This window comes from Mogibacterium neglectum (assembly GCF_030644205.1).
GTDB classification, from domain to species: domain Bacteria; phylum Bacillota; class Clostridia; order Peptostreptococcales; family Anaerovoracaceae; genus Mogibacterium; species Mogibacterium neglectum.
On record NZ_CP128647.1, the window covers coordinates 57,672 to 173,014 of the forward strand.

A 115,343-nucleotide genomic window follows, 5' to 3' on the forward strand; every position below is an offset into this window, starting at 1 on the left:
ATCAAACAGTATCTAAAAGCGGCGCTTTTCAATGCTCCGTCCACAATAGGAAACTATTACACTTCACTTGTAAATCACGATATGTACGGAAGAAACGACTTCTAAAGGAGAAATCACTATGAAACAAGGAACCCTTATCTTTGACGAATACCGCGACCTTTATGACATCCGTTTTGACTTAAAAGACTACTTAGGAGGTCTTTATCCCGGAGATCAGTTTGAAGTCTTTGCCTATGGAAAGTGGAAGCCCACCGAGATAGATATAGACAAAAACGATGAATGGTATCTGAAAGGAATACGGGGAAATATAAACGGGCTTCGGGTAAGAGTTAAGGAATAAAAAATTTTAGAGAACCGGAAAGGAGGATGACAGTTGCAGGATGAAATAAACGAAAAAGTAATTGCCCTATATATTAAGGGCGGAAAAATCACAGCGAGGCTGCTGCAAAAGGCAATAAAGATTTTTCTTGCCGAAATAAAAAAGCAATCTTCAAAACAGCAGCTTCCCCACGGAAAACAAAGTCTGAAACAGCTTATGAAGCAAAATATAGGCATTTCCAATATAGAAATCACGGATAAAAACATTAAAGCCTTTGAAGCGACGGCAAAGAAATACGGGATTGACTTTGCACTGAAAAAAGACATAAGCACTTCACCGCCCCGGCACCTTGTATTTTTTAAGGGTCGGGATGCGGATGTTCTAAAGGCGGCATTTACCGAGTTTTCACAAAAGAAACTGTCAAGGGAAAAACTGCCCTCTATAAGAAAAGTGCTTTCTGCCTTTAAGGCGCAGGCAAAGGCAATAAACAAAGGACGAGATACCGTAAAACATAAGGACAGGGGGATTGAGAGATGACGGAAGAAACAAAGAAACAAATTTTACTGCATCTGCCTTATCTGTTCTTTGTCTATCTCTTTGACAAGATAGCACAAGGCTTTCGTCTATCATACGGAATAGATATGGGAATAAAGCTTCTCCATTTTCCTGAAGGACTTACAGAAGCCTTTTCTTCTCCCCTTATCAGCTTTCACTTATCCGATCTTTTTATCGGAATTATAGCAGCGGCAATCGTTCGCCTTGCCGTTTATGTGAAAGGAAAAAATGCGAAAAAATATAGAAAAGGTACAGAGTACGGCTCCGCCCGTTTCGGAAATAAAAAGGACATAAAACCATATATGGATCCCGTCTTTAGAAATAACATTCCTCTCACAAAAACGGAGTGTATTACCATGAACAGCCGTCCGAAAAATCCGAAGTATGCAAGAAACAAAAACATTCTTGTGGTCGGAGGCTCAGGAAGCGGAAAGACGAGATTTTTCGTCAAGCCGTCACTTATGCAGATGCACAGCTCCTATGTTGTTACCGACCCGAAAGGCGAGCTGCTTCTTTCCTGCGGACAGCTTCTGCAGCGAGGCGGATATAAAATCAAGGTACTTAATACCATCAATTTCAAAAAATCCATGAGGTATAACCCTTTTGCATATATCCGAAGCGAAAAAGACATTTTGAAGCTGGTAAATACCATTATCATGAATACCAAAGGAGACGGTGAAAAATCCGGTGAGGATTTCTGGACGAAATCGGAACGACTTTTCTACTGCGCCCTGATCGGATATATCTTTTATGAAGCACCGGAGGAGGAAAAGAATTTCACCACGCTTCTTGAAATGATAAACGCATCGGAGGCAAGGGAGGACGATCCGGAATTTCAAAGTCCGGTGGATCTCATGTTTCAGAGATTAGAGGAAAAAGATCCGGAACATTTTGCGGTAAGGCAGTATAAAAAGTTTCTCCTTTCTGCCGGCAAAACAAGATCCTCAATCCTCATTTCCTGCGGTGCCCGCCTTGCTCCCTTTGATATAAGAGAGCTTCGGGAGCTACTGGAAAAGGACGAAATGGAGCTTGATGCCATAGGCGATCGCAAAACGGCACTGTTTGTTATCATTTCCGACACTGACGATACTTTCAACTTTGTTGTATCCATTCTCTACACCCAGCTATTTAATCTGCTATGTGATAAGGCAGATGATGTGTACGGCGGAAGGCTCCCCGTTCATGTGCGCTGCCTTTTGGACGAGTTTGCAAATATCGGGCAGATTCCAAAATTTGAAAAGCTCATTGCCACCATCCGAAGCCGTGAAATATCGGCTTCTATTATTTTACAGTCCCAGTCCCAGCTTAAAGCCATCTATAAGGACAATGCGGACACCATCACGGGAAATTGCGACAGTTTTCTATTTCTTGGAGGCAAGGAAAAAACAACGCTAAAGGAAGTATCGGAAATACTCGGTAAGGAAACCATCGACAGCTTTAACACCTCTGAAACAAGAGGACGAGAGCTTTCCCACGGACTGAATTATCAAAAACTCGGCAAGGAGCTTATGACGCAGGATGAAATCGCGGTGATGGACGGCGGTAAATGCATCCTGCAAATAAGAGGCGTAAGACCGTTCTTTTCGGATAAGTACGATATTACAAAGCATCCCAATTACAAATATCTTTCCGACTATGACAAGAAAAATACCTTTGATGCGGAAAGGTATATCAAACGCCGCCCCGCCGTCGTAAAGCAAAATGAAGTCTTTGACTACTATGAAATCGATGCAGAAGAACTGACGGAGGAATAAATGAAGGAGGAAACGCTTGATATATAAAACAGCAGTATATAGAGCAAGGGCACCTGATGCCTGAACGCTTATCCGCCTGTGCGGCGGTTTTTTAATGAGGAAATCAAACACACAAAATTATGTTTAGCCGAAGTATCGGCAGAAAGGATGAATCTATGGGATTTTTTAATTCAGCAGTCGGAGTATTACAGACACTTGTTATTGCACTTGGCGCAGGCCTTGGAATCTGGGGCATTGTAAACCTTTTGGAAGGATATGGGAACGACAATCCCGGCGCAAAGAGTCAGGGCATCAAGCAGCTTATGGCAGGCGGAGGTGTTGCCCTTATCGGTACAACCCTTGTTCCGCTTCTTCGCGGGCTTTTCGGATAAGGAGGTAACACGTGCAGAGCATACTTGATGCAATCAATGAATGGATCAAGGAGATTTTAATCGGATCCATTCAGGGAAATCTTGAAGCTCTGTTCGGAGATGTCAACGAAAAGGTAGGAACCATAGCGGCAGAGGTAGGCAAGACCCCGCAAGTCTGGAACGGCAGTGTATTTTCCATGATAAAAACCTTATCTGAAAATGTTATTGTTCCTATTGCAGGGCTTGTCATTACCTATGTGCTTTGTTACGAGCTTATCAGCATGATTATTGACAAAAATAATCTGCACGAGCTTGACACATTTATGTTTTTTAAGTGGTTTTTCAAGGCGTGGGTAGCGGTATTTATCGTTACCCATACCTTTGATATTACTATGGCGGTATTCGATCTTGCGCAGCATGTGGTATCGGGTGCAGCCGGAGTTATCAGTTCAGATACAAGCATTGATGTGGCATCCTCTCTTACCTCGCTTCAGGAAAAGCTTAAGGATATGGAAATACCGGAGCTTTTACAGCTTTCCATAGAAACCGGACTTGTCAGTCTTTCTATGAAGCTCATGTCCGTTTTTATTACCGTTGTCATCTACGGCAGAATGATAGAAATTTATTTGGTTTGCTCCGTCGCCCCGATTCCGTTTGCCACTATGACAAACAGAGAATGGGGACAGATTGGAAACAACTACCTGAAAAGTTTATTTGCACTTGGTTTTCAGGGTTTTCTTATCATGGTATGCGTCGGAATCTATGCCGTCTTGGTAAAGGCGATGACCGTATCAGATAACCTGCATACTGCGATATTTTCTCTTGCGGCATATACCGTGCTGCTTTGCTTTATGCTTCTAAAATCAAGTGCCATCTCAAAATCTATTTTTGGAGCACATTAGCTCTGTAACTTAAAAGGAGGTATCAAAACAATTAGTAAAAAATATAAGATTATCTATGCCGATCCGCCGTGGAAGTATGAAAGAAACAAGGTGCAGGGTGCGGCGGAACATCACTACTCCACGATGGGCATAGAGGAACTTTGTGCGCTTCCTGTTTCTGAAATTACAGAAAAGGACTGCGTACTTTTTTTGTGGGCTACTTTCCCGCAGCTTAAAGAAGCCCTGCAGCTTATTAGAGCGTGGGGCTTTACTTATAAAACGGTCGCTTTTGTATGGCTGAAAACAAATAAAAAAGCGAAAACATGGTTTTACGGACTTGGCTTTTGGACGAGAGGAAATGCGGAAATCTGCCTTCTTGCAACAAAAGGACATCCCAAAAGGCAGGCGAAAAATATTCACCAACTTATCATAAGCCCCATAGAAGAACACAGCAAAAAACCGGAGGAAGCAAGAAAAAAGATTGTCGCTCTTATGGGAGATATTCCGCGAATCGAGCTTTTTGCAAGAAAAGAAAGTCCCGGCTGGGATATATGGGGAAATGAAGTAAAAAGCAGTATTACGCTTTAGATTTATGTATGTTTTCAAAGTTCATAGAGGACATTTGCAAAAAAATGAAATGAGCTACCTAAGTACATGGTAGCTCAGCTGGTAAAACTTATTTAGTTTTTGTGGGGTCATTCATTACGTAACTTTGTCCTTTTTGGAGAGTAGGTGGAAAAGGTTCGCCTTTTACAACAGTTCTTTCAACACCTGTTTTACCTCCACGAGGACCAACAATTCCGTACTGACCTGATTTTGGAGCAGACTGTCCCGGTTTGAATTTATTATCCATAGTGTTCCTCCTTTCTTAATTATTAGCACACTTGTTAAGTGAGTGCTGGTAGCAGTATAGACCTATATATGCAAAAAGTCAATAGAAGGAACACTATATATAGTCATAAATACAAGAAAGGAGGTTTTTATGGCGTATGTACCCGTACCGAAGGATCTGACAAAGGTTAAAACGAAGGTTGCCTTTAACCTGACAAAAAGACAGATCCTTTGTTTTACGGCAGCTCTCATTTTAGGGCTGCCTGTTTTCTTTCTCTTAAAGGGAAGCGCAGGCACAAGCCTTGCGTCTTTTTTCATGATTTTAGTTATGCTTCCCTTTTTCCTCTTTGCCATGTACGAAAAACACGGACAGCCCCTTGAGGTCATTCTAAAACATATCGTGCAGACAAAGTTTATCAGAAAGAAGGAACGTCCCTACCGGACGAAAAATTATTATGCCCTGCTCATAAGGCAGAGAAAACTTGAAAAGGAGGTATTTCATATTGTTAAAGGACAAAACAAAGGAAAAAAACAGCATAAGAACTAAACGAAAGCTGACAAGAAGCGAGAAAAAGCAGATTGCGGAGCTGATTAGAAAAGCAAAGCCGGATAAAAAGGCTTCTTCCGCACAGGAGAGCATCCCCTACCTTTCCATGTATCCGGACGGAATCTGTAAAGTAACGGAAAACAGATACAGTAGGTGCATTGCCTTTTCCGACATCAACTATCAGCTTGCAGGAGCGGATGAGAAAACCGCAATCTTTGAAAACTGGTGCGACTTTCTCAATTACTTTGATTCCTCTGTGGATGTGCAGCTTTCCTTTATCAATCAGGGAAGCCGCGGAGAAGCAAAAGAAACGATTGAAATTCCAACGCAGGATGATGACTTTAATTCCATAAGATCGGAATATCAGAAAATGCTTTCAGAGCAGCTTTCCAAAGGAAACAACGGACTTGTGAAACTGAAATTCGTAACATTCAGCATAGAAGCGGACAGCTTAAGCGCTGCAAAGGCAAGACTGAATCGAATTGAAACGGATATGCTGAACAATTTCAAGGTGCTTGGTGTAAGTGCTCATTCCATGAACGGATATGAGAGATTAAAAACTTTACACGGTATTTTTCATCCGGAGGGAGAACCGTTTTTCTTTTCTTGGGACTATCTTGTTCCGTCAGGACTATCAACCAAAGATTTTATTGCACCGTCCTCTTTTCGTTTTGGGGAAGGAAGAACCTTTCGCATGGGCGCTAAACTTGGTGCGGTAAGCTTTCTTGAAATCTTGGCTCCGGAATTAAACGACCGCATATTATCCGATCTTTTAGATCTTGAAACAGGAATGATTGTAAACCTGCATATCAAAAGCATCGATCAGGCGGAGGCAATCAAAACAATCAAAAGAAAAATCACAGACCTTGACAAAATGAAGATTGACGAGCAGAAAAAAGCCGTCCGATCCGGCTATGACATGGACATTATCCCGTCCGATCTTGCCACCTATGGCGGCGAAGCAAAAAATCTTTTGCAGGATCTTCAAAGCAGAAACGAAAGAATGTTTCTTGTTACTTTTTTAGTCGTGAACATGGCAGGCAGCAAAAGAAAGCTGGATAATGACATCTTTGCCGCCGCGGGAATTGCACAGAAATATAACTGTGCTCTTACCCGCCTTGACTTTCAGCAGGAGGAAGGATTGATGTCAAGCATTCCTATTGGAAGAAATGAAATTGAAATTCAAAGAGGACTTACCACCTCAAGCACTGCCGTATTCATTCCCTTTATTACGCAGGAGCTTTTTCAGGGCGGCGAAGCTCTCTATTATGGGCTTAATGCTCTTTCAAACAACATGATTTTATGCGACAGAAAGCAGCTGAAAAATCCGAACGGCTTGATTCTCGGAACACCGGGTTCAGGTAAATCCTTTGCGGCAAAGCGTGAAATTACAAACGCCTTTTTAATTACGAATGATGACATTTATATATCAGATCCGGAATCGGAATATTCACCTTTGGTAAACAGCCTTTTGGGACAGGTCATCCGTATCTCTCCCACAAGCAAAGAGTATATCAATCCTATGGATATAAACCTTAATTACAGCGAGGATGATAATCCCCTTGCCTTAAAATCGGATTTTATCCTTTCTCTTTGCGAGCTTGTAGTAGGCGGAAAAGAAGGACTTGCCCCCGTGGAAAAAACGGTCATCGATCGCTCGGTAAGAAATATTTACAGAGAGTTTCTTGCAGATCCGGCAACGGAAAAGATGCCTGTTTTGGGAGACCTTTACGATGAGCTTTTAAGACAGCCTGAGCCGGAGGCTGCACGAGTTGCGGCAGCACTTGAACTTTATGTAACGGGCTCTCTCAATGTATTTAATCACAGAACCAATGTAGAGCTTACGAACCGCCTTGTATGCTTTGACATTAAAAGCCTCGGAAAGCAGCTTAAAAAGCTGGGAATGTTAATTGTTCAGGATCAGATCTGGAACCGTGTCACCATCAACAGAGCGCAAAGTAAAGCGACCCGCTACTACATGGATGAATTTCATTTGCTACTTCGTGAAGAGCAGACAGCCGCATATTCCGTTGAAATCTGGAAACGTTTCAGAAAATGGTCGGGCATCCCGACAGGAATCACTCAAAATGTAAAGGATCTTTTATCAAGCAGGGAGGTTGAAAACATTTTTGAAAACAGCGATTTTGTTCTGATGTTAAATCAGGCGGTAAGCGACAGAAATATCCTTGCAAAACAGCTTAATATTTCTCCGCAGCAGATGAAGTATGTAACGCATACGGAAGCCGGAGAAGGACTGCTTTTTTACGGAAATGTTATCCTGCCTTTTGTGGATCACTTCCCGAAAGATACAAAACTTTACAAGGTGATGACGACAAAGCCGGAGGAAGTGAGCGGCGAATGAAGAAACTAACGCATTTCAGCCTGTTTACCGGAATCGGAGGAATCGACCTTGCAGCGGAAGCCGCAGGCTTTTCTACTCTCTGTCAGTGTGAGTGGGCGGACTTTCCAAATGCCGTACTCAAAAAGCATTGGCCGGACGTTCCGCGTTTTCAGGATATTACTACCGTTACAAAGGAGGCATTTATTGAAAAAACAGGACAAGATACCGTTACCCTCATATCCGGAGGTTTCCCGTGCCAGCCCTTTTCCGCAATCGGAGCAAAAAAGGGATTTACAGACCCCCGCTATCTCTGGCCGCAGATGTGCAGAGTTATTAAAGAGCTCAAGCCCCGGTTCGTGCTTGGCGAAAATGTTGCTAACTTCGTCAATATGGGGCTCAACAAAACGATCATTGACTTGGAAAAAGCGGGATATGCCGTTTGGACATTTCTACTTCCTGCTTGCAGCGTCGGCGCATGGCATGAACGCAAGCGAACTTTTATCGTGGGGGCAGATGTTTCCTACGCCCCTTGCATCCGACACGGGAACAAGACCGGCGGTGCCGCAGGTAGTCCTATCTCCTGCGGGCTCTTTTCGCAGGAAGAAGAAAACGGGACACTGGTCGGCAAATCTGTCGGAGGCGATCTACTATCTGGAGAAAAACACAGATCCAAAACTTCGCTTCAATCCGGAGTGGGTGGAATGGCTGATGGGATTCCCGCGAGCGTGGACGGACGTTTCCTCTGGATAACGGAGCCTACGGATATTCCGAGGCTTACAGAGGATAAAAAAGACCGGGTAAAGCGATTAAAGGTACTGGGCAATGCCGTTGTTCCCGCGCAGGTTTACCCGATTCTGAAATACATTGCAGATATTGAACTTGGGCGCTGCAAAAACTCTTGCGTCTTTTCAGGAAAGGAAGGTGATGCACTTTGAAAGAACCTCTAAAGCCCCGTGATAAGTTCAGGCAAAAAATGAGCCGGGACGGACTTGTCAGAGAAAATATGACAACAGGAAAAACGGAAAATATATCGAGCAGAGTAAACGAAAATTCCATTCAGGATGTTCCCGAAAGCCTGATACAAGGTAAAGAAATCTCTAACAAAAAATCCTCAAGGCTTACCTTTACCGAAGAAGAAAGAAATATTCCGGAGCTTCAAAAGTATATTAAAAAGTCGGATCAGGCGGCAAACCGGCTTGATAAGGCAAGGGATAAAATCCCGAAGAAAAAAGTTCTTTCCTTTGACCGTGAGTTTGACGAAAAATCAGGAAAAGGAAAAACGAGACTTCACTTTGAAGAAAAGGAAAAGCCGATCGGAACGGGAAAAGGTATAGACCCTATTTCCCCCGCACTGAATGAAGCCGGCGTCTTTGTGCATAAGAAAATTCATGAGACGGAGCATGACAATGCAGGTGTTGAAGCGGCACACAAAACCGAAAAGGCTGCTGAAACACTTGGAAGATTCAGCGTAAGAAAAGCAAGAGAGAATTACAGAAATCAGAAGTTAAAGCCCTATCGCACCGCAAGAAAAGCGGAGAAAGCCGCTGAAAAAGCAAATGCAAAGTATTTTTACAAAAAGGCAATGTATGAAAATCCGAATCTGTCATCTGCAAATCCTTTTAGCCGTATGTGGCAGAAAAGACGCCTTAAAAGAAAGTATGCCGCAGAGCTTCGTAAGAAAGGACAAAAAGCGGCAAAGGCGGCAAAGAAGTCTGCGGAAAGAACAAAACAGGCAGGCTCCTTTATTCTACGGCACAGACGAGGAATTGCGATTCTGATTGCTCTCTCTTTAATATTCATTTTGATTTTTACCGGCTTATCTTCCTGCTCCTCTCTTTTATCCGGAGGCTTTAACGGCGTTTTAGGAACAAGCTACACATCAGAGGACATCGATCTTGTGGCGGTGGAAAATGCCTATGCAACTATGGAAAATGAGCTGCAGGGAAAAATAGACAATGTAAAAAAAGATTATCCCGGCTATGACGAGTACAAATATGAGCTTGACGGTATCGGGCACAATCCTCATGAACTTGCTTCCATTCTTACGGCAAAGCACCAAAGCTACACCCTTTCCAAAGTGCAAGCAGACCTACAGAAAATTTTTGAAAAGCAGTATTCTCTCACCTTAAAAGAAGAAGTTGAGGTGCGCTACAAAACGGAAACACATACCGATCCCGATACGGGAGAAACCACAGAGGAAGAAGTCCCATATAACTATTACATTCTTCATGTCAGGCTGAAAACGACACCACTTTCTGATATTGCAAGAGAAATCTTAAATGAAGATGAGCTGAAAATGTACCGTGTCTATCTTGAAACCAGTGGAAACAAGCCCCTTGTATTCGGCGGCGGTTCTCCTGATGGCAGCGCTTCGGAGGATTTAAGCGGTGTTCATTTTGTGAACGGCACCCGCCCCGGAAATCCGGAGCTTGTAAGCCTTGCAAAGAAACAGGTCGGAAATGTGGGCGGCTATCCTTACTGGAGCTGGTACGGCTTTAACGGACGCGTGGAATGGTGCGCCTGCTTTGTATCGTGGTGCTACCACAAAGCAGGAAAAAGCGAGCCGCGTTTTGCAGGCTGTCAGTCGCAGGGCGTGCCTTGGTTTACTTCCCGCGGGCAATGGGGAGCAAGAGGCTACAAAAATATCGCACCGGGAGATGCCATCTTCTTTGACTGGGACGGAGACGGCGGAGCCGATCACGTGGGAATCGTGATAGGAACAGACGGAAGCCGTGTCTATACCGTTGAAGGAAATTCCGGTGATGCCTGCAAGATTAAAAGCTATGACATAAATTCCGGCTATATCAAAGGCTACGGACTGATGAACTGGGATTAACAAAAAATGAAAGGAGAACACATTTATGGCAAACAAGAAAATCTTAAAAATCGAAAAGGAAATTCAAAGAACCCGTGAGAAAATCACGGAACAGCAAAACAAGCTAAAAGAACTTGAAGTGCAGAAAACGGAGGCGGAAAATCTTGAAATCGTGCAGATGGTAAGATCGCTTCACATGACCCCTGCCGAGCTTTCCGAGTTTTTAGCAAAGGGTGTGATTCCTGATAAGGAAGCTATTACAGAAAATGAGTATATGGAGGATATAGAAAATGAAGAATAAAATCATAATGAGAATAACGACTGCTCTCTTTGCCGCCCTGATCCTTATGGGCGGCTTTTCAATTCCCGCTTATGCCGGCGGAGGCGGCGATGCCACAAATGACAGTAATGTAAAAACGGAGGAAACGAAAGAAGAAAAAAAGTCCCTTACCCCGGACGGTAACATGACCCTTATAGATAATGTCAAGGGCGATGCCGCAAAGGACAAGGAATTTATCATTGTAAAAAGCAAGGGCGGAAATTACTTCTATATCGTGATCGACCATGCTGCGCAGGGAGAAAACACCGTTCATTTCTTAAATCAGGTGGACGAAAAGGATCTGCTTTCCATTATTGATGAAAAAGACAGCCTGACCGCAAAACCGGAGCTTCCGAAACAGGAACAGCCGAAACAGGAAACGGAAAAACCGAAGCCCGAAGAAAAACCGGAGAAAAATAATCCTGCAGGGATGATTGTGCTATCCCTTATTCTCATTCTCGGACTTGCCGGCGGAGCGTTTTATTATTTTAAGTTCCTAAAACCGAAGCAGAATGTGAAAGGAACAACTGACCTTGACGAGTTCGATTTTGAGGATTACGAGGATGATTTTACAGAAGAAAACGACGAGGACGGCGAAGAAATTTCAGAGGCAACAGAGCCGGATGAAACAGTATGACATGGTTTACAGACAGTATCTATGAGCGACTGATGACGGAAAAACCGAAATGCGGGCGGCCTGAAAAAGAGCCGCCTGCTTCTTTTTCCTCAAAATGTGAGAGTTGCCCTTACAGGGGAAAGACCCCCTGCATCGGGTACTGTATCAGGAAAATAAAAGAAAAAAGAGAACCGGAGCTTTAGAAAGGATCAGAAAATGAAACTTATTATATGTGAAAAACCGAGTGTCGGAATGACAATAGCGTCCGCACTTGGAATAGAAACGAAAAAGGACGGATATATGGAGGGAAAAGACTTTCTTGTATCTTGGTGCATCGGACATCTTGTAGAGCTTTCCGAGCCGTCCGCATATGGAAGCAAGTACGAAAAATGGAACCTTGAAGCCTTGCCTGTTTTTCCTGAAAGCTGGCAACTTACCGTATCAAAGGATAAGAAAAAGCAGTTTTTAGTATTAAAGGCACTTCTTTTCAGAAACGATGTTACAGAGGTGATAAACGGGTGCGACGCAGGACGCGAGGGAGAACTCATTTTCCGCTTTGTTATGGAAAAAGCAGGCTGCAAAAAGCCTGTAAAAAGACTTTGGATTTCTTCAATGGAAGAATCCGCAATAAAGAAAGGTTTTGACGATCTAAAGGATGGAAACGATTATGACAATCTCTATTTTTCCGCCCTATGCAGAGCAAAGGCGGACTGGCTTGTCGGAATCAATGCGACACGCCTGTTTTCCCTTTTATATAACCATACCTTAAATGTGGGACGGGTGCAGAGCCCGACCTTAAAAATGCTGGTAGATCGAAATGACGCGATTACCAATTTCAAGAAAGAAAAATATTACCATGTGTGCCTTACTTTAGGAGATGCGGAAGCTATCAGCGAAAAGGTTTCAAGCAGAGAAAAATCGGAAGAAATCGCCGAGGCCTGCAAAGGAAAAAGTGCAGTCTGCACTTCTGTTAGCCATGAAAAGAAGGAAGCGCTGCCGCCGAAGCTTTTTGACCTTACCGCACTTCAAAAGGAAGCAAACCGCATTTTCGGATATACCGCAAAGCAGACCCTTGACCTTGCGCAGAGCCTTTATGAAAAGAAGCTTCTGACCTATCCGAGAACGGACAGCAATTACCTGACGGACGATATGGAGGAAACGGCGGAAGCGGTTATTCAAATGCTTTTTTCAAAACTTTCCTTTATAAATGACGCTTCCTTTACACCGAAAGTAAAATCTATTCTTAATAGCAAAAAGGTATCGGATCACCATGCCGTTATTCCCACAACGGAGCTTGAAAAGACGGATCTTTTCATGCTTCCAGAAAGTGAACGAAACATCCTCTTTCTTGTAGGTACAAGGCTTCTCATAGCAACCGCTTCTTCTCATGTATATGAAACGGTTACTGCGATATTTAATTGCACAGAGCTTACTTTTACGGCAAAGGGAAAAACCGTGTTATCTTCCGGATGGAAAGAAACGGAACAGCTTTTTCTAATGAGCCTAAAGGAAAAACCGGACAGTAAAGTTCAGGAAGAAAAAGAACTCCCTGTGTTTAGGAAAGGACAGCATTTTGAAAACTTCCCTGTAAATGTTACAGAGCATGACACATTTCCCCCAAAGCCATATACGGAAAGTACACTGCTATCTTCAATGGAGCACGCAGGAAATAAGGAAACTACAAAGGACGCAGAGCGTAAAGGCTTAGGTACTCCGGCAACCCGTGCAGCCATTATTGAAAAAATCATCAAGGCAGGCTTTGTTACGAGAAAAGGAAAGCAACTCATCCCTACAAAAGACGGAATGAATCTGATTTCTGTACTTCCTGAAACGCTTACCTCTCCGTTTCTTACAGCCGAGTGGGAAAACGAGCTTTCAAGGATTGCAAAGGGAGAAGCGGTTGCAGACAGTTTTATGCAAAAAATCGAAACGCTGACAAAAGAGCTTATCGAAAATATAAATGCCGAAAAAGTGAAAACGGGCTTATTCAAGGAGGAAAAAACGATAATCGGCGTATGCCCGCGTTGTCAAAATCCCGTCTATGAGGGAAAGCAAAACTATTATTGCAGTAACAGGGATTGCCGCTTTGCCATGTGGAAGAATGACCGCTTCTTTACGGACAGGAAAATCACCTTTACGCCCAAACTTGCAAGGGAACTTCTGAAAGATAAGACAGCTAAAGTAAAGAATATCTACTCTCCCAAAACAGGCAAAACCTATGACGGCAATGTGGTTCTTTCCGATACCGGAGAAAAGTATGTAAACTATCGTATTGAGATAGATAGGAAGAAAAAAGAAGAATAGCAAGCATAGGAAAGGGGTACCCTTTCCGTAAAAAATCTCTGTTTTCTGCAGATGCGGCGGCGGAGGTTTATATTTTCCGGGATAGTCCCAGACCCTTAAAAAACGAAAGGAGAACAAACCATGCCATATATGGAAAAAACGGAAAAGTCAAAAGAGGTTCAGCCGATTACCCTTACCTCTGAAAACCAAAAGGACAGGCTGAAAGAAATCACGGATCGTTTGGAGCAAGGTATTTTAGAAGTCTTTGAAAGCGAAAGGTACAAGGAATATCTTCGCGTCATGTCAAAATTTCATCATTACAGCTTTAACAATACCCTCTTAATCGCTATGCAAAAACCTGACGCTTCTCTCATTGCAGGCTTTAATGCATGGAAAAACACCCACGGAAGAACTGTCAAAAAAGGAGAAAAAGGAATCCGCATTATTGCACCTGCTCCCTTTAAGGTAAAGCAGGAAATGGAAAGGCTTGATCCGAAAACCAATATGCCTGTCATCGGAGCGGACGGAAATGTACTGACCGAAGAAAAAGAAATCACGATTCCCGCCTACAAGGTGGTGTCCGTTTTTGATGTATCGCAGACGGAAGGTAGAGAGCTTCCCTCTATCGGAGTAAATGAGCTGACAGGCGATGTGTCGCAGTATGAAGACTTTTTTGCAGCGCTGAAAAAGGCTTCTCCCGTTCCGATTGCCCTTGAACAGATCGAGGGAAGTGCTCACGGCTACTATCACCTTGCAGAAAAAAGAATTGCCATTGACGATGATATGAGCGAGCTTCAAACACTAAAAACCGCAATTCACGAAATCGCCCATGCAAAGCTGCATGATATTGACCTAAATGCTCCAAAAGAGGAAAAGGAAAAAAGACCCGATCAACGTACCCGCGAGGTTGAAGCGGAAAGCGTCGCCTACAGCGTATGCCAGCATTACGGACTTGATACATCCGAGTATTCTTTCGGATATGTTGCCGGCTGGAGCAGCGGCAGGGAGCTTACCGAGCTTAAGGGCTCCCTTGAAACCGTCCGCCTTGCCGCATCTGAGCTGATTGACAGCATAGATGAGCATTTTAAGGCGCTTCAAAGAGAAAAAGAACATGAGCTTTCAGAAAAGGACGAGGAGCCTACCCCGCAGGAAGAAAAACAGGAAGCAGCTTACCGTCTTGAAAGCGGAAATTATCTCTATATCCAAGTTTCTGAAACAGGCTATGACTATACACTGTATCAGCCGGGTTTTACAGACCTTGACGGCGGACAGCTTGATAACCCGGAACTCTCCATTGAAAAAGCCTGTGATGAAATCCTAAAAATGCACGAGCTTTCCGAAAAGGGATTAGAAGAAATCTCTGTAAATGACTTTGAACAGATGCAGGAGGAAGCTTCACAGAAAAAGGATGTAGGCACAAAAGCAAGCTATTATCCCATCAATGAGGCTGCGGCAAAGAGGGCAAAGGAAATGAACAGCTTTTCCGACTACATGCCGGGAAGCGCAACCCTTGAATACAAAAGTCTTGTGGATCGGGCGGCGGAAATTGCAGAAAATCAGAAAAAGAGAGTTGATCCGTCCTTTCACGATAAAATCGATGCCCTGCTTGATACCTATGCGAAAAGACTTGCGGCAAATATGAATAACGGCTTTGCCATTGACGCACGCGTTCCCTCTGTACTGATTGCGGGAGGTTCCAATTTCCCTGTGCGAAAGAAAGAAAAACAAAACGCTGCCCGTGATAAAAACTATGGAGAATGGAAAGAGATTCAGGGGCTTCTTGAAAAAATCAGAAGCACCGGAATGGGCGGAATCAGTGCAGATGATCCGAATGCTGTAAAAAAATTAAATGCAAAGCTTGAAAAGCTGACAAAGGCGCAGGAAACCATGAAGGCGGTCAATGCCTATTACCGAAAAAATAAAACTCTTGATGGTTGCCCGGAGCTTGACGGTGAAGCAATCGAAAAGCTAAAGGCAAGGATGGAAATCAGAGACATTCAGGATAAGCCCTATCCGTCATGGGCTCTGTCTAATAACAGTGCGGAAATCAGGAGAATTAAAACACGTATTCAAAGTCTTTCCGTAAATAAAGAAACGCTATACACAGGCTGGGACTTTGCAGGAGGCAGAGCCGAAATCAACGTAAAGGATAACCGCCTGCAGCTTTTCTTTGATGAAAAACCGGACGGAAAAATCCGTGATGAATTAAAGGCAAACGGCTTTCGCTGGTCGCCGAAGGCTTCCGCGTGGCAAAGACAGCTAAACAGCAATGCGATGTATGCGGCGGATAGTATCAGCAGCATAAAGCCCCTTACGGGAAAACGCGTTACAGAGCTTCAACGAAAGTTCAGAAAGGAAGGCAAAAAAGAAGCTGCCCCGGAATATATCTATAAGGTGCTGGAAGATACTGCTGAAAAAGACAGCATGAAAAACTTTCGCCTTGAAGCCTATATCGTAAAGGAAAACGGCAAGACAAGCTGTGAAATCTTATATTCCGGCACAAAGGAACGCTGCACAGAGCTTTTGGATGAGGTGCATTCCGGGAAGCTGACAAGGGAGCAAGTCAAAGAGCTTTATGCAAAGACCGAAAATACCGAGCCTAAAAAAGATACTTTTAGAATTTATCAGCTGAAACGCGGCGAGCAAACAAGAGAGCTTCAATTTGAATCCTATGACCGCCTGAAAGAATCGGGACAGGTTTTGAATCCGGAGAACTATGTCAAGGTATATGAGGCGGAGCTTACGAAAGGACTTTCTCTTGAAGATATTTACACCCGCTTTAATGTGGATCATCCAAAGGATTTTTACGGGCACAGTCTTTCCGTTTCCGATGTGGTTGTACTTCATAGGGACGGCAAGGTCAGCGCCCACTATGTAGACCGCTTCGGTTACAGGGAAGCACCGGAATTTCTAAAACCGGAAAACTACCTGAAAGCTGCAGAGCAATCCACCGAGCAGAATTACAACATGATTGACGGAATTGTGAATAATACTCCGCCTACGCCAACCGTAGATGAGCTTGAGCAGAAAGTAAAGGCTGGAGAATCCATTTCCCTTACCGAGCTTGTAAAAGCGGTGAAAACGGAGAATCGTAGTTCTGATGAACCGGAGAAAAAACCGTCTATCAGAGCGCAGCTAAAGGAAGCACAGAAAAATCCTGCACAGAAAAAACATAACACGAAAACAAAAAATCAGGAATTGGAGGTATGAAAATGAATCCTTTTACAGTGGAAGAAATGAATTTACTTGCTATTTACAAGGGAGAATCCAAAGAGGAAGTAACGGAGAAAATCGCATTCGCACTTTCTTTTATGGACAGTGATATGCGGGAGCTTGCAAAGCGTACGGTCAAAAAGTTAAACAGCTTATCCGATAAGGAATTTGCCACGCTTTCCATTGAACCCGCTGATGAAATATGAGAAAAGCAAAATCGCTTTCCCCTAAACAGGTAAAGCGTGTCAATCGTCTTGTAAGAAAAGAATGCTGTAATTTTGATAGCGGAAACTGCATTTTGCTTGACGATGGAGATCCTTGCTCCTGCCCGCAGCTGATTTCCTGCTCGCTTCTTTGCAGGTGGTTTTCTGATGCGGTTCTTCCGCTTGACAGAGAGCTTTTTGCAGAACTTTATGCCCCGGAGGAAAAACGCCGCTGTACAGTATGCGGTGCCCCTTTTGCTTCAAAATCCAATCATGCGAAATATTGTCTTGATTGCAGAAAGAAAATCACAAGAAAGCAGGCGGCGGAGCGTATGAGGAAAAAGCGTAGCCTTGTTACGAAATAGAGGGTATAAATGCTTTGTAAAATCTTGTTTTTTAAGAGCTTTTAAGCTTAAGACAGGGATTGTGATACCTATACCCTTAAAAATGAGGTTTTACTGCGTAACATAAAAAAATTTATCCAAAGAAAAACGGACACGGCAGCCATGAATCTCCGGTTGCCGTGTCCGCTATTTTTTTAGAACCATAACGATTTTTCATCTCTGAATACGGGATTTTCACTATTTGCATAAGGATCATATCTTTCCGTATTGCAGCCATATTCCTGAAGCTTTACTATTTTTTCATTCATACTCCATGTTATAGCCGATATTCCGTCAAAACTCTGTCTTGTGCCGTCTTTCATTTCACATTCAAAAAACCAAAAGACAATCGTTTGATCCTCTTTATGAAAGAACTTTTTAATATCCCATTTAAGAACATCTCCGCGAGTATTCCATTCATAGAACCAATGCTTGATTTTTTCTGTTCCATGATATTCCGGACCCCAGCTTTCTATATACACGGCACTTTCATCAAATAAATCTTGAATATTCGTATCTTCTTTATGAAGCCACATATCAAACCAGCTTCGGATAATGCTTTCTCTTTTTTCCATGTAAACACTTCCTTCTACACTTTATTATTTTACAAGCCTGTATATCGTAAGGGGAATATACCATGCGGCAACAAGAAGCTGCCATACAATCACGATGCAGCCTATCAGACCGCCTACAATGATATTTACGGCAAATATTCCTACGGTTGCGGTAAAGTCATGATTTACAGGAATCAGCCATAAAAACATTCTTCTAATGCCAAATGGAACGCCGCAAAACAGCCATATATAGAAATAGTTTGTTTCTCCGTTTTGCGTAAATATGTTTTTTCCCCAATAAAAGAGAAATGCCGTCAGCAGAACAGGCACTATTACTTTCTTAAAAAAATCTTTCCATATTTCTTCGCGTGTCATAATATCAGCTCCTTTTTTTCTGGGAACTGCTTTCCGTCCTTAAATGTATTGTCTATCCCGTTTCTTTAGTTAGCCTTATCATACCATGAAATATATAGCCCATCCACAAAAAGAATCATTCAAGGGATTTTGTATGCTCCCTACCTGTATTTTCTTTTTGCAAAATCGCGTCTACATTCTGCTTGATCTGCTGATATTCCTTTATTTTCTTTTTCAGCTTTCCATATTCGGAATACAAGGTTTCCTTTTGCTTTTGCAGGGAAGTATATTCTTTCTGCGAAGTGGCAAGATCCGGAAGTTTTGTAATACCTGCGTTCTTTAGTGCCTTTTTTGATGCTTCATAAAGAATCAGGCTGCTTTCGTGCTTCTTCCTATATGCTTCCTTATCCTTTGCCTTGATATATCCTCTGTAAACAGCCTTTGTCTTTTGATAGGTAGATAGGTGTTTTATCATAACAGCCATATCGGAAAGTTTCTTTTCCGCATGCTTTAAGCTGTCTGCTGTCTGTTCACTGTCAAGAACCATTTCATCTATACGCGTTATTAAATCCTCATACTGCATAATGTTATTTTCTGTAAGGAAATTCATTGTCTTTGCTGCCTGTTTCAGATTGTGGATTTTCGCCCAATGCTCATAGCCTGCCGATTGCTGTGCCTTGATATTGTTTTCAATGTCAATCAACAGAGATATTCCGTTCTCCTGTGTCAGTTTCTTTCCGGTGTGGCTCTTGATTCCTGCAATGCGTTTTCTGATGGCTTCTTCCGTATAATCTGCTCCGAGCGTTTTCAGTCTTGTAAATCGTTCTTGTCCGGGTGCTCTGCAGGAAATATATTTTCCACGCTTGATTTCATAGCCGGAAGCCTGCAGCTTTTGTAACAGCTCTTCAAAATCCGATACTTGAGGAACAAGAAGATCAACTGATTTTTTCAGTTTTCCTTTCCAGCTTGTGCCTGTCTTTTCTGTCTGATATTCAATATAGCTTTTTCCTTTTCGTCCTTTTTCCGGAGTGATGACCGATAAGCCGTTTTCATAGCATAGACGGTCGCTGATATTTCTTATTCCGTAATAGCTTCTTTTATTGGAATTATATTTGTGATAGTCCACGAAATTGACGGCACAAAAAATGATGTGATTATGGACATGCCCTTTATCAATATGGGTGGTAAGAACGTACTCATACCGACCTTTCGTTACGGCGTCCGCAAGCTGCTTTCCAATCTCATGGGCTTTCTCAAAACTGACTTCTCCCGGTTCAAAGGACTGTATCAGGTGATGGGCTAAATTGTTTCCTTTATCAAGTGCCTGTGAAAGTGTAAAAGCAAATTCAATATCTGCGGTTTCATAGCTGCATCCGAAAGAGGATATGAGCATTTTATCATCGGTTTTATCGGGGTTTTGGATATATTCAAGGGCTTTTTTCAGTGTGCTTTTAATAGGCTTAATCTTTGTAACCGCCATATTTCTTTTAATGCTCCTTTGATTTCTTCAATATCTTCCTGATACACATTCCCCGTTACATTTGCTCTTTTTGCAATCTGATTGATGTTGACACCGATTTTTTGAAGCTCTGCCGTCATTTTCTTTATATCGCTGTGATCGATCTGAATGATATATCCGTCTATTGCCATTTTCCGAAGGTACGCTTCCATGTTGCTTGTAGGCACCATTTTCATTTTTTCTTCAATTAAAGTGCGTTCTTCTTCCGTAACACGAAATTTAATCTGTATAGTTCTTTTTCTGTTTTCCATAGGCAAAATTCCTTTCCGTTTTCATAGAGGGTTTGGGACACTTCCCAACAGGCAATTTTCAGACAAGCACGAATCGTGCAATGGGCTGAAAATACGGAAAGGGTACCCCTTTCCTATGCTTGCTATTCTTCTTATTCTTTAATCTCTACAACAACGGAAATTCACTTTTTGCCAAAGAATACATCTAATAAAAAATATATATGGAAAGAATTTTGTTCAGAAAATGGTCGTTAATATCTTAAATAAAAATAAACTAATTGGAGCTTTTTTTACCTATATAGAGTAGTTAGCCTTTTTAGAGCATGGTATAGTAAAATATATGTGTTAGATAACACTAACTGATACAGGAGGTAATATTATGAACAACAAATTACAGGCAAAAGATTTAATTAACATTGGTATCTTTACGACCATTTATTTTGTCATTTATTTTGCAACAATGATGCTGGGATATATTCCTATTCTTGATGTGTTGTTAGGACTGATATGCCCTATTACATGTGGAATCCCATTTATGCTTTATGTTACAAAAGTACGAAGTTTTGGCATGATTTCAATAACAGGAATAATTTTAGCAATACTCTTTACAGTTATGGGAAGTGGACTATTAGTAGCATCCTTTTGTATTGTCTGCGGTTTTTTAGCGGATATAATTATGAAAATGGGAAAATATCAGAGCATGAAGTATACAATAATCGGATATGCTGTTTTTTCTATTTTAACAATGGGCTTTTTCAGCAGGCTGTTTTTCATGAGAAATGAGTTCTTTATGACTATGGAAAAGGGTTATGGAAAAGAATACGCAGACGCACTTGCAGCACTTACGCCAAATTGGATGTACCCAGTTCTTGTTTTATCTTGTATTATTGGCGGAATTTTAGGTGCGATATTGGGAAAAACTGTTCTTAAAAAACATTTCAAAAAAGCAGGTATCGCTTAATGGAAAATCTTAAGCAATTACCATTTGAACAAAAATCCATTTTTCATATTGATCCTCGCACTAAAATTTTCTTAACTATTACAGTAACTACTATTATGTGTGCAGGAAAATTTGATGGGGCGATGATTTATATTCGCCCTATGGCTGCCATATTTCCCATTCTGATGTTGCTTTTTTCCATGCGATTAAAAGCTGCATTAAAGTTTTTTTTATTTTACACGATACTTTTTTGTTTAAGTATATTTCTGTTTCCAACATTAAAAGGTGCATTTAGCTTTATGTTAGGTGCAGTATTAGGAATATATACGCAAATATTACCGGGAATAGTGATGGGATATTATCTTATTGATACAACAACAGTTAGTGAATTTATTGCTTCAATGGAAAAGATGCATATCCCGGAAAAAATAATCATTCCGATGTCTGTGGTATTTCGATTTTTCCCAACAGTAAAGGAAGAATACAGAGCTATTCAGGATGCTATGAAAATGCGAGGTATTACAACTTTTAGAAGCCCTATCAAGATGTTGGAATATCGTATTGTTCCACTAATGATTTCTATAACAAAAATTGGTGAAGAACTATCGGCAGCCGCACTTACTCGCGGATTAGGTAGTCCAACAAAAAGAACAAATATTTGCAAGATAGGATTTAATATGATTGATGCTATTTTTATTATAGCAGCACTCATATGTTGGATCGGTTTTCTGGTTTGATGAAATAGGGTGAAAAAATGATAGAGCTAAAAAATGTCAACTTCCAATATAATACGGAAGAAGCGTCTGGAGGTTTGCATGAAATAAATCTTGTAATTCCGAACGGAGAAGTTGTCCTGTTATGTGGACAATCAGGATGTGGAAAAACTACATTAACACGTTTGATAAATGGACTTATTCCAAATTACTATAATGGATATTTATCAGGTGATGTGATCATTGATAGTCATAATCTCAGGAATCTTTCGCTTTATGAAATTTCAAAATTTGTTGGAAGTGTGTTCCAAAATCCAAGAACTCAATTTTTCAATGTGGATTCAACAAGCGAATTAGCTTTTGCATGTGAAAACCAAGGATTACCTGAAAATAAAATTATCAGCAGCGTATTTGAGACAGCTACTCTGTTTAATATAAATCATCTCCTCGGTAAAAATATTTTTAATTTGTCCGGAGGAGAAAAGCAGAAAATAGCATGTGCCTCAGTATCAGTCAGTTCTCCATCTATTATTGTATTAGATGAGCCTTCTTCCAATTTAGATACACATTCAACAGATGATCTTCGGAAAATGATTTCAATATGGAAAAGTCAAGGTAAAACCATTGTGATAGCTGAACATCGTCTTTATTATTTGAGCGGGCTCTTTGATCGTGTAATATATATGGAAAATGGACGAATACAAAAAGAATATACCAGTATGGATATTGAAAAATTATCTATGTCCGAGCAAATAGAGATGGGGCTTCGCCCTTTTGAATTAAAATTATTTCCATTGTCTGTAAAGAACATGAAGCGAGAGGATGAGATACTTTTTTCAAATTTTTTCTTTTCATACACTAATAGAGATAAAGCTTTACAAGTTCCCTCTCTCTCTTTGCCGGCATCAAATGTGATTGCAATTATAGGAAATAATGGTGCCGGAAAATCAACTTTTGCAAGATGTATTTGTGGACTTGAAAAAAGATGTAAGGGTATAATAACAATCAACAATAAAGCGTTAAATAGAAAACAGCGTCTTTCCTATTGCTATATGGTAATGCAGGATGTAAATCATCAACTTTTTGCCGAAAGCATATATGAAGAATTGATATTAAGTATGAAAAAACCTGATGAATTGGAGATTGACTTGATATTAAAAAAAATTGAATTACTTCAATTCAAGGAAAAGCATCCGGCTTCACTTTCAGGAGGACAAAAACAAAGAGTAGCAATAGCAAGTGCTTTGGCCTCTCAACGTGAAATTATGATTTTTGATGAACCTACAAGTGGATTGGATCTTCTTCATATGCGAGATGTTGCAAAAGAACTTACTGATTTATCACAGATAGGAAAAACTGTACTTGTTGTTACTCATGATTATGAGCTTATAGCAAGTTGCTGCACTTATATACTTCATTTAGAAAATGGAATGGTGAAGGAGCAATATCCTTTAGATTTAAGTGGAACTGAACGCTTAAAGAAATTTTTCCTACAGCGAGGTGATAGTAGTGTTTGATATTGATAAAATTTTCAAAGAGCAAAAATTTCAATTACTCTGTAAAGATGATTTATGTTCTGTATATCAGCTTAATGGTGGGAATGCGGATGGTACGGTTATATATTATCCTCTTTACCCGGGAATATCATTGATGTATAACAGTTTTCATTCTGAGGAAGGAACCGGAAGAAAAATAGAACCCGGTCATTATATTAGTATTCATCATTGCAGTGAAGGGAGAATGGAATCGGAAACTGCCTCAAATGAATATTTATATTTAGAACCGGGAGATATTTTGATTGAAAATTTGCATGTTGCAGAATATCGTTATTGCAGTTTTCCTTTGAGCCATTATCACGGTATTACAATCAATTTGTCTGTTACAGACATTATGGAAAGCAGTGTTAAGGAGCAGTTACAACTTTTTTCCATAGATTTATTTGATTTGGAGAAAAAATTTTCTTTGAATGAGAAGCCTTGTATTATACATGGGGATTCTTTAACCGATCATATTTTTTCCGAGATTTATAATGTGCCAGATTCAATTAAATCAGAATATCTTAAAATTAAAATTTTGGAGCTTCTTGTTTCATTAAAAATCGCGGATATATCCGCTGTTCGTAAAGAACGACCATACTTTTATAAAACCAAAGTTGAAAAAATAAAAGCTATAAAAAAATTTATAACGGCTGCACCAGAACATCATTACACGATTGAAGAACTTGCGAGACAATTTGATATTTCAGAATCATCATTAAAAGAATGTTTCAAAGGAATCTATGGATCAGCAATATACACATATATGAAAAAATACAGGATAAATATGGCTGCAACACTTCTTACAGAAACAGATAAAACCGTTTCAACTATTGCAGGAGAGGTGGGATATTCTAATAGCAGTAAATTTGCGGAAGCGTTCAAAAGTATAAAAGGTGTGGCTCCATTGGAATATCGAAAAATTAAAATCTAAATGGAGTTAAGCATACCTATGTAGAGTAGATGAAAAATATAACATTGATAGAATAGAGAGTGTCGAATAATACACGATACTCTCTATTTTTTATTAAAGGAGGAATAAATAATGAAAAAAAGGAGTTGGATTTCCATTGTCTTCTCCTTTGCATCACAATGTAAAGGCAAAATTATATTATCTGTTATATGTGCTTTGGTTAGTGTAGCATCAGGGCTTGTACCCTATTGGAGCGTTTATCATATTATTACTTCATTTATAGACGGTTCAGCTACAATTTCTAATGTTTGGGTATGGAGCTTGATAGCTATATGCGGATATGCTTTTAGGTATATTTTTCATGGTATTTCTACAAGTCTGTCCCATGCATCTGCGTACAGTATTTTGGAGAACATACGACTTGCTCTTGCCGAGCGGCTAATGAGGGCTCCTCTTGGAACAGTAGTTGAAGAATCTGTTGGAAAATTGAAAAGCGTGATTGTAGATAGAGTTGAAACAATCGAATTACCTTTAGCGCATATGATTCCTGAAGGAATTTCTAATTTATGCCTACCTATTGCTGTTTTTATATATTTAATAAGCATAGATTGGCGTATGGCTCTTGCAATGTTAGTAACTGTACCGATTGCTGCTCTTGCATATTTTAGTATGATGAAAAACTTTAATAAACAGTATGCAGATTATATGGAATCCAGCAATTATGTAAATGGTGTAATTGTTGAATATGTTGAAGGAATAGAAGTAATCAAAGCTTTCAACCAATCTTCAACATCCTATGAAAAATTTTCAAAAGCCGTAGAATCATTTAAGGATTACACTTTGAATTGGTATAAAAGTGTGTGGAAACTAATGAACTTTGGAAATTCGGTGCTTCCATCCACCTTTTTAGGAACTCTACCGGTAGGAATGATTTTATATGCCACCGGTACATTGTCCCCTGAAAACATGGTAATGTGTTTTATTCTTTCAATGGGCATCGTTGATCCTTTGATGAATTACACATTACATGTCAGTAATATTAAGGCTGTAGAATATGCGATTCACGATGTAGATAAGCTGCTACATGTAACAGAACTTCCTGATTCCAAAGAAGCAATTTCCATAGAGAACCATAATATAGAGCTTAAAAATGTTTCTTTCGCATATAGTAAAAATAAAGATAATAAAGTTCTTTCCAATATTACATTTTCCGTTCCTGAGGACTCTTTTACAGCTCTGGTAGGGCCTTCGGGAAGTGGTAAATCTACGATCGCACGACTTATAGCCCGGTTTTGGGATGTAGATGAAGGTTCTATAACTATTGGTGGTATAGATATACGTCAGATTCCTATATCTCAGTTATCTGACATAATAAGTTTTGTTACTCAAGATAATTTTCTCTTTCATTGCTCAATAAAAGAAAATATCCGAATGGGCAAACCATCCGCTACGGATGAAGAAGTTTATGCTGCTGCCAAGGCTGCTTGCTGTGATGATTTTATACAAAAGCTTGAACATGGATACGACACTCAAGCAGGCGATGCCGGAAATAGATTGTCTGGCGGAGAAAAACAAAGGATTTCTATTGCCAGAATGATACTAAAAAATGCTCCTATAGTTATTCTTGATGAAGCTACCGCTTTTGCAGATCAAGAAAATGAAGAAAAAATGCAACGATCAATATCTGCTCTAACCAAAGGGAAAATACTTTTTGTTATTGCACACAGATTATCTACTATAACAAACGCTAATCAAATTATTGTCTTAAAAAATGGAGAAATTCATTCGGTCGGTACACATAAATCGCTATTAGATTTCGATCCCCTCTATCGTAATATGTGGGAAGCTCATATAGGGGCAAGAAATTGGTCTGCAAATTCTAAACAGGAGGTGAAAAGCACATGTTCAGAACTGTAAAAAGGTTGATTGATTGGACTGGAAACTATAAAAAACGAGTATATATAGGATTTATCTTTGCTTTTTTGAATGGAATATTTACTGCTTTACCGATTATGCTGGCGTCTTATGGATTAAATGCCATTTTGAATGACTTTAGTGGAAAAGAGCCATTAGATCATACATTGATATGGAAACTCCTTTTTTCTGTTATTGTATGTGTATTATTACGATTTGTTTTTTCGTATCTGCGTGCAATTACTCAAGAAAGTGTAGGATATGAGGCAACGGCAGAGCAACGCATTAAGTTGGGAAATCTTTTCAAGAAAGTATCGCTTGGATTCTTCAATCACAATAATATAGGAGAATTATCTTCTGCTGCTACAACCGATCTTTCGTTTATAGAGATGTACTGCATGCATATGATAGATATTGTCGTTAATGGCCATATAACAGTTGTTGTGATGATAATATCTTTGACAATATTCTGTCCGGTAGCAGGAGTTATATCCTTAATAGGACTTCTTATTTCTACATGCATTATGTATGCACTTGAAAAAATATCGCACCGTAACGCAGTATTACATCAAAAAGCTCAAGATGAAATCGTAGAAAACACAATAGAATATTTGAGAGGAATGCAAGTCGTAAAAGCCTTCAAGCAGGAAGGCGCAGCCGTAGAAGGAATAAGGAACGCATTTCAAAATCATAAAAAAGTAAACATAAAATTAGAGTTAGAATATTGTCCGTATAATTGCTTACACCAGTTAATTCTTAAAACTACTTCCATTGGCGTAGTTATTGCATCAGCATATCTTACTTTGAATGGAAGTATGCCTATTTTTGTCATGCTTATGCTTGATATGTTTTCGTTTGTTTTATTCAATCACTTGGAAAAAGTGAATAGTGCTATCCATGTAATTGAGGTTATCAATGCGACATTGGACAAGCTTGATTCAATTCAGAAGGCAGAAGAAATTGACAAGAACGGAAAAGATATATCTTTAGATGCATATGATATAGAGTTTCAAAATGTTTCTTTTGCATATGATAAAAAAACAGTTTTATCAGATGTTAGCTTCACATTACCTCAAGGTGCTACAACCGCAATCGTAGGTCCATCCGGAAGCGGGAAGACGACTATATGTAATTTAATTGCGAGATTCTATGATGTGAACAAAGGAAGTATACGAATAGACGGACACAATATAAAGGAAATGACATGTGAAAGTATTCTCCGCAATATTTCTATGGTATTTCAAAAAGTTTATCTATTCAATGATACAATCGCAAACAATATAAAGTTTGGTAACCCTGAGGCGACCTATGAAGATATTATAGCTGCAGCGAAAAAAGCAAGGTGTCATGAATTTATTGAAGCATTTCCAAATGGATATGAAACTATTGTTGAAGAAAGCGGAGCAAATTTATCCGGAGGAGAAAAGCAGAGAATTTCTATTGCACGTGCTATTCTAAAAAATTCCCCTATTATAATTCTTGACGAAGCAACTGCGAGTATTGATCCGGAAAATGAACATATGATTCAACAAGCTATTACAGAATTAACTAAAGGAAAGACAGTAATTGTTATTGCACACAGGTTAGCAACCATAGAGAACGCAGATCAAATACTTGTAATTGATAAAGGGAAAGTTGTTCAAAAAGGAACTCATCAGGAACTAATAAAACAAGAGGGTCTATATCAGCGTTTCATAAGTATAAGGGAACAAGCAGAAGGCTGGTCTTTCGCTTAAAGCGTTCTCAAAAACGAAATCGAAAGGTCTGTGGTAAGGAGATAAATTTTTTATGCACATAATAACATTACATCCAAAATAAGGCCGCTGTAAATAACGGAGAAGATTGAATTTAATAATATCATACGAAAATGCGGCGGTATCAAAGGAGGTATCGTCGTGTTTATTTTCCACTATCTTAAATTCATATTGAAGGAGATATATTCTATCTCTGGGTTTCTATGCTTGTGTAGATAACCTGTCAAATCATATTCATACAGCTATCTTTTCATGTCCGCTCCCGGCTGCTCTGTGCAGTCGGGATTTTTTGTTGTCTTCAAAAACTTTTTTCAAAAATATTCGCTTTTCTTTGGCAGTTTTCATCTGCCCGTTGTTGAGGGTTTACGAAAGGGGAAATTCTGCCCGCTTTCGCGGCTGCGAAAGGAGGTGAATATCATGAATGAACCTGAAAGAACTGAATGGCAGATACGCTGCGCATTTAACGGTTTCTGTAAACGGGCACTAAAGAACGAAAGTATCAATGCCCATAAAGAAATCAGAAGAAAGCAGGCACACGAAATCAATTTTTCCGCCCTGACACCGAAAGAGGAAAATCAGCTTTATACCTGTGAAGATTTTTTCGCAGAAGATAAAGAAGAACAAACCTTTTTTGCAGGCGGAAAAGAATGGGACGCAAAGACGATTGCCGATGCGATCCACAGCTTGCCGGAGGAAAAACGCAGAGCCGTCCTGCTCTATTACTTCTTTGATATGAGTGATGCGGAAATTGCAGAGCTCTATCAAATTCCAAGAAGCACAGTGCAGTATCGGCGAACAAGCTCATTTGAGCTGTTAAAACGCTATTTGGAGGAACATGCTTATGACTACCCTGACTGGTAACACGGGAAACGATGAACGCGGCCTGTTGCCTTATCCGGTAATCATAGCCGCAACCAAAGGAGAGCCGCAGGCAATGAATATTGTCGTGCAGCACTATGCAAGCTATATCTCCCATCTCTCTATGAGAATGCTCCGTGATGAACGGGGAAATACCTATTACGGCATAGACGAGGATATACGGGATAGGCTTCGTTCAAAGCTTATGCAGGCTGTCCTGATTTTTAAGATTTAAGAATGTATTTGTCTGTGTCCCCCTTTCCACAGACAAGGCAGAAATCTGTCACCTGTTCTTTGACAAACATACCCGCAAGATAACGGCGGCGTATCATAGGGCAAACCGACACTTTCCTTTTGTGCTTGAGCCATGCGGAAAATGCGCCATGACGCTTTCATACCCGGAAGCCGAGCGAGAAACATTTTGACGTAAAGCAAGCGTAGCGACTTGCAGAGCCATGACGGCATAAAACATATAATGATACTCCCCTATAGCCACAGTCCGAGCGTTAGAAGCGTCGCAGGCAATGGGTAGGGCTGGATGAGATCCATGCAGGGGTGAAATTCCCGTGAGGCTAATGCTTTTAGCCGTCCGGTATTGCCTTTCTCAAAAATATAAATATCAGAACTTTTACTATGCCTATTTTGAGAAAGGGGGCGATGAGATGAATCAAATTGATGTGCCTATCTGGGAAAAATATACCCTTACCATAGAAGAAGCGGCGAAGTATTTTCGTATCGGAGAAAACAAGCTGCGAAAATTAGCAGAAGAAAATCCTACTGCAAATTGGATAATTCAAAATGGCAACCGTATTCAGATCAAGCGCAAGCAGTTTGAAAAAATGATTGATACGGTTGACACAATCTAATGGAGATCGAGCCTTGACGATGTTATAATAGAGGTAGCATACCAAGGCTCTTTCCGTCTTGGAAAGGAGCATAAAATGTCAGAAAAAAGACGTGACAGCAAGAATCGAGTTTTGCGGTCAGGAGAGAGCCAAAGAAAAGACGGGAGATATGCTTACAAATATATAGATACCTTTGGAAAGCCGCAGTTTGTGTACGCGTGGAAGTTGGTTCCAACGGATAATACCCCTAAGGGTAAGCGTGAGGGTAAATCCCTGCGTGAAAAGGTCAAGGAAATACAAAAAGACCTTGATGACGGGATTGACCCCGTAGGAAAGAAAATGACCGTTTGCCAGCTTTATGAAAAGCAGATACGAAACCATGCAAATGTAAGACACGGTACAAAGCAAGGTAGAAAGCAGCTCATGAAAATACTTGAGGAAGATACGATCGGAGCCTGCAGCATTGAGAATGTGAAAATGTCTGATGCAAAGGAATGGGCCTTACGAATGAAAGAAAAGGGCTATTCTTTCAAAACCATCAGCAACCATAAGCGTTCTCTAAAGGCAGCTTTTTATTCTGCCATTCAGGATGACTGTATCAGAAAAAATCCCTTTGACTTTCATATCAACACAGTCATTGAGGATGACACCGAGCCGAAAGTTCCTCTTTCGCCTGCACAAGAAGAAGGTTTACTTTCCTTTGTGAAAAGCGATAAGGTCTATCATAAGTATTATGACGAGTTTATCATTTTACTTGGAACCGGACTTCGGATTTCAGAGTTTTGCGGATTGACGGACAGCGATATTGATTTTGAGAATCGGATAATCAATGTGGATCATCAACTTCAATATTCCGGTAAAAAGTCCTACCGCATAGAAACTCCGAAAACGGAAAACGGTATTCGCAAAATTCCGATGAACGACCGAGTTCTTGAAGCCTTACAGAGAGTGTTACAAAACCGAAGAAAAAGCACTTTCGAGGTTGACGGTTACACAGGCTTTCTTTTTCTCACAAGGAACGGAACACCACAGACTTGTATGAACTATGATTATATGTTTCACAGACTTGTAGAAAAGTACAACAAAAATCATGAGGAAGCTTTGCCGGCGGTAACAACACCCCATACCCTGCGACACACGTTCTGCACCAACATGGCAAATGCGGGAATGAATCCGAAAGCCTTACAGTATCTTATGGGACACGCCAACATTATCATGACCCTGAACTATTACGCGCACGCTACATTTGACAGTGCAAAAACAGAATTTTTCAGACTGGCGGCTTAAAGAAAAAGAGAGGTTTTACTACTTCTTTACTACCTTTCAAAGCAAAAACACAAGCAGATTTAAGAAAATATGTGAGTATCTCCCGATACACAAAATGCCGAAAATGCCTGTAAAGACAGGCTATATCGGCATATAAGAACTTTTGAAAAGATAGTTAAAAATCATATTAGAGTTTGTAGTTAAATTTTAGAAAGATATGAAAGATAAGGAAATGAAATGGTATATTTAAGCGAAAGCGCGATAAAACATATTAAGGACAGGGGATTCTCGGATATTGTCATCGACGTAATTAAATTTACAAGTTGATGTGCGCCTCCTAAGATGGAGATGTCAGTAGGATTTGCTGATAAAGACAAGGATTTAGATTATTTTATCGAGCGAGGATATAGGGTGGAGAAGAGCGAACTCGGCAAAGTTTACTATCCGAAACGGAACGCTGTCAAAGTTGGAAAGATTGAGATTAGGTATGAGGAAAAACCGTGGCTTAGTTGCTTTGAGATAGATGGACTTAGACCGGCAAAGTCTCGAGGCAAGAATTACAACCGAAGCATGCAGTTAATCCTACAGTATGCGAGAGCATTTGACGAAGTCAGGCGAAAGGACGTGGTAGAGCTTTGTAAACTCACACCTTCGCAGTCGAGCAAGTTGCTCGCTAAAATCGTAGATGGTGGATATCTTGAAGCGAAGGGCGCAGGAAGAGCTACTCGTTATGTGCTGACTGAAGAGGGAAAGAAGTATAGGTGATGGACACACATATGTGTTTGATGTTAACGAAGTATTGTTGAGCTAATATATGAAATTAATGAGCAGGAAAAGCCCTAGTTTTGATTTAAGTAGATTACTAAGGGAATATTTTATTCTGCTTGAGTTGATTTAAATCGAAAAATGCTATATAGTACAAAAAAATTATGGTGTTATTCAATTTATGTTTAAGGGGGACATTTAATGTCAAAAATAGTTAATAATGCGGCGCATACAAATAAGCCTTGGTATCATATTAAATTAACTTTAATTTGTATATTTGTGCCTATTTTAAGTTTTTGTATAGTGGCAAATTATGACGATAAAGTATATGCGGTAAAATACATGCGCGAGATAAAAGCTGTGAATTATTATACCGGGAACGAGTCAGTAGCCAGAGCACCTGTAATCACAGGTTCATGGAAGAAAGTAACTGGTGCTTGGCGCTTCTACAACACAGATGGTGTAATGCAGAAAGGCGTATTTACCATAAAAGGTAATAAATACTACCTCGGGAAAAACGATGGAATCATGAAGACCGGCTGGCAAAAGATTGATAGATACTACTATTACTTCGGTACAGACGGTGCACTGAAGACCGGCTGGCAGCAAATCGATGGTCGTTGGTACTACCTTGGTGGTACAGGAGACGGTGCTATGAGGGCCGGTTGGCAAAAAATCGATGGTTCATACTACTATTTAGGTGATGCTAACGATGGGGGAATGAAGACTGGTTGGCAGCAAATCGATGGTCGTTGGTACTACCTTGGTGGTACAGGAGACGGTGTTATGAGGGCCGGCTGGCAAAAAATCGATGGTTCATACTACTACTTAGGTGATGCTAGCGATGGGGGAATGAAGGTCGGTTGGCAGCAAATCTATGATCGTTGGTACTACCTTGGTGGTACAGGAGACGGTGCTATGAGGACAAGCTGGCAAAAAATCGATGGTTCATACTACTACTTAGGTGATGCTGACGATGGAGGAATGAAGACCGGTTGGCAACAAATTGATGAATACTGGTATTATCTTGGTGGTGTAAACGATGGCGCTATGAAGGTTAAATGGCAGCATCTTGGTAATAACTGGTATTATCTTGGCGATGTAAATGATGGTACCATGAAGACCGGTTGGAAGAATATAGAGAGTGCATGGTACTACTTCAATGAATCTGGTGTAGCCAAGAAGGATTGGCAACATATAGCTGGGAACTGGTTTTACTTCGATTCAAGTTACATGATGGTAAAAGATACAATCATGGAAATTGCAGGGCATAAATATGCTTTCAATGCTGACGGTGTGATGTTGTCTAATGAATTTACATTCAAAGGCAAGAGATACATAACTGATTCATCTGGTAGAATTGTCTATAATTCATCACAAAAAGATGTAGTAAAATATGGACGTCGGTTTATAGGTGAGAATGGTAATAGATTTAATGACTGGTATTACGGAGATAAAAATCATCGTTCATTGGCGTGGTGTAACGTATTTGTATCCTATGTAATGTATCAATGCGGAGTGAACTTTCAGAAGAATGCATATGTTCCTAATTCAGAGGAGTGGATGCATAAAAACTACAAGTGGGTCGACTACAAAGAGGCGAAAGCTGGAGATGTAATCGTCTTCTGCTGGACAGGACAAGGTCATAACAGTGGCCGCGGCAATAGAGATCACATTGGGTTCCTTATTTCCAAGAATGCCAATGGCACATTTACTACACTAGAAGGAAACACAAATGGCGGCAAAGTGGCAATTAGGACTAGATATTCAAAGAATATCAGAAATATTTTTAGCCCAAGATAATGCTTATATCATAAACGCCAATGTGGCGAGTCGAATAAAAACAAGCTTATAGCGAACATAAAATACTAGGCAGAAGCACTATATGCAGCCTAGTATTTTTTATATCTGTGATGCGTTGACTTAAATAATATGGCAAGCAATTGTGTTCAATAAATGCAAATATTGTGTGTTCATGAAAATTATGATATTGTGTATAACGAACAACGTAAGTTGCTGATAAATTAATTTATGATAAGTTGTGGGACACGATATGAAGAAAAAACTATCTACTATAGAACTAGATGTTCTGAAGACATTGAATAGCCAGGAGGGCGCGACTCAGAGAGAGATAGCTGAGATGAACAATGCATCACTCGGCAGTGTAAACGGTGCGATTGTTAAACTCAGAGAGCTTGGGTATGTGAGTGCAGATAATGTAATTTCTGACGAGGCACAGGAGTTGCTCAAGGAGGCTAAACCGCAAAACGCAGTTATATTAGCGGCTGGCTTTGGTATGAGAATGGTTCCGATTAATACCGTATATCCGAAAGCCATGCTGAAGGTTCACGGGGAGGTTCTGATAGAGCGTTTAATAAGACAGCTACACGAGGCTGGAATCACTAAGATTGATGTCGTGGTTGGCTTTATGAAGGAGAGCTTCGAATACCTCATAGATGAATACGGTGTAGACCTGATTACGAACAGGGATTATGCGAGTAAGGAAAATCTCCATTCGCTTAAGCTTGCAAGCGCACAGCTCGGCAACACATATGTGATTCCGTCAGATATTTGGTTTAGGGAGAACCCATTTACACAGTGCGAACCATACTCCTGGTATATGGTAGCTGAAAGTAGGAACGCACATAGCAGGGTTAAGCTGAACAGAAATAAAGAACTCATAGACATCGGAAATTCTATGAATAAGAAGCTCAAAATGATGGGTGTTGCATATATAAGCAATAAAGATGCAGATGAGGTGAGGCTAAGGATTGCTAGGCATAGCGATCGAGATGATTGCTACTGGGAAGATGCGCTGTATACAGAATCGAGACCTCGCAAGATGATACTACTTGCCAAGAAAGTACCTGAAAATTTCGCTGTTGGAATCAACACTTATGATCAACTATGCACTTTCGACTCTGGTTCAGAGAGCCTGCAGTCTGAGGCAATAGATCTACTTGCTAAAGTGTTCGATGTCAATACGAGCGAAATTACGAACATAGAGGTGCTTAAGAAAGGGATGACTAATAGATCGTTCTTATTCAGATGCAAGGGAGAAAAGTATATAATGAGAATCCCTGGAGAAGGCACTGAGCGCCTAATCAATAGGGATCATGAGTACCAGGTGTATGAAGCGATTAAAGATAAGGGTATTAGCGATGATATCATTTACTTCGATGTAAAAAATGGATATAAAGTGACAAAATTCCTCGAGAATACGCGTAACTGTGACCCTAAAGATTGGGAAGAAGTCGCAAAATGCATGAAAGTTCTCAAAAAATTCCATAGCTTGGACTTAAAAGTTGAACACAACTTCGATATATTTGGTGAAATCGAATTATATGAAAGGCTTTGGGGTGAAAATAAATCGATTTATAGAGATTATGCAAAGACAAAACAGAAAATCTATAAGCTCAAGCGATTCATTTATTCGTTAAATCCACACATATGCCTGGCTCATATCGATGCAGTGCCAGATAACTTCTTGTTCTGTGATTATGCAAGTGGAGAGGACGATATTCGAATCATTGACTGGGAATATGCAGGGATGCAGGATCCTCACGTAGATTTGGCGATGTTTTCCTTATACAGCATGTACACGAAGGATGAAATTGACAAATTAAATAATATCTACTTCGACGGGGACTGTAGTGATGAGGATAGAGCGAAGATATATGCATATATCTCAGTTTGCGGGCTATTATGGTCAAATTGGTGTGAGTATAAGAGGCAGCTTGGAGTAGAATTTGGAGAATATTCCCTAAAACAATATAGATATGCCAAGGAATACTACAAATACGCATCAGATTTGATAGAAACTCTGTAAATTCTACTGTAGAAAGAAAGGATAATGCCGATATGAATAATAAAAACAGTGTGTCAGCTACACGAAAGCAAATTGATTGGGTTATTACGCTAGTGCCATTAGCGATAATATGTGGGATGAGCGCACTTTTTTTTGCTTTTCCGAACAAATCAAAGTCAGTACTGACGAGCATTCGCTACGTTCTCGGAGATAGATTTGGTTCATACTACTTAATCATCGGGGTGCTGATACTTTCAATTTCTATATATATGGCATTTTCGAAGTACGGAGACATTGTCCTAGGGGGGCAAGATGAGAAGCCAAAATATAGTTTCTTCACCTGGGGAGCGATGATGTTCACGTGCGGACTTGCCGCAGACATACTGTTTTATTCATTTGCAGAATGGGTGCTCTATGCGACGGATCCCCATGTAAAGAGCCTGGGGTCGATTCAAGAATGGGCGGGGGTATTTCCTATATTTCATTGGAGCCTTATACCGTGGGCGTTTTATCTCGTGTTAGCTGTTTCCTTTGGTTTCATGCTTCACGTCAGGAATAGAGATAAGCAGAAATTTTCAGAAGCTTGCAGACCGGTTCTAGGTAAACGCACGGATGGAATTCTCGGCAGGTTAATCGACATGCTTGCAGTATTTGCACTGATTGCCGGAACAGCTACGACTTTCAGCGTTGCCACACCACTAATGGCGAGCATTATCAAGATTGTATTCCATGTAGAATTGAGTCGCATCACTCTTTCGATAATAATTCTCCTGATAACATGTGCGATTTACACTTACTCGCTTTTACATGGATTTAAGGGTATTAGCGTCCTGGCAAAAATATGCATTTATCTGTTTTTTGGGTTGCTCGCTTACGTGCTATTCGTTGGTGGTAAGACAGGATACATTATCGACACTGGCATAGAGTCCATAGGCAGAATGCTTCAGCATTTTATCGAACTGTCCACATTTACTGATCCAGAGAGAAATACGCTGTTCCCACAGAATTACACCATTTACTACTGGGCGTATTGGATGGTTTGGTGCGTCGCGGCACCGTTCTTCATTGGAACGATTTCGCGTGGTAGGACCGTAAGACAGACTATCGTTGGAGGATATGGATTTGGAGCAGGCTCAACGATTATAAGCTTTATAATTTTGGGGAATTACTCGCTAGGCAAAGAGCTAGTTGACGGCATACCCCTAATAAAGTCATATATAGAGAACGGTGATATGTATGGGCTCATTATCAATATCGTGAGGACGCTTCCTTGCTCAACGATGGTATTAATAGTACTGATTCTGACAATGGTTGCATTCTACGCTACTTCGTTCGATTCCATCGCTTATATCGCTTCGTGCTATAGTTACAGAAGGCTCAAGGAGGGAGAGATTCCAAATCGCATGATTCAGCTGATGTGGTGCTTACTATTGATTGTGCTACCAATTGCATTGCTTTTTTCAGAAAGTTCTATGAGCAATATTCAATCAGTCAGCATCATAGCAGCATTTCCTATTGCAGCGGTCATAACGCTTATCGCCGTTAGTTTTCTAAAGGATGCAGGGAAATTTATGAAAACTTTAAAAGATGGAGCAACTCGCGAGCTCGTAAGAGGTGATGAAGCAGAAAGGAACGCGAAACGTGGGGAGTCGTAAAATGATTAAGGTAGATAATGCGGTTATACTGGCTGCGGGTGCATCTAGCAGATTTGTACCGCTTTCATACGAGAGACATAAGGCTCTAATCGAAGTTAAGGGAGAGGTACTAATCGAGCGTCAGATAAGGCAACTTAGAGAGGCTGGCGTCATGGATATATACGTAGTCACTGGCTACAAAAGTGAACAGTTTTCATATCTCACAGCGAAATTTGATGTGAAGCTTGTGCACAATAACGAGTATGCGACTCGCAACAATCATTCGAGCATTCACGTGGTGAGGGACGTGATTAGAAACTCATATATATGTTCGGCAGATAACTATTTTGCAGAAAATCCCTTCAATGTTTTTGAGGAAGGTGCGTTTTACAGCGGAATCTACTCTGAAGGATATACCAAGGAGTGGTGCATGAAGACCGACGAAGACGACTATATAATTGACGTCAAGATTGGAGGAAGCAAGGCTTGGTATATGCTAGGACATGTGTTTTGGGATGAAAAATTCAGCAAGCACTTCACCGAAATACTTGAGCAGCGTTACGATGATCCTGAGATTGTCGATAAACTCTGGGAGGATATATATATCGAACACATAGCTGAACTTAAGATGAAATTAAAAAAATATAATGCTGAATATATTTTTGAATTTGATACTCTTGATGAGCTGAGAGAGTTTGATGAATCGTATGCTAGAGACACACGTTCGACGATTCTCAAGGATATATCAAGGTCGCTTGGAGCAAATGAGGCTGAACTTAAGGATTTTCAAGCAATTAAGGCTTTGGATAATCGGGCTACAGGCTTTAAGTTCGTGTGCAAGGATAAAGAATACACTTACGATTATGATTCAGGTAAGTTCATATAGAGAATTTGTTCAGTGAGGGCAAGTGTGGAATTAATGTGAAATAATCTAAAACAGGGGTTGTTTATCACGATTTGCTAGCTTTTTATAGGTCTTGCGTTTTGACTAATTCGCTCATAATAGGTATAATGTTATGATAAATTCCGCGTGGTATGCGAAAAATTAAAGACTAATATACATGATGACTTCAAAGAAAGCAGGCATGATTATGGATATTAACAGCAAATTGAATTTTGATAAAGCATCTCTGATTAAGACTTGTCTACTTATAGTCTGCGACTTAGCGGCGATTGAGATTGCTTCGTTTCTAGCGCTCTTTATAAGGTTTGATTTCTCGCTTGATGAGCCTATGGGCTCATATTGGGAGATGTTTAAAGGACACCAGCAAATCGTGATGGCCCTAGGGATTGTCATATTTGCAGTTTGCCATATGTATTCAAGCCTTTGGTCGTATGTAGGCATACGAGACATGCTTAATGTGCTAATTGCTACAGTCTTGTACACACTCATGGTTACAACTATATTTGCTTTCTTTGAACAGCAGAACTACGGGATGCCGAGAAGCTTTTATTTGCTTTCCGGTGGATTTTTATTTGCGATAACTTTTTTCGTCAGATTCATTGCTAGGGCTGCGAGAGAACTTAAGGGCTTTGGAAACAGCCGTGGACAGGCAAAGAGGGCGATGATTATAGGCGCAGGTGCTGCAGGAGCGGGGCTCATCAAGGAAATTAAAGCAAATCCGAGCCTGAGAAAGAAAATAATCTGCCTTGTTGATGATGACGAGTCCAAGATTGGCAAGAGAATGAATGGAGTGCGTATTGCTGGCACTACGAAGGATATTGAGGTGCTTACGCAGAGATATTCCATAAATCAGATTCTCCTTGCGATGCCATCTGCATCGGGTGAAGAGAAAAAGAGAATTCTAGATATATGCAAGCAGACAGGCTGCGAGATGATGATTGTTCCAGGGATATACCAGATTATTCGCGGTGATGTTAGCGTATCACAGCTTAAGCATGTAGATGTAAACGACCTGCTAGGCAGGGATCCTATCGAAGTTGATATTGATGGGATTATGGAGTATGTGTCGAACAAAGTTGTTATGGTTACAGGTGCAGGTGGGTCGATAGGAAGCGAACTCTGCCGCCAGATTGCAAGTCACAATCCTAAGCAGCTAGTAATGCTAGATATATATGAAAATACTACATATGAGATACAGAATGAGCTTAAGAGAGAATTTCCTGAGCTCAATCTTGTGGTGCTTATAGCATCCGTGAGGAATACAAAGAGAATCGATAAAATCTTTGAGATGTATAGACCAGAGATTATATATCATGCGGCTGCACATAAGCATGTACCGCTTATGGAGGCTAGTCCTAATGAAGCCATCAAGAACAATGTGCTAGGCACATGGAAGCTCGTTCAAGCTTCAGATAAATGGAAGGTTAAGAAGTTTGTTCTTATCTCTACAGATAAAGCTGTAAATCCAACTAATATCATGGGGGCATCTAAGAGACTGTGTGAGATGATCATTCAAACTTATAACAACAGATCAAAAACGGAATTCGTAGCAGTTAGATTTGGAAATGTACTTGGAAGCCATGGAAGCGTTATTCCATTATTTAGAAGACAAATCGCTGAAGGTGGACCAGTTACGGTTACACATCCAGATATCATCAGATATTTTATGACGATTCCTGAGGCTGTTTCGCTCGTACTTCAGGCTGGAGCATTTGCAAAGGGTGGAGAGATATTTGTTCTCGATATGGGCAAACCAGTCAAGATTGATGACCTCGCTAGAAACCTAATTCTGCTTTCTGGACTCAAGCCGGGAATAGACATTGAGATAAAGTATGTAGGACTAAGGCCTGGAGAGAAGTTGTTTGAGGAACTTCTGATGGACGAAGAGGGGCTTCAGGATACAGCAAACAAGATGATTCACATCGGGCATCCAATTAATATCGATGAGGAGAATTTCATCGAGGAGCTTAACGAACTCAAAGACTATGTTGAGGGCGAGCCGGATGATATCAAGCGATATATCAAAAACATAGTCCCAACATATACACCAAAAAACTAAGGTGTATAATTACACGATTGTATAAAAATTCTAGGAGGCATATCACATATGAAAGTACCGTTTTCACCACCGGATATTTCAGAACTAGAAATTAATAGGGTTGTAGAAGTCCTAAAATCTGGATGGATTACGACTGGTCCAGAGGTTAAAGAATTCGAGAGAAGAATTACAGAATATATCGGAGTGGATAAAGCCGTTGCCCTTTCATCGGCTACCGCGTCACTAGAAGCAGCGCTTCACATCCTGGGGATTGGTGAAGACGATGAGATAATCGTGCCTGCGTACACATATACAGCATCGGCAAGTCCTGTAATCCACAAAGGGGCGAAGCTTGTGATTGTCGATTCTGCACCTGAGACCTTTGAGATGGATTACGACAAGGTCGCTGAAGCTATCAACGAGAATACTAAGGCTGTTATTCCAGTCGATTTGGGCGGAATGGTATGTGATTACGACAGAATATTTGAAATCGTTGAGTCGAAAAAAGAACTATTTAAGCCTGCGAATAAACTTCAGGAGGCTCTTGGCAGAGTTGCTGTAATTTCCGACGGAGCACATGCCTTTGGGTCTGTGAAGAATGGTGTCAAAGCGGGGGCAATTGCTGACTTTACGTCGTTTTCCTTCCATGCAGTTAAAAACCTTACTACCGCCGAGGGAGGTGCGCTCTCATGGAGGAATATAGATGGCGTAGATAATGACGAACTTTACCATGAGCTACAGCTTTATTCTCTACACGGACAATCCAAGGACGCTCTATCCAAGAACAAGGCGGGCGCATGGGAGTATGATGTCGTATATCCTGCGTATAAATGCAATATGACGAATATCAATGCGGCTATCGGAATTGCTCAGCTTGAGAGATATGAAGGCTTACTTGCGAGACGTAGGGTGCTAAATGAGAGATATGAAACGGCACTTGAGAAGCTTGGGATTAAGGTTATGCATCATTATACTGAGGAGATGACTTCTACAGGCCATCTGTACTTAGTGAGGATTCCAGGCGCTTCTGTAGATGATAGAAATGCGGTAATTCAGGATATGGCAGAACGTGAGATTGCATGTAACGTCCACTATAAGCCGCTACCGATGATGACCGCTTACAAGAATCTTGGATTTGATATTGCGGATTATCCAAATGCTTATCATCAGTATGAAAATCTAATTTCGCTACCAATATTCTCGACGATGACTGATGAACAGAATGAATATGTTATTGAGAATTTCACTGATATTCTTAAGAAGAGAGGACTAATTAACTAGATGGTTTTGTGCAAGTGGGATGACTTACCAGAGCATATGAGATGCGATGAAGTAAAAGAATATTACGACATCCTGAGCTCGAGAAAAGGCTCGCTTATAGTAAAAAGACTATTTGATTTCGTAGTTTCATTGCTGATGACCATCGTAATCTCGCCTATACTTCTAATCTTGATTGTCTTGATTAAGATAGATGATCCAGGACCAGCGTTTTTCAGGCAGGTAAGAGTTACGACTAATGGTAGAGAATTCAGAATTTTCAAGTTCAGAACTATGGTTATAAATGCTGAGAAGCTCGGTGCACAGGTAACTCAGGAAAATGATCCTAGAGTTACTAAAATAGGCAATAAACTTAGAAAGTACAGACTGGATGAGCTTCCGCAGCTTCTCAATGTAATCACTGGCGATATGTCGTTTGTTGGCACGAGACCGGAGGTTCCGAGATACGTGGCATGTTACTCGAAAGAGATGCTTGCGACACTTCTGCTTCCAGCAGGAGTGACATCCGAAGCCAGCATAACATATAAAGATGAGAATGAACTCATCGGAAGAGCGGAGAACCCAGACGAGGTGTACGTAGATAAAGTTTTGCCAGAGAAGATGAAATATAATCTTGATGCACTCAGGAACTTTGGCTTTATCGGGGAAATCAAGACTATGCTGAAGACGGTCGGTGCCGTTTTAAAGTAAGCTGTACGGATATACATTACAATCACTGCTACTTAAATGAGCGTATTGGAGGATAGTTTGAAGATATTACTGATTAACCACTATGCCGGTTCGCCGGAGATGGGAATGGAGTTCAGGCCATATTATCTATCTCGAGAGTGGATCAAGCAGGGTCATGAAGTCACGATAATAGCTGGTGGGTATTCGCATCTAAGAAAGTTAAACCCTCAGATTTCGAAAAATTTCGAAGAGATGATGATTGACGGAATTCGCTATGTATGGATTAAGACGGCTTTATACACTCGCAACGGATTGGCGCGCGCATTCAGCATGTTCGAGTTCAGCAGAAAGCTATTTTCAAATGCAGAATACCTCTCTAAGCACTACCAGCCAGACGCGGTAATAGCATCATCGACTTATCCGCTAGATACATATGGTGCAGATAAGATTGCAAAGCTTTCCGGAGCAAAGTACATTCACGAGGTTCACGACATGTGGCCTTCTACACTATACGAGCTAGGTGGAATGTCGAAGAGTAATCCGTTTGTAAAGCTTATGCAGCGCGCGGAGGACTTTGCATACAGTCATTGTGACCAGGTTGTTTCGCTACTTGATCACTCTAAGGATTACATGGTTCAGCATGGTCTCGCTGAAGAGAAATTTAACTGCATATCCAATGGTGTAATCAAGGAAGAGTGGGAAAGCCCTGCGCCAATACCTGAAGAGCACAACGAGATTCTTAACAAGATGAAGGCCGAAGGCAAGTTCATAGTGGGATATTTTGGAGGGCATTCCATATCTAATAACCTAGATATGCTTCTCGCTGTTGCAAAGAAAATCACTGACAGGGATGTATGTTTTGTGCTGGTTGGTGATGGTAGCTATAAGGATAGGCTTATACAGTGTGCTAAGGATCAAGCTATAGATAATGTTATTTTTCTTCCTGCAATCGACAAGGGTGCGATTCCTAATCTCATCAGTTATTTCGATATAGTTACTATTTTTGCTGCAAATACCAAGCTATATAGATTTGGAATATGCATGAATAAGATGTTCGATGCGATGATGGGTGGAAAACCACTGCTCATGTCTGTGACTACACCAGAGACTATAGTTGAGAAAGCAGAGGCGGGTATTGTTACAAAGGCGGGAGATATAGAGAGCTATATCAAAGCGATTGAGGAGCTCAAGAGCCTCCCGGCTGAGGAACTTAAGAACATGGGAATGCGTGGACACAATTTAGTTTCGAATGAGTACACGTATGACAGATTGGCAAATAAATTCGTAGAAGTGATGGAGAAGAAGGGTAAGAGAGTTCTTCTCATTAATCACTATGCAGGATCTCCTGAGATGGGAATGGAGTTCAGACCGTACTATATATCGAGAGAACTTGTTAAGAAAGGTCATGATGTAACGATTATTGCAGGTAGCTTTTCCCATCTAAGAAAGACAAATCCAGACATAGCTGAGGATTTTACGGAGCAAGAAATCGACGGTATTCGCTATGTGTGGGTTAAGACTGACGAATACGACAGCAACGGAGTTGCTAGGGCGTTCAGCATGTATCATTTTTGTAAGGCGCTAAATGCTAATAAAAAGAAAATCGTAGAGCGTTACAAGCCCGATATCGTGATCTCATCGTCGACTTATCCGCTCGATTCTTATCCGGCATACCGCATTGCAAAACTCGCTGGAGCAAAGTATATCCATGAAGTTCATGATATGTGGCCACTTACACTATATGAAGCCGGTGGAATGAGCAAGAAAAATCCGTTCGTAATAGCTATGCAATTTGCGGAAAATCGTGCATATAAGAAATCAGATGTCGTGGTCTCGCTGTTACCGCATGCGAAGGACTACGTGATTGAGCATGGCATGAAGCCAGATCACTTCAGGTACATACCCAACGGAGTTGTGATAAATGAGTGGGATGCAGCGAAGGAGCTACCTGAGGAGCATAGAGAAGCATTCAAGACATTGAAGGCTGAAGGTAAGTTCGTTATCGGATATTTTGGAAGCCATGAGCTTTCGTATGGATTACACAACTTGCTAGATGTTACAAAGCAGCTTAGTGACGAGAATATTCACCTCGTCATGGTCGGTAAGGGCAAGCTCAAGGATGAGCTCATCAGCTATGCGAAGAAGAACGATATTGCCAATGTAACATTCCTTCCGCCGGTCGAGAAGGGGACGATTCCTGCGGTAATCGACAATTTCGATGCGATATTTATAGGTACGATTGAGTCTCCGCTTTACAGATTCGGAATATGCATGAACAAGATGTTCGATTCCATGATGGCGGCTAAGCCGATTGTAATGGCGATAACGACGCCATCCACACCTGTGAGCGAATCGGGGTGTGGAATTATCACAAAGTCGTGTGATAATGATGCCATAAAGGACGCAATCAGGAAGATTCAAGGCATGAGCGAGGAAGAGCGAACCCGGATGGGAATGCTTGGACGCGAGGCTGTGCTTAGTAAGTACACTTATGAAAATATTGCAAGTGAATTTGAAAAGGTATTTAATTAGAAGAGGTATTACGCGATGAAGATAGTGACTGTAATTGGCGCTAGACCACAATTTATAAAGGCTGCAGCAGTTTCTCGCAAGCTAGAACAGGTGTGCGAAGAGGTAATCGTTCACACCGGTCAACATTATGATGCGAACATGTCTGAGCTTTTCTTCGAGGAGCTCCACATCCCAAAGCCAAAGTACAACCTTGGTGTTGGGTCTGGTTCACACGCAAGACAGACTGCAGAGATGCTTATTGGAATAGAGGATATTCTGATTAAGGAGAATCCTGACTATCTGATGGTATATGGCGATACGAACTCTACTATCGCAGGAGCACTTGCAGCTTCTAAGATTCATATTCCTGTAATACATGTAGAGGCAGGGCTTAGATCTTTCAATATGTCTATGCCAGAGGAGCAGAATAGAATCCTTACCGATCACATCTCGAGTTTGCTCTTCTGCTCGACAGATGCTTCTATTGAAAATCTGGAAAACGAGGGAATAATGAAGGGTGTTCACAGAATCGGAGACGTAATGTGCGATGCCGTTCTGTATTACTCTCAAGAAATAGATAAGAAGGAACGTAGCCAGTATTTCAAAGAACTTCACTACATATTCGGTGAACGTGGAGAGCTTGATAAGTGGTATCTATCTACGGTTCATAGAGCTGAGAATACCGATACTCCTGAGAAGGTTCGCACTATACTCAAAGCTTTTGAAAAAATTGACGCGCCGGTGATTCTCCCGGCACATCCTAGAACTAGAAAGATGATTGAGCAGATTAACGAAGAGGAGCACCTAAAAAATACAATATGCGTAGAGCCTATCGGTTACCTCGAAATGCTGTATTTTACAAAGAATGCGGTTAAGGTTGTGACTGATTCCGGAGGACTTCAGAAGGAAGCGTACATCCTCGATACACCGTGTGTAACACTACGTGAACAAACGGAATGGGTGGAGACACTGAACGGAAATCACAATGTACTCGCGCATATCGATGAAGCAGACATACTTGATAAAGTTAACAATACCGTTATTTCAAAGGAAAAAGAAAACTACTATGGTGCGGGGGATGCCGCAGACAAGCTAGTTAAAACTATTATTTCGGGGGAATAAAATGTCAGATTACTTTGTACATGAGAGCAGCTACGTAGATGATAACGTAGAGATTGGAAAGGGAACTAAGATTTGGCACTTCTGCCACATACAGCCTGGAGCTAAAATAGGCGAAAATTGCTCGCTCGGACAGAATGTAAATGTTGCAAATAACGTGCAGATTGGCGACAGAGTAAAGATTCAGAACAACGTATCAGTTTACGAAGGCGTTACACTCGAAGATGGAGTGTTCTGTGGACCGTCGTGCGTATTTACAAACGATCTCACTCCTAGAGCTCGCTACCCAAAGGGTTCAGAAAACTACGGCAAGACACTCGTCAAAGAGGGCGCATCGATCGGTGCTAATGCGACGATTGTATGCGGACACACGGTTGGTAAATGTGCAATGGTAGCAGCAGGTGCTGTCGTAACGAAGGATGTTCCAGACTACACTCTAGTGGTTGGAGTTCCAGCAGTTCCAGCAGCTAAGCTTGATGAATTTGGCAATATTATAGAATGGTTCAACAGATAACTCGGTCAGAAAAGGGGAATAATATGAATATGAAGGAACGTTTACTCGAGAAAATCGCAAAGCGTGACATAACTGTGGGTGTTGTAGGACTAGGATATGTGGGTCTTCCGCTTGCTGTTGAAAAGGCTAAGGCTGGCTTCAAGACCATCGGCTTCGATGTACAGGAAGAAAAAGTTAAGATGGTAAATGAAGGTCATAACTACATAGGCGATGTTGTGAATGAGGATCTCAAGGAGCTAGTTGAGAGTGGCATGATGAAGGCGACATCCGACTTTTCGTTCGTAAAGGATGTTGACTTCATTGCTATCTGTGTGCCTACTCCTCTTGATAAGCATCAGGAGCCGGATATTAGCTATGTAAAACTATCGACAGAGGCAATTTCAAAGCACCTATCTCGCGACACAATGGTAGTTCTCGAGTCAACTACTTATCCAGGAACTACTGAAGAGCTACTACTCCCTATTCTTGAAGAGGGTTCAGGTTTAAAGTGCGGAGAAGATTTCTATCTGGGATTTTCTCCAGAGCGAGTTGATCCGGGTAATCTGATATACAAGACCAAGAATACTCCAAAGGTCGTTGGTGCTGTAGGCAAGGATGCGACAGAAGTAATTTCTGCGATGTATAGAGAAGTTCTCGAAGGTGAGATATATGAGGTATCTTCACCAGCAATCGCTGAGATGGAGAAGATACTGGAGAATACATACAGAAACATCAACATAGGCCTCGTAAACGAACTTGCTATACTGTGCAACAAGATGGGAATCTCGCTGTGGGAGGTAATCGACGCCGCAAAGACCAAGCCTTACGGATTCCAAGCATTCTATCCAGGGCCAGGGCTCGGTGGCCACTGTATTCCTCTGGATCCATATTATCTCACATGGAAGGCTAGAGAGTTTGGTTTCCACACATCGATGATTGAAAGTTCAATGATAATCAACGACAAGATGCCTGAGTACACAGTGGATAGAGCGGCATCTGTTCTAAATGAGCATAAGAAGGCGCTTAATGGATCCAAGGTACTCGTGCTCGGAGTTGCGTATAAGAACAACATCGACGATTACAGAGAGAGTCCTGCGTTAAATGTTATCGATATTCTCAAGGAAAGAGGCGCAGTTACAGACTTCTATGATCCATGGATTCCAAAGTATAAGAGAAATGGAGAGTGGCACGAGGGTATCAGCGAGATAAATGCTGATATTATCAAGGGATATGACCTCATACTAGTCGCAACTGCACACGATGCATACGACTATGAGATGATTAGAAAGAATGCAGTGACAATTTTTGATACTCGCAACGCATTCAAGGACGTAGAAGAAAGAGATAATATCTCTCTTCTATAAGCTTGATACACTACAGATAATTAAGTGCTAAAAATTCCGGAGGATATTTAAATGAAATATGCATTGATTGGATGCGGTAGAATCGCAACAAATCACGTGACTGCTGCAGTAAATAATAATCTAGAAATAGTTGCGGTATGCGACGTAGTGCCAGAAAAGATGGAAGCAATTCTAGAAAAACACAATTTAGCAGAAGACAAGTCGATAAAGAGATATACCGACTACAAGAAGATGCTCGAGGAGAATGACCTAGAGCTTGTGAGCATTGCAACAGAGAGTGGGAAGCATGCAGCTATCGCACTTGATGCAATTGATGCTGGAGTCAACGTGATTATCGAGAAGCCTATGGCTATGAATATGGCTGATGCAGAGGAGATAATCAAGAGAGCTGCGGAGAAGCATGTAAAAGTATCAGCTTGTCATCAGAACAGATTTAACGTAGCCATTCAGGAAGTTCGAAAGGCTATTGAAGGAAATCGATTCGGCAAGCTATCGCATGCATCTATAAATGTCCGTTGGAATAGAAACAAGGGATATTACGACCAGGCGCCTTGGAGAGGAACATGGGAAGAAGACGGCGGTTGCCTCATGAATCAGTGTATCCATGGAATTGACCTTCTCAGATGGATGATGGGAGATGAGGTCGTTGAAGTTTATGGAGCAACTAGGCAGCAATTCCACGATTACCTGGAGGCTGAAGACGTTGGAGTTGCCGTTGTTAAGTTCAAGAATGGCGCAATAGGAACCATCGAAGGAACCACCAATGTATATCCCCAGAACCTCGAAGAGACACTGTACCTATTCGGAGAGAACGGTACTGTAAAGGTCGGCGGCAAATCTACCAACACGATTGATGTGTGGGATTTCAAAGATGAGACCTCTGAAGATCAGAAGAATAAAGGTCTTGAAGAAGAAACCAGCAACGTGTACGGTAACGGTCACACCAGCTTATTTGCCGATGTAATCGAAGCGATAAATGAAGACAGGACTCCTTATGTAGACGGGGTCGCAGGAAGAAATGCACTTGAGATGGTTCTCGCGATTTACAAGAGCCAGAAGGAAGGAATACCAGTTAGACTTCCTTTAACAGACTTTGCAAGCACCGATATGCGAGGCGAATTCAAGTAGAGCGGAGGAATATAATGGAGTTTAGAGATTTAAAGAAGCAGTATGCTGCACTTAAAAATGACATAGATCGCCAAATTGACGAAGTAATCACCAGTAGCAGGTTTATCGGCGGTAGCAAAGTTTCCGAGCTTGAAGAGAAGCTAGCTGCATACGTTGGTGTAAAGCACTGTGTAACCTGTGGAAATGGAACAGATGCGCTAGAATTAGCGCTTATGGCATGGGGAATTGGGGAAGGTGACGCTGTATTCGTTCCCGACTTCACTTTTTTCTCATCTGGAGAAGTGGTTGCAATTTTAGGTGCGACACCAGTTTTCGTCGATGTAGACGAGGATACTTTCAACATGGATGCCGCTTCGCTAGAAAAGGCAATTACAGGGGTAGTCGCTGATGGGAAGTTAAGACCGAGGGTGGTTGTACCCGTAGACTTATTTGGACTCCCAGCTAACTTCCCTGAGATTAGGAAGGTTGCAGATAAGTATGGCCTTAAGATTCTTGAGGATGGAGCCCAAGGCTTTGGCGGTGAAATCAATGGACAGAAGGCGTGCAGCTTCGGAGACATCTCGACAACTTCGTTCTTCCCAGCAAAGCCACTAGGGTGCTATGGAGATGGTGGAGCGATATTTACAAATGATGATGAAGCCGCAGAGCTAATCAGATCTTACTGTGTACACGGTAAGGGTAAGATGAAGTATGACAACGTGCGCATCGGAATGAATTCCAGACTCGACTCCATTCAGGCAGGTATCCTATTGCCTAAGTTAGCTGTATTTGCAGAATATGAAGTAGCCGATGTTAACAGCGCAGCAGCTAAGTACACTGAACTTCTTAATGGAACTGTTGCTACACCTGTGGTTCCAGAAGGATTTTTAAGCAGCTGGGCACAGTACACGATTAAGCTTGAAAACAGAGAGCAGAGAGATGCGCTGCAGACATTCCTCAAAGAGAAATCAATCCCTTCTATGATTTACTATCCTAAGCAGATGCATAATCAGGAGGCGTTTAGTGGCGAAAACGACTATGGCGTTGATTGTTCTGTTACTAATAGGCTGTGCGATACAGTTCTATCGCTGCCAATTCACCCATATATCTCCGATGATGACGTGAATGAGGTGGCATCGGTTATCAAGGAGTTTTTAGGCCAGTAAGCATGCGGGATAAGATTAAATTCATATATCAGAAGGGCCTAGTTCATATAATGGGCTCGGGGCTTCTCAACAAGGTGTTTACGTTTATCGGGAATGTCTTTGTTGTAAGGTTCTTAACCAAACGCGAGTACGGAGTTTTCGGATACGCTGACAATATAATGACCTTCTTCCTGATTCTGAATGGAATGGGTATCATATATGGAATGCTTCAGTTCTGCTCAGAACAGAGGCCTGAAGAGGAAAAAGAGGCCTACTATTGGTTTTCGCTCAAGTTCGGAATGGCATTTAACTTCGCAATTGCAATAGGCGTATTCATATGTGCGGTGTTTGCACCATTAAAGGTAGCTGAGGCGAGACATGTGTTAATGATATATTCATTATATCCGTTGACATACTACATATATCAATATTATTGCCTGCTGATGCGTTGCAAGCGAGAGAATAAACGATATGCCCTCCTATCAAATCTCAATGCCTTTATTTATATGGCTGTTGAGATTGTCGGTGCGTATTACTTAAAAGCTAGTGGAATCATCATCGCTCTTTACCTTGCGACGATGATAACATCGTTAGTTGGGATGAGGTTTTACTCTATTAGGACACTAAGAAATGCGAACTATCTCTCAAGGCATCAGAAGCTAGAGCTGATAAAATATTCAGCATATGTGTGTGCGAACACTATGATTTCGAACTTACTCATCCTGATGGATGTATTCCTCATAGGTTACATCATAGTTAGTCCTGAAAAAATCGCTATATACAAGGTTGCGGCTACAATACCTGAAGCGCTCATTGTAATACCTAATAGTGTAGTGATTTTCGTGTATCCGTATTTTGCAGAGCACAACATGGAATACGGCTGGATTAAGCAGAACACCAAACGTCTAATTGGAATCACCGCCATTATGAATTTTATTATTGCGGGGATGCTATTTATTCTAGCTCCGTGGATAATAAAATTATTGTGGGGTGCTAAGTATATGGGCGCCGTTACAGTATTCAGAATACTTTCGGTTAACTACTTCGTCTCGTCAACTCTTAGAGTTAACGTGAGCAACCTGCTTGCAAGTCTCAGAAAGGTGAAGCTTAACTTTTACATAAATATTGTTGCGGGTATAAGCAATATAGTTCTCGATGCTGTGCTGATTAAGTACATGGGTATTGATGGTGCTGCATGGGCTACATTGACAGTCGTAGTGATTACAACTGCAATGCTAATGCCTGCGCTGATACATAGCATACGTAGCCTAAAGAAAATTGAGCTAGAAAACAGTTAAAAGACTGGTAATTATAAGGAATGGAGCTTAAATAAATGAGTTATGCAAGAAACTATCGAAAAAGCAAATTCAATACGTTTACTAAAATATGGTCGCTGCTTTATCTAATAGCACTGCTGGTGTTCGTATCATCTATGCTAGTGCTAGACGTAGTCCCTTCCAAGCTACTGCTCGGAGCATTTGTCGTACTTCTGATAATAAGTGCAGTATTCTTCGTACAGCTATTTAGAGATAATATAAAAAGATCCAGAAAGGTTACAGCATTTATATTGAGCTTGATCTTAATGGTGGTTTACACTGTTGGAACTGCATATGCAGTTGCTACACATGAGTTTCTAGGGCAGGTTACTGCGAAGAAGAAAGCAGAGGATGCCGTAGATGTGACGAGCAAACCATTCAACATTTACATAAGTGGAATGGATACAACTGGAAAGATCACCGAAGAAGCTCGTAGCGATGTTAATATGATTATTACGGTAAATCCTAAGACTCACAAGGTTCTCATGACTTCAATCCCAAGAGATTATCTCGTTGAACTACAAAATGGTGAGAAGGATAAGCTCACCCATACAGGTCTAATGGGCATCGATGAGACCACTTCGGATGTGGAAGATTTACTTGGTATTAAGATTAATTACTACGTAAAGGTTAACTACAATACGCTTAAGGATCTCGTAAATTCTATCGGCGGAATCACTATCAACTCTGACAAGGCATTTATCTCATACATCGGGAAATACCGCTTTGTAGAAGGTGAGAATCAGCTTGATGGTGCTAAGGCACTGGCATATGCGAGAGAGAGACATGCATATAGCGATGGCGACAACCATAGAGTTCGTAACCAGCAGGAAGTTCTCAAGGCTATCGTGAAAAAGCTTACGGGATCGACGACACTGCTCACGAGATATAACAAAATCCTGAGGTACCTCGCTCCGACTATGGAGATGAACCTGACGAGATCAGAGGTTAAGGCCCTTGTAAAGTTCCAACTAGGAAAGAATCCGAAGTGGAAGTTTGAATCCAATTCATTAGAAGGATTCGATGCATTTTCGACTGTGTATTCAGCAGGAAATCAGCAGCTATACGTTATGAAACCTGATGAAGAAAGCATTAAGAAGGCTCGTCAGAAGATTAAAGAAATCGAGCATCCAAAGTCGAAATCAAAATCAAAGAACAAGAACAAGAGCGATAACGATATTGAGAGTGAGAGCAGCGAAGATGACAACCTATAATGTAGATGCATTTCCAGAGATAAAGGACGTTCAGAGAGTTGAGCTAGATATACTCATAAAAGTTGCTAGGCTTTGTGAGGAAAGAGGGTTAACTTATTTTATCGAGAGTGGAACAGCTCTTGGTGCCGTTAGACATGGAGGATTCATCCCTTGGGATGATGACATAGATATCGGCATGCCACGTCAGGATTATGAGAAATTTCTGGATATTGCGCAGAAGGAACTGGGAGATGAATACTTTGTGCAGACGAGAGCGACTGATCCCAACGCTCCTTTCTCATTTGCTAAGGTTAGGAAGAACGGTACAACGTTCACAGAATGGAATAAGCGCAACATTAAGATGCATCACGGTATTTATATAGATATATTTCCGTATGATGGACTTCCTATAGAAGGACTTGATGAGCACATCGACAAATGCTTAAAACTCAATAAATTACAGTTTAAAAAATATATTCCAGACAGAGTAGGTGTTCCGCAGAAAAGCTTAAAGTGGAAGCTCGGAGCCATAGCGAGAAGGATGCAGTACTATCTTTTAAAGCTTTATCCGGAAAGCCTTCTTGAAGGAAAGATAAAAAAAGAGTATATGCGTTATGATACAAATCCAAATGAGCATGGATTTTGCACATGCTTCTCCTTTGTGGATAGAATCATTTTTCCAAATGAACTACTGTTCCCTCCTCAGAAGATTAATTTTGAGGGAGAGGAGTTCTATGCTCCAGCTAAACTCGTAGAATACTTAACACTTATGTACGGTGATTACAACCAGCTTCCACCTGTAGAGGACCGCGTGGGGCACAGACCCGTGGAGGTCTCTGTGACGGAGGAGCTATTTACCCGCTAGTGTAGGGTAGCGAAAGGACTAGATTGTGCTAATTTTACTGTCGTGGATTTTGAATATACTTATTCTGCTATATGAGTGGAGGAAGAAATCACTGGGGATGGTTCTCTGGGCGATGTTATTTGTGGTATTCACAGTTCCTAACACAGCGCATGCGTATTCAGGAGATTATTCCGACATAACAATTGCCAATGCTACCATGTTAGCAGTGCTATTTATGGCGCTTTATATGTTTACGAGATTCTTTTATTTTGCAAAGTTTAATGCAGAGAAGCTAGAGATGGAGGTAGCGGATTTTGAGGAGACCCCAGAGGGCCTATTCAGAATGATTTTCTGTGTATACTTGATTTGCTTCGTAATAGTGGCTGGAGGATTTTACGGCAGAGGATATTCTCTTTTCAACTCAACATGGACTCAGACGCTTAACATGACTCAGACGCCATTAGAGATTTTGGCTGGAAAGATTATGGTTGCCTTCTCAGGAATTGGATTTGCTTGCCTATGCAAGAAGAAGCGCCTGTGTTTTTTGATTGCATTTGCGATTTATTTATTCTGCGCACTTTATTCAAAATCTAGGTATAATCTTCTTGGCTTCATAACGCCTTTTATCATCTACTTTCTTTTTAATAAAAATAACAAGAAGGTTGCAGTAGGAGTATCGGCAGGAATAGTTCTTGTGTTTGCTGTGTTCGTATTCCAGCAGATTCGTTGGTTAGGAGATATATCTTTACTCCCTAAGGTCGGAATCGGAGAAATCTTTAAGAGATCTATCGACTATATGAGAAAGGGCGGAGGAGAGCTAGGACTTATCAAGGCATACTACTACTTTGTGGAGCATAACAATAACTTCCCCAAATTCGGTATGGGGCTAGGATACATGAGACTTGCATTGCTGTTTGTTCCAGCGGCCATAGCCAAATTTAAGCCGAGGGACTTTGCTATAGATATGTATAAAGAGTGGATGCACGTTGATAATCCTCGAGGGACAATGCATCCAACACTTTTCGGTGATGTGTTTGCTAATTTTGGATTCATGTGTTTCTTGTTGGGGGTTATATATGGAATCCTAGTGTCCTTCGTAGATGAGTTTATCAAGGCTACGAAGGATCCAACTATGCGATGCATGAAAGCAAGTATGGTCTGCACGCTGTTTATTCTTATTGGAAGAGGCGCGACATACAACGCTATTTTTAACTATATTATTGGATCACTAGTACTGGATATCATATACACGGTTTATAGAATTCGGAGGAGGGCAAGTGAAGATACTCTTTATCAGTGCAGCTAATAAAAACTTTGACGGTAGGACGAGGGCATTACTCGATGTCCTAAATTCATTTGCTGACATCGTAGACATAACAACAACCCAAGAAGATGATTTCATGGATAACAGTTCATATTATGTGAACTATAAGTCCTATAAGGAGTTTATTCGTAAAATCGTAGAAATCGGCAAGAAGCATAGAGACGTGGATTTTATCTTTGCTGATAACAGAAAAGCAACTGTTCCGGCGCTCAAGCTAAATAAGCTTCTTAAACCTAAAGCTGTGATTTACGATGCGAGGGAGCTATATCTACAGAGAGAAACTCACGGCTTTGCTAGTAAGGTCGGCTGTTTTTTCGAGTCGAGGATGATTGCGAAAGCCACACTGACAATCTGCGCAAATGAAGAGCGAAAGCAGGTTATGGAGAAAGAGTACGGCAAGATTGGAGCAATACTCGTGTTTGAAAACTTCCGAAAGCTATCGTATTCTAAGGAGTTTTCAGAGGAAGTAATGAAGCTGAAATTCGACTATCTGAACGGAGATGATTCATTTAAAATCGTATCAACAGCTGGCTGCGAAATCGAAAGAGGCACAAAGGAACTTATCGAAGCAGCAGCGAAGCTAAACTTCAATAACACATTGTACCTAGTTGGCTGCAAGGAAAATGCTGAGAAGCAGGAGATAGAATCATTCATCGAAGAGAACAAGCTCGAGAATGTGAAACTCATACCTAGACTAAACCAGGATGAACTCAAATACTTCGTCTCTAAGTGTGATGTTGGAATAGCGATGTATCACAAGAAGAATTCAAACAATCTCTACTGTTCGTCGGGGAAAATCTATGAATACGCATATGAAGGGATTGCTGTTGCAACGACTGATAATCCACCGATGAAGAGAGTTTTGGACGAGTACGGAATCGGAGCATATGACAGCGATATTGGCAAAGCGTTGGTGAGTGTTCACGACAATATGGACGATATTAAGAAGAATATAGAAACATTTGTCGGAGATCGAGTAGTCGAGAAGAAACAGGAAGAATTTGCATTTGATTTAAGAAAGTGTATGGAGGACTTACAAGATGGGAAATAGCTTTGAGAAGAGGATTATCGAGCTAGTGAAGAAGTATGCGTTAGTAATGATTATATGCGTGGTAGTTTGCGCAGTTGTAATGGCTAAGGTTGAAGGGTCCAAGGCTACAACTTCATACAAGGCGAAGCTCACAGTCGCAGTTACACCTGCTGAAGGATATCAGAAAAGCACCCTTGAGGATATCCAGAAGAATGAGGAGCTTGTTGGACTCTATGCAAAGATTTCGACATCATCGAAGACTCTCGACCGTGTAGCTCAGTACGCAGGGCTCGATGAAAAAGGCAGAATCGCACTTAATTCAAGAGTTGCAGTTGATTTTGATAAGGATGGTCAGTATGTAGATATTTACATTACTGCTGATACTGAAGATGAAGCCCTCAAGTTAGCAGATGCAGAAGCCAAAGCTGTTGTTGAAGTTGGCAAAGAGGTTAGAGGCGAAGACATACTAAAGGTGGTCTCGATGCCGAGCAAGCCACTCGAAGCGGAGAGTGTAAGTACGAAAGGTTACTATGTTACAGGTGGTGTTGCAGGTATCTTTGTGGGAATCATAGTAAGTGCACTACTGGAGATGAAAAGAAAGAAGATAGAAAAATAAAATGCCCGCACGCAAGTAGTATCGCTATACCTTTGGGTGGCCGACAATGCGCATGTTTTGAAGGCAAGCAGAGTGCACCTTGATAAGTAAAACAACGAGATTGTTTAACGAAAATAACAGGCTATTTGATAAGTATCTTCCATCTGTGAAGGGATATGGTCAAGCGATTTAAAGTCAGAATTTCTAAATTATGACAGTATAGAGAAAGAACAAATTATGTACGAACTTAAAACCTTAAATCATATGCTAGCCTTCATAGATAGGCTAGTCGGTAAGATTAGTATTAAAAAAGGACAAAATACAATCATCTCGGTATCTGCATTTGGAATGATGATGACATCTTTCTGTAAATTTTCATATTTTACGGAAAGATTATCACATTATGGAATCCATCAAAATATGGTGAATATTACTAGTAGCGTTATATTCTTCGTGTTCTTAATACTGATATTTGCTTCGTTGGATATGAGTGATAATAAGGATGTTAGGTTAAATGCATGGCTAGGGATACCTCTTTTTCTTGTCATCATATCCTATACGGTTACAGGAATAGTAGAGAAGGCACCAAAGCAGCTAGTTTGGGCCTTTATATACAGTTTCATATTCGTGCCGATTTCATATCGACTTGCAAGCAAGAAAAATAGGGAAATATTTATTGATGGAATTGCAATAGGAATTGCTATTTTTGGGGTGCTAATTTTATTTTTAAATATTATATTTTCACCTATGGTTGCCAAGACCTCATTTAGTATCGCTAGGTACACTGGTGTTCTAACAAATCCTACAATATTAGGGTTTTATCTGAATGTATTTATTGTTGTATATGCATATATTATTTATAGGAAGGTTTTTGTTGAAAAGAATATATTAGAGAACGTCTCAAACTTGATAGTTTTTTCAATAGCAGTTTGGGGCATGGGAATGTCGTGGTTTGCAATTCTTATGACAAAAAGTAGAGGATCTTTCCTTGGCATACTATCAATACTTTTGTTCTATACAATTATCGTAATGAAAGGTATTTTTAAATCGCATCTTACAATTAAAAATACCGCTATAATTTTTGTTATTACAGTGACTATGTTAGCCACTGCCTATAAAATTTCTGACAATATTTTAAAGAGAGACCTTAGGGCATTAAAGATTAAAGAGAATTATACAATTTCACAGATGATGTTCGGTCGAATAAAAGAAATGAGTAACTTCAAGGATGTCGATGAATACCATTTCGCTTACATGGAGCCGAAAAACTTGACTGAAGCACAGAGGAAAATATGGGGCGATTTAGACAAGCTTACAACGCATAGAATCTGGATCTGGTATATTTATTCGCAGCATTTAGGTTTTATCGGGCACAAGAGCAGGACGTTTATCATTCCTGGATATACGAAGGGCTTCGAGAGACAGTCACACAATGCGATTCTCGAGGTTACATTTAACGGAGGATATATTGCTGGTTTTGGCTTCTTGCTTATTGAGATAACAACCGGAATTTATGCTTTGATAATATTGTTTAGGAAAAAAGAATATACTGACAACAATTTAGAGATGCTATTCTTGTCACTCGCGGCCATAGCATTTTGTGTAAATGGAATATTCTCGACGATAAATACACTTACGACTTATTCAATCACCATGATGTACTACATGGCATTGACGACAGTAGGTTTTAGAAAGAGTGACGAGTCACTAACCACTACTAAGTAGTAACTATAGATTAATTTAGAGGTAATCATGAAAAAGGTTATGTTGGTCTTTGGGACAAGACCGGAAGCAATTAAAATGTGCCCACTTGTAAAGGAATTGAAAAAGAGACCTGGAATAGACACATGCGTTTGCGTTACGGGACAGCATAGACAGATGCTCGATCAGGTTCTCGAAACCTTCCATGTGGTTCCAGATTATGATCTGTCTATAATGAAAGAGAAACAGACTCTCTTTGATGTTACAACTAATATTCTTGAGAGAATCAGAGAAGTGCTTGTTAATGAAAATCCCGACGTAGTTCTCGTACACGGAGACACGACCACGACATTTGTGACTGCGCTTGCTTGTTTCTACCTACAGATTCCTGTTGGACACGTGGAAGCAGGTCTTAGAACGTACAACATTAAGTCACCTTTCCCAGAGGAATTTAACAGACAGGCTGTTGGTATTGTTGCAGAATATAATTTTGCACCGACAGAGAAGAGCAAACTGAACCTAGTGAACGAAGGTAAGGATGCAGGAAAAATCTGGATTACAGGCAATACTGCGATTGATGCCTTGAGCACGACGGTAAAGGAAGATTATAGTAACGAGCATCTAGATTGGGCTTCTGATTCGAGACTTATTCTTATCACTGCTCATCGCAGAGAAAATCTCGGCGAGCCTATGCATAACATGTTTAGAGCTATTCGCCGCGTGATGGATGAAAACCCTGATGTTAAGGCGATTTATCCTATACATATGAATCCTGCTGTAAGACAGGCTGCAGAGGATGTATTTGGTGAGAGTTCACCGGGTGGCAAGGAAGAACGCATTAGGATCATAGAACCGCTCGATGTGCTTGATTTCCATAACTTCATGAACCAGAGCTATCTGATTTTGACCGATTCAGGCGGAATTCAGGAGGAGGCACCTAGCCTTGGGAAACCAGTTCTCGTAATGAGAGACACTACCGAACGCCCAGAGGGAATTCAGGCGGGTACACTAAAATTGGTCGGGACTGAAGAGGAAACGATATACAAAGAATTTTCAAGACTTCTTACCGATAAAGAGGAATACAAGGCTATGAGCAAGGCTTCAAATCCTTACGGCGATGGACACGCTAGCGAAAGGATAGCCGATGTGCTTGAGTTCGGCGAGATAAGAGATAACAAAATACCGATAATTAAAACTTGATGAACCAATAGAACAACTATAAAGTTTAGTATACAATTCTCAAAAGAGAGTTAAGTATAGTGATACGTTATAGCTATGTGTGATGAAGAAGGAGGAGCTCATCATGACAAAGCAAAACCAGGGTATTTTTGATGTAAAGAGAAAAGAATATCACATTGCCATTACAGTGCTATGTTTGGCAATGTTGATGTTCTTTTTCTGTTTTACGGCAAATGCAGCAGATGAAGATACCACTACAGAGAAAAATGAAGTTACTACAGAGACAACTACTCCAGAGAGAGCAACAACTGAAGATTCAGGGCATGCAGAAGAAATAGAAACTGCAAACAATAATGAAGTTGTCTCGGATGAAAACCGAGAGGTCGAATCGAATGGTTCTGTAGCGGAAGACGAAAACAAGCAAGTTGAAACAGCGCCTGCAATTGTTGGAACGTGGAAGAGCGAATCTGGTGGCTGGCGCTTCTATAACAGCGCTGGCGTAATGCAGAAGGGCCTATTCACTATCGACGGCAAGAAGTATTATCTAGGACCAGACGGCATCATGAAGACAGGCTGGCAGCAGATTGGTAATCATTACTACTACTTCGGTTCAGAGGGTTCCATGAGAACAGGATGGCTCAGTGCGGGAAGCACTTGGTACTATCTACATTCGGATGGTTCGATGGCCTACGGACTAGAGGAGGTTGAAAAGCTGCTCTACTTCTTCGGAGCGTCAAATGACGGAGCGATGAAGACTGGCTGGCACAAGATTTCAGACGCATATCACTATTTCGGATCTAGCGGCGCAGCTGTTAAAGGATGGCAGAAAATCGGCGGCTACTGGTACTACTTCGATAAGATGGGAGTAATGCTTACAGGCAATCAGGTGTTAGATGGAAAGAGCTACTATCTAGGCGCTGCTAACGATGGAGCCATGAAGACTGGCTGGCAGGTAGTTGGTGCAACCTATGAATCAAACAAAAAGATTGCCGACAGATGGGGATACTACGGAGCTGATGGAGCTGCGTTAAAGAACAACTGGCTAAAGTATGGCGGATATTGGTATCACTTCGACGAGGACGGCATCATGCAGACCGACGTGGCGGAGATCGACGGTAAATACTACTACTTTGGCACGGAAAATGACGGCAGAATGAAAACAGGCTGGCAGAAGATAGATGATGCCTGGGCATACTTAGGTGCTGACGGCGCTGCGAGAACTGGTTGGCAGAAAATCGGTGGCTACTGGTACTACCTTGGAGAGTACGGTGAAATGGAGACTGACCTTAGAGATATAGACGGCAGCCTTTACTACCTAGGTGGCGACGGTGCCATGAGGACTGGCTGGCAGCAAGTTTCAGGTGACTGGTATTATTTTAGTGCGTCTGGGGCAGCAGTATCTGGATGGCTACAGCTCGGTAGCTATTGGTATTACTTCGGCGAAGATCACAAGATGGTTAAGAACACCATCAAAGAGCTCGATGGCAAAAAATACGCATTCAATTCTGATGGTGTGATGCTGTCGGGCTATCTTTAAACTAAACGGTGAGACATACTTCGCAAATGCCTCTGGTGTGATTGCTAATCAGCTAAAGGGAGTGGATGTATCCGCATACCAGGACGATATTAACTGGCAGAAGGTAAAGGCTTCTGGAATAGACTTTGCTATCGTTAGAGCTGGATATCGTGGTAAGACCAATGGAGCTCTTGTAAAAGACTCTAAATTTGACACTCATATATCGGGAGCAATATTAGCTGGTCTTAAGGCCGGAGCATACATGTTTACCGAAGCGAGAGATTACACCGAGGGAGCCGAGGAGGCAAAATTCCTCGTATCTCTCGTCAAGGACTATGATGTGAAGCTTCCGCTGGTGATAGACACAGAGTATCAGAGCAATGCAAGGTCAAACGGAATCTCGGTTGCTGCAAGAACTGAAGCGATTAGGGGTTTCTGTGAGACGATAGAGTCGCTCGGATATACGCCTATGATTTATGCGAGCACCAGTTGGCTGAACAACAATCTAGACATGAGTAAGCTAGGCAAATATAAAGTTTGGGTAGCTCAGTACTATGACAGGGTTACATACAATGGAAGCTACGAAGTATGGCAGTATACCAGTAAGGGAAGAGTCGACGGAATAAAAGGCAATGTGGACATGAACTACTGGTACAACAAATAGCTAACGGTTTATAAAACAAGGGGAGGTGAGCGATCACCTTCTCTTTTTGTATTCATCAGTAATCTATTCTATATCTAGTGTGAGTCCATTATGGATTGAATAATCCTAATTTGTCAATTATAGAAACATTCACCATTCATCCCTCTTTCTAAGTACAGTCCATATCAGTAAATAATTGCAATTAAGCGTGAATTGCGCTCGGAATATCATAATGATTGCAATACATGATATAATTAAACAGTTATTAAAAACCAAAGCCAACCCGGAGGAAACATGCTTTACGACATAGTCATAATAGGTGCAGGAATCACTGGCTCGATGCTCGCCAGAGAGCTTTCGAGGTACGAACTCAAAATAGCGGTCCTAGACAAGGAAAATGATATCGCGAATGGCGCAACGATGGCGAATTCTGCGATAGTGCATACAGGATACGATCCTGTAGATGGTACGCTCAAGGCGGAACTTAATGTAAAAGGTGCGCGTAAGTATCCTAAGATTTGCGAGGACTTACACTGCCATATCAAGAATACGGGTGCATTCGTAGTCGCGTGTAATGACGAAGAGGAGAATCTACTCGAGGTGCTGGCTGAAAGGGCGGTCTGCAGGGAGATCCCCCATGAATTTCTGAGTGGAGATGATGCGCGCGTTGCAGAGCCAAATCTCAGCGACAACATAACCAAGGTGCTGTCATTTCCAACGACTTCGGTAATATATCCTTGGGAGATTGCTATTGCTTGTATGCAGGTTGCTGTAAACAATGGCGTAGATTTATTCCTAAACCACGAAGTGAGCACCATAGATAAGAATGACGATGACTACGTGATCAAAGCAGGCGGCGAGACATTCAATGCCAAGGTTGTTCTTAATGCTTCTGGAATAGGCGCTTCGGAGATCTGCCATATGTTGACAGAATGTGCAGGATTCGAGATAACTCCAAGGCGAGGCGAATACTATGTCATCAGTAACGACGAACATATAGTAAATAACATCATATTCCCAGTTCCAACTGCCAAGGGAAAGGGAGTGCTCGCAATTCCGACGGTATACGGGAATACGCTTATCGGTCCTAATAGCGAGGAATTAGAAGACAACATCACGACGGCAACTAGCACAGTTGGGGCAAGATACTTGCGCGAAAATATCGCCAAGATAATTAAGACGGTTTCACTGCATAAGTCGATAAGGACATTTGCAGGGCTAAGACCGAGTTCGACATCAAAGGATTTTATAATAGGCCCCTTAGATGACGAGAACCCAAACTTCATCAACATCGCTTCCATAGAGTCGCCCGGGTTAGCCAGTGCGCCGGCGATTGCGGACTATGTGATAGAGCATTTTATAACGGATAGATTATGCCTTAAGGAAAATCCAGATGCTGTGATGACAAGGGATAAGCCGATTGTCGTCTCGGAGTTATCTGAAGAGGAGCGTGAGAAACTAGTGCGTGCAAATTCGCAGTATGCAAATATAGTTTGCAGGTGCGAGACCATATCCGAGGGAGAGATAGTTTCTGCAATACATGAAGTTTGTGGAGCTAGAAGCGTCAAGGGGATAAAGAAACGAGTTCGTCCAGGGATGGGCAAGTGTCAGGGAGGTTTCTGCGAACCTAAGGTCGTGGAAATACTGGCGAGAGAATTAAACTGCTCACCTGTCGATATCGTTCAAGATGGGCAGTATTCAAAGATTTTAGAGAGGGAGAATCGCTAAGATGAGACATTGTCAGGCAGTGGTAATAGGTGGTGGCTGCGGTGGTCTAGCAGCTGCTGCGAAGCTTAAGCACGAAGGGCTATCGGATGTCGTTTTAATCGAGCGTGATATCGAGCTTGGCGGAGTGCTCAATCAGTGCATACATAATGGGTTCGGGCTTACAACCTTCAAAGAGCAGCTTAGCGGACCCGCGTTTGCAGAGAGATACGAGATGGAAGCGGTGGCATCTGGCGTCGAGATTAAGCTAGGCACAATGGTTACCCATATGAGCAGCGATCGTGTTATCGAGTATGTGAGTAAGGAAGAAGGATATCAGAAGCTCAAGGCAGATATTATCGTCCTTGCAGTTGGATGCTACGAGAGAAGCCGCGGTACTCTTGGGATTCCTGGCGAGCGTCCGACTGGAGTCTACACAGCGGGACAGGCGCAGAGATACCTCAATATAGATGGCTATATGGTCGGAAAGAAGGTATTCATACTCGGCTCTGGAGATATCGGACTCATAATGGCACGTCGCATGAGTCTAGAGGGAGCTGAAGTGCTCGGCGTTGCGGAGCTTATGCCGTACAGCAATGGGCTACCTCGTAACATGAAGCAGTGCCTTGATGACTTTGGGATTCCTCTATATCTATCCCATACTGTAACTAACATATATGGACGTGACAGAATTGAGCGTATTGAGCTCACAAAGGTAGATGATAAGAGACAGCCGATTAAGGGAAGTGAAATGTATTTCGACGTAGACACACTGCTCCTAAGCGTTGGACTGATTCCTGAAAACACTCTAGCTGAAGAGGCTGGAATCGAAATTGATCCGAGCATCCGTGGGACAATTGTCGACGAGAACTATATGGCATCGGTTCCAGGAATATTCGCATGCGGAAACGGACTTCACGTGCATGACCTAGCAGACTTCGTTACGAAACAGGCCAGTGAAGCGGCGGTAGGGGCTGCTAGATATTATGAAGCGCTAAAGCAGAGACTAAAAGAAGCTCATGATGGTGATGAAGCTGAGACCTTCGGGTTATCTCTAGATGATGACGATGAATCTTTAGCCAGTAATTCGTACTGTGAAGCTCACGCTGGAAATATGGTGAGCTACGTAGTTCCTGCGAAACTCCACAAAAAGAGCCTGCCAAAGGCTGTGACACTTTACTTCCGCGTCCGTAAACCGATGAACGATATCACGATAGAAATTTTGAAGGGAAGCAAGCTACTTCGCACAATTCATAAGGATGTGATTATACCATCTGAGATGGAGCAGGTGGTAATAGCTGGTAAACACCTTCAAGAAGCCAATGGGGATCTAACGATTCAGATAAAGGAGAATTAAGATGAGAGATGCAGAATTGATTTGCGTAAATTGTCCGAAGGGCTGCAGAGTTACTGTACATCTCGAAAGTGATAAAATTATAGAAATTGAAGGGTACAGCTGCAAAGAAGGTCTTAGCTATGCAGAGCAGGAGATAACTCGCCCGATGAGGATTCTGACTTCGACGGTAAGAATCGATGGGGCGGTCAACCGCGTGCTGCCGGTAATTACCGAGAGCGAGATTCCTCTGGATATTTGGCGCGAGGCGATGGGCGAGATTAAAGGACTCAGAGTAACGGCTCCTGTGGAGATAAACGACGTGATAGTGAGAGACTTTATGGGTACAGGCGTGAATCTGATTGCGAGTAGGAGTATGAGGTAGTTGCGATGATGTAAAGATTGTGACAAAACATCAGTATGATTGTGACATAATAAGGAATTGAGGTAGATCTAATGAGTTTTTTCTCAGGATTGGATTTTTTTATAACATTAATCATTGCAATTATTCCAGCTATAGTAATAGGACTAAATGGAAAGTCGCTAAGATACTATAGAGGGTTTCTTACATGCATATTTATTTATCTAATATACCGCAACTCTCTGATGGAACTAGCGTTTTTGACAGGGTATTCTGCAATGTCACTGGGCTTAGTAAAGCTTTATCTACTTTCCAGAATAAAGATGGGAAGGAATAAGTTCTTCTATGCATCGGCAGTTATAATAACATTATGTCCATTAATATTGAGTAAGCTAGAAAGCTTTGTGGGTCATGGCTTTTTTGGATCTGGCAGCACAATCTTTGGTTTCCTTGGATTATCATATATTTTTTTCCGAGTTATACAGACAATTATTGAAATTTATGACGGGATTATAAATGAAATAAAGTGGTATGAGTTCCTTGAATTCCTATTATTCTTTCCAACACTTAGCTCTGGCCCAATAGACAGAAGCCGTCGTTTTTCGCAAGATTATTCTAAAATCTATACAGGGAAAGAATATAGTGAACTGTTATCAAACGGAATAGTTAAAATAATGTGGGGGCTTTTGTATAAGCTGCCGTTATCAGGAACAGCTATGTATATTATGAATACATATATGATAAATAAATATGATCCAATTCATATAATTGGGTATGCGTACTCATATGGTTTATATATGTTTTTTGATTTTGCAGGATATAGTTTGATGGCAGTAGGAACAGGCTATATTCTTGGGATAAAGGTGCCAGATAATTTTAATAAACCATTTATTAGTATTGATATTAAAGATTTTTGGGACAGATGGCATATAACATTATCCCACTGGTTTAGGGATTTTATATTCTCGAGATTTTTATTTAACTCACTAAGCAAAAAGAGATTTAAAAGTAAATTAACGGCTGCATCAGCCGGCTTGATGATTAATATGGCATTGATGGGAATATGGCATGGTCTAGAACTTCACTATATAGCTTATGGTGTATATCATGGAATATTGCTGGTTATTGCTGAGTTATATCAAAAGAAATCTAGATTCTATAAACTACATAAAAGGGATAAGGTTTATAAAATTGTGTCGTGGTTTATTACCCTAAATTTAGTTATGTTTGGATTTCTAATATTTTCTGGGCAAGGAAGGGCTGCGGCCATTGGACTTATAGAATATTTAAGATAGTCATTAAGAAAAGGGCTATTTATTTAGATAGGACCAGAGCAATAATCATAGTAGTTTAAATGAAATGGAATAATGTGATATGAAAAAATTAGTTTCGCTTATAATAGCAGCAATACTAATGCTAGTTACAATATTCGTATATGGTTCACGGATAAAATTGCCAGTGATAACTGGTGAAAAAATTAATGAAGCATATAAAGTAAATACTGACCAAAGAAATGCATCGATTGAAGTTCTGAAAAAGATATTTGATAAAGATACTGCTGTCGTATTAGGCTCGTCAGAACTTTCAGCAACTGATCAGATTGGATTCCCATCATACTTATTTGGGAACAGAAAGTCAGAAATGAAGATGGTCCTAATGGGTAGTGGTTACAAGCAATGCTTACACCAGGCAACTGCAGTTGGTGCATACAGCGATATACTTCCTAAAAAAAAGGTTGTATTAATATTATCTCCTCAATGGTTTACAAAAAATGGATTAGACCCTGATGCGTATGCTAGTCGCTTTTCTGAAAGACTTTATCTAGAAATGATGGATAACAAAAATATCTCAGAGAAGCTAAAAAAACGCCTTACTAAAAGGTTAAAAATATATCTGGCATCTGATTCAAAGCAACTAGAGAGAATTAATTTATACGAGAGACAATATTTTAATCACAATTTAAATCCTGTAGAGCACATAAAAAACAAGGTGTTTAGAGGGTTCATGGATTTTAAAGAGGACTACACACTTGCCAAACAACTAAGCAGTGGCACGACAGCAGATGCAGGAATTATTAATAAAAGGGATATTAACTTTCAGCGTTTGATGGGAGAGGCGCAGTCTGAGGGTGAAAAAGCATGTACAAATAATGATTTTGGAGTATATGACGAATACTATAACAGCTATATTAAAGATAACGTTAATAATTTAAAAAATTCGAATATTAATGAAAGCTATGCTGAATCACCTGAATATGACGACTTTAAAATATTTCTGGATATGTGTAAAGAACTTGATATAGAACCACTTATAGTTATAATGCCAGTAAATGGCAGTTGGTACGATTACACAGGCTTCCCAAAGTCGGGAAGAGAAGCATACTATTCTAAAGTTAGAGAGATCTGCAAAGAATATAATGTGAAAACAGCAGACTTTTCCGATAAAGAATATGAGAAATATTTTTGAAAGATATAATGCACATGGGATGGAAAGGATGGGTTTACTTTGATGAAGCAGTATTTAATTTCTATAATCAATAAGATTAAAACATCGACATTCTGGAATATTATATTCTGGACGGTGGCATTCTATTTTATGATGGTGATAATAATTGTGTATTTGTTGAATGCAGATTTATCTTCAGCGCCTGATTTCGTATATAATCAGTTTTAGCTAAAAAAAACTATAATAGATAGCGCTAATTTGAAAAAGTAAATTGATTTCCTTGATATAGAACCTTATTGTGACAACCATACCCAGATGGTATAATTATCAGTAAATACGGGGCAAGCAATCGTGCATGCTCGGGTATTTGAGAAGAGAGATGTTTTATGAAGAAAAATAAAATTGGCAGTATTCTCGTAGCGGTTGCGATAATAGGTATAGTCATCGGGATTATCTTGATTTATTTCATCGGTTTCGAAATTATTCCTGGGGTGCCGCTTGGCTTTAGAATAGTGGCAGCACTTATCTGCGCTGGCTTCATATACGGGGTGCTGCACATCTTGATCGAGAGAATCCGCGAGATTCAGAAGGGGGAAGACGATGATCTTAGTAACTACTAACGAAATCGAAGGCAGAAAAGTTCAGACTATCGGACTTGTAAAGGGAAGCACAATTCAGACAGTTAATGCTATCAGAGACTTTGGAGCTGGACTCAAGACTCTTGTTGGAGGAGAGCTCGTTAAGTATAACGAGATGATGAACAACGCAAGAGCTCTTGCGACTAAGAGAATGGTTGATGAGGCTGAGAGCGTTGGCGCTGACGCAGTAGTTGCTGTTCGCTATTCATCCGCATCCATAATGCAGAGCGCTGCAGAGGTTATGGCATACGGAACAGCTGTTAAGTTCGTTGACTAATCTTAGATGACTTGGGTGCAAGCCAAAGTACTATAATTAATTGAATTTTGCCGGGCTAGAGATACCTCCGTTCAGATGAACACGTGTAGGGCCCGGTTTTCATTTGTTTTTGATTTATATACACGTTACTTCCTTGCATATATCACCTATGAGGGATATTATTATACCTATGCTTAAGGTTATTAAATGGATATTTAAGTTAATATTGATAGCTGTAGTCATAATCGTGGGAATCAACCTGTTCGTTAAGTTAGAAGGTGAGCGAAGTCTTCGCAGCTTAGATCAGCTTCGCGGGCAATCGTACGAATGCATCATCGTGCTGGGCGCAGGTGTGTACGGCAATGGTGAGCCTACTAAGATTCTTAAGGACAGACTTGATCGTGGGATAGAGTTATATAATGCAGGGGTGGCACCGAAGCTGCTGTTGTCTGGGGATAACGGCAAGACCAATTACGACGAGGTGAAGGTCATGAAGAATTACTGCTTGAAACACGGTGTTCCAGCGCAAGACATATTCCTCGACCACGCAGGTTTTTCTACGTATGAATCGATGTATCGCGCAAGGGATATATTCGGTGTAAAGTCAGCAGTAGTGGTTACACAGCATTATCACGAGGGTAGATCGCTGTATACAGCAAAGCGGCTTGGCATCAAAGCTGTAGGGGTAAGTGCGGCCGAGAAGCAGTATGATGGAGATGAGGCTCGTGCAATTAGGGAGTTCCTATCTAGAGAGAAAGCTTTTGTGCAGTGCCTTGTTAAACCAGAACCGACGTTCCTCGGAGACAAGATAGATATTACAGGCGATGGGCAGGTAAGCTGGTAAATTGATACTGGTCAAAAAATAAAAGATGAATTTAGTGAATTTTGCGCTGGGGTAGAAACTCTGGCGCCTTTTTATATACGTGAGGAGGACTCCTTAAAATGCATACAAGTATTTATATAAGTGCATCATGAATTGTTGACAAAATAATTTAGCGCAATATAATTGTGCATGTAAGTGGAGTCTAAAAAAGGGAATTAGACTAGAAGATTAACGTAGTAACGAGAATGCCACGTGAAAATGACATGTGAATTTTAAAGGGCTTTTCATAGGTCATAACAGGAGGTAATGGATATGGGATTTTATGATTATTCAGTTTCAGCTACAGACGGAAGCGAAGTATCGATGAAAGATTACGAGGGGAAGGTTGTCCTCGTTGTCAATACAGCAACAGGTTGCGGCTTCACGCCTCAGTACGAACCGATTGAAGAGATGTATGAGAAGTACCACGACAAGGGATTTGAAGTGCTAGATATTCCTTGCAACCAGTTTGCGGGGCAGGCTCCTGGGACTGACGAAGAGATACATGATTTCTGCACTCTGCAGTACAACACGAAGTTCCCTCAGATGAAGAAGTCTGATGTGAACGGTGAGAATCAGCTAGCACTATATAAATTTCTCAAGGAAGAGAAGGGCTTTGAAGGCTTTGGTAAAGGCCTCAAGGCGACAGGACTTTCGCTAGTGGTTAAGAAGATGGATAAGGATTATAAGAATAATCCTGATATCAAGTGGAATTTCACCAAATTCGTAGTTGATAGAAACGGCGATGTAGTTGAGAGATTTGAACCTACTGCGAAGATGGAGGAAGTGGAGAAGTGCGTAGCTTCTCTCATTTAAATCAGTTGTTCCAAGCCTACGGGCTGTAACATCCTTAATAATAAATATACTGCAAAGGAGAAAGCGTGGCTGATGCTACGTTTTTTCCTTTGCGGCAATATGATAGACGAAGCAGTAATTTTAAAGAATAACCAAGTCTTGTGTACTATTTTGCGTTTCTGCACTAGAATGTTTTGCTCTCAAAATGGTATAATAAATCGTAGATTGAATGGATACCCGTTCAGTCGTTTTTGTTTATTGTGATAAGAAAAGGGGAGACAATGAGCACAGCTGCTGAGATAAAAGAGAATAAGCTAGGTATAGCGCCGATACCGTCACTGATTATAAAATTATCGATTCCGCTCATGGTTTCTATGTTTGTACTATCGCTCTATAACATAGTGGATAGCATATTTGTCGCTCAGATTAATGAGAATGCTCTTACAGCCATCTCCCTATGCTTTCCAATTCAATCCATGATGATTGCCTTCGGCGTAGGTACGGCTGTAGGTATGAGTGCTCTGATGTCAAGGTACCTCGGAGCAAGGGAGTTCGATAAGGTAAATGCTACGGCACAAAATGGAATATTCCTGAGTTTCGTAACATATGCGCTGTTCGTAGTAATAGGGCTTTTCGCAAGACCTTTTATAGAGATGCAGACAAATGATCCTGAGATAATCGAGTATGGCGTAACGTACCTCAGAATCGTATGCTGGCTATCGGTCATGGTGTTCCTGCAGGTTACAATCGAGAGGTTGCTGCAGAGTACAGGCAGGACCATATACATATTTATCACTCAGAGTACCGGCGCTATTATTAATATCATCATGGATCCGATTCTTATCTTTGGATGGTTTGGCGCACCTAAGATGGGAATCTCTGGCGCTGCATATGCCACCGTTTTTGGACAGACCGTTGGTGCGCTGCTAGGCCTTTATTTTAATGTTAAGAAGAATAGGGAAGTCAAGCTGACATTTAAGGGTTTCAGACCTAGCTGGAATACAATAAGAGAAATATATGAAATCGGCGTCCCATCAATCATCATGCAGTCTGTAGGTTCATTAATGGTGTTCGGCCTCAACCAGATACTCGTAAAATTTACAACCACTGCGGTTGCTGCATTTGGAGCGTTCTTCAAGCTTCAGAGCTTCATCTTTATGCCAGTGTTCGGCATGAATAATGGCATAGTTCCGATTATCGCTTACAACTATGGCGCACAGAATCGCAAGAGACTAAATGAAGCCATGAGACTGGCTGCGATTTATGGCATAGTCATTATGACCGTGGGGCTGTTCATTTTCTGGGCAATCCCGCATGTGCTGCTCGGCTTCTTCGCAGCATCCCCAGAGCTGATGAGGATTGGAACTGTTGAGCTTAGAGTTATCTCGCTGGTATTTCCATTTGCAGGATACTCAATCATGCGAGGTGGAGTATTCCAGGCACTTGGCAAGAGCGTGTACAGCATGTACGTATCAATAGTGAGACAGCTAATCGTGCTACTGCCAGCGGCATACTTCCTGTCTAAGCTCGGTAACGTTGACTACGTGTGGTTCTCGTTTGTATTTGCAGAATTCTTTGGACTTAGCATGTCAATCATATATACTAGAAAGATAAAGAAGGATATACTAAGCCAGCTATAGGCGTATTTTGCATCTATCAAATGACCATATATATCTGTAACATATATATCCGTAAGACTTACGAAGTGCAGTAGCTGCACGATAAGGAGCGAATGTGGAAACTCATAGAGCACAAAACATACATGAGAATAAGAAGGCGCTTCGCGCAAGATGTAGAGAAATCGTAAAGGAGCTCTCACCTGAATATATCGAAGAAGCGAGCCATAAAATCGCTGATCTATTACTGGCAACTGATGCGTATAAGAATTCGAATACGATTTTTTGCTACATGTCGATGGGTGGCGAACCAGTGACGGATGAGATTATAGCGCGAGCTCTAGAGGATGGAAAGCGCGTTGGGATTCCGCTCTGCGTTGGACCACATGAGATGGTAGTCAAGGAATATAGGAGCGGTGATGAGCTAGCTAGAGGTGCGTTCGGGATCAGAGAGCCACTTGCTGAAGCTGCTGAAATTACTGCAGATGAGTTTGATCTAGCAATAGTCCCTTGCGTGGCATGCTCGAAGGACGGACGAAGAATCGGGCATGGCGCTGGTTACTATGATAGGTTTCTCAGCGTATCGGGATTTAACAAGATTGCGCTCTGCTTTGAGAAGCTACTTACAGACGATATTCCGCTAGAAGATACAGATGTGTATATGGATGGGGTTGCGACTGAGGATGCCATCTATGGTAGGCGATGGCGCGGCTAAACTCGAGACAAATTAATCAAAAGCAAGTTACACCATAGACATGAATATAGATATAAGGGGAAAAAATATGAACAAAAATAAAGTTGTACTAACCGGAGATAGACCGACCGGCAGACTGCATATAGGACACTATGTGGGATCACTTAGACAGAGACTTATCCTGCAGGAGGATTCGAGCATCGATAAGATGTTCGTTATGATTGCAGATGCGCAGGCGTTGACAGATAATGCAGATAATCCAGAAAAGGTGCGCGAGAGCGTGCTTCAGGTTGCGATGGATTACCTAGCAATCGGCATAGATCCAGCGCGCACAACCATCTTTATCCAGTCACAGATTCCAGCACTTCACGAGATGACTATGTATTACATGAATCTCGTTACAGTAGCTAGAGTTCAGCGTAATCCTACAGTCAAGAATGAGATTAAGATGCGTGGATTTGAGGCAAATCTGCCAGTAGGATTCTTTACATATCCTATCAGCCAGGCATCCGACATAACTGCATTCATGGGCACTATCGTACCAGTTGGCGAGGACCAAGAGCCAATGATTGAGCAGTGCCGCGAGATAGTGCGTAAATTCAATGCTACTTACGGTGAAGTTCTGGTTGAGCCAGAGATTTACCTGCCTGACAAAAAGGCTTGTCTCAGACTTCCAGGAACTGATGGCCAAGCTAAGATGAGCAAGTCGCTTGGCAATACCATCTATCTATCGGATAGCGAGCAGGAACTCAAGACTAAGGTTATGAGCATGTACACTGACCCTAACCACATCAAGGTTGAGGACCCTGGTCAGGTTGAGGGTAACACTGTGTTTACATATCTAGATGCGTTTGTACAGCCTGATTCGTTCGAGAAGTATCTACCTGAATATAAGGATTTAGATGAGCTCAAGGATCACTACAGAAGAGGAGGTCTCGGCGATGTTAAGGTTAAGAAGTTCCTTCTCAAGGTGCTAAATGAGTTCCTCGAGCCAATCAGAGAGAGAGGCGCTTATTATGAGGAGCACCCAGAGGTTGTTGTCGAGATGCTTCGTAAGGGTACAGAACTAGCTAATTCTGAAGCAGAAAAGACTCTTGATAAGATGAAGAAAGCGATGCAGATCGATTACTTCAATCAGTGGAACGAAGATTACAATCTTAAGTAGGCGAAGCTTACTAGTGAAAGCCTGAAACCAGCCTCTTAGGTAAGGTTAAGCATTTGCCTTGGAATCATATATTACGAGGCTGAAGAATTAAAAATCAGTTTCCAGAGAAATTGGGGAAATATGTGTGGCAGATTCGATGATTCGGGTCTGTCACTTTTATTTCCTACACTTCTTCATTTTATCTTCACAAAAATGCACATTACCGAGACACATTATTTTCTATTGCATGGTAAAATCTATGTAATGTTATGAAGGGATGTTCTCGAAGTGCTGTGAGCACTGCAAATGTGTGAGATTCAAAGATGATTAAGAACGTTGTAGGCATGTATTTTAGCCCATCGGGCGCGACAGCCAAGATAACCAAGAAGATTACAATTGAATTAACTGATAACATGCGTGATAGCTGCTTAGATGACCTCAGCTATTCTTTTTACGATATGCTGTGCTTAAGTGAGCGCCACGGAATCAATACATCGATTGACTGTACTGACGAGACTATCGTCGTGATGGGACTTCCTGTTATGTCTGGACGCATCCCAGAGATTTGTAAAGAGATGCTGTCTAAGGTAAATGGTAACGGAGCGTACCTGATTGCACTTGTGTCTTATGGAAATAACAGCTACGGTGATGCGCTATATGAGCTGTATACGTATGCGAACGAGAGAGGCTTTAACGTGATAAGTGCAGCAGCATTTATCGCACAGCACTCGATGTTCCCTAAGGTTGCAGAGAGTAGACCAGATGCGAACGATATCAAGAAGATGATTGAGTTCAGCAGGATCAGTGCTAAGAAGCTGAAACGTTTCGTGTGCACAGATATCTCGTCTATGAGAGGAAGACTCGCACCGCTCATAATTCCTGGCTCTATTCCAAAGCGCAAGCCTATGAAATTACCGATTCACCCTACAGCGAATTCTCTATGCATAAGCTGCGGAAAGTGTAAGGAAGTATGCCCAGTTGGGGCAATAAGCATTGATGATCTCAGGAAGTCTGATCCAAAGGAATGCATCTCGTGCACATCTTGCATAAAGGCGTGTCCTCAAGATGCGCGCGGGTTCTACGGTTCGCTCGCTAGGGCGACGAGGATTGCTAGAGAAAAGCTTCATTTTAAGAGAAAAGACCCTGAGTGGTTTATATAGACGGAAGAGGGACCGAGAGTCATGATTATATGTACCCTCATTACTGGACACCCAGTAATGAGGGTATTTTATATGGAAAATTCGTCATAGTTGGTGTGATTACTTGACATAGCAAATATTGCATATTAATATACATGTATACAATCTAGCACAGAGGTATAAATTATTATAACGAAGCTCGTAGATTAGCGGAGGCTAGACTTAAGGGTACGGGAAACTAAAATTTGCGAGGTATAACAGATGAGTGACATCAAGATCAATAAGAAATCAAACCTACTAGAACAGGATCCTTACAATTACCAACTTCAAGATGTTGAAGAACCTAACTTGATGCGTGAGTTTTTCGAGTACACCGAGATACCAAAGGTTTCCTTTAACTTTAGGAGAAATCCTCTCGGAATGCCTAAGGAGATATGGATAACCGACACGACATTCCGTGACGGGCAGCAATCTCGCGAACCATATACTGTTGAGCAGATTGTAGATATATATGAGATGATGTCGAGGCTATCAGGACCTAATGGCAAGATTAGACAGACGGAGTTTTTCGTATATAGCGATAGAGATAGGCGAGCTATCGAGAAGTGCAGAGAGCTGGGTCTTGAATTTCCAGAGATTACGACATGGATTAGAGCTAAGAAAGAAGATTTTAAGCTCGTGCACGACATCGGTGTTAAGGAGACTGGTATACTCGTTAGCTGTTCAGATTACCATATATTTACGAAGCTCGGTATGAATAGAAGGCAGGCGATGGAGCACTACCTATCGGTCATTTCCGATGCGTTTGAAGCTGGGGTTATGCCAAGGTGTCACCTTGAGGACATTACGAGGGCTGACTTCTATGGCTTTGTAGTCCCTTTTGTAAAGGCTATTCAGGACCTTGCAGAGCAGGCTAATATGCCTGTTAGAATTCGTGCATGCGATACGCTTGGATACGGAATTCCTTATGGAGGAGTTGCGATGCCTAGGTCAGTTCCTGGGATAATCTATGGACTTCAGCATTACGCAGGGGTACCGAGTGAGATGATCGAATGGCACGGGCATAACGATTTCTATAAGGCCGTTACTAATGCAGCGACCGCGTGGCTGTACGGAGCAGCGGCGGTAAATACTACGTTATTTGGCATAGGCGAGAGGACTGGAAATGTTCCTCTTGAGGCGATGGTCTTCGAGTATGCGCAGCTACGCGGTACACTGGACGGTATGGATACGACGGTTATCACTGAACTTGCCGAGTATTATGAGAAGAAAATCGGGTATCATTTGCCTGAGCAGACACCTTTCGTCGGCAAGAATTTCAATGTTACCAAAGCTGGAATTCACGCGGATGGGCTGCTTAAGAATGAGGAAATTTACAATATATTTGACACTAAGAAATTCCTCAATAGACCACCTCTCGTTTCAATCAACCAGAACAGCGGTGCGGCTGGAGTAGCTGTATGGCTCAATGAGAAATATCATCTAGAGGGCGATCGTAAGGTAGATAAGCACAGTGAAGTGGTTCGCTATATCAAGAGCTGGATTGATAATCAATATGATAACGGCAGGGTATCTGTTATCGGAGCAGATGAGATTGATGCGCTTGTAAATAAATTCGTAACTGGAGAGTCTGAAGGAAGCTGGTAGGGGGCATAAAATGGGATATACAATAGCTGAGAAAATTATTAAAGCTCACTTGGTTAGTGGTGAGATGAAGGTGGGTGAGGAGATTGGGCTCAGGATTGACCAGACTCTGACACAGGATGCGACTGGAACAATGGCATATCTGGAGTTTGAGGCGATGGGAATTCCGCAGGTCAAGACTGAGCGTTCCGTAGCATATATAGATCACAATACTCTGCAGTCTGGATTTGAGAATGCAGATGATCATAAATATATTCAGACCGTGGCTGCAAAGCACGGTGTGTACTTCTCGAGGCCTGGCAACGGCATCTGCCACCAGGTTCATTATGAGAGATTTGGCATTCCGGGCAAGACTCTGATTGGATCCGATTCGCACACTCCGACTGGCGGGGGGCTCGGAATGCTGGCGATGGGCGCTGGTGGCATGGATGTAGCCGTTGCCATGGGCGGCGGAGCTTACCACATCCCTATGCCTAGGATGATTTTCGTGGAACTGATAGGAGAGCTCCGCCCTAATGTGAGCGCCAAAGATATCATCTTGGAGGTTCTGCGCATGCTGTCTGTCAAGGGCGGCGTTGGCGCTATTGTCGAATACGGTGGCGAGGGTGTAGCGACGCTCAGCGTTCCTGAGCGTGCGACTATTACAAATATGGGCGCTGAGCTAGGAGCTACTACCTCGATTTTTCCTTCTGACGAGGTGACCAGGCAGTTCATGGCAGCTCAGGATAGGGAGGCTGACTGGTCTCCTCTAGCAAGCGATCCAGATGCTGAATATGCTGAGCGTTACTCTATCAATCTGTGCGAGCTTGAGCCTCTAGCAGCTTGCCCAAATAGTCCTGACAATGTAAAGCCTGTGAGGGAGCTCGCAGGAATTAAGGTTGATCAGGTTGCGATAGGCTCATGTACAAATTCTTCATTTGCAGATATGACTAAGACTGCATCGGTTTTAAAGGGACATAAGATTGCAGACAGTGTGAGTCTTGGAATATCGCCAGGATCAAGACAAGTGCTCTCCATGATGGCGGAGAGCGGTGCACTCACAGATATGATCGATGCGGGTGCTAGAATACTGGAGTGCGCATGTGGTCCATGTATAGGAATGGGATTCTCACCAAACTCAAAAGGTGTGAGCCTAAGAACATTTAACAGAAACTTCCTCGGTCGTTCGGGAACTAAGGACGGACAGGTGTATTTGGTAAGTCCTGAGACAGCTGCAGTGTCAGCGCTCACAGGCTATATCACAGATCCAACGACATTCCCTCCAATCGCACAGCCGCAGCAGCCAGATAGATTCCGCATCAATGATGACGGAATCATAGCACCACTGCCAGCAGCAGAAGCCGAGGCGGCAGAGGTGCTACGCGGCCCTAACATCAAACCATTCCCAGAGGCAAGTCCGCTGGATGACCATATAGAGGCCGAGGTCATCCTCAAGGTAGGTGATAATATCACCACTGATCACATCATGCCAGCAGGATCGAAAGTATTACCATATAGATCGAACGTGCCTAAAATATCTGAATTCTGTTTCAGCGTAGTGGATGAGACATTTGCAGCTAGAGCCAAGGCAGCAGGTAAAGGCTTTATAGTTGGCGGCTCGAACTATGGGCAGGGATCATCTAGAGAGCATGCAGCGCTTGCGCCGCTCTACCTCGGAATAAAGGCGGTTATAGCGAAGAGCTTTGCCAGAATCCATGCAGCAAATCTTGTAAATGCAGGGATATTACCATTAATATTCGAGAATCCAGATGACTATGATGAGGTAAAGCAGGGAGATATGCTCAGATTAGAAAATGTTAGAGCAGCTCTAGGAGATGACAGAATAATTCTGCATGCTGGAGATAAGAATATACCACTTCGTATGGAGCTGGCTGAGAGGCAGAAAGAAGTGCTACTAGCAGGAGGGCTTCTTGACTATGCGGCACTTGGTAACTAGATGAAGCAGTGAAGGGTACACACCTAAAAGCTAGTTAAGATTAGAAAATCGTGCTATTAATACCATAAATAGTGATTTTATAATTTCGGCTAATATTATTGAGACTGTGCTATCAGACTTGAATCGTACAGTTTGAAATTGGAGACAAGGAAATGGATAAAAAGATATATAGCTCAGAAATAGAGCGGGATATCGGAAGCGCTGTAGAGAATTTTGAAATCGTGCTGCGTGAGCAAGTGGCAAGGAATCAGCGCATGCGAGCTGAGAGAGAGGAGAAAGATGTAGCTAACAAAACTGGTGATCTAGCTCCTAACTCGAATAGAGACAAGGTAATAATCGGAACTGCTGCCGGCGACGGCATCGGCCCGATTATCATGGCCGAAGCGGAGAGAGTGCTGGAAGCAGTCCTCCGGGACAGACTTGCAAGCGGCTCCCTAGTCCTAAAGCCAATCGAAGGCTTCACCCTCGAAAACCGCCTCGCCGCAGGCAAGACAGTCCCGGACTCCGTCATGGCAGCGATGAACGAATGTGATGTTCTGCTCAAAGGACCAACAACAACACCGAACGCTGCCATGAATACAGCTAATATCGAGAGTGCTAATGTCTATCTGCGTAAATCATTTGATTTATTTGCCAATGTCAGACCAGTTGCAATTCCAGAAGAAGGAATCGACTGGACATTCTTCCGCGAGAACACGGAAGGAGAATATGCATTAGGCAGCAAGGGCGAATACATCACGGGAGAATTGGCGGTTGATTTCAAGGTGACGACAGACGAGGGCACAGAGAGAATCGCTCGCGCCGCATATGAATACGCGAGAGCTAACGGCAAGAAGCGAGTATCTATAGTGACTAAAGCCAATATCATGAAGAAGACTGATGGCAACTTCCTGAATATCTGCCGTGAAGTCGCAAAGGATTACCCGGAGATCGAGATGGATTCGTGGTTCATCGATATCATGGCTGCTAATCTAGTCAATAAGGAGATTAGAAACAACTTCCAAGTTTTTGTACTTCCTAACCTGTATGGTGATATAATTACTGACGAGGCAGCTCAGATTCAGGGTGGAGTCGGAACGGCTGGAAGTGCGAATATCGGCAGGAATTATGCGATATTTGAAGCTATACACGGCAGTGCTCCACGCATGATTGAAGATGGGCTGGGAGAATATGCCAATCCGTCGAGCCTGCTCAAGGCTGCAGTTATGATGCTGTCACATGTGGGTTATAGAGATGAGTCAAAGAGACTTGAAGAAGCGCTAGAATTAGCTGATAAGGAGCTTGGGCCACGCATGACAGGAATGGCAGGCGGTGCAACATGCCGCGAATACGCAGAATTAGTCATGTCGAGGTTATAATGATACAGAATTTCTGGATTTGTATAAATGCGGTAGTACCGCTGATGATATATCTGATAATCGGGATGCTCGTAAAGCGAGTAGGCCTTATAAATGACGACGAGGTGCACAGGTTCAATCGCCTCGTCTTTATTGTGCTCTTTCCGCCGATGATGTTCGAAAACCTCTATGGGGCGAAGTTAAGCACAGCTTTGAGCCCAAGACTTATAGTATTTGCACTTGTATTTCTTTTATCCTACATAGCACTTAGCATACCGGTAGTCCATAAGCTGGAGAAGAAATCAGAGACACGTGGAGCGATGATACAGGCGATGTATAGAAGCAACTTCGTACTTATGGGGCTTCCAATCGCTATTAATATATGCGGTGCAGGAAATGTATCCAAGACAGCGGTACTAGTCACTATAATCGTTCCTACATATAACATATTGGCGGTCGTAATACTTGAATATTACCGTGGTGGTCGTGCTAGCATCTCTAAAATGCTCCGCAAGATCGTCACTAACCCGATAATTCTCGGGGCTGTGGCAGCAGGCACAGCGATATCCCTCAATATAACAGTGCCGAAATCGATAGACAGGGTTGTCTATTCTCTATCTGAATGTACGACTCCGATGGCGATGATGCTACTAGGTGCCTCGTTCAATATCAAAAGTGTGAAGTCTGGCAAGCGGAACCTAAGTATATCAATAATTGCCAAGCTAATAGTACTCCCAGCAATTGGACTACCTATAGCGATGCTGCTCGGCTTCAGAGATGTAGAGTTCGTATCGCTAATAGTTATGATGGCAGCGCCTTGCTCAGTGTCATCATATACAATGGCAGAGTCTATGGGAAGCGATGGAGAGCTTGCAGGTAATGCAGTAATATTCACAACTGGTTTTTCTATATTAACCATATTCGGGTGGTTATTTCTGTTTAAGAATATGGGAATGTTCTAAAACCAGGATACATAGGCAACAAGCAACATGCGGGGCCTATGTATTAATTTTATGCATTATTGAATAAAAAAACGAAAATATGAAATAAAATTCAAAAAAGGCGTTGACAAAAGGAAGAAGAGAGAGTATATTCATACACAAGAACTATTAAAAATACACATATAAACAGCTTTATACACATCCGAAAAACTGATGCAATTCTCGGTAGTCAGAAAGAGCGACGATAGTATCAGCACAAACACGGATAAGTGAAAACCATAAATATGTGGATGTCAAATTAAAAGTAGCGGAATTTAGAGAAAGAATTTAGAGAAAACATTATTTAAAGGAAAGAGGAAACAAAATGAAAAAGACTATTGGAAAGGTTTTGGCACTTATGATGTGCCTGGTTATGGCGGGAGCACTTTCAGCATGTGGTAGTAAGGACAAGGTGTACAAGGTGTCAACTGAACCGACATACCCTCCATTTGACACAACGAATAAGAATGGTGACATCGTAGGATTTGATATGGATCTTATGAAGGCTATTGCGAAGGATCAGGGCTTCAAGGTTGAGTTTGAATCGCTCGAGTTCGACGCGCTAATTCCAGCTCTCAAGTCTGACAGCACAGATATAGTAATCGCAGGTATGAACGTAACACCTGAACGTGCTAAGCAGGTAGCTTTCTCTGATCCATATTACAAGACAGGAATCGTTTTACTTGTAAAGAAAGACAATACAAGCATAACAGGTTGGGACAACTTTACATCAGGAAGTGGGATCAAGGTGGCAGCGCAGACTGGTACTTCTCAGGCTGATATAGCAGCGCAGCTTAAGAAGGAAGGCAAAGTATCCAAATCAGTTATCCTAAACCAGAACACAACAGCGCTTCAGCAGCTTGGAAATGGTGACGTTGACGCAGTTCTTGTGGACAAGCCTGTTGCTGTAGATATCGTTGCTTCGCAGGGTGATAAGTACAAAATAGTAGGGGATATAAAGCCTGACAGCGTTGCTGATGTTGCGATTGCAGTTAAGACCGATAACAAGGAGCTTCTTAAGAAAATTAACAAGGGGTTAAAGCATCTCAAGGAAAACGGCACCTACGACAAACTCGCTAAGAAGTGGAAGATAGAGCAGTAGCAAATTTGACATTTTAGTGGTAGTGCCAAAACGAATGTTATAGAAAAAGAGTTGTGCATTAACGAATTATTATTCGCTAACGCACAACTCTAATACTGTGTCTATCTAGTTTTTCTTCTTTTGATAGAAGTTAAAGCAATTGTACCTCCTAATGCAACCAATATACCTACTGCATAGAGGGTTAGATTTGTTTCATCGCCTGTTCTAGGAGACTTCTTGCCTGTAATTTTACTCGGATTTTTTGTTTTATTATCAGTTACTTTAACTGTAAGCTGTATCGCTTTTTTATCTGCATTCGTATCATTTTCAAGAACGGAATCTCTTCCGGCTTCCGATTGAACCGCATCCCACCCTATAAATATCTTAGAGTAGTCTGAAGCATTCTCATACTTTATTCCGCCATATTGAGGATTTGTCAAAATCTCTTGTAAAGCAAACCCGTCAATGTATATATCGACAATAGTATCGCGTGCTTCAAATTCTCGCGATCCAAGTTCATATAATCTTCCCTCTTCATCATTTCCGAATGCAGTTGCTCGCTTTGACATCTCTTCGAGTTTATCAATTACGGGCTTATCCTTGGCCTTTTGTTCATCGCTTATATTTCTGCTCCAATACTTATATAATTTTGGAACTTTAGCGATATTATTTCCTAATAAATTAATCTCTCCATATAAAGAATATGCTTTTGCAGGTCTGTTTGCTGCCTTGTTGCCGTAATCCATGTCAGAATGACCGTCGTGCTGGTAATATCTGTTATAAAGCCTCTCCGTCATCATCTTAAAAGGTTCATCAGTAGGAAATTTAAAATTCTTTTCGTCAGAATAATTTTCGTAGAGAGTTTTATCATAAGGATCGTTATTAAGGTATCTGTCAATCACCTCTCTGTTATCAGCAACAAATTTATTGAATTCATCCCTTAGTGCCTTTACTTCATCAGCGAGCTTTTGAATATCTCCTACGGCTTTGGTAAGATTTTTTACCTGGTTTTGATACTCTTGGTATTCAGCAGGCATAACATTTTTAAACTTCTCTACTTTTGACGGATCTTTTAAATATTCGTTTCGTAAGGTTTTCATTCTTGGGTCATAATGAGCGGTAACAAGTCTTTCCATTTTATAATTCCCGGACAGTACTCCCTTTACTGTCAAAACATCTCCAGCTTTCACCTTCGTTTTGTCAAACTTAATCCCCGGAATAGTAATTTCTAACTGGCATCCGACCTTATTTAACGCATTATTTAGATCTCTGACAATATATGGTTTATTTTCTTTATTCGCTTTCTTAAGTGCCGGATCAACAAATTCCATCATCACTGTAACTTTTTGACCCTCTACCTTTACATCCGTAACTTCAAATATGTCTTTCGCATTTTTTAGTTTCACATTATCTTTGGTAAGTATTTTGCTGTAAATCATTCCGTCCGGAATAACAAATTCTGCCACGAACCGGCTGCTTACGCCTTCAAGCTTTGCGTAAGCACCAACTCCTGGGGTTATCATCCCCACTGCCTTTTTAATAACATCAACCTTCAAAGTTCCTGTAAAGTTCATAGTATCATTGATGTTTACAGACTTGATTTCCTTATGCTGCGTATCCGTACCCAGCAGAATATCTCCATCCAGTCGAGTGAGTTTCTCATACTCAGCCTTAACTTCCTCTTTATTTTTAAAGGAATTTTCTAAAAACATTAAAAGCACTTCTCTTAGGTCATACCAGCCTTCAGGGGTTTTACTTATAGGGTGTTTTCCGGCTCCCTGTAATGCCTGATTGTCATCAGCATGCACTACTACTGACGGTATTGCCGAAAAGACTAGAATTACACTTAATGTGATACTTAACACGTATCTTGCCAAATTCTTCATACGAAATGTCCTTTCTTTAAAAATACTAAATTAAATAAATATAAAATTATTACATTTATCATCACGCGTTTCGTTGATTATATATTTAGTAAGTATTTAAATCAATGTTGGGTATGTATTTTAAATATACATGGTAAATAATTATAGACACAAAATGCACAAAAAAGGGAGTCATACGAATGACAACCTCTTAGCTTTTTAGATATATCAACCGCCTAGCCGTATATAACCCAGATAAATACATATCCGACTGTAGCCGCCGTCAACGTAAACGGCACTCCGATTTTCATAAATTCCGCAAAGGTTACGATCTCTCCATTCTTCCTTAAAATGCCTACCGCCGTTATATTCGCAGATGCCCCGACCGGAGTGAGGTTACCGCCTAGCGTTGCTCCGCAGAGTATACCAAGATAGAGCAGAGTAGGATCGACTCCTAGCGTTGCAGTTACACCTTGAAGTACAGGAAGCATAGTTGCAACATACGGGATATTGTCGACGAAAGCCGAAATCAGAATCGATCCCCATACGATAATCGTGTATAGGAGGAACATGTTGCTTCCGCCGGTCCGCACGATAAGGTCAGACAAATCTTTGATAACGCCTACTTCAGTGAGTCCTGCAATTACTATAAATAGTCCGAATAATAACAGCAGCGTCTCGATGTCCGCATCCTTCAAAGCTGCAATTGCACGGTCGCCATCGCGCCTTTTTGCATAATCGAAAATGATAGAAATGACCGCAAAGGTTATACATATAACGCCGTTAGTTATATCTGGCTTGTTCGGGAAGAACGACACGAATATAAGAGTCACTACTAGCCCTACCAGCATATATGTCGGAACTAGGTTTTTAACTTCTGTATATTCCTCAGCTGCAACAGGTTGCCTATACTTTCTAAATAGAATCATCATAACAGGCACTGTTGAGAGAGCCCCGAGTTCTACGGCAAAGAAGATTCCTGGCTTGCCGTGGAATACGAAGAATGATGAGAAATCCATCTTTGCATACGAAGCGAGCATCATCGAAGTAGTATCCCCAACGAGCGTAGCTGCCCCTTGGAGGTTCGAGGAAACTGCAATCGACAGCGTCATCGGAACTGGTGATACATCGAGCTTGCGGCAGATGGCTAGTCCGACAGGAGCTACCATGAGTACAGTCGCGACATTATCCACAAACGCAGAGATAAATCCGGAGAATAGCGACATAAAGATTATTACCATCATCATGTTTTTGGACTTATCAAGGAGTACGTCTGCGAGCTTATTCGGCATCTTGGAGTCGATAAAGTAGTGCACGAGAATCATCGTACCGGAAATCATCAACAAGATATTCCAGTTCACAGACTGAATCGCGGTACTGGCAGACATAACGCCAGCTATTAAGAAAACCGCTGCTGAAGTCAGGGCGGCATGTACGCGGAACTTCTGGAAGAAGATCATCACGACGTACATGAGTATAAACATCGTAATTACTAAAATTTTCATAGGTTGAATTCTACCACAAAAGAATATGAAAATGTTGATTGTGAATGAAAATCTATAATGATTGTAATTCAGAATAGATAGCATATTTGTTAAGATGTTATGATAGGTTTTCAGAAAGCTCGTATTCGAGCTTTCTATTTTTATACAGTAAAGCTATTGAACCTCGTGGACTTCCTCTAGCCTTCTGCCCAATGACAGGAGAACATCCACATCAGATATGCTACCTGTTGCAAAAGGATTCCAGTTAGGGGATAGTACACTCTGACCATCTGTGGCTCTAGCACGAAGTTTTATTTCTTTATCGTCAGTAAATATATCTAATGAGACGGCTTTTGAGAAGAATTTCGATCCTGCATCCTTGAATTTGCAGGATACTACAGTACCCGAGAGAATTTCCATATCGTCACACAGAATGGTAACTTCGCTTCCGTCAAGTAAGACGATATAGTCTTTGACAAATCTAAGTTGCATTTTTTTAGCTATGTAAAAGCTGTAATTAACGCAGGCAAAAATAATCAATATGAAAAGAACTGGATGTGACCTAGTCACATCACTGAGGTTAAGGTAGAACAGAATCAGTTGTATCGCTAGGATGGGTAGCATTATTAGAGCAGGGAAAAGAAGCCCTACATAAATATCTGACTTAGCCGTTGCCGCAGAAAAAGTATATCTCTCCATGTTAGTACCTCAGAATTTGCAAATAACTACCCTTATTTTATAACTAATAAAGAGGAGCCGCCAGAAATATTTTAGCTTTGCTGCAGAAATATGAGCGGAGAATCAACAAAAGAGAAGCCAGCGTATCGCTTGCTTCTCTTAATTCTTATCATCGCAAATATATTCGTCTGTGCATCGACGGACCGAGGCTCTTTCTTCGATGTTCGTGTAGCGCGGGGATTATAGGGATCCTTTTGCCGATATAATATCGATTACGAAAGCCGTGAATTCTTACCAATTTGTCGCTATGTCTATCTGCGTTGGATTACTTGTCGCAAAACCACCTGTATCGCATACGATTCCAGTTCCAAGAGATGTTGAAACTAAAGAACCCTTAGGGTGTGTCTTGTAGCTAGCTGCAACCATCACGTAGTTGCCTAGCATCTTAACTCCATCTGCTCTAACCCAGTAGTCAGATGATGAATATCCAAATCTACCCATAGCCGCTACAACTCTCGACATGTTGAGGTTGTAGTAGGTCTCCTTGCCAGAAGGACCATTGTTGGTTCCCTTGGACTTAGAGAGAACACTTCCAGAATAAGTGTATTTTATGGAAGTAGCTGTGCGACTTGACTCGCTGTTCTTTGCTTCCTCTTCAGCTTTCTTCTTTGCCTTCTCATCCTCGACTGCCTTTATCGTATTAGTTCCAGTTGAAACTAAAGGAGCTGAATAAGAAGTGGTAGTTGCATGAGTAGCAACAGCGTCAGCTACTGAATCTGTCATAGTTGGGACAGATACATTAGCTGCGTCAACAGCAACTTCAATCTCAGTGCAGTCTGGAATGTCGGATTCCTGCTTGTTCTGAGCAGTTATCTTTGCGGGGATGCCTGTACGAGCTGAATCGGACTGAGTAGCAGCAGCGACGTACTTGCTCGTAGATACTACGAAGATGAGTAGCAGACATACGAGAGACACGAGGTGCGCTATCGATCTAATCTTTGCGTAATTCATACCGTCTCCTTACGTTCGGAATAACTTATGTCGCCTATTGTACCAAATAAATACATAAAAAATCTAAAGGCTATGTGAAAATTGCAACACGGCGATTATATAAAATCAAACACATTGCCGAGCGGATTACTAGGCAAAAGGGAATGCTTCGCGCCTAGTATTGTGATGCGTAGCATGACGATTTGCTTAATTTAAAATCGAATATATGATATGATTAACGTTAACTAAAAGTAATTTTGTGTGGAGAGCATGCTATGAATGATATGAGAAGCACGATTAATAGTGAGGCTATAGCTAACCCGTTTGGAGCTAACTCGTTTATCGAGAAGAAAGGCTCGGATTGTGGTCGTTACTGGTACAAGGACATTCGAGAGATTACGACGCTCAAGGATCTTCTTGCTGGAAGCGTTGAAAAGCACAGTGAGAGACCCGCTTTTTGGGTAAAAGAAAAACGTGGTGGAGAATACATCCCCGTATCTTATGAGGTTCTAGGCCATGATGTCGAAGCCATTGGCACTATGCTGCTTGAGCTGGTAGATAATGAGAGACGCGTTGCGATCATTGGAGAGGGGAGCTATGAGTGGATAGCCTCCTATCTTGCTGTTATGAATGCAGGACTTGTTTTGGTTCCAATCGACAAAGAGCTCGGTGGAGAAGAGATAAAGAACCTTCTCGATGCGTCAAACTGCCATACGGTAATCTGTTCATCTGAATGTGCCCCTAAGCTCTCTAATATCATAACAATTACAGATCTTATAATCACAGAATTTTACGGCGATAGAGTATCGCTCGAGGATAAGCCAAAGACACTCCTTAAGGATGTGACTGAATTTGAAAGGGCTGGTAGGAAGGTTCACCTATGGAGAGAGCTGCTAATCAAGGGCGAGGATAAGCTTGAAGGAGGAGATACTTCTTTTGCGGATGCTGAAATAGATCCAGACGAAATGGCGGTAATTCTCTTCACTTCAGGGACTACAGGCACTCCTAAGGGAGTCATGCTAACTCATCGCAATATCACGGTAAATATCATGGATGTGTGCCGCGTGGCGAATATACATCCGTGGGATAAGACGCTTTCAATACTGCCAATTCACCACACTTATGAATGCACACTTGGAATGCTGCTCGTGCTGTATCGCGGAGCAAGTACCGCATTTTGTGAGGGCATGAAATACATAGTTAAGAATATGCATGAAGTTGAAAATACAGTCGTTATCGTAGTGCCGAGGGTTCTCGAGATGATTCACGGTCGCATCATGAAGACCATTAAGAAGTCAGGTAAGGAAAAGACTTTCAGGAGAGCCTTAAAGGCTAGCCGCAGCGCACGAAAGTTCGGTGTAAATGTGAGCAGAACTTTATTCAAGCAGATTATCAATGAACTCGGTGGCAAACTTAGGCTCGTAATCACAGGGGCTGCTGCGCTAGCACCAGATATCTGCAGGGACTTTGAAGACTTCGGAATCATGGTGCTTCAGGGATATGGTATGACCGAATGCACCCCTCTGATTACAGGTACACCTCAAAGTGCTTCTAGGACGAGGTATGATAAATCTGGTTCAGTAGGAGTCCCAGTGGAGACTGGAGCGGTACGCATAATCAACCCGGATGAAAACGGAATTGGTGAAATCCTGTTCAAAGGACCGAATGTAATGCTCGGATACTATAACCTTCCAGAGTCAACTAATGAGGTGCTTGAGGATGGATGGCTTAGAACGGGTGATATCGGATACTTCGATGCAGATGGATGGCTGTTTCTTACTGGACGCGCTAAGAATGTAATCGTAACGAATGCTGGAGAAAACATCTATCCTGAAGAGATTGAGGACTATATCAATAGACATCCGTACATATCCGATTCAATGGTATTTGCATCAGGTAAATCCGAGGATGTGGTTGCAGTTCAGATTCTCCCAGATAAAGATGAGATAAAGGATGAGCTCGGAAGTGTTCCGTCAGATGATGAGCTTGAAACGCTTATAAAGGGTGTTATCACAGAGCTAAATATGGGGCTCGCTCCGTTTAGGCGAATCCGTGAGGTTTACGTCCGCAAGGAAGATTTCGTGAGAACGACTACGCGCAAGATCAAACGCCAGGATAATAAGCTGGAGGATTTGAAGTAGGGAAGAACTGAGGCGAACTTTTAAAACATGTAAATAAAATAATATTCAAAATAGGAAAATACCCTGATATTAAAGCCATTTTTTGTAAATCGCAAAAATGGCTTTTAAAATGTGAAAAATAATTATTCTCAAAGCATGATTACGTAGAAAAAAGCGCAACTCGTACGAGTTGCGCTTGATGGTGCGTGATCAGGGGTTCGAACCCTGGACACCCTGATTAAGAGTCAGGTGCTCTGCCAGCTGAGCTAATCACACATATTGGTTAGTTTGCTTAACAGCTTATATAGTCTAGCATTGATTCATAAGGCAGTCAAGAAAAAGTTTGAAAAAATTCGAATTAATTTGAGTTTATATCTGTATGCATGTTCTAATACGAGTTTGTGCTATGCTTGAGATATGATAGTGTAATTCATTTGATGTTATACTGTTGATTATTCGCGAATATATTTAAAAAATACGTTAAAACCCTTTCAATTCATCACAATAACTAAACATTAGTAAAATCAATAGTGATAGAATAAAAAAAGAAGTAGCGCGATTTAAAGCAGGTGCTGGAAACGTAGCATTTTCACAATTAATAGGAACACAGTTGGGACTAATTCCTATCTATAAATGATATTACCCGCGCCTCTTGACAGATAATGTTATCACAAAAAAGATGGGAAAGATAGTATAAAATGACAATAATTTTGTATAAAATTATGCATTTGTTGCGCGAATTCCACTAATTGCAAGCGAAATCTTGATATTAACTTATCCTTGTTGTATAATTTCCAATGAATCTTTATAGAAGATTGACAACCAGCACAAAAGCGAGACTCTCGCTCGAGTGATTTAAGTGGATTTGGGAGGTAACAATGTTCTGTAGCAATTGTGGCAACGAAGTAGCAGAAGGCGCTAAGTTTTGCAGTGTATGTGGTGCAAGATTAAGCCTTGATGCAGAACCGTCAGTACACGAACATACAGCGTTTAGTTCGTCGGATAGAGAAGGAAATATGATGGACAAGAGAGAATCTTCTACGAAGTTCGACTTTGATTTCGGATCTGAGGATCTAGAGATTAAGGAGCCTAAGAAGAAAACAAGTTCGGTTTCTTTTGATTGGAGCTCTGTAATTGAAGAGAGCCATAAGAAACCTATTAAGAAAATCAGATCCCCATGGGAGACAACTGGGATTGATGACGAAGAGACTGAAGCTTCTACGCAGTCGTTCAGTTCAGTTAATAATTCTTGGGATAGACACAAGACGGCTGAACCTGTACAAAAGGCTGAGGAGTCAGATTCTCTCGAGGAGATTCTTAAGCGCGATTCCGCAGCTGCTCCGACATCTGGTCGCGGACGCACTATGAACTTCATCGAGGTTATGAAGCAGGAAAAAGAAGAGCGAGAGAAGGCTGCAAAGGAAGCTGAAGAAGCATCCTTTTCGGCTGACTCTGATTTTAGAGGGTCCATTCTTCCTAATGAAGAAAGAGAACACACTCAGGGATATACAGAGCTTAAGGACGATATCATCGCTGGGCTAGAGGAACAAGCAAGTGACATGGATGAAAAGGAAGCATCGCATAGACTCGATGTAGCTTCTGCGGATTTTGATGAGTATCTAAATGCTCGCCGCAAGTCACACGAAGAAATGTTCCAGGCAGAGCCACCACACAACTTTGTCGATGATATGGTTCATGTATCTGCGTCGGATACGAAGGATGAGTTCAAGCTTCCAGAAGATGATTTTGAGACAGAGCTTTCTGCATTTATCAGTAGACATGAGGATTCTGACAAGGAAGATGCTCATGCTGAACAATCAGACGATGATTTATTCAACTTCGATGTTGATATTGAAGAAACAGACGAAGATGAAGAGACTGTAAGCCAGTATCTCGACTACGTGAAGCCAAGTAGGGTTTCACGTGCACAGGAGCGCGCAGAAGCTGAGGCATTTGATTTCGATGATGAGGATGACGATGATGAACCAGAGACATTCTCGTATGATGAACTTACAGATGATAATAAAGAGACAGAGACTGACTATGAACTTGAGCCTGAAGATGAGCCTACAGAAGAAGCAGATGATTTTGTATTCGGTGATGATGATATAGATGTTCCATACGAGGAATCTGTCAACTACTCTGAGCTATATATGAATGAAGAGTCAGAAAAGGCTGAAAAGTCAGTGACATCAGAATCTTCCGATGTAGTTGATTCGCACAATATAGAAAAAGAACCGGCTTCAGAAGTTTCCGAAGATTCTGCTGAGCCAAAGAAATCAGCAGAGCCAGCAGCTATAGAGACTACTGAGGAACCAGTTTCAAAACCATCAGCTATGGAGCCAGTAGCTGTAGCTACAGAAACCGCAGACGCAGCTTCAGCACCTGCTGAGAAGACTGAGGATGCCGAGTTAGCCGCTGCAAAGGCTATAGAAAACGAAATTGCAAATCTACAGAAGCGCCTAGCGGAACTTCTCGGAAAGGACCCTTCCGAAACCGTTGAGCTGCCGGCAAGAGATGTCGTTTCTGCCGAAGAACTCGTGCAGGAGCCTGTACAGGCAAAGGCAAAGGCTGAAGAAGGAACTGAAACAGCTACCACAGAGGCAGGAGCTCGCTCAGATTTAACGAAATTAGAGTCAGAATTAGCTGCATTAGGATTCGATACAATCGATGATGAGCCAGATGAAGAAGCTGATATGCTATTCTCGGCAGAAGATGTGGCAGATGCTAATACTTCAGCTGTGGAGGACAATAATGAGGATTTGAACCAGGAAGAGGTTATGTCGATTGATGACTTACAGAAGGACCTCTTTGGTACAGATGTTGACGATGCAGGGATGGAGGCAACTCGTAAGATAGATAAGTTCTACACTCTCTATCGTAAGAATGAAGAGTTCCAGCAGCTTCTCGATGAGGAGTATAAGAAGCTGCAAGATGGAAGTGCAGACTATACGCTTATGGAGGATGTGCTAGCTGAGTACCAGGATGAGGAGAATACCGAGGAGATTCCAGTTGAAGCTCATCATGAGACAGTTGAAGCTGCAGTTAAGACTGAGTCAGCTAAGCTTGAGGCAGCGAAGAAGGATGTAGGGTCAGAACTCAGCAACAGCGCTAATGTTACTGAACCTATTACTGCTGCTACAACTCTGGTTAGTTCGCCAGCTCAGGCTGCGATTAATACGGCAAGCAAGGCAAGTAATGTAGCGCCGTCTGTAGTCGACGATGATGATGAAGAGTCACGCAAGGGCGGAGTTCTTACGGTAATTGCAGTTATCGTAGCAATCTTGCTAGTTCTGTTATTAGTAGTAATACTGATACTCAACTTTGCTCCAGATAGCAGTGTCGCACAGCGAATCAGCGGAGTGATTGGAAAGTTTACAAATTTCGCATCGCTGGGTGATAATTCTGAATTGCTACTATAAGGGTGGTTTTTACGTAAATGCAGCGGCAGGCTTTATGGCTACCGCTGCATTATGTGATTTTTGGAGAAATTATGGCTAAGAATAAGAAAAAAGGAAAAGTTGCATACTCATTTAATGGTGAGGGTAAGCGAAGAAATATCCTTGGAAAGCTACTTGTTGTAGCAATTTTTGTGATAGTTATACTCGGTAGAGGCACCGGCTTTCTTACAGATTGGATGTGGTTTAGAGAGCTCGGCTTTACAAGAGTCTTCTGGACGCAGATTGTAACAGAGTTAAAGCTTGGGATTGTAATATTCATAATTGCCGGTCTTTTGGTACGTGTTTATCTAAACGGCCTACGAAAGGGATATTTTAGCAAGATAGAGTCACACGAAATTCCGGACATGCACAAGTTAAACATGCTATCTTGGGTGATATCTGTGATTTTCGGATTTGTGGCAGCATTTGTATCAGCTACGAATACGTGGCAATCATTTCTCATGTTTGCAAATTCCTCAAAGTTCGGATTAAAGGACCCAATCTTTGGGCTGGATATTTCGTTCTATGTCTTCAAGCTCGAATTTCTAACTAAGCTTAATTCGATTGCAATATTCGTGATTATCGGAGTTGTCATCGTAACGTTAATCTACTATGCTGTTCTGCTTTCTGTAAGGAAGCCGGATATTTTCGACAAGAAAGATATTTTCGAAGACCTTGATGCAAATGATGCAGCGAAAGAGACTCCGGCAGGGGAGTCGGCTTCGTCAGATGATGAAGTTAAAAAAGGTCGTCCCGGTAATAGTATTCCGTTCGGTAAGAGAGATCCTGTTGGTGATGTAATAAGAGTTATAAAAGGATTTGGCGACAAAGCGAAACAGCAAGCCAAGGAGCACCGAGAGAATAAACGCGAAGTCAACCGGACAAATGTAGACCATCTATTTAGCCTCGCATCTGGCAAGGCTATGATTTTGGGTGTTGTCTTCTACATAATGCTAGGTATCCACTTTGTGTTAAAACAGTTCACGCTCCTACATGCGCACACTGGAACAGTTTATGGTGCTGGATTTACCGATATTGCTATTACGCAAAAGGTATATCTTCTGGTTATGATCCTGGCGGTCGCTGGGGCTATTAGCTTGGTAAGGCACGTACACAATAAGGATTATCTTAAGCTCTTTAGAGTTCCGATGCTCATAATAGGGGTGCTTTTCCTCGGAACTATTTTGAGGGTTGGTGTTCAGAGCCTGATAGTCGCTCCAGATGAAATCAACAAAGAAAGCAAATATATCAAGAACAACATTCAATATACGAATCATGCGTATGGGCTAGATAAGGTCAAGGTTGATTCTTTCGCAGCACAGAACAACCTGACGGCTGCAGATATTGCTAGCAACAAACCGACTATCAGCAACATCAGAATCAACGACTATGAACCTGTAAAGGATTACTACAATCAAACCCAGAGTATTCGTCAGTACTACGATTTCAATGATGTAGATGTAGATAGATACGATATAAATGGTGCTGAAACACAGGTATATCTATCGACACGTGAGATTAACGAGAATAAAATTAGCAATACTTGGATTAACAAACATTTGAAGTATACTCACGGTTATGGAGTGGCAATATCTAAGGTTAACTCCGTCACTGCAAGTGGACAACCTGATGTACTCGTTAAGAATATTCCGCCTGAGTCAAATATTCCTGAAATCAAGATCAAGAGACCGGAGATTTATTTCGGTGAGCTCACGAACAACTATATAATCGTCAACGGAGATGAGCAGGAATTCGATTACCCAGATGGGAATAACAACAAATATACCAAGTATAAGGGTAAGGCGGGTATAAAGCTCGGATTTGTAAGCAGACTTCTGTTTTCCATCAGAGAGGGAAGCCTGCAGATGCTCGTGTCGAGGAACATTAACTCCGATTCGAGGATCATCATCAACAGAAATGTTCTTGGGAGGGTCAATAAGATTTTGCCGTATCTCGAATATGAGAAGGATCCTTACATGACCATAGTGGATGGGAGGCTGTACTGGGTTGTCGATGCGTATACGACTAGCAGCAATTATCCTTATTCTGAGCCTTATTCGGGTCAGATTGGAACGACAAACTACATCAGAAATTCGATCAAGGTGGTTGTGGATGCTTACAATGGAGATGTAAATTACTACGTTGTGGATGATAAGGATCCGATTGCAAAGACATATGCGAAGATATATCCGACCTTGTTCAAGAGCAAGGATAAGATTCCTGCTGGACTAAAGAAGCATTTCAAGTATCCGTCTACGCTCCTCAATATTCAGGCTGGTGCTTACACCAAGTATCATATGAATGAGGTGAAGGTCTTCTATCAGAAGGAAGATCTCTGGGATGTTGCAAACCAGATATATGGCACTAAAGAGAGACCTATGAGCTCTAGCTTCTTTATCTTCAATCTGCCAGGGAAGCAGCGCGAAGAGTTTATAAATATGATTCCGTTCACGCCTAAATCTAAACAGAACATGACAGCGATTATGATGGCGAGAAATGATGGAGATGAATACGGCAAGCTCGTGGTGTATAAGTTTCCTAAGAACAAGACGGTGTATGGTCCGATGCAGGTTGAAGCGCAGATAGATCAGAACTCTGAGATTGCCAAGGAATTCTCCCTATGGAATTCGTCAGGGACCACTTATAAGCGTGGGGACATGTTTATAATTCCTGTAAATAATTCTATAATGTACGTAGAGCCTGTATACCTCGAGGCTTCAAATCAAGCGATTCCTGAGGTTAAGAGGGTAATAGTTGCTTACGGAGACAAGGTAGCATATGCATCCACCCTGGATGAAGCGCTTGAGAGCTTGTTTGGAGATGGAGCAGGGAATTCAGGCAGTGTCAGCAGCAATTCTTCAGGAGGTTCCGGTGGGGTTAGTGGATCGAGCAATCAGAAAGAACTGATTGGCAAAGCCAAGGAAGCGTATGATAATGCTGTGAAAGCCCAGAAGAATGGGGACTGGAAGTCTTACGGTGAGTATCTAGATGAGCTGTCTGGATATCTCGATCAGTTGGCTGGATAAGAACTGGGATTAAAATACTTTTTACTTTGCGAGATAAGGAGATGCCATGATAAATTTCGATTTGGAAAAGATGCTCTTTACAATTCCTGCGGAAGAACATGGAATTGAAGAGGTAGCGGAGGTACTGCGTGCACATCCAGAGGTTAAGTTCGTGTCATTTGCGGGCGTTGACCTTGGTGGTCATTTTACGGATGAGAAAATTCCAATCAAAACATTCATCGATGATATGAAGAAATTGCTCGAAGACGGTGTTCAGACCGATGGCTCTAGCGTAGCGCTGCCTGAAATTGCAAACCTTGCAAATGCTAGAGTTGATATACTTCCAGACAAGGATGTGAATTGGTACGTCGAGTATAATTTTAACAACATGGATTTTGCGACTGGTTTACCAGTTGGGACGTTGAGGATCCCATCCTTCCTGAGACACAACAATGATAGGATGGTTGGATCGCGAATTTTCTGCAAGGATTCCATATGCAAGTTTAAGACAAAGCTCATAGATATGCTGATGCAGTATCCGTATGTAGTGGATTACCTAGATGGGATTAATTCGGTAGACGATATTGAGGAGGTTAACCTGACTAGTGCAACTGAGCTCGAGTTTTGGGTAAAAACTCCAGATGACAAAGCGGATAGAGATCAGCTTTCTACCTCACAGGAGCTCAAGGAACAGTACTGGAAAAGGACTATCGGACCTGTAAATACGGCTCTTGAACAGACTCTTGAGATACTCGACCGCTATGGCTTCGGTGTCGAGATGGGACACAAGGAAGTAGGTGGCGTAAGAGCCAAGATGGGCAATTCTGGAAGCTATGACCATATCATGGAGCAGCTTGAGATTGACTGGAAGTACTCATCGCCAGTGCAGGCTGGGGATAACGAAGGCCAGATAAAGCATATCGTAAGGGATGTATTTAGAGCTAACAACTTGGAGGTAACGTTCCTCGCAAAGCCTATGCCAGGTGTTGCAGGCAGTGGAGAGCATACTCATCTCGGAGTATCTGCAAAGCTTAAGTCGGGTAAGACTGTGAATCTGTTTGAGTCAAAGGATAGAATGAATGAATATATGAGTCCTATTGGTTTCGGAGCACTCATGGGGATTTTAAATAACTATGAACTTTTAAATCCTTTCGTGGCACAGACTCATGACGCATTTAGAAGGCTAAAGCCAGGATACGAGGCGCCGGTCTGCATCGTAACATCTCTGGGGCGAGACTGCGTGACACCTTCTAGAAATAGAACGGTTCTAATTGGACTCGTCAGAGACCAGAATAATCCTATGGCTACAAGGTTTGAGCTTAGGTCGCCAAACCCACATAGCAACACATATCTGGTTGTGGGAGCATCCTTCATGCTTATGCTCGACGGAATCAAAGCGGTACTCTCTAATGGCAAGACACCTGAAGAACTTGCAGTATCTATCTCTAAGAAAGCTGGAGAAGAAGATTTCTACCTCGCAAAGGATAGGGAATATAGAAGTGAACTCAACGTTTTCGAATACTTCACGAAGAAAGAGAGAGAAAAGCTCTTCGGAAAAGCTCCTGCTACGGTGTGGGAGAATTTGAAAGCATTTGACACACACGAAGATGAACTCGCTAAGCTCACTGGTGGAGATGAGACGACTAAAGATGTAATAATGTCATACCGTGCACAGATGTCGATGAAGTGGGTTATGGAGTTCCGTGACAGGATTTTGCCTAATTCCATGGATTTTGTCAGAAACTGCAAGAAGAGACACAATGAGCTCGAAGCGACTGATTATGATATAATGAACTGGAGAAGGGTCAACAGCCTGCGTATTGCGCTCGGTAAAGATTCCATCGATAGTAAATCGATTCTGACGCTCGCGAGAGAAGCGATTGATTCAGCGGATTTTGATGCGGCGTCTAGATATGAGCTACTTATTCAGGAGAAGATTGAGGAGCTTAGAGGTGCGTACAATACTTATATTAAGAACTTATTTTAATAGATTTAGGAAGATGCAATAATATGGGGGTTATGAAATGCTTGACGTCAAAAGAGTGAGAGAAAACTTCGAGAGCGTTAAAGCCGATGTGGAAAGACGTGGCAAAGGTGACTTTGGCATTGACAACGTGTTAAAGTTTGATACCAAGAGGAGGGAACTCCTTGCGGAGGTTGAACAGCTAAAAAATAAACAAAATACTGCATCGCGTGACGTGCCAAAGCTCAAGAAAGAGGGCAAGGACACTTCAGCGCTATTTACAGAGATGAGGGAGTTAAGTGCAGAGATTAAAGTATTAGATGCAGAGGTTAGCAAAGTTGAAGATGAACTCCGTCAGGCTCTTCTCTACGTCCCTAATACACCTCATCCAGATGTTCCAAGCGGAGAGGACGATAGCGAGAATCTCGAACTCCGTAGGTTTGGGGAACCGACTGAATTTACATTTAAACCAAAGGCTCACTGGGATATCGGTGAGACCCTAGACATACTAGATTTTGAACGTGCTACCAAGATTTCTGGCTCTCGCTTCACGGTTTACAAGGGCATAGGTGCAAGACTCGAGAGAGCTGTGATAAATTTTATGCTCGACCTCCATACAGAAGAACAAGGGTATACTGAGATTTTGCCACCATTCATGGCTAACCGTGATGCTATGACAGGCACGGGTCAGCTGCCCAAGTTCGAGGACGACATGTTCTATGTGCCTGCAAAGGATTTCTTCTTGATTCCGACAGCTGAAGTTCCAGTTACTAATCTCCGTTCAAATGAGATTATCGAACCAGAGGATATGCCTGTGTACTACACGGCATATACGCCATGCTTCCGTAAAGAGGCAGGTTCAGCTGGACGTGATACTAGGGGACTGATTAGACAGCACCAGTTCAATAAGGTTGAGATGGTTAAGCTTGCGTATCCTGAGAATTCCTATGAGGAACTCGAAAAACTCACGCACGATGCAGAGGAAGTATTACAGAAGCTAGGCATTCCTTACAGAGTAGTTAGACTATGCTCTGGAGACCTCGGATTCTCAGCAGCGATGACTTACGATATCGAAGTGTGGATGCCAAGCTACGGACGTTACGTTGAGATTTCAAGCTGCTCGAACTTTGAAGACTATCAAGCTAGAAGAGGGAATATCCGCTTCAGAAGAGAGAAGAAGGCAAAGCCAGAATTCATACACACTCTGAACGGCTCTGGGCTTGCGGTAGGCAGAACTGTAGCAGCTATCCTAGAAAACTTCCAGCAGGAAGACGGAACTGTAGTAGTGCCAGAGGCACTGAAATCTTACGTCGGAATAGACGTGATTAAGTAAAGTTTACTAAATTGCCCAATCGAGAGTCGAATTGGAAAACGAGCGAAGCTCATCAGATATGATGCGACATAAGCACAAGGAACTAAATGACCGGGGTAGGTCGCAATTGGTTCGTTGTGCTTTTTACTATAGGAAGGTAGCTGCTCCTTAGCTACTAGTTGGAACGGAGGATGCCACAAAATGAAAGATAGAGTCAGCTTGACCGACTTCCTTATGTACCATAAGGAGACTCACCCTATTTCGTTTCATATGCCTGGTCATAAAGGGCGAAGCACGCTGTATGGAATATACGGCTTCGGCGATTTCATCAAGAACGTAGTGGGAAACGATATAACAGAAATTTCCGGTGCTGATGCGCTACAGCAGCCACGGGAACGAATTAAGTATATGATGGAAGGCTATGCTGGTCTATATGGTGCAAAGCATACAGAAATCCTTGTAAATGGCAGCAGCGTTGGACTCATGGCTGCGATACTAGGGAGTGTTCCAAGAGGCGACAAGCTCCTTATGGGAAGAAACTCTCATAGATCGGTATATGGAGCTCTTAGACTTGGAGGGATAGATCCGGTCTACATAATGCCTGAGATAGATGATGAAACTGGTCTTCAGTTAGGATTAGATCCAGATAAGATCGAGGGAGCTTTGATAGAAGATCCTGATATCAAAGCCGTGCTGGTGACTAGTCCGAACTACTATGGGGTGCTATCTGATATCGAGCGGATTGCCAGCATCGTTCACCTGCACGGCAGGATTTTGATTGTCGATCAGGCGCACGGTGCGCACCTTAAGTTCTTTGACTATCTGCGCAGTGAGGATGGGCTCCCGCACCGAGCAGCAGAGAATTGCGGAGCAGATATTGTGGTGGATAGCACGCATAAGACCTTGCTATCATTCACTGGCTCTGCAATTCTCAACATATGCACCGAGAGAACAGATGTTATCCGTATAAGCGAGTTCCTCCGCATGCTACAGACTACGAGTCCAAGCTACCTGATGATGGGCAGCCTTGACATCAATCAGCAGATACTAAGGATGGATGGCTACAATCTCATCAAGAACTGGGATACAGATATCAAATACTTCTATCAGGAGGCTGCCCGAATCGCCGGCCTCGGGCTCATCGATCGCATCGGCCTTGATAAAACCAAGGTCAATATCACAATGTCAGCTCTCGGCCTCAGCGGTCCGGAGCTCGCGGAGGAGCTCGAGAAGAGGAACATCTGGGTGGAACTCACGCATGGCGACTATGTAATGCTGATGACTGGAATCGGAAACGAGAGAGGCGACTACGAAGATGTGCTGACCGCCCTGCGTGACCTCTCGGTACAGTATAGCGGCAGAATACAAGCTGCGAAATCGGAAAACACTGTCTCTGAAACAGATTCTGACGCCGAGACTGCCGACCAGAAGAATCCTAACACGGCAGTTAAGTCTGAAGCCCAAATGACACCATCATCAAATTCCGTGTTTACGGAGCAGCTAGAGCAGCGCAAGATTCCAGATGCTTATGAAGAGATTCCTTTATATAATGCAGAGGGAAGAGTTCTCTATGAGTCCATCATCCCTTATCCTCCTGGGAGCCCCATCGCATGCCCTGGTGAAGTGCTAAGCAAATCGGTTATCTTGTACGTCCGAGACCAACTAGTAGCACAACATGTGGTTCTAGGGGTAGATGAAGAAGGACGTGTTAAAGTTGAAAGCGATTGTGTACTTTTCAAGGAAATTTGAGGTGACTTATAGGAAATTTTGATGTATAATTTTTCTTATGCAATGGATATTATTTGTACGAATCTAAGAAAGGAAGGGTTCTTAAGGATGAGCCAAGGTAAACATTTACCAAGCATTTTGGTTAAGCATCACAAGAATACTGCAGGTCGCGAGACCGAAGTGATGCCAATTCCAGATGTGGTTGAAATCTGCATGTCGCAGAGTATTGGTGCTCCTTGTCAGCCTCTCGTAGCAAAGGGCGACTATGTCAAGGTCGGTCAGAAGATCGGTGACACAGAAGCTTTCGTTAGTGCTCCAGTTCATTCCAGCGTATCTGGAACAGTTACTGATATCACATCAGTGCGTTCATCGATGGGCGGAATGGAGACACATATCGTTATTGAGACTGATAAGAAGCAGGAAATCAGTGAAGAGGTTCAGGTTCCTCACATTGAGAGTCATGCTGATTTTGTCAAGGCAGTAAGAGCTAGTGGTATGGTTGGATTAGGAGGTGCTTCGTTCCCAACAAGCATCAAGATGGATCCAAAGAATCTAGACGAATGTACTACCCTAGTTATCAACGGTGCTGAGTGTGAGCCATTCATCACAGGTGATAACAGAATTATGGTAGAGGATGGACAGGATATTCTCGACGGTATGCTTCTAACTATGAAGTATCTGAACCTAGAGAAAGGTATCATCGGAGTCGAGGAGAACAAGCCTGACGCTATCGAAAATTTAAATAGGCTGATTCAGCAGGACGGTATCGACAACATCGAGGTGTTCAAGCTGCAGTCGAGATACCCTAAGGGAGCTGAGCGTGTGCTCGTATATGAGACTACTGGCAAGGTTATGAATGCTGGTGTTCTTCCTGCACAGCTTGGCGTTATTCTATGTAACGTTTCAACAATCGGAATTCTGGGACAGTACTTCAGAACAGGTATGCCTCTCGTTCAGAGAAGAATCACTGTTGATGGAGATGCTGTTGCTGAGCCTAAGAACGTATTTGTTCCAATCGGAACACGCATCGCTGATGTAGTAGCATTTTGCGGTGGATACAAGCAGGAGCCTAAGAAAATCGTAATGGGTGGACCTATGATGGGTCGTGCAACTCATTCAGATGAGACTCCAACTGTTAAGAATACTGGTTCACTCCTATGCTTCGGCAAGGAGATAGCTACTGTTAAGACCGAGACTGGATGTATCAACTGTGGTCGTTGTCATCACGGATGTCCATTCAAGCTCGTTCCTATGCTCTACGCAGATTTCTATGAGAGACATGACGCAGAGTCACTTGATAAGTTCAAGGTTATGCAGTGTATGGAGTGCGGAAGCTGCTCTTACGTATGTCCTGCAAGAAGACCTTTGAGCTTTACCAATAAGCTCGCGAAAGGCTTGGTAAAGGAGGCAGCGAAGAAGAATGGATAATAAGAAATTTCATAACAATCTGATAGTATCCACATCTCCACATATCGTTACAGATGAAGATACTACCAAATTAATGGGAACTGTTCTGCTTGCTATGCTTCCAGCACTAGTAGCCAGCACATATATTTTTGGATCTAGAGTTCTGCTTCTTGCAGCTGTATGTATAGTTGCCAGTGTAGGCTTCGAATGGTTATACAATATGCTTGCTAAGAAGCCTCAAACAATCAGCGACCTAAGTGCAGCAGTAACAGGACTATTGATTGCATTTAACGTTCCATCCAGCTTCCCGCTGTGGATGGCAGTAATAGGATGTTTTGTAGCTATCGTTGTTATTAAACAGCTCTACGGTGGAATAGGAAGAAACTTCGTTAATCCGGCAATCACTGCCAGAATCTTCCTATTCATCTCGTTCGCAGCGCAGATGACAACATGGCCACTTCCAAGAATGGCAGCTAAGACTGATGCTTTAACAGGTCCTACACCTCTAGCACTCGTCGCTGGTGGCGCTAGCAAGTCTGATCTTCCATCCAATGCGGATATGTTCTTAGGATTCACTGGCGGATCACTCGGTGAAGTAAGTGCTCTTGCGATTCTCGTTGGTGGACTTTTCCTAATCTGGAGAAAGGTTATCTCCCCAGCAATTCCATGTGCATTCCTCGGAACTATATTTGTAATCGCTCTTGTATATTACAAGGGTGACTTCAATATGGCTATTTTCCATCTCTGTGCAGGTGGTGCGATGCTCGGTGCATTCTTCATGGCTACAGACTATGTAACATCGCCTAAGCTAACAAGAGGTCAGATTCTATTCGGTATCGGATGCGGAGTTATCACAATGGCTATCCGTTTATGGGGTAACTATCCAGAAGGTGTTTCTTTCTCAATCCTACTGATGAACATCTGTACACCACTTATCAACAGATGGTCATATAAGAGCTATGTAAAGGGAGGTGCGAAATAATGAAGAAAAAAGAAAGCGCATTTTCAAGTTTCATTTCGCCAATCCTCGTGCTGGTACTGATTTGTTTTGTAGTTACATTTGCACTCGCTATGGCGTACGGTGTTACGAAGCCAATCATCGATAAGAACAATCTCAAGGAGTCTAACAAGGCTAAATCCGAGCTGATTCCGGAGGCAAAAGGCGAATTCAAGAATTACGACGGCAGGCTCGTAGTAGTTCAGAAGAATAAGATTTACGTTACAGAGGCATCGAAGGCTGTTAATGGCTCAGGTGTGGTAGTAACTGTAAACTCAAACAGCTATGGTGGTACTCTAACTGCTATGGTAGGTATCGACAACAAGGGTAAAATCACTAACGTTAAGATTATGAGCGCTCAGGACACACCTGGTATCGGTACGAAGGCTCAGGATCCAAAGCACCTTGGTCAGTACAAGGGACTTTCAGATCTTGGAAGTGAGACTATCAAGGATTCAAAGTCGAAGGTTAAATACATAACCGGTGCTTCGATTTCCTCACAGGCTATTCACGAGGCTGTTTTCGCCGGTCTAAAACAGTACAAGGCTATGGGAGGGGCTAAATAAATGAGTAATAAGAGTAAGTTAGCTATTATCACTAACGGTATCATTAAAGAGAACCCGGTATTGGTTCTCCTCATCGGTACCTGCCCTACGCTGGCTACATCTTCATCCGCTTCGAACGGTCTTGGCATGGGCCTTTCAACTACAGCGGTATTGATTGCAGCTAACGTGGTAATTTCATTACTTCGTAAGGTTATTCCCGACAAAGTTAGAATCCCTTGCTACATCGTAGTAATCGCCGGATTCGTAACAGTAGTTCAATTCCTGCTGGAGGCATATGTTCCGGCACTTTACAAGTCGCTCGGTCTGTTCATCCCTCTAATCGTAGTAAACTGTATCATCCTCGGAAGAGCTGAGGCATTTGCTAACAAGAACACTGTATTTGATTCTGCACTGGACGGAATCGGAATGGGTCTCGGATTCACACTCACACTTACAGTAATGGGTACAATCAGAGAGCTGCTCGGAGCAGGAACATGGTTTGGAATGACTGTATTCGGTTCATGGTTCACACCAATCGGATTCTTTAACCTGGCACCCGGCGGATTCTTCGTATTTGGAGTTCTCATCGCAGTGCTCAACTTACTAACTAACGGTAAAGCACTTAAGAAGAAGTCGTTCAGCTGTGGCACATGCCCAATGTATAATTCGTGCAACCTGGCAGAAGCCAAGGAAGTTGCAGCAGAGGAGAAAGGAGCTGAGGCATAATGTTAAATTTAGTTATCATCTTTATGTCAATCGTTCTTGTAAATAACTTCCTGCTATCACAGTTCCTCGGAATCTGTTCATTCCTCGGAGTTTCAAACAAGATGGAATCGGCTGTTGGTATGAGTGGTGCGGTAATATTCGTAATGGTAATTGCGGAGATTACAACATGGCCAATTCAGCAGATACTTAATAAGCTAGATATCGCATATTTACAGACTGTAGTGTTCATTCTTGTAATCGCGGCTCTGGTACAGTTCGTTGAGATGTTCATGAAGAAGTTCATGCCGGCGCTTCAGAAGTCGCTCGGTATTTACCTGCCCCTGATCACAACAAACTGCGCTATCCTTGGTGCGACAATCAACGCTATCAACTATAACTACACATACATTCAGGCTATCGTTTACACAGCTGGAGCCGGAGTAGGTTTCGGTCTTGCGATGGTACTGTTTGCAGGTGTTCGTGAAGAGAAGCTGTGGAATGAAGAGGGTGTGCCTGCTGCATTTAAGGGAGTTCCAATGGTACTCGTAAGTGCAACAATCCTCTCGCTATCGTTCATGGGATTCTCAGGATTATTCCAGTAAGGAGGGGTACAGATGAATGCAATTATAACAGCAGTAGCACTTGTAGTTAGTGCAGGATTCATAGCTTCTCTCTTGCTAGTAATCGCTTCACACGCTTTCTATGTTCCAGTAGATGAGAGAGTATCCGAGGTAAGAGAGATTCTGCCTGGCGCGAACTGCGGTGGATGCGGATTTGCTGGATGTGATGACTATGCAAACGCAGTAGTTAATGATGAGTCAACAAGCTGTAGTGCTTGTACAGTAGGTGGAGCCGCTTGTGCAGAGCAGATTGCTAACATACTCGGTCGTGCTGCTGGCGGTACAGATAAACAGATTGCACAGGTAATGTGTAATGGAACATGCGATGCTTCCAAGAAGATTCTTGAGTGGCAGGGTATGCAGTCATGTGCAGGTGCTAAGACATTCTTTAACGGCAATTCAGCTTGTTCACAGGGATGTATCGGTCTTGGAGATTGCGTAGGTGTCTGCGAATTTGATTCTATCGGTATTATAGACGGAGTTGCTAAGGTTAACAGGGACACATGTGTTGCATGTGGCAAGTGCGTGGTTACATGCCCACAGACTATCATCAAGATGGTTCCTTATAAGAAGGAAGTACATGTACTATGCATGAACACTGAGAAGGGTGGAGTTACTCGTAAGCAGTGCTCAAACGGATGTATCGCATGTGGTAAGTGCGAGAAGACATGCAAATTCGATGCAATTCACGTTAATAACAACGTAGCAGCTATAGATTATGAGAAGTGCAAGAACTGCGGAATGTGCATGAGCGTTTGTCCTACCGGTTCAATTAATAGCTACAATGAGAGACACGCTAAGATGGCAATCAATGCCAAGAAGAAGGCTGAGGCTGAGAAGGCTGCTAAGGCAGCTGAAGCAAAAGCGAAGGCAACAGCTCAGGCGTAAAAAAGGTTCGTACAATCGAATATAGCGATTAGACACGACTTGCGGTATGCTGGTCGTGTTTTTTCATGCATAAAAAATAATATTTAGTACATGGTTTTTACACATATATTCATAATTAAGTCCATAGAAACACCAATTTGCCATATCTTTCTTTCAGATAGTGAACAGCTTTGCTACAAGTTCGCTATGCATAATATGTATAAGCTAAGTTAGCTAAAAGCAATTATCTAACATGTAAAATTAAACAAGGAATCATGAAAGGATGTGGACAAAATGCGTAAGGCTGTAATCAAGAACAAGCTAGCAGTAGCGCTTATAGCTGTGATGATAGCTGTAGTAGCATTAAGTGGATGGTCTTCATTATCAGGGCAGGTTTCGGCGGCAGATAGCTCGGTTAAACTCACATATGTGAGCCCGTCAAAGATATACAGTGACTCAAGTAAATCTAAGAGCAAGTCGGATAAATCATCGAAAACGAAGAAATCAGCAAAAGATAAGAGCAAGAATGATTCAGAGTCCAGTAGCAATTCATCAAATGGGGCACCAAGCCAACCACCATCGGATGGGCAAGGTGGCGGACAACCTTCGGCAGGTGGTCAAAATGGCGCACCAGGCCAGCCACCATCAGGTGGACAAGGCGGAGGAGCTAACACACAGAACTATGACTACAGCGGTACTAACAAGGGTGAATTAACTGCAAACAATAAGAGTGTTAAAGCAAGCAATAAGACTATTAAGTCTACAATTGCAGACGTAAATACACTTCTTGCCAAGAGTGGTGGAACTCTGACGGTTAAGAACTCTAAGATCATGAAGTCTGGAGACGATACTAACGGAGATAACGTTAACTTTTACGGCATTAACTCATCTGCTCTAGCAATTGGAAAGGGCTCTAAACTATTTCTCTCGAAATCATCGATTACTTCAACTAGTGAAGGAAGTAACGGTATATTTTCAACAGACAATGCTACGGTATACACAAACGATGTCAAAATCACTACCAAGAAGGGTGGAAATTCGCGAGGGCTCGATGCAACTTATGGCGGTGTAATCTATGCAAACAAGATGAACATAAGCACAGAGGGCGCTCACAGTGCAGCTGTAGCGACAGATCGTGGTGGCGGTTATATCTCTGTGACTAATAGTACATTTAAGACGGCCGGTTCAGGATCGCCTCTAATCTACTCTACAGGAGACATTGAAGTGGATGCTATAAGAGGCACTGCGACAGGAAGTCAGATAGCAGGTATAGAGGGGAAGAACAGAATTCTGATATACAACTCGTCGCTTACAAGCACAAATGATGCGATTTCTGGAAGCGATCCTATCAAGAACGGAGTTATCATCTATCAGTCAACATCTGGAGATGCGGAAACGGCAAGCTCTAAGCTAGGAGATTTTGAAGCAGTAGATTCTACACTTAAGTCGACAATTTCAAGCGGAGCGATGTTCTACGTGACTAACACCAATGCCAAGGTAGTTCTTCAGAATACGAAGCTTGACTTTGACAGTTCTAAGGTAGATTTAATCAATGCTAGTGGAAATAACTCCAATAGCTGGGGTAGCCAGGGTAGTAACGGAGGAAAGGTGACATTTACAGGAATTAAAGAGACTCTTAAGGGAAATATTACCGTAGATACTATAAGCAATGTAAACTTGTATCTCTTTAAGAATTCGAAGTGGACAGGCTCTGCAACTATCGAAAATAATTCGGCAGGAAGCAAATCAAAGTCACCGTTAACAGTAAACTTAGATAAGTCCTCTAAGTGGGTTGTAACCAAGAGCACTACAGTATCGAACCTGAATGTAGAAAAGGGTGGCAAGGTTGTAGATTCAAAAGGTAAGACGGTTACAATCAAGGTTAATGGAAAGACCAAGATTAAGGGAAATAGTGAAGTAGTGGTTACAGTAACAGGAAAGTACTCAAATACTATAAATACAAGCTTTAGGTCTTCTCTAAGTACCAGGGTTCTATCTAGGGAAGCTTTTGATAAAAAGTACAATGAGAAGACGAAGTTTGGAACTAATAAGTTGCACTAAAACAGTCTAGTTCATTAAGTGAACTTAATCATAGTAGAAATACCTGCTAAACAGGTTTAAATAATACTGTGCTGCGAGAGGGGTGCCGAAAGGTGCTCCTCTCGCTTATATGTGTAGAGAATAGGATGGATTTAGTTGTAGTGCAATACAAAATATAAGCCATAAACTGTTCTATAAAACAGCAAAATAAAAAATAATTTATGTGTTGACACAAATATATCTCTTTGCTAATATAATTTTGTGATGCACTTATAAAAGTACATAATGCTAGGAATCATAACGACTAGTAGTTAGGAATTATTTAGTTAAAGGAGAGAACAGATGCTTCCAATTGTGCAAGAGATAAATGCTTATCTATCAGACTATGTTTTGGTGTTCATGTTGTTAGGTGTTGGACTATGGTATACGTTTAAGACTAGATTTGTCCAGGTCAGATATTTCAAAGAGGGATTCAAGAGAACCTTCGGCGGAATATCCCTTAGAGGCCATAAGCACGATAACGGCATGAGTTCATTTCAGGCTCTTGCGACCGCTATTGCAGCTCAGGTTGGAACTGGTAACATCGTAGGTGCTTCAGGAGCCATCTTAACCGGTGGTCCGGGAGCAATCTTCTGGATGTGGGTTATCGCATTTTTCGGAATGGCTACAATATATGCAGAGGCTACACTCGCAATTGAGACAAGACAGAAGGCGCCGTCAGGCGAATTCCTCGGCGGTCCTGTTTATTATATCAGAACTGCATTCAAAGGCGGCTTCGGAAAGTTTCTCGCAGGTTTCTTTGCAGTAGCTATCACGCTCGCGCTCGGATTCTTCGGCTGTATGGTACAGTCGAATTCCATCGGAGCTACATTTAGCACTGCATTTGGAGTACCTGGATGGACAGTTGGTGTTGTTCTGGTTATACTCTGCGGATTTATCTTCCTAGGTGGAACTAAGAGACTAGCTTCAGTTACAGAGAAGATTGTACCAATCATGGCGGCAATATTCATCTTAGGAGGACTGATTCTTCTGATAATGCGCATAAAGTACATCCCTGCTACATTTGGTATGATTTTCAAGTATGCGTTCGAGCCACAGGCTATTATCGGAGGAGGCTTTGGTATGGCTCTTAAGATTGCTATCTCGCAGGGAGCTAAGAGGGGACTATTCTCGAATGAGGCTGGTATGGGTTCAACTCCACATGCTCACGCTCAGGCTCACGTAAAGAACCCTCACGATCAAGGTACTGTGGCTATGATAGGCGTATTCGTAGATACATTCGTTATCCTAACACTCAATGCGCTAGTGGTTATTTCGACTATGTACACAGAGGACGGAGCTATCTCTGGCGGAGTTATTCCTTATGGAATAGATAAGACAAATCTCGCACAGACTGCATTTGCATCAGCCTTTGGCGAGAAGGTAGGGCCTATGTTCGTGGCTGTCTGCCTGTTCTTCTTCGCATTTTCAACCATCCTCGGTTGGAACATGTTCGGCAAGATTAACATGATCTACATGTTCGGAGAGAAGGCAGTAAAGGTATATACAGCAGTTGCGCTCGTATTCATATTCCTAGGTACATGTGCTTCGAATGACCTCGTGTGGGAGCTCTCAGATATGTTTAACCAGCTGATGGTAATCCCTAACGTTATCGCACTCTTCGCACTCACAGGTATGGTTCTACATATAGAGCACACTAGAGATGAAGAAAAGCACAAGGTTATAGAAAAGAAAAAATAATATACAATAAAACTGATAACTTATCATTAAAGTACTTTCTTTCACGAACAAAAGATGCGCGACAGCGCATCTTTTGTTTTATGTGAGATAAATTAATGGAACAATCATTTTACATGTAGTAAAAAAACGCTACTCGTTATAGCATGTGCATTTACGGCAAATAAACAAATAAAATACACGTGATTTAAAAGATTGATGTAAATTACATGAATTTCTATGATATACTAAAGTTAGTCATGGTTAACTTTAGTTCAATATAACTAACAATCATTTTAGGAGGAATGAATGGGTAAGAACGCGATCTTAAAGCCGATATTGATCGGCGCACTCATCCTAGCAGTGGCTGGGGGAATCGCTTTTGCTATGTTCAGAGGTGGAGATGAGAAACCAGAGAAGTCTGCAGTTTCCCACAAGAAAGAACAGACAGACATAGCTGATGAGCAAAATATGCCACAGAAGAGTGAAGATAAGGGTACTGCAGGGGACTATGAGACTAATAGTAACGGGGGAAGCGGTAACAGCGCGTTAAACAGAAACTCGGGCGATGGGCAGAGAGCTAGAAAAGTTGTTTCTCATAACAGAGGACAGAATCATGTAGCAACTTCGAGAGGGATAAAGAACGGAACCAACACTACACCAGCTGTAAGTCCGTCGAAGCCATCCGTAAAGCCGTCTAAGCCAGATACAAAGCCTGATGTGAAACCAGGCGAAAAACCTGGCACTACCCCTAGTGCAAACCCTGGGGAACAGGCAGCTCCTACACTGGATTTAGATGCTAAGGTAGAAAAAGAGATAAATGAGTTCATGAGAACTGGAGAGCTCAAGGATGGCCAGTTCATTGGACTCGGTGACGGATTCGATGAGGCTAGAGGCGGAGTTAAGACTGTTGTCAATATCAAGAACAACGTCATCGAGAGCATCGTATTCGTCGAAGGTCAGGGCTACTCAGGCCTAGACTACATGGGTATCTCATCGAGAGTAATACCATATCTTTGCGGAGAAGCCGGTAAGAGAAACATCGCCATTCTCAAGTTGTACAGAAAATATATTGACCAGATTGCTGGAGCAAAGGATCACGCCAAGGAAGCAGAGAAGCTTCTAGGCAAAGAGTATGCGAGCAAGATTACCGATGCGAGAAGAGCCGAACTGGTTTCGCCGGTTATCAGACAGTATCTGGGAGAGCATCATAAATGCAAGAAGATGATGGATGCAATATCTGGTGCTACGCTAACTACAGGTGGAGTTGGATTATCCGTGGATAATGCCCTAGAGCTTTCGGAGAACGACAAGAAGACGGGCAATGATATAACCGATATCAAAATGCTAGAGCCTACGGAAGTGAACGGATATACAGGTCAGAGAGTTCTAAAGTCCGATATTGCGAAGCCTCTTGATTTATCGAGCATTAAAGTTGAGCTTGTTAAAGAAGATGGCACTAAGATTGAGGTTCCATACTCTGAGTTTGGCAAGTACGGAATAGAAGTGACCAACAGGGACACTGGTGAGAAGCTTTACGATAAGATGAATCTCTCGGATGAGACGAAGAGCCAGGCGTTAATCGCTAGAGTTACGCATAAGGGCTCCAAGAGACGCACAGAGTTTGCGATATTCTTTGAATCTTACAGCACAGATTACATCACTAAGATGGAATACAGTTTCGATGGCGGAAAAACTTGGGAAGAGGTAACTGACCCTGCTAAGTCTGAAGAAAACAGCAATAATATAGCATACAGACAGACGATAAAGCTCAAAAAGGAATACTTTGGCAAGAAAGCTATATTCAGAACGACATCTGTTAGCGGCAAGCAATACAAGTATGAGAGCAGATTCAAGATAGATGAATATGGATACAAATTCAGCTTCAATTGTGTCAATAAGGAGTATGAAAAGAATAAGAATGCTAACTTCGCTCTCTATATCACATTTGTAGAAGATGTGGTCAATGATAATCCTGGCACAGGTGACGATAACCACGATGAAGGAAATCCTGAAGAGGGAACAGAAGTTGAGGATGAATTCACGCCAGTGCTGTCATCTAAGATAATCAACAAGAAGGTTGGAGATGCAGAACCCACGCTTGACGAGTACAAGGCGCTCATCTCAAACTTCCCAAATGACGGCAGCGTAACGCTGGAGGTGCTCGACCACCCAGACATGTCGAAGAACGGATATACCTTAGTCAAGGTAAAAGTAATCTCACACAGCACTGGAAAAGAGTCTATCGTGACGATTGGCGTCAGTGTTGCGTAGGATACGCATAAGGCAAACTAGGAGATTAGCAAGCACCTAGAGCCTAGGATATTAAATCAAGTAATAGTAGTAATAAGAGCGGGGCATAGGCTTCGCTCTTTTACTTGATAATGTTTTAGCTTCAAGAAAAAACTCCAATGTTATCACAATGTTGGTTCGCCAACCACATCAAATAACAAAGGAGGTTGCCATATAGGAAAGTACGTGCGGTTGGAGAATATTTTCAACACATCTTAAGATGCAGCAGGTAAAATCCCCTTATAGGGCAAAAACAAACCACCAGCTGAGCTGGTGGTTATGAGTATATTTTTCTAACCCAAGCTATTGGCACAACTACAGCTTAACTTGCTCGAATTTGAAGCCGTGTTCTCTGTCCGATTTATCATCGATGATGTGATACACATGGTATTCATCAGGTGACAGGTCAGTATGACCGAGAAAAATCTCCTTTGAACTATCGAACTTATCAACAGTAACTCTCACAGAAATCCCACAGCTCGTCGAGATATGGCGAGGAACGGGCATGATGGTACAACCGAGAGGTTTTAGAAGCTTTTCAGTAGCTATAGCGCCATGAGTAGACTCAAATGTATATAGATAATACTCTTCAGTCATAAAATATTTACTCCAACATTACAGAGTGATAACCTTGGACACTTCTTGCATAGCTCCGAGTATGTCGAACATATTACTTATAGTTCCAACTTTGCAGTCGTCCTTAATTCCGTAGAAGTTGAGACAAGTCCCGCATACGAGAACCTTAGTTCCCTTTTCAATTAGGGTATTTAGATTATCGACAATCTGCTCCTCAATTCCAGTGGTTAGCTTTACACCGTCATTCATAAATAGAACGTAAGAAGGAATATTCTCTCCCTCAGATAGCGTAAATATAGCCATTTTTGCAAGGTTAAGTCCGAGCTCTGGGTTGCCATTACCTACGGAATCCTTGTTAAAAAATACAGCGTAGCTCTCATCTAAAAAGCTGTTTGCGCTCTCAGGAACTTTCCCGTCTCCATCAGCAAAGCTTACGAGGAATTTGTCTCCCTCTGGAGACGAACTTGTAGGCCTGCCATATGCATTACCGAGTCTCTCTAGGTTATCGATCTGTGTCTGTCCGTCAACGATAATCTCGAGGCCCTGAGTACCATTATCTAATTCTTTTTTTGCCATAATTACAGGGATTGGGCATGCCTTACCTGCTGCATCTAGTCTCATCTTGTGACACCTCCAGACTAATAATTCAAAATAAAATATACATTATTATCATAACAGTGTAGGAAAGGTACTTCAAATAGAAATCTAAAATATCAGCAATACAACCTATATGGTGAATTCCCTTGTATTTTCACAAAGAGAGCCACAAAAGACGTGCATTTTATAGTAATATAATTATGTATATATGTGTGCAGATAGAGAGGTAGAATTTTGCTAAGGAAATTTATAAAAAGTCCATATATCAAAGCTTCAATTGCATTGATTATCAGCGGTTCCGTACTTATCATGCTGTCAAATGTGCTTAATAAGACGAGATTCACCGCCGGCATGGCGACGATTAACAAGACTTTGATGCCGGTGTACATTGGGGTGTTCATAGCATTCCTTTTGTGCCCGATATATAACAAGCTTGTGAAGACCATTTATACGAAACTTAGAGATAGTAGTAATCTTTCTTCTGAAGATTTCAAGGGACCATTTGGCATCAAGCTGGCAGGTAGACGCAATATGCCACAGGAAGATTTGAATACACGCATGAAGAGAAACCTAGCCATAGCCAAAATCGGTGCGAGTGCAATATCGATACTGATAATCATAGCATTCTTTGCGCTTATAGGGTACTTCGTAGTGCCACAGATTGTCATTAGCATCGTCAATCTAATGAACACTATGCCGCAGAGACTAGTGTATTTCTCATCATGGTCTGAACACCATCTGCAGAATTTCCCTCAGATTGTTAAGTGGATTAATGAGGCGGCAAATGCAGGAACGAGTGAGATTATCGACTGGATAAGAGACAATCTTCTTAAGGATAATTTCCAGAATGTTGCAAGTATGGTTTCAGCGCAGATTATTAGTGTTGTTCGTGGCAGTGCCAATCTCTTCGTCGGAATACTCATCTCAATCTATCTTCTTAACTATAAAGAAATAATATTTGCAAACACTCGCAAAGTTGTAGCTGCGACCTGCTCTGAACAGAAGTCAAAAAGCCTGTATGAGTTTGCAAAGATTATAAATGAGACATTTATCGGCTTCATTGTGGGAAGAATTCTCGATGCCATAATAATTGGAATTCTCACTTATATATGTATGCTTGTGTTCAACATGCCACTTGCACTACTGATTGCAGTAATAGTCGGTGTAACTAACGTGATTCCATTCTTCGGGCCGTTTCTAGGGGCTATTCCATCGATATGCTTGCTTATGCTAGAAGACCCTGTGAAGGCGGGGTATTTCGTCATTATGATACTAGTGATTCAACAGATTGATGGGAATGTAATCGGACCTAAGATTGTTGGCAGTGCAATAGGAATAAGTAGCTTCTGGGTGCTGATAGCAGTCCTTATCGGTGGCGGTTTGTTTGGATTCTTAGGCATGGCGCTAGGGGTTCCAGTATTTGCAGTATTCTACAGATATGCTGGCAAGCTAACCAACAACAAGCTGAAAAAACGAGGTAAGAAAACTGATATCAAGTCGTACGCAGATTATGCTAAGTTCGGTATTGAAGAAAGTGAGTTATTCGGAGAAGAACATGCTACAAACAAAACTAATAAATAAAATAAACACGATTGTACCTGAGAATCAGATAAGAGTGGATGAGCCTATGAGCAAGCATACATCCTTTCATATCGGTGGACCAGCGGATGTAGTTGTTATCGTCTGTAATGAAAAAGAACTGAGCGGATTGCTGAAACTGTTTCATGATGAAGATATTAGATATATGTTGGTTGGAAATGGGTCTGATTTACTCTTCGCTGATGAAGGATTCCGTGGAGTGATAGTTAAACTTGGAGGCAATTTTGAACATATCGAAGTTGTGGACTCTATAGGTGAGACAATCAGAGTTGGAGCAGCTCGTATGTTGTCGAGCACCGCTAACTTTGCTAGAGATAACGGACTAGCAGGGCTCGAATTTGCTTCGGGAATCCCGGGAACATTTGGTGGCGCACTCTTCATGAACGCTGGTGCATACGGCGGAGAGATAAAGGATGTAATTGAGAGTGTTACCTTGATGAAGTCAGACGGAAGCACTGTGTATGAGCTGTCTGGTGAGGAGATGGAGTTCTCATATAGGAATAGTGTACTGCAACATAATGATGATATTGCAATTTATGCAAGGGTCAGATTGCATAAGGATGACAAGGAATCAATTAGTGAGAGAATGAATGATTTCACCGAGAAGCGTAGGACAAAGCAACCAATAAACTTCCCAAGTGCAGGCAGTACATTCAAGAGACCTGTCGGGGGATACGCTGCAGCTCTAATTGAGGACGCTGGACTAAAAGGCAGGACGGTCGGAGGTGCACAGGTGTCCGAGAAGCATTCGGGATTCGTTATCAATATCGGAGGTGCGACCTCTAAGGACGTGAGAGGTTTAATCGATATCGTAGCTCAGGAAGTAGAGGAGCATTCGGGCATCAAACTCGAGCCTGAGGTCAGAATTATCGATGCGGAATAAAGTTTAAAAGGGGATTTGGGAAAAGGAAGCGATAAGCTGATGGAAAAAAATATTAAGAAAATATATAAATTGACGGCGGACTACCACACTCACACGAGGTATTCGCACGGTAAGATATATGCACATGGCAAGGGGACTGTTCTTGATAATGTCGCTGCAGCTTCAGCTAAGGGGCTACGTGAGTTGGCGATTACTGATCATGGACCGGGGCACAAGTTCTATGGACTCAAGATGGATAAACTTTCGGCGATGCGAGCAGACATTGAAGAGGCGATGAGAAAGTTTCCAAATGTCAAGGTTCTGTTGGGTGTTGAGGCTAATATTATCAACACACCTAATGGACTTGATATCAAAAATGAGGATATAAAAAAATTTGATATCATCAATGTGGGCTATCACTACGGCTTGCTACACGGGTACATGACTGCAAACTATGTGTGCTGGCATGCAGGACTTCCGTCTGGAAGCAGGGAGCGTCTCAGAAATAAAAATACAGATATGGCGATAAGGACACTCTATGAGAATGATATATTTCTCTTGACTCACCCTGGTGACAAAGGACCATTCGATATGAAAGAGCTCTGCAAGGCTTGCGAAGAGACGAACACTCTAATGGAAATCAGTACACGACACACTCATCTCACCAAGGAAGAGATTGAAATAGCAGCGAATTATGACGTGAAATTTGCCATAAGTAGCGATGCGCATGTGCCTGACAAAGTGGGTAATTATATTGCTGGGGTGGAAAGAGCTCTGGAAGCAGGGCTTGATCTAGAGAGAATTGTCAATATTGAGAAGAGGTAAGAGATGAAGATTGTCATAGTCACAGGTATGTCTGGTGCAGGCAAGACGAAGGCAGCAGATTGGCTGGAGGATCAAGGATACTACTGCATCGATAATATGCCGCCTAAGCTGGTAATGAATTTCGTGGAACTTTCGATGACAAATGGCATGGACAAGATCGCGTT

At 41.9% G+C, this 115,343-nt stretch carries 97 protein-coding genes, 1 tRNA gene and 2 pseudogenes (2 of these 100 cut by a window edge); 88 read left to right on the forward strand and 12 right to left on the reverse strand.

Features of this window, described 5'->3' with window-relative positions; translation table 11 throughout:
- The 7 genes and pseudogenes from QU661_RS00255 to QU661_RS00285 form a co-directional block, all read left to right on the forward strand.
- Window positions 1-105, forward strand: partial view of a DUF6017 domain-containing protein gene (locus QU661_RS00255; RefSeq protein WP_304989783.1) — the final stretch only. Its footprint begins 795 nt before the window's first position; the window shows 105 of its 900 coding nt (coding positions 796-900); its start codon lies off the left edge, out of view; its stop codon occupies window positions 103-105.
- Window positions 106-118: 13 nt separating this feature from the next.
- Window positions 119-340, forward strand: a complete 222-nt coding sequence (locus QU661_RS00260; RefSeq protein WP_304989784.1) for a DUF5348 domain-containing protein — start codon at window positions 119-121, stop codon at window positions 338-340.
- Window positions 341-373: 33 nt separating this feature from the next.
- Complete coding sequence (locus tag QU661_RS00265; RefSeq protein ID WP_304989785.1) at window positions 374-856, forward strand: PcfB family protein; 483 nt, start codon at window positions 374-376, stop codon at window positions 854-856.
- A 155-nt stretch (window positions 857-1,011) separates the two neighbouring features.
- Window positions 1,012-2,628, forward strand: a pseudogene (locus tag QU661_RS00270) (VirD4-like conjugal transfer protein, CD1115 family); the annotation flags it as partial.
- A gap of 155 nt (window positions 2,629-2,783) precedes the next feature.
- Window positions 2,784-2,999 carry a Maff2 family mobile element protein gene (locus QU661_RS00275; protein ID WP_005962738.1) on the forward strand — a complete coding sequence of 72 codons (216 nt, stop codon included), beginning with the start codon at window positions 2,784-2,786 and terminating at the stop codon, window positions 2,997-2,999.
- A gap of 11 nt (window positions 3,000-3,010) precedes the next feature.
- Window positions 3,011-3,880, forward strand: a complete 870-nt coding sequence (locus QU661_RS00280; protein WP_304989787.1) for a VirB6/TrbL-like conjugal transfer protein, CD1112 family — start codon at window positions 3,011-3,013, stop codon at window positions 3,878-3,880.
- 90 nt (window positions 3,881-3,970) lie between these two features.
- Entirely contained in the window at window positions 3,971-4,447 is a 477-nt protein-coding gene (locus QU661_RS00285) for an MT-A70 family methyltransferase (protein ID WP_465223535.1), read from the forward strand.
- Between the two features lie 88 nt (window positions 4,448-4,535).
- Here the strand turns inward: QU661_RS00285 and QU661_RS00290 are convergent, their stop codons facing one another.
- Entirely contained in the window at window positions 4,536-4,712 is a 177-nt protein-coding gene (locus QU661_RS00290) for a YjzC family protein (protein ID WP_304989788.1), read from the reverse strand.
- 129 nt (window positions 4,713-4,841) lie between these two features.
- Between QU661_RS00290 and QU661_RS00295 the strand changes: the two genes are divergently transcribed.
- From QU661_RS00295 to QU661_RS00345, 10 genes are all read left to right on the forward strand, one after another.
- A complete protein-coding gene (locus tag QU661_RS00295) occupies window positions 4,842-5,237 on the forward strand; it encodes a PrgI family protein (protein ID WP_304989789.1) in 396 nt (131 codons plus the stop codon).
- The gene (locus QU661_RS00300) at window positions 5,194-7,599 is read left to right on the forward strand and encodes a VirB4-like conjugal transfer ATPase, CD1110 family (RefSeq protein ID WP_304989790.1); all 2,406 of its coding nucleotides are present in this window, start codon (window positions 5,194-5,196) and stop codon (window positions 7,597-7,599) included. Before QU661_RS00295 ends, QU661_RS00300 begins: the two co-directional genes overlap by 44 nt.
- Entirely contained in the window at window positions 7,596-8,513 is a 918-nt protein-coding gene (locus QU661_RS00305) for a DNA cytosine methyltransferase (protein ID WP_304989791.1), read from the forward strand. The genes QU661_RS00300 and QU661_RS00305 overlap by 4 nt, the downstream gene beginning before the upstream one ends.
- Entirely contained in the window at window positions 8,510-10,414 is a 1,905-nt protein-coding gene (locus QU661_RS00310; protein WP_330692446.1) for a CHAP domain-containing protein, read from the forward strand. Before QU661_RS00305 ends, QU661_RS00310 begins: the two co-directional genes overlap by 4 nt.
- Before the next feature lie 25 nt (window positions 10,415-10,439).
- The gene (locus QU661_RS00315) at window positions 10,440-10,694 is read left to right on the forward strand and encodes a DUF4315 family protein (RefSeq protein ID WP_304989792.1); all 255 of its coding nucleotides are present in this window, start codon (window positions 10,440-10,442) and stop codon (window positions 10,692-10,694) included.
- Window positions 10,684-11,349 carry a DUF4366 domain-containing protein gene (locus tag QU661_RS00320; RefSeq protein WP_304989793.1) on the forward strand — a complete coding sequence of 222 codons (666 nt, stop codon included), beginning with the start codon at window positions 10,684-10,686 and terminating at the stop codon, window positions 11,347-11,349. Before QU661_RS00315 ends, QU661_RS00320 begins: the two co-directional genes overlap by 11 nt.
- 195 nt (window positions 11,350-11,544) lie before the next feature.
- On the forward strand, window positions 11,545-13,632 hold the full coding sequence (locus QU661_RS00330) for a DNA topoisomerase 3 (RefSeq protein WP_304989796.1): 2,088 nt from the start codon (window positions 11,545-11,547) through the stop codon (window positions 13,630-13,632).
- A 120-nt stretch (window positions 13,633-13,752) separates the two neighbouring features.
- A complete protein-coding gene (locus QU661_RS00335; RefSeq protein ID WP_304989797.1) occupies window positions 13,753-16,821 on the forward strand; it encodes a YodL domain-containing protein in 3,069 nt (1,022 codons plus the stop codon).
- A gap of 2 nt (window positions 16,822-16,823) precedes the next feature.
- Window positions 16,824-17,030: a transposon-transfer assisting family protein gene (locus tag QU661_RS00340; protein WP_304989798.1), complete on the forward strand. Its 207-nt coding sequence runs from the start codon at window positions 16,824-16,826 to the stop codon at window positions 17,028-17,030.
- A complete protein-coding gene (locus QU661_RS00345) occupies window positions 17,027-17,392 on the forward strand; it encodes a cysteine-rich VLP domain-containing protein (protein WP_304989799.1) in 366 nt (121 codons plus the stop codon). The genes QU661_RS00340 and QU661_RS00345 overlap by 4 nt, the downstream gene beginning before the upstream one ends.
- 173 nt (window positions 17,393-17,565) lie before the next feature.
- Here QU661_RS00345 and QU661_RS00350 read toward each other — a convergent pair whose 3' ends face one another.
- The 4 genes from QU661_RS00350 to QU661_RS00365 form a co-directional block, all read right to left on the reverse strand.
- A complete protein-coding gene (locus tag QU661_RS00350) occupies window positions 17,566-17,985 on the reverse strand; it encodes a nuclear transport factor 2 family protein (protein WP_304989800.1) in 420 nt (139 codons plus the stop codon).
- 24 nt (window positions 17,986-18,009) lie between these two features.
- Window positions 18,010-18,339, reverse strand: a complete 330-nt coding sequence (locus QU661_RS00355; RefSeq protein WP_304989801.1) for a DUF6050 family protein — start codon at window positions 18,337-18,339, stop codon at window positions 18,010-18,012.
- 115 nt (window positions 18,340-18,454) lie between these two features.
- The gene (locus QU661_RS00360) at window positions 18,455-19,798 is read right to left on the reverse strand and encodes a relaxase/mobilization nuclease domain-containing protein (RefSeq protein ID WP_304989802.1); all 1,344 of its coding nucleotides are present in this window, start codon (window positions 19,796-19,798) and stop codon (window positions 18,455-18,457) included.
- Window positions 19,759-20,088, reverse strand: coding sequence for a plasmid mobilization protein (locus QU661_RS00365; protein ID WP_304989803.1), 330 nt, complete (start codon window positions 20,086-20,088; stop codon window positions 19,759-19,761). Before QU661_RS00365 ends, QU661_RS00360 begins: the two co-directional genes overlap by 40 nt.
- Window positions 20,089-20,446: 358 nt before the next feature.
- On the opposite strand from QU661_RS00365, the gene QU661_RS00370 reads away from it, so the two are divergent.
- The 52 genes and pseudogenes from QU661_RS00370 to QU661_RS00625 all read left to right on the forward strand — a co-directional run bounded on the left by QU661_RS00370 (window position 20,447) and on the right by QU661_RS00625 (window position 80,967).
- Entirely contained in the window at window positions 20,447-21,028 is a 582-nt protein-coding gene (locus QU661_RS00370; RefSeq protein ID WP_304989804.1) for an MptD family putative ECF transporter S component, read from the forward strand.
- The gene (locus QU661_RS00375; RefSeq protein WP_304989805.1) at window positions 21,028-21,744 is read left to right on the forward strand and encodes an energy-coupling factor transporter transmembrane component T; all 717 of its coding nucleotides are present in this window, start codon (window positions 21,028-21,030) and stop codon (window positions 21,742-21,744) included. Before QU661_RS00370 ends, QU661_RS00375 begins: the two co-directional genes overlap by 1 nt.
- 17 nt (window positions 21,745-21,761) lie before the next feature.
- Entirely contained in the window at window positions 21,762-23,237 is a 1,476-nt protein-coding gene (locus QU661_RS00380; protein WP_304989806.1) for an ABC transporter ATP-binding protein, read from the forward strand.
- Window positions 23,230-24,189: a helix-turn-helix domain-containing protein gene (locus QU661_RS00385; protein WP_304989807.1), complete on the forward strand. Its 960-nt coding sequence runs from the start codon at window positions 23,230-23,232 to the stop codon at window positions 24,187-24,189. The genes QU661_RS00380 and QU661_RS00385 overlap by 8 nt, the downstream gene beginning before the upstream one ends.
- A 111-nt stretch (window positions 24,190-24,300) precedes the next feature.
- Window positions 24,301-26,085 (forward strand): ABC transporter ATP-binding protein, encoded by a 1,785-nt coding sequence (locus tag QU661_RS00390; protein ID WP_304989808.1) that lies wholly within the window; start codon window positions 24,301-24,303, stop codon window positions 26,083-26,085.
- Window positions 26,070-27,818 (forward strand): ABC transporter ATP-binding protein, encoded by a 1,749-nt coding sequence (locus tag QU661_RS00395; protein WP_304989809.1) that lies wholly within the window; start codon window positions 26,070-26,072, stop codon window positions 27,816-27,818. Before QU661_RS00390 ends, QU661_RS00395 begins: the two co-directional genes overlap by 16 nt.
- A gap of 435 nt (window positions 27,819-28,253) precedes the next feature.
- A complete protein-coding gene (locus QU661_RS00400; protein WP_304989810.1) occupies window positions 28,254-28,697 on the forward strand; it encodes an RNA polymerase sigma factor in 444 nt (147 codons plus the stop codon).
- Window positions 28,678-28,929, forward strand: coding sequence for a helix-turn-helix domain-containing protein (locus QU661_RS00405; RefSeq protein ID WP_144398700.1), 252 nt, complete (start codon window positions 28,678-28,680; stop codon window positions 28,927-28,929). The genes QU661_RS00400 and QU661_RS00405 overlap by 20 nt, the downstream gene beginning before the upstream one ends.
- A 427-nt stretch (window positions 28,930-29,356) precedes the next feature.
- The gene (locus QU661_RS00410; RefSeq protein ID WP_304989811.1) at window positions 29,357-29,560 is read left to right on the forward strand and encodes an excisionase; all 204 of its coding nucleotides are present in this window, start codon (window positions 29,357-29,359) and stop codon (window positions 29,558-29,560) included.
- Between the two features lie 75 nt (window positions 29,561-29,635).
- Complete coding sequence (locus QU661_RS00415; RefSeq protein ID WP_304989812.1) at window positions 29,636-30,826, forward strand: site-specific integrase; 1,191 nt, start codon at window positions 29,636-29,638, stop codon at window positions 30,824-30,826.
- A 327-nt stretch (window positions 30,827-31,153) separates the two neighbouring features.
- Window positions 31,154-31,570, forward strand: a complete 417-nt coding sequence (locus tag QU661_RS00420) for a hypothetical protein (RefSeq protein WP_304989813.1) — start codon at window positions 31,154-31,156, stop codon at window positions 31,568-31,570.
- Between the two features lie 201 nt (window positions 31,571-31,771).
- Window positions 31,772-33,373 (forward strand): CHAP domain-containing protein, encoded by a 1,602-nt coding sequence (locus QU661_RS00425; protein WP_304989814.1) that lies wholly within the window; start codon window positions 31,772-31,774, stop codon window positions 33,371-33,373.
- 250 nt (window positions 33,374-33,623) lie between these two features.
- Window positions 33,624-35,399, forward strand: coding sequence for a phosphotransferase (locus QU661_RS00430; protein WP_304989815.1), 1,776 nt, complete (start codon window positions 33,624-33,626; stop codon window positions 35,397-35,399).
- A gap of 32 nt (window positions 35,400-35,431) precedes the next feature.
- Entirely contained in the window at window positions 35,432-37,033 is a 1,602-nt protein-coding gene (locus QU661_RS00435) for a BCCT family transporter (RefSeq protein WP_304989816.1), read from the forward strand.
- Window position 37,034: 1 nt separating this feature from the next.
- A complete protein-coding gene (locus tag QU661_RS00440) occupies window positions 37,035-37,898 on the forward strand; it encodes an NTP transferase domain-containing protein (protein ID WP_304989817.1) in 864 nt (287 codons plus the stop codon).
- Between the two features lie 205 nt (window positions 37,899-38,103).
- Window positions 38,104-39,975: a polysaccharide biosynthesis protein gene (locus QU661_RS00445; protein ID WP_304989818.1), complete on the forward strand. Its 1,872-nt coding sequence runs from the start codon at window positions 38,104-38,106 to the stop codon at window positions 39,973-39,975.
- Window positions 39,976-40,023: 48 nt separating this feature from the next.
- Window positions 40,024-41,235 (forward strand): DegT/DnrJ/EryC1/StrS family aminotransferase, encoded by a 1,212-nt coding sequence (locus tag QU661_RS00450; RefSeq protein ID WP_304989819.1) that lies wholly within the window; start codon window positions 40,024-40,026, stop codon window positions 41,233-41,235.
- A 36-nt stretch (window positions 41,236-41,271) separates the two neighbouring features.
- Window positions 41,272-41,922 (forward strand): sugar transferase, encoded by a 651-nt coding sequence (locus tag QU661_RS00455; protein WP_304989820.1) that lies wholly within the window; start codon window positions 41,272-41,274, stop codon window positions 41,920-41,922.
- A 57-nt stretch (window positions 41,923-41,979) separates the two neighbouring features.
- Window positions 41,980-44,433: a glycosyltransferase family 4 protein gene (locus tag QU661_RS00460; protein ID WP_304989821.1), complete on the forward strand. Its 2,454-nt coding sequence runs from the start codon at window positions 41,980-41,982 to the stop codon at window positions 44,431-44,433.
- Between the two features lie 15 nt (window positions 44,434-44,448).
- Entirely contained in the window at window positions 44,449-45,534 is a 1,086-nt protein-coding gene (gene wecB, locus QU661_RS00465; RefSeq protein ID WP_304989822.1) for a non-hydrolyzing UDP-N-acetylglucosamine 2-epimerase, read from the forward strand.
- Between the two features lies 1 nt (window position 45,535).
- Complete coding sequence (locus tag QU661_RS00470; RefSeq protein WP_106057799.1) at window positions 45,536-46,045, forward strand: acyltransferase; 510 nt, start codon at window positions 45,536-45,538, stop codon at window positions 46,043-46,045.
- Window positions 46,046-46,068: 23 nt separating this feature from the next.
- Complete coding sequence (locus tag QU661_RS00475) at window positions 46,069-47,388, forward strand: nucleotide sugar dehydrogenase (RefSeq protein WP_330692447.1); 1,320 nt, start codon at window positions 46,069-46,071, stop codon at window positions 47,386-47,388.
- Between the two features lie 51 nt (window positions 47,389-47,439).
- On the forward strand, window positions 47,440-48,516 hold the full coding sequence (locus tag QU661_RS00480; RefSeq protein WP_304989823.1) for a Gfo/Idh/MocA family protein: 1,077 nt from the start codon (window positions 47,440-47,442) through the stop codon (window positions 48,514-48,516).
- Window positions 48,517-48,530: 14 nt separating this feature from the next.
- On the forward strand, window positions 48,531-49,661 hold the full coding sequence (locus QU661_RS00485; RefSeq protein WP_304989824.1) for a DegT/DnrJ/EryC1/StrS family aminotransferase: 1,131 nt from the start codon (window positions 48,531-48,533) through the stop codon (window positions 49,659-49,661).
- A 2-nt stretch (window positions 49,662-49,663) separates the two neighbouring features.
- The gene (locus tag QU661_RS00490) at window positions 49,664-50,938 is read left to right on the forward strand and encodes an oligosaccharide flippase family protein (protein ID WP_304989825.1); all 1,275 of its coding nucleotides are present in this window, start codon (window positions 49,664-49,666) and stop codon (window positions 50,936-50,938) included.
- Window positions 50,939-50,973: 35 nt separating this feature from the next.
- Window positions 50,974-52,170, forward strand: coding sequence for an LCP family protein (locus QU661_RS00495; RefSeq protein ID WP_304989826.1), 1,197 nt, complete (start codon window positions 50,974-50,976; stop codon window positions 52,168-52,170).
- Entirely contained in the window at window positions 52,157-53,014 is an 858-nt protein-coding gene (locus QU661_RS00500; RefSeq protein ID WP_304989827.1) for a LicD family protein, read from the forward strand. Before QU661_RS00495 ends, QU661_RS00500 begins: the two co-directional genes overlap by 14 nt.
- Window positions 53,015-53,039: 25 nt before the next feature.
- A complete protein-coding gene (locus tag QU661_RS00505) occupies window positions 53,040-54,299 on the forward strand; it encodes a hypothetical protein (protein ID WP_304989828.1) in 1,260 nt (419 codons plus the stop codon).
- Window positions 54,271-55,368 (forward strand): glycosyltransferase, encoded by a 1,098-nt coding sequence (locus QU661_RS00510; protein WP_304989829.1) that lies wholly within the window; start codon window positions 54,271-54,273, stop codon window positions 55,366-55,368. Before QU661_RS00505 ends, QU661_RS00510 begins: the two co-directional genes overlap by 29 nt.
- Window positions 55,358-55,963 (forward strand): YveK family protein, encoded by a 606-nt coding sequence (locus tag QU661_RS00515; RefSeq protein WP_304989830.1) that lies wholly within the window; start codon window positions 55,358-55,360, stop codon window positions 55,961-55,963. Before QU661_RS00510 ends, QU661_RS00515 begins: the two co-directional genes overlap by 11 nt.
- Before the next feature lie 216 nt (window positions 55,964-56,179).
- Window positions 56,180-57,667, forward strand: a complete 1,488-nt coding sequence (locus QU661_RS00520) for an O-antigen ligase family protein (RefSeq protein WP_304989831.1) — start codon at window positions 56,180-56,182, stop codon at window positions 57,665-57,667.
- A gap of 27 nt (window positions 57,668-57,694) precedes the next feature.
- A complete protein-coding gene (wecB, locus tag QU661_RS00525) occupies window positions 57,695-58,843 on the forward strand; it encodes a non-hydrolyzing UDP-N-acetylglucosamine 2-epimerase (protein WP_304989832.1) in 1,149 nt (382 codons plus the stop codon).
- A 103-nt stretch (window positions 58,844-58,946) separates the two neighbouring features.
- Window positions 58,947-60,359, forward strand: a complete 1,413-nt coding sequence (locus QU661_RS00530; RefSeq protein WP_304989833.1) for an N-acetylmuramoyl-L-alanine amidase family protein — start codon at window positions 58,947-58,949, stop codon at window positions 60,357-60,359.
- A gap of 37 nt (window positions 60,360-60,396) precedes the next feature.
- Window positions 60,397-61,002, forward strand: a complete 606-nt coding sequence (locus QU661_RS00535; protein WP_304989834.1) for a glycoside hydrolase family 25 protein — start codon at window positions 60,397-60,399, stop codon at window positions 61,000-61,002.
- 273 nt (window positions 61,003-61,275) lie between these two features.
- Complete coding sequence (locus tag QU661_RS00540) at window positions 61,276-62,709, forward strand: NAD(P)/FAD-dependent oxidoreductase (protein ID WP_304989835.1); 1,434 nt, start codon at window positions 61,276-61,278, stop codon at window positions 62,707-62,709.
- 1 nt (window position 62,710) lies between these two features.
- A complete protein-coding gene (locus QU661_RS00545; protein ID WP_304989836.1) occupies window positions 62,711-64,042 on the forward strand; it encodes an NAD(P)/FAD-dependent oxidoreductase in 1,332 nt (443 codons plus the stop codon).
- Between the two features lies 1 nt (window position 64,043).
- Entirely contained in the window at window positions 64,044-64,403 is a 360-nt protein-coding gene (locus tag QU661_RS00550) for a DUF1667 domain-containing protein (protein ID WP_304989837.1), read from the forward strand.
- Between the two features lie 71 nt (window positions 64,404-64,474).
- Window positions 64,475-65,674 (forward strand): D-alanyl-lipoteichoic acid biosynthesis protein DltB, encoded by a 1,200-nt coding sequence (dltB, locus tag QU661_RS00555; RefSeq protein ID WP_304989838.1) that lies wholly within the window; start codon window positions 64,475-64,477, stop codon window positions 65,672-65,674.
- A 118-nt stretch (window positions 65,675-65,792) separates the two neighbouring features.
- Window positions 65,793-66,919 (forward strand): annotated as a pseudogene (gene dltD / locus QU661_RS00560) (D-alanyl-lipoteichoic acid biosynthesis protein DltD).
- A 291-nt stretch (window positions 66,920-67,210) separates the two neighbouring features.
- Window positions 67,211-67,444 (forward strand): hypothetical protein, encoded by a 234-nt coding sequence (locus QU661_RS00565; protein WP_297969025.1) that lies wholly within the window; start codon window positions 67,211-67,213, stop codon window positions 67,442-67,444.
- Complete coding sequence (locus QU661_RS00570) at window positions 67,425-67,739, forward strand: YbjQ family protein (RefSeq protein ID WP_304989840.1); 315 nt, start codon at window positions 67,425-67,427, stop codon at window positions 67,737-67,739. Before QU661_RS00565 ends, QU661_RS00570 begins: the two co-directional genes overlap by 20 nt.
- Window positions 67,740-67,908: 169 nt before the next feature.
- Window positions 67,909-68,562, forward strand: coding sequence for a SanA/YdcF family protein (locus tag QU661_RS00575; RefSeq protein WP_304989841.1), 654 nt, complete (start codon window positions 67,909-67,911; stop codon window positions 68,560-68,562).
- Window positions 68,563-68,853: 291 nt separating this feature from the next.
- The gene (locus tag QU661_RS00580) at window positions 68,854-69,396 is read left to right on the forward strand and encodes a glutathione peroxidase (protein ID WP_304989842.1); all 543 of its coding nucleotides are present in this window, start codon (window positions 68,854-68,856) and stop codon (window positions 69,394-69,396) included.
- A 260-nt stretch (window positions 69,397-69,656) separates the two neighbouring features.
- Window positions 69,657-71,015, forward strand: a complete 1,359-nt coding sequence (locus QU661_RS00585) for an MATE family efflux transporter (RefSeq protein ID WP_304989843.1) — start codon at window positions 69,657-69,659, stop codon at window positions 71,013-71,015.
- Window positions 71,016-71,109: 94 nt separating this feature from the next.
- Window positions 71,110-71,706 (forward strand): 5-formyltetrahydrofolate cyclo-ligase, encoded by a 597-nt coding sequence (locus QU661_RS00590; RefSeq protein ID WP_304989844.1) that lies wholly within the window; start codon window positions 71,110-71,112, stop codon window positions 71,704-71,706.
- A 67-nt stretch (window positions 71,707-71,773) separates the two neighbouring features.
- Window positions 71,774-72,850 (forward strand): tryptophan--tRNA ligase, encoded by a 1,077-nt coding sequence (trpS, locus tag QU661_RS00595; protein ID WP_304989845.1) that lies wholly within the window; start codon window positions 71,774-71,776, stop codon window positions 72,848-72,850.
- Window positions 72,851-73,152: 302 nt separating this feature from the next.
- The gene (locus tag QU661_RS00600) at window positions 73,153-73,989 is read left to right on the forward strand and encodes a 4Fe-4S binding protein (RefSeq protein ID WP_304989846.1); all 837 of its coding nucleotides are present in this window, start codon (window positions 73,153-73,155) and stop codon (window positions 73,987-73,989) included.
- 240 nt (window positions 73,990-74,229) lie between these two features.
- Complete coding sequence (locus tag QU661_RS00605; protein ID WP_304989847.1) at window positions 74,230-75,615, forward strand: beta/alpha barrel domain-containing protein; 1,386 nt, start codon at window positions 74,230-74,232, stop codon at window positions 75,613-75,615.
- Window positions 75,616-75,625: 10 nt separating this feature from the next.
- Window positions 75,626-77,548 carry an aconitate hydratase gene (locus tag QU661_RS00610; RefSeq protein WP_304989848.1) on the forward strand — a complete coding sequence of 641 codons (1,923 nt, stop codon included), beginning with the start codon at window positions 75,626-75,628 and terminating at the stop codon, window positions 77,546-77,548.
- Between the two features lie 152 nt (window positions 77,549-77,700).
- Complete coding sequence (locus QU661_RS00615) at window positions 77,701-78,906, forward strand: isocitrate/isopropylmalate family dehydrogenase (RefSeq protein WP_304989849.1); 1,206 nt, start codon at window positions 77,701-77,703, stop codon at window positions 78,904-78,906.
- Window positions 78,906-79,847: an AEC family transporter gene (locus QU661_RS00620; protein WP_304989850.1), complete on the forward strand. Its 942-nt coding sequence runs from the start codon at window positions 78,906-78,908 to the stop codon at window positions 79,845-79,847. The genes QU661_RS00615 and QU661_RS00620 overlap by 1 nt, the downstream gene beginning before the upstream one ends.
- Before the next feature lie 343 nt (window positions 79,848-80,190).
- The gene (locus QU661_RS00625) at window positions 80,191-80,967 is read left to right on the forward strand and encodes a basic amino acid ABC transporter substrate-binding protein (RefSeq protein ID WP_304989851.1); all 777 of its coding nucleotides are present in this window, start codon (window positions 80,191-80,193) and stop codon (window positions 80,965-80,967) included.
- A 101-nt stretch (window positions 80,968-81,068) separates the two neighbouring features.
- Here QU661_RS00625 and QU661_RS00630 read toward each other — a convergent pair whose 3' ends face one another.
- The 4 genes from QU661_RS00630 to QU661_RS00645 form a co-directional block, all read right to left on the reverse strand.
- A complete protein-coding gene (locus tag QU661_RS00630) occupies window positions 81,069-82,832 on the reverse strand; it encodes an LPXTG cell wall anchor domain-containing protein (protein WP_304989852.1) in 1,764 nt (587 codons plus the stop codon).
- A 215-nt stretch (window positions 82,833-83,047) separates the two neighbouring features.
- Complete coding sequence (locus QU661_RS00635; protein WP_304989853.1) at window positions 83,048-84,316, reverse strand: ArsB/NhaD family transporter; 1,269 nt, start codon at window positions 84,314-84,316, stop codon at window positions 83,048-83,050.
- A gap of 153 nt (window positions 84,317-84,469) precedes the next feature.
- Window positions 84,470-84,994 (reverse strand): hypothetical protein, encoded by a 525-nt coding sequence (locus QU661_RS00640; protein WP_304989854.1) that lies wholly within the window; start codon window positions 84,992-84,994, stop codon window positions 84,470-84,472.
- A gap of 270 nt (window positions 84,995-85,264) precedes the next feature.
- Window positions 85,265-85,984, reverse strand: a complete 720-nt coding sequence (locus QU661_RS00645) for a hypothetical protein (protein ID WP_304989855.1) — start codon at window positions 85,982-85,984, stop codon at window positions 85,265-85,267.
- Window positions 85,985-86,238: 254 nt separating this feature from the next.
- On the opposite strand from QU661_RS00645, the gene QU661_RS00650 reads away from it, so the two are divergent.
- A complete protein-coding gene (locus QU661_RS00650; RefSeq protein ID WP_304989856.1) occupies window positions 86,239-88,104 on the forward strand; it encodes an AMP-dependent synthetase/ligase in 1,866 nt (621 codons plus the stop codon).
- Window positions 88,105-88,283: 179 nt separating this feature from the next.
- Here QU661_RS00650 and QU661_RS00655 read toward each other — a convergent pair.
- Window positions 88,284-88,359: transfer RNA gene (locus QU661_RS00655), tRNA-Lys, on the reverse strand.
- A 602-nt stretch (window positions 88,360-88,961) separates the two neighbouring features.
- Between QU661_RS00655 and QU661_RS00660 the strand changes: the two genes are divergently transcribed.
- The 14 genes from QU661_RS00660 to QU661_RS00725 all read left to right on the forward strand — a co-directional run bounded on the left by QU661_RS00660 (window position 88,962) and on the right by QU661_RS00725 (window position 110,702).
- Window positions 88,962-91,505, forward strand: coding sequence for a zinc ribbon domain-containing protein (locus QU661_RS00660; RefSeq protein WP_304989857.1), 2,544 nt, complete (start codon window positions 88,962-88,964; stop codon window positions 91,503-91,505).
- Between the two features lie 71 nt (window positions 91,506-91,576).
- Entirely contained in the window at window positions 91,577-94,549 is a 2,973-nt protein-coding gene (locus tag QU661_RS00665; RefSeq protein WP_304989858.1) for a UPF0182 family membrane protein, read from the forward strand.
- 46 nt (window positions 94,550-94,595) lie between these two features.
- A complete protein-coding gene (locus QU661_RS00670) occupies window positions 94,596-96,515 on the forward strand; it encodes a glutamine synthetase (RefSeq protein WP_304989859.1) in 1,920 nt (639 codons plus the stop codon).
- A 37-nt stretch (window positions 96,516-96,552) separates the two neighbouring features.
- Window positions 96,553-97,824 (forward strand): serine--tRNA ligase, encoded by a 1,272-nt coding sequence (gene serS / locus QU661_RS00675; protein WP_304989860.1) that lies wholly within the window; start codon window positions 96,553-96,555, stop codon window positions 97,822-97,824.
- Between the two features lie 180 nt (window positions 97,825-98,004).
- Window positions 98,005-99,552, forward strand: a complete 1,548-nt coding sequence (locus QU661_RS00680) for an aminotransferase class I/II-fold pyridoxal phosphate-dependent enzyme (protein ID WP_304989861.1) — start codon at window positions 98,005-98,007, stop codon at window positions 99,550-99,552.
- A gap of 21 nt (window positions 99,553-99,573) precedes the next feature.
- Window positions 99,574-100,959, forward strand: a complete 1,386-nt coding sequence (gene rsxC, locus QU661_RS00685) for an electron transport complex subunit RsxC (protein WP_304989862.1) — start codon at window positions 99,574-99,576, stop codon at window positions 100,957-100,959.
- Window positions 100,952-101,920, forward strand: a complete 969-nt coding sequence (locus tag QU661_RS00690) for an RnfABCDGE type electron transport complex subunit D (protein WP_304989863.1) — start codon at window positions 100,952-100,954, stop codon at window positions 101,918-101,920. The genes rsxC and QU661_RS00690 overlap by 8 nt, the downstream gene beginning before the upstream one ends.
- Entirely contained in the window at window positions 101,920-102,501 is a 582-nt protein-coding gene (locus QU661_RS00695) for an FMN-binding protein (RefSeq protein WP_304989864.1), read from the forward strand. Before QU661_RS00690 ends, QU661_RS00695 begins: the two co-directional genes overlap by 1 nt.
- Window positions 102,502-103,206, forward strand: a complete 705-nt coding sequence (gene rsxE / locus QU661_RS00700; RefSeq protein ID WP_304989865.1) for an electron transport complex subunit RsxE — start codon at window positions 102,502-102,504, stop codon at window positions 103,204-103,206. It begins immediately after the preceding gene.
- A complete protein-coding gene (locus QU661_RS00705; RefSeq protein ID WP_304989866.1) occupies window positions 103,206-103,787 on the forward strand; it encodes an electron transport complex protein RnfA in 582 nt (193 codons plus the stop codon). Before rsxE ends, QU661_RS00705 begins: the two co-directional genes overlap by 1 nt.
- 12 nt (window positions 103,788-103,799) lie before the next feature.
- The gene (locus QU661_RS00710) at window positions 103,800-104,693 is read left to right on the forward strand and encodes an RnfABCDGE type electron transport complex subunit B (protein ID WP_304989867.1); all 894 of its coding nucleotides are present in this window, start codon (window positions 103,800-103,802) and stop codon (window positions 104,691-104,693) included.
- 273 nt (window positions 104,694-104,966) lie between these two features.
- The gene (locus QU661_RS00715; protein WP_304989868.1) at window positions 104,967-106,733 is read left to right on the forward strand and encodes an autotransporter outer membrane beta-barrel domain-containing protein; all 1,767 of its coding nucleotides are present in this window, start codon (window positions 104,967-104,969) and stop codon (window positions 106,731-106,733) included.
- A gap of 321 nt (window positions 106,734-107,054) precedes the next feature.
- Window positions 107,055-108,452 (forward strand): alanine/glycine:cation symporter family protein, encoded by a 1,398-nt coding sequence (locus QU661_RS00720; RefSeq protein WP_304989869.1) that lies wholly within the window; start codon window positions 107,055-107,057, stop codon window positions 108,450-108,452.
- 285 nt (window positions 108,453-108,737) lie between these two features.
- Complete coding sequence (locus QU661_RS00725; RefSeq protein ID WP_304989870.1) at window positions 108,738-110,702, forward strand: hypothetical protein; 1,965 nt, start codon at window positions 108,738-108,740, stop codon at window positions 110,700-110,702.
- A 333-nt stretch (window positions 110,703-111,035) separates the two neighbouring features.
- On the opposite strand, the gene QU661_RS00730 is transcribed toward QU661_RS00725, so the two are convergent.
- Entirely contained in the window at window positions 111,036-111,317 is a 282-nt protein-coding gene (locus QU661_RS00730) for a putative Se/S carrier protein (RefSeq protein WP_304989871.1), read from the reverse strand.
- 18 nt (window positions 111,318-111,335) lie between these two features.
- Window positions 111,336-111,917 carry a sulfurtransferase-like selenium metabolism protein YedF gene (gene yedF, locus QU661_RS00735; protein WP_304989872.1) on the reverse strand — a complete coding sequence of 194 codons (582 nt, stop codon included), beginning with the start codon at window positions 111,915-111,917 and terminating at the stop codon, window positions 111,336-111,338.
- Between the two features lie 210 nt (window positions 111,918-112,127).
- Here yedF and QU661_RS00740 point away from each other — a divergent pair, with 210 nt between their 5' ends.
- The 4 genes in view from QU661_RS00740 to rapZ are tightly spaced (at most 39 nt apart) and all read left to right on the forward strand, a layout consistent with a single transcriptional unit that may run on beyond the window.
- Window positions 112,128-113,474, forward strand: a complete 1,347-nt coding sequence (locus QU661_RS00740) for an AI-2E family transporter (protein ID WP_304989873.1) — start codon at window positions 112,128-112,130, stop codon at window positions 113,472-113,474.
- Window positions 113,449-114,375, forward strand: coding sequence for a UDP-N-acetylmuramate dehydrogenase (murB, locus tag QU661_RS00745; RefSeq protein ID WP_304989874.1), 927 nt, complete (start codon window positions 113,449-113,451; stop codon window positions 114,373-114,375). The genes QU661_RS00740 and murB overlap by 26 nt, the downstream gene beginning before the upstream one ends.
- Window positions 114,376-114,414: 39 nt before the next feature.
- Complete coding sequence (locus tag QU661_RS00750) at window positions 114,415-115,179, forward strand: PHP domain-containing protein (protein ID WP_304989875.1); 765 nt, start codon at window positions 114,415-114,417, stop codon at window positions 115,177-115,179.
- A 3-nt stretch (window positions 115,180-115,182) separates the two neighbouring features.
- Window positions 115,183-115,343, forward strand: partial view of an RNase adapter RapZ gene (gene rapZ / locus QU661_RS00755; RefSeq protein WP_304989876.1) — the 5' end (the start) only. Its footprint extends 712 nt past the window's final position; the window shows 161 of its 873 coding nt (coding positions 1-161); its start codon is at window positions 115,183-115,185; its stop codon lies off the right edge, out of view.

Excerpts from the sequence above, each read along its gene's own strand:
- QU661_RS00260 (WP_304989784.1), top strand. The coding sequence starts at position 119 with ATGAAACAAGGAACCCTTATCTTTGACGAATACCGCGACCTTTATGAC.
- QU661_RS00275 (WP_005962738.1), top strand. The coding sequence starts at position 2,784 with ATGGGATTTTTTAATTCAGCAGTCGGAGTATTACAGACACTTGTTATT.
- QU661_RS00290 (WP_304989788.1), bottom strand. The coding sequence starts at position 4,712 with ATGGATAATAAATTCAAACCGGGACAGTCTGCTCCAAAATCAGGTCAG.
- QU661_RS00295 (WP_304989789.1), top strand. The coding sequence starts at position 4,842 with ATGGCGTATGTACCCGTACCGAAGGATCTGACAAAGGTTAAAACGAAG.
- QU661_RS00305 (WP_304989791.1), top strand. The coding sequence starts at position 7,596 with ATGAAGAAACTAACGCATTTCAGCCTGTTTACCGGAATCGGAGGAATC.
- QU661_RS00315 (WP_304989792.1), top strand. The coding sequence starts at position 10,440 with ATGGCAAACAAGAAAATCTTAAAAATCGAAAAGGAAATTCAAAGAACC.
- QU661_RS00320 (WP_304989793.1), top strand. The coding sequence starts at position 10,684 with ATGAAGAATAAAATCATAATGAGAATAACGACTGCTCTCTTTGCCGCC.
- QU661_RS00330 (WP_304989796.1), top strand. The coding sequence starts at position 11,545 with ATGAAACTTATTATATGTGAAAAACCGAGTGTCGGAATGACAATAGCG.
- QU661_RS00335 (WP_304989797.1), top strand. The coding sequence starts at position 13,753 with ATGCCATATATGGAAAAAACGGAAAAGTCAAAAGAGGTTCAGCCGATT.
- QU661_RS00340 (WP_304989798.1), top strand. The coding sequence starts at position 16,824 with ATGAATCCTTTTACAGTGGAAGAAATGAATTTACTTGCTATTTACAAG.
- QU661_RS00345 (WP_304989799.1), top strand. The coding sequence starts at position 17,027 with ATGAGAAAAGCAAAATCGCTTTCCCCTAAACAGGTAAAGCGTGTCAAT.
- QU661_RS00350 (WP_304989800.1), bottom strand. The coding sequence starts at position 17,985 with ATGGAAAAAAGAGAAAGCATTATCCGAAGCTGGTTTGATATGTGGCTT.
- QU661_RS00355 (WP_304989801.1), bottom strand. The coding sequence starts at position 18,339 with ATGACACGCGAAGAAATATGGAAAGATTTTTTTAAGAAAGTAATAGTG.
- QU661_RS00360 (WP_304989802.1), bottom strand. The coding sequence starts at position 19,798 with ATGGCGGTTACAAAGATTAAGCCTATTAAAAGCACACTGAAAAAAGCC.
- QU661_RS00365 (WP_304989803.1), bottom strand. The coding sequence starts at position 20,088 with ATGGAAAACAGAAAAAGAACTATACAGATTAAATTTCGTGTTACGGAA.
- QU661_RS00370 (WP_304989804.1), top strand. The coding sequence starts at position 20,447 with ATGAACAACAAATTACAGGCAAAAGATTTAATTAACATTGGTATCTTT.
- QU661_RS00375 (WP_304989805.1), top strand. The coding sequence starts at position 21,028 with ATGGAAAATCTTAAGCAATTACCATTTGAACAAAAATCCATTTTTCAT.
- QU661_RS00380 (WP_304989806.1), top strand. The coding sequence starts at position 21,762 with ATGATAGAGCTAAAAAATGTCAACTTCCAATATAATACGGAAGAAGCG.
- QU661_RS00390 (WP_304989808.1), top strand. The coding sequence starts at position 24,301 with ATGAAAAAAAGGAGTTGGATTTCCATTGTCTTCTCCTTTGCATCACAA.
- QU661_RS00395 (WP_304989809.1), top strand. The coding sequence starts at position 26,070 with ATGTTCAGAACTGTAAAAAGGTTGATTGATTGGACTGGAAACTATAAA.
- QU661_RS00400 (WP_304989810.1), top strand. The coding sequence starts at position 28,254 with ATGAATGAACCTGAAAGAACTGAATGGCAGATACGCTGCGCATTTAAC.
- QU661_RS00405 (WP_144398700.1), top strand. The coding sequence starts at position 28,678 with ATGACTACCCTGACTGGTAACACGGGAAACGATGAACGCGGCCTGTTG.
- QU661_RS00410 (WP_304989811.1), top strand. The coding sequence starts at position 29,357 with ATGAATCAAATTGATGTGCCTATCTGGGAAAAATATACCCTTACCATA.
- QU661_RS00415 (WP_304989812.1), top strand. The coding sequence starts at position 29,636 with ATGTCAGAAAAAAGACGTGACAGCAAGAATCGAGTTTTGCGGTCAGGA.
- QU661_RS00420 (WP_304989813.1), top strand. The coding sequence starts at position 31,154 with ATGTCAGTAGGATTTGCTGATAAAGACAAGGATTTAGATTATTTTATC.
- QU661_RS00425 (WP_304989814.1), top strand. The coding sequence starts at position 31,772 with ATGTCAAAAATAGTTAATAATGCGGCGCATACAAATAAGCCTTGGTAT.
- QU661_RS00430 (WP_304989815.1), top strand. The coding sequence starts at position 33,624 with ATGAAGAAAAAACTATCTACTATAGAACTAGATGTTCTGAAGACATTG.
- QU661_RS00435 (WP_304989816.1), top strand. The coding sequence starts at position 35,432 with ATGAATAATAAAAACAGTGTGTCAGCTACACGAAAGCAAATTGATTGG.
- QU661_RS00440 (WP_304989817.1), top strand. The coding sequence starts at position 37,035 with ATGATTAAGGTAGATAATGCGGTTATACTGGCTGCGGGTGCATCTAGC.
- QU661_RS00445 (WP_304989818.1), top strand. The coding sequence starts at position 38,104 with ATGGATATTAACAGCAAATTGAATTTTGATAAAGCATCTCTGATTAAG.
- QU661_RS00450 (WP_304989819.1), top strand. The coding sequence starts at position 40,024 with ATGAAAGTACCGTTTTCACCACCGGATATTTCAGAACTAGAAATTAAT.
- QU661_RS00455 (WP_304989820.1), top strand. The coding sequence starts at position 41,272 with ATGAGATGCGATGAAGTAAAAGAATATTACGACATCCTGAGCTCGAGA.
- wecB (WP_304989822.1), top strand. The coding sequence starts at position 44,449 with ATGAAGATAGTGACTGTAATTGGCGCTAGACCACAATTTATAAAGGCT.
- QU661_RS00470 (WP_106057799.1), top strand. The coding sequence starts at position 45,536 with ATGTCAGATTACTTTGTACATGAGAGCAGCTACGTAGATGATAACGTA.
- QU661_RS00475 (WP_330692447.1), top strand. The coding sequence starts at position 46,069 with ATGAATATGAAGGAACGTTTACTCGAGAAAATCGCAAAGCGTGACATA.
- QU661_RS00480 (WP_304989823.1), top strand. The coding sequence starts at position 47,440 with ATGAAATATGCATTGATTGGATGCGGTAGAATCGCAACAAATCACGTG.
- QU661_RS00485 (WP_304989824.1), top strand. The coding sequence starts at position 48,531 with ATGGAGTTTAGAGATTTAAAGAAGCAGTATGCTGCACTTAAAAATGAC.
- QU661_RS00490 (WP_304989825.1), top strand. The coding sequence starts at position 49,664 with ATGCGGGATAAGATTAAATTCATATATCAGAAGGGCCTAGTTCATATA.
- QU661_RS00495 (WP_304989826.1), top strand. The coding sequence starts at position 50,974 with ATGAGTTATGCAAGAAACTATCGAAAAAGCAAATTCAATACGTTTACT.
- QU661_RS00500 (WP_304989827.1), top strand. The coding sequence starts at position 52,157 with ATGACAACCTATAATGTAGATGCATTTCCAGAGATAAAGGACGTTCAG.
- QU661_RS00515 (WP_304989830.1), top strand. The coding sequence starts at position 55,358 with ATGGGAAATAGCTTTGAGAAGAGGATTATCGAGCTAGTGAAGAAGTAT.
- QU661_RS00520 (WP_304989831.1), top strand. The coding sequence starts at position 56,180 with ATGTACGAACTTAAAACCTTAAATCATATGCTAGCCTTCATAGATAGG.
- wecB (WP_304989832.1), top strand. The coding sequence starts at position 57,695 with ATGAAAAAGGTTATGTTGGTCTTTGGGACAAGACCGGAAGCAATTAAA.
- QU661_RS00530 (WP_304989833.1), top strand. The coding sequence starts at position 58,947 with ATGACAAAGCAAAACCAGGGTATTTTTGATGTAAAGAGAAAAGAATAT.
- QU661_RS00540 (WP_304989835.1), top strand. The coding sequence starts at position 61,276 with ATGCTTTACGACATAGTCATAATAGGTGCAGGAATCACTGGCTCGATG.
- QU661_RS00545 (WP_304989836.1), top strand. The coding sequence starts at position 62,711 with ATGAGACATTGTCAGGCAGTGGTAATAGGTGGTGGCTGCGGTGGTCTA.
- QU661_RS00550 (WP_304989837.1), top strand. The coding sequence starts at position 64,044 with ATGAGAGATGCAGAATTGATTTGCGTAAATTGTCCGAAGGGCTGCAGA.
- dltB (WP_304989838.1), top strand. The coding sequence starts at position 64,475 with ATGAGTTTTTTCTCAGGATTGGATTTTTTTATAACATTAATCATTGCA.
- QU661_RS00565 (WP_297969025.1), top strand. The coding sequence starts at position 67,211 with ATGAAGAAAAATAAAATTGGCAGTATTCTCGTAGCGGTTGCGATAATA.
- QU661_RS00570 (WP_304989840.1), top strand. The coding sequence starts at position 67,425 with ATGATCTTAGTAACTACTAACGAAATCGAAGGCAGAAAAGTTCAGACT.
- QU661_RS00575 (WP_304989841.1), top strand. The coding sequence starts at position 67,909 with ATGCTTAAGGTTATTAAATGGATATTTAAGTTAATATTGATAGCTGTA.
- QU661_RS00580 (WP_304989842.1), top strand. The coding sequence starts at position 68,854 with ATGGGATTTTATGATTATTCAGTTTCAGCTACAGACGGAAGCGAAGTA.
- QU661_RS00585 (WP_304989843.1), top strand. The coding sequence starts at position 69,657 with ATGAGCACAGCTGCTGAGATAAAAGAGAATAAGCTAGGTATAGCGCCG.
- trpS (WP_304989845.1), top strand. The coding sequence starts at position 71,774 with ATGAACAAAAATAAAGTTGTACTAACCGGAGATAGACCGACCGGCAGA.
- QU661_RS00600 (WP_304989846.1), top strand. The coding sequence starts at position 73,153 with ATGATTAAGAACGTTGTAGGCATGTATTTTAGCCCATCGGGCGCGACA.
- QU661_RS00605 (WP_304989847.1), top strand. The coding sequence starts at position 74,230 with ATGAGTGACATCAAGATCAATAAGAAATCAAACCTACTAGAACAGGAT.
- QU661_RS00610 (WP_304989848.1), top strand. The coding sequence starts at position 75,626 with ATGGGATATACAATAGCTGAGAAAATTATTAAAGCTCACTTGGTTAGT.
- QU661_RS00615 (WP_304989849.1), top strand. The coding sequence starts at position 77,701 with ATGGATAAAAAGATATATAGCTCAGAAATAGAGCGGGATATCGGAAGC.
- QU661_RS00620 (WP_304989850.1), top strand. The coding sequence starts at position 78,906 with ATGATACAGAATTTCTGGATTTGTATAAATGCGGTAGTACCGCTGATG.
- QU661_RS00625 (WP_304989851.1), top strand. The coding sequence starts at position 80,191 with ATGAAAAAGACTATTGGAAAGGTTTTGGCACTTATGATGTGCCTGGTT.
- QU661_RS00630 (WP_304989852.1), bottom strand. The coding sequence starts at position 82,832 with ATGAAGAATTTGGCAAGATACGTGTTAAGTATCACATTAAGTGTAATT.
- QU661_RS00635 (WP_304989853.1), bottom strand. The coding sequence starts at position 84,316 with ATGAAAATTTTAGTAATTACGATGTTTATACTCATGTACGTCGTGATG.
- QU661_RS00640 (WP_304989854.1), bottom strand. The coding sequence starts at position 84,994 with ATGGAGAGATATACTTTTTCTGCGGCAACGGCTAAGTCAGATATTTAT.
- QU661_RS00645 (WP_304989855.1), bottom strand. The coding sequence starts at position 85,984 with ATGAATTACGCAAAGATTAGATCGATAGCGCACCTCGTGTCTCTCGTA.
- QU661_RS00650 (WP_304989856.1), top strand. The coding sequence starts at position 86,239 with ATGAATGATATGAGAAGCACGATTAATAGTGAGGCTATAGCTAACCCG.
- QU661_RS00660 (WP_304989857.1), top strand. The coding sequence starts at position 88,962 with ATGTTCTGTAGCAATTGTGGCAACGAAGTAGCAGAAGGCGCTAAGTTT.
- QU661_RS00665 (WP_304989858.1), top strand. The coding sequence starts at position 91,577 with ATGGCTAAGAATAAGAAAAAAGGAAAAGTTGCATACTCATTTAATGGT.
- QU661_RS00670 (WP_304989859.1), top strand. The coding sequence starts at position 94,596 with ATGATAAATTTCGATTTGGAAAAGATGCTCTTTACAATTCCTGCGGAA.
- serS (WP_304989860.1), top strand. The coding sequence starts at position 96,553 with ATGCTTGACGTCAAAAGAGTGAGAGAAAACTTCGAGAGCGTTAAAGCC.
- QU661_RS00680 (WP_304989861.1), top strand. The coding sequence starts at position 98,005 with ATGAAAGATAGAGTCAGCTTGACCGACTTCCTTATGTACCATAAGGAG.
- rsxC (WP_304989862.1), top strand. The coding sequence starts at position 99,574 with ATGTATAATTTTTCTTATGCAATGGATATTATTTGTACGAATCTAAGA.
- QU661_RS00690 (WP_304989863.1), top strand. The coding sequence starts at position 100,952 with ATGGATAATAAGAAATTTCATAACAATCTGATAGTATCCACATCTCCA.
- QU661_RS00695 (WP_304989864.1), top strand. The coding sequence starts at position 101,920 with ATGAAGAAAAAAGAAAGCGCATTTTCAAGTTTCATTTCGCCAATCCTC.
- rsxE (WP_304989865.1), top strand. The coding sequence starts at position 102,502 with ATGAGTAATAAGAGTAAGTTAGCTATTATCACTAACGGTATCATTAAA.
- QU661_RS00705 (WP_304989866.1), top strand. The coding sequence starts at position 103,206 with ATGTTAAATTTAGTTATCATCTTTATGTCAATCGTTCTTGTAAATAAC.
- QU661_RS00710 (WP_304989867.1), top strand. The coding sequence starts at position 103,800 with ATGAATGCAATTATAACAGCAGTAGCACTTGTAGTTAGTGCAGGATTC.
- QU661_RS00715 (WP_304989868.1), top strand. The coding sequence starts at position 104,967 with ATGCGTAAGGCTGTAATCAAGAACAAGCTAGCAGTAGCGCTTATAGCT.
- QU661_RS00720 (WP_304989869.1), top strand. The coding sequence starts at position 107,055 with ATGCTTCCAATTGTGCAAGAGATAAATGCTTATCTATCAGACTATGTT.
- QU661_RS00725 (WP_304989870.1), top strand. The coding sequence starts at position 108,738 with ATGGGTAAGAACGCGATCTTAAAGCCGATATTGATCGGCGCACTCATC.
- QU661_RS00730 (WP_304989871.1), bottom strand. The coding sequence starts at position 111,317 with ATGACTGAAGAGTATTATCTATATACATTTGAGTCTACTCATGGCGCT.
- yedF (WP_304989872.1), bottom strand. The coding sequence starts at position 111,917 with ATGAGACTAGATGCAGCAGGTAAGGCATGCCCAATCCCTGTAATTATG.
- murB (WP_304989874.1), top strand. The coding sequence starts at position 113,449 with ATGCTACAAACAAAACTAATAAATAAAATAAACACGATTGTACCTGAG.
- QU661_RS00750 (WP_304989875.1), top strand. The coding sequence starts at position 114,415 with ATGGAAAAAAATATTAAGAAAATATATAAATTGACGGCGGACTACCAC.